Source organism: Marinimicrobium koreense, from assembly GCF_003762925.1.
GTDB classification, from domain to species: domain Bacteria; phylum Pseudomonadota; class Gammaproteobacteria; order Pseudomonadales; family Cellvibrionaceae; genus Marinimicrobium; species Marinimicrobium koreense.
The window spans coordinates 516,567-631,909 of the sequence record NZ_RJUK01000001.1; the positions used below are offsets into that span (position 1 = coordinate 516,567).

The following is a 115,343-nucleotide window of genomic DNA, read 5'->3' on the forward strand; positions in this document are numbered from 1 at the left end:
TTGTTGGAGGCTTCATAAAATTTAGTGATTTCGGCAGAATGTTTTCTAATATCTAGTTTGAAAATTATTTCGTGTTGTAAAAAGGCGTCTGGTTCTCTATGGGCAATAGTATTATGCCTGGTTTCAGAAAAGTTTCTCTGGACAGACTTTCTTGCGCTCCTTAAGTCCTTTAATGATTTTGCTAAGCCTGACTTCAGGTTGTCAGAGAGGGACGAAACATCATAGATAAATTTCATTTTTCGGCCTGTTACTTTGCTCATGTCCCATTCATATATAGTTAATAACAATGTTCTTAAGGCAATATTTCTTTTTGTTTCATTTGGATGGCAAAATGCGTCTGCCTTTAATGCTTGAACGTCTCGTTCCGCCAATAAAAAGTAAAGTGCAATATTGAAGAACTCTTTGGTTGCTGGGAACAGTTTAGAGTCCACTTTTTTATGCGCGGACACTACGCTATCAATAGCTTCGTTTATTGTTTTTTCTCGGATATAAAATTCTTTGTTTAGCTTTCTGTGAAGTCGCCACAAAAATAGGGTGTGAATCCTCCGGCTAAATTTTTTATGGAGCTTCATTCTAAACCATCTTTCTTGAGTTGCTCGATCTTTTTCAAGAAATCGAGTGCTTATCATATTTTTTCCCTTGTAGAAAATGGTTTCAGGTAAGTTGTAGTTGTTTAGCCTAAGAAGCTATGCGGTGAACGATGTCGCCGTAACCCCAAATAACTGTTCCTAATGTGGCCATGGATAAGGCATAAATGGTATATCTATTGGCTACTTTTCCAAAGTAGTCTTTGATGTCTCCCATCGTTAATATTGGGTTGTTTTCTGGTGAAAGCTTATAGTTGATAATAAATGCTTGGTGCTCTGCTAGGAGTGAGAATACTACAGTTATTGATCCACTTCTTTGGAACCAGATGTCAGCAACTTCTTCAGGCGGAGGTGGTAAGAAAAACGAAAGTGTTGGGGCTAATATCGATATGGAGATGAAAAGTATGAAAAGCCTTTTGTTGGTTCTGTATGTGGGTTTTATGAGCTGATCGAACATTTTTCCTGAAATCCTTTGTTTGTTTCGGTACGACTAACTTTCTTGAATCATTCAGTGCGCTTAATTGTAAGATTGACATGCAGTTAGGTTAGTCTCGAGTTAGATGCCACGTTGGTTCTACAGTGATTCCATTTTTAAAGGTTCTTACACTTGTAATGATTAGGTCGTTATAGATTTTAGATGTGTTCAGAATGTTGTATATATTGACATCATGAGCGTCATTATAAGGGTTTAACCAAGAGGTTAAAGTACATTTACTCAGAGGTAAAAATGCAGGGAGAGATTTGTCATGATACTCTGAAAACCGTGGGTGTGGCGGTCTGGTGATTACAGCCATAGAGCGGACTATCTGGCCATTTGGGGCTTCCCAGTCCTTATAGACGGCACCCAGTGCCAATCCTTCCTTACTCCGCATCAGGTGGCGTTTACCGTCTTTTGATTCACCGATCTCAGTGCCGAGTATGATGCCTCGCCGGTGGTTGATGGCGTCTCGCCAGAGTGGGGCGTCCAGGTTGCGGGCGTTGAAGCTGGTGATATCGGGGTTCGGGACGAGTTTGTCGCCTTCTCGCTTGAGGGCGTACCACCACATGGCTTCGGATATAACGTATTTGTCGCCCTCCTGGGTGATGAGGGCAGGGTGCATTCGGCGTTGATAGGACTGATAGTAGGGCAGGGGGAGGAGTATCCCGAGTTCTTCCATCAGGTCAATGACGCCGGGGGCTTCATGGAGGTTGCCGATATAACCGCACATAAGGGATTTTCCAGTTTCTATAGTGAAACAGTGTAGCGCAATCAGGGTGCGTAGGGTGCCTGACGGGTTTTGACGTGATACTATTTGGCCGTCACATCAACTTCATTGGAACTGTAGGAAGCGATATGGATATAGTTAGCTTTTTCTCGCCCTTTTTTGATTTTCTTTGGTGGGTTATTCTGTTGTGTACCGCCGTAGTAATAATAATTACTCTTGCCACGCCAAAGAAAGGCCGAAAATCCCCAAAATCCCCATTCAAGTATGATCCCAAGGCTCCCTGGCCGTTTACCAAGGCCAGGCTACTGACAGACGCTGAGAAAGAGGCGTTTGACAGGCTCCGGGATGCGTTGCCACAGCATTATATTTTTGCCCAGGTGCAGCTATCCCAGATGATGGACGTAAAGCCGGGACACGACTTTAGGCAGTGGTTTAACCGTATCAGCCGCATGAGTGCCGATTTTGTGGTGGTGAGCAGTGACCTGGACACCGTGGCAGCCATCGAGATCGACGATACGACACACCGGGACCCCAAGCGGATGGAGGCGGACTCGAAGAAGGCGAAGGCGCTGAAAGCGGCTGGAATCAAGCTGGTCCGGTGGGATGCCCGGCGGGTGCCGAAACCTGAGGTAATACGCCAAGAAGTCCTTGGGGTTGTTCAAAAAGCAGTCAATCCCGTTTCACACACAGAGATAGAGAGTGTCGAGGTTGTGCCCTAAATTTGCCCCAAACGTTGTGGTATTCAGTGTAAATTAGTGAATTCTGAAATATTATAACCTATTGATATTAAAGGAATAGTTGCGTTTAGTGGAGCGATGTTGAGGGGCTGAATAGGGCTCAAATCCTGCCGTTCCGACCAAATACCATCGTTTAAGCCTTTGATTTCAAAAGGAATCAGGGATTTTTTCGTTTTAAAGACTATTTTCATCCAGTTGACTAACATTCAGAATTTATACATACTTATTTCTCTTCCACGAGAACAGAGCTTTATACTTTATAAAAGCTTAGTCGGGTGTTTAGCCAGACTCTACTTGCATTGCGTGGTTTTATTCCGCAGATAACATCTGCGGATCTCCAATCGCGCCAGCGCTCATTACGATCCACAGATGTTATCTGCGGAGATCAGAGGTGGGAGAACTTCAAACAATAAGATGTTGCTTTTTGGCCTATTTCATATTCTATTAACGACATGGAAGATCCTAGAGTAGAGTTTCTTGAATCTATAGCGTTCGATAGGCTGAGAGTAGAGTTAACCTCGAGTCCAATTGTATTACTTTGCGGCGGCAAAGTACCTGTCAAAGAAAGCCCCAGCGATCCCGATCCTCAGGTTCGTTCAGTGCGGCATGCGCTCACTAACCGACATACCTCGTATGAATGCTTCAGGCCAGAAGAAATAACTGACTGGCAGACAGATGGCATTTTCCACAACTTGATGGAATTTGAAGAGGAGTTGTCTGCTATTTGCTCGTTAATAGTCATAGTCCTCGAAAGTGAGGGGGCAATTGCTGAGTTAGGAGCCTTCTCTCAGGTCGAAGATGTAAGTAATAGGCTGATGGTTGTTGTGTCAAATAGGGCTATGGAGGAGAACTCTTTTATAAATCTAGGTATTTTAAGGCACGTTACAAAAAATCGTGCAGGGAGTGTGGCGTCATATCCTTGGGTGATAGAGAAAGATCGTAGCCAAGCGTTTTGCTTAGAGGAAAGTGTTTTAAATGATATTGAGCTCGATATTGAGAAAAGGTTAAGTAAATTATCAAAAAGTCCCACTTTTAAACCTCAAAGTGAAGCTCACAAGGTTGTTGTAATATTTCATTTGATTGAGATATTCAATGCTCTCAAGCTATCTGAGATATCAGAATATCTAGCCTACTTCAACATTAGCATAGTCCTGGACTCTCTTCGAAGAAAACTTTTTCTTTTAGAAAAGTTTAAATTAGTTAAGAGGGAGGAGTACAGCGACTCGACATTTTATGTCGTAACTGGAGATTTTCATAAGGTCAGGTTTTCTCCGGTTGAAGGTAGGAAGATTGATCTTTTAAGGATTAGCGTGGATTGCATGAAATATTATGAGGCCAATAGAGATAGGCACAGGCTGGGTGCGTTGAAAAGCGTAAGGAAAGGGGGGTGATGATGATAGGGCTGGATATTTCTGAACAAATTAGCAAAGATTTGTATGTTAGCGCATTTCAAGTCGATCGGCTTATAAATCGTGCTCCTCATGCTTACAAAATTTTCTTCATTCCAAAGAAAACTGGTGGGCAAAGAAAGATTGCTCAACCAGCCAGGGAAGTTAAGTATATACAGCGGTGGCTTGTCGATAATATTTTTAATCAGCTTCCTGTTCATGAGGCTGTGAAGTCCTACCGAGAAGGTTTGGGTATTAAGGATAATGCCACGTGGCATAAAAAAAATAAGTATTTAGTTAAATTAGATTTTAAGGATTTTTTTACATCTATTAAGGAGGCGGGGTTGTTTGACTTCCTGTTACGCAAGTTATCCGATAGTTACTCTGATGAAAGCTTAAGAAAAATTGCAAGAGCTTCTTGTATAAAATATAAACATAGAGAGGATTTATGTTTGAGTGTGGGGGCGCCGAGCTCTCCGGCAATATCAAACGCTATATTGTATGCGTTTGATGAGGCAGTTAACAACTGGTGTTTTGAAAACAGCATTTCATACACGCGTTATGCGGATGACTTAACTTTCTCAACTTCTGTTCCAAATGTGTCCTCCTTGATTGAGCCTAAAGTACGACAGATTTCTTCGGACTTTCCTTATGTAAATCTGAGGTTCAATAATGCTAAGAGGACTCACCTATCAAAAAAATATCAGAGGCGAGTGACTGGGATTGTTCTAACGAACCAAGGCGAGCTCTCTGTCGGAAGGTTGAGAAAAAGAGAGGTTAAGGCTCTAATTCATAAGTTTAAAACAGGGCTTCTTCCGATGAACGAAGTTCACCGATTGCAGGGGCTTTTAGGATTTGTCAGCGATGTCGAACCAATGTTTCTTGAGAGAATGAGGGTAAAGTACTCCAGTGCAACCATTGACGACATCCTTAAGAGTGTCAAACAGGATAAATTGGTTAACAGCTAATTATCTCAAGTGGAGCTATGGTATTAGGGCCATCTGTTAGGTCTGCGAAACGTTACTGCTGGTTGATGACTCTTTTGACGAAGAGAGTTGAGTGCGATCAGCGAAATATTGCTTAGCTGATATTGGGCAGTCTAAAGTGAATTTCACCAAAATAGCTAACACGTAGGCCCAGAAAACTATGAGTTTTAAGTTTGCGAGAAGTATGGGGCAAATCGAGGTTGATTGGTTGTCTCGGGACAGCTTAGTACAAGCATTTCGCGCTATGGATGTCTATGTCGAAACGCTTTAAGGTATGAATGCAAGGATTGATCAGCATGTTTGTCGGGGCGGTCTTCTGGATAAGTAAGTTGTAATAGTCCCTCTTTATCATAACCGCCCACTTTCCCTCAAGCGACGGTCCACCCAGGCGTGATAGCTGCGGGACAATAACCCGCGAATGCCGGGAAGGCCGATCAGCCACGCTACGGGTCGCAACAGACGGGTTTTTCGCATCAGCAGGATGTAGGCATCCAGCTCCCGGTGTATCTGCCCCTCGCCATCTTGCACATGCAGTTCGCGCAGGGCCCTGTCGGAGTCTATTCCACGCTGTTTCAGTTCGTCATCGCGGCCGGTTATATCGACCCATTGGACGGCTTCGCCGGCGCTACCCGCCAAGCGCTCATAGCGCTGGCGGTCGGCCACGCAGCGGGGGCAGGCGCCGTCGTAGTAAACAATAAGGTGGTCGTCGTGGTTGCTCATGGTAAGAACCTGTCTGTGGCTGAGCGTGGGTGACGATTTGTATGATGTATACCGTATAATGACGGTACCATAAACGACCTATGTCTAACACAGAGAGTGGAGCGACGGATGAAAAAAATAATGACGATTGGATGGGCGATGCTGGTTCCGGTGTTGCTGGCGGTAGGCTGTACCACTACGGAGACCTCAAAGGGCTTCGAGTACCCTTTGGACATTGCTCAGGTGGGCGCTGATCCGGCCAAGGCGGCAGAGATTGATGCGCTGCTGAAATCCTTTGTGGAGGAGAAGAAAACCAACAGTGTGGCGGCGTTCGTCGCCCGGGACGGGAAGGTGCTGTATTCCGAGGCCTTTGGCTGGAAGGACATGAAGGCGGGCGTGCCGGCCAGTGTGGATGACTACTACGCGCTTTTCTCCCAGACCAAGGCGGTGACGACTGTCGCGTTTATGACGCTGGTGGAGAAGGGACTGGTGGATATCCATGATCCTGTCTCTAAGTATTTTCCGGGTATTCCGGATCAGGTCATTACCGAGCTTCACGACGACGGTCGCTATGAGACCCGACCGGTTGAGACGCCGATGACTTTTGTTCATCTGATGGCGCATACGGCGGGTTTCGATGCCCATCTGGCGGGGGAGCTCCGTAAGCAGCACAGTGGGGAGCCCATGGGGTTTCTCGGTTTTGGCGGAAAGGAGCCTGATTTCGTACCCATCGGTCAGCATACCTCCGGTGGGGATTTCAGCGCAGAGTATCTGGAAGAGGAAATGCTCGCGTTGGCGGAGTACCCGTTGGGCTTTGATCCCGGCGCGGAGTGGCACTATCACCTGAGCACCAACATGCTGGGTTATCTGATTGAGCGGATTTCCGGGCAGCCGCTGCGTGACTACGTGAAGGAAAACGTGCTGGACCCATTGGGTATGGACGATACCGACTGGTTTCATGCACCGGAAGATTTTGATCGCTTCGTCAAACCTTACCGTGCAATCGACGGTGAGTTGGTGCCGGGTACGGAGCTGTATATCAAGGGTGCCGTCACCGAACAGCAGACCTACGCGGAGGGCGCCATTGGTCTTAATGGCCCGATCGAGGATTACGCCAAGTTCTGCCAGATGCTGTTGAACAAGGGCGAGTTTAACGGCCAGCGGATTCTCGAACCGGAAACCGTGGAGCTGATGACCACGGTGAATCGCCTGCCGCAGGCGAGCCAACCGTTTGAGTTTGGTCTGGGTTTTGAGCTGTACAACGATGAGAAGGAGCCGGTACCGGCGGTATCCGACTCCGCTTACGCCTGGGGCGGACTCTTGGGCACGGCCTATATTATCGACCCGGATAAGAACATGATCGCGCTCTTTTACCGAAATATGTATGAGCGCGAGGAGCTGTACCCGCAGTTCCTGGAAAAGGCCTATGAGCTAATCGAGTAGGTCGGATTAGCGAAGCGTAATCCGACATCCCGGTAGAACAGTTTCCGCGTGTGTCGGAGGCAGGGCAGCGATTGTCGGATTACGCGCTGGGCGCTAATCCGACCTACGGGCTCTGCGGGCCATCATGGTGTTTCGACCACCCGGACGGTTTCTGTGGCCGAGCGGCCGAAAGTTTCCGGTTGGTACATCTCTTCGGCTTTGGCCGGTGGCACCACGAACTCACCGGGCGTGGTGGCCAGCGCGGTGTATTCGTAGTGATATACGCCGGGTTCCAACTGGGTGCTGAAGGCTTCGGCGCGGTCGTCGCGCAGTTGCTGGTGGTTGTACCAGTGACCGGGTCGGGTTCGGCTGCCCATGATTCCTCGTTCGTTCTCCCGGATCGGCGCACTGGTTTCCAGGGCGGGATTGAGTGCTTCGAAGCCCGCCGGCAGGCGGTCGGTAAGGGCGACGTGGTGGCGCCGGGCGGGAACCGTGAGGGTGAGCGTCACACGCACGGCGGCGCCGGCTTTGATGTTCCAGGTGCCGTCGTCGGCCTGTGTGACATCGTCAGGATCATTGACGGCCTCATAGTGGCGCGCCACCTGAAACCCGTGTCGGGCGGCATCCAGTTGTAAATCCGCCGGGGCGTATTCCATTCCGATTCGGTAGTAGAGACGACCTTGTCCCTCGTGTTGTAGTGCCAGAGTGGTTGTGGGTTCGCCGCTTTGCAGTTCACTCATTGAAACCCCGGTGCGGGTGGGCTTGCCGCCCCGGCCCTGAAAGGATTGTTCACCGAGGTAGCGGTCACCCAACCAGACCCGAGCGGTCAGGTCGGGCACTTCGGCTTCCCGGGCCTGGAAGTAGTGTTTCAGGGCGAGCAGGACGAAGACGTTTTCCTGAGTGTTGCCCCAGTGGCCATTGCGGCGGTGGTTGACCAACCCGCGCGCGAGTTTTTCGATCAGGTCACTGTCGGGGCGGGCGCTTAGCAGTGCGTCCAGAACCACCGCGTCGGTGCGTCGACTGCCGTGCAGTACCCAGTGCCCGCCACCGGCATAGTCTTCCACAAAAGAGGCGGTGGCCGCAGTTTCTCGCAATTGATTGGTCAGGTGGCGCAGAAGGTTTTCGTGCAGCGGCTTCGCACTCGGCTCGTTGGCCGTGGCGCTCAATAACCAGCCCATGGCTTCAAGGCTCAGCTCGCTCTCCGTCTGCCGGAAATGATCGATGGCGGCGGAGGCAACTGAGTCACCCGCCAGGGCCTGCACATAGATGCTGTAGGCAAGCACGCTATTACCGGGTTTTTCCGCCATGGATTTGGGGAGTTGCTGGGCGACGGAGCGGGTATAGCTCAGCGCCGACTCCAGAACCCTGGCTGGAACCTCGTAGCCCGCTTCCCGGGCTCGCAACAGGGCGTGGGTGACGTGGACTGACAGATACGTCTGAGACGTCTCATTGCGCACCCAGAAGCCCCAGCCGCCATCGCGATTCTGCTGCTCTTCCAATCGGCCCAGAAGGTCGCCAACACTTTGTTGTATGGCCGCCTCATCCGGTAAGCCTTCCGCATTGAATGTGCCCAGTAATTCATTCAGGCTGGCAATGGCCATCAGGCGTGAGGCCAGTTGTTCGGCACAGCCGTAGGGGTAGTCGTACAGGTACAGGAAGGCGTCCTGCAGGGATTGGAACTGGGTGCTGCTGGTAGTCAGGCTCAGGCCGCCAAAATCCGGATAGACGTTTTCGGGGATGCTGACTTGTAGGAATTTGTTGCCCCCGGTCAGGCTGCCGTATTGCGCAAAGGCTTCGTCGGTAGCCGGGCGTTGAACAGGAACGGCGACCTCGGCCGCGTCCTGTCGCTCGCCGGAACGGACGATCACCTGTACGCGGGCTTCACCCACCTGAATCGGTTCAGCACTGAAGCGGACCTCGCGCCGGTCGTTGGCGGGAATGGTCAGCCGTCGTCCGGGGGCGCCGCTCAGTGTCAGGTTGCTGGCCCGCAGCGCGAGCTCAACGGTCATGGCCTGGTCGGTGGTGTTCTGTACCACGACGGGCAATTCGGCCCGGTCGCCCAGGTTCAGAAAGCGCGGCAGGGAAGGGCGGACCATCAGGGGCAAGCCAACGTCTATCTGGGCATCCCCTGCACCGAACTGCTGCTCGGTGTGGGCCACCGCCATTATGCGATAGCGGGTGAGGTTGTCCGGTAGCGTGAAGGAGACATTTGCCTCGCCTTTTGAATCCAGGGTAACCGTGGATTCAAAGGTGGCCAGGGCACTGAAGTTCTGGCGCAGTGTGACGGTCGGGTTTGCGCTTTCGCCGGGGCCGCGATCTACGGCCATCGACATTTCTATGGCGCGTACTCCCGAAACCATGACTTCTTCGACTAGACCGTCGTTCGCGTCTTTTGGGACTAGCGGTATCTCCGCTCGCGACCGGTATTCAAAAACACCGTTAATGACCGCGCTATACATTTCAGTTAGTGGGTCGGGCAGGGTGTAGCCCGCCATATCCAATACCGCCTGATCAACCGCATAGAACGTCACTTCCGCGTCCGATGCGGGCGCGCCCTGCGGGCCGGTTACCCGGGTGGACACCTCAACCGGGTCGCCGGGTTTAAAGGCTTCCGCACTCGGGGTGACCTCGACGCTCAATTGGCGATGGGCGCTGCTGACCGGCAGTGTCAATTCTCCGACCGCCATCTGCGGCAATGATTGGCCCTCGGCAGGTGTTCCGCCAATCGCTTCGGCGGTGACCACCAACTGGGGCAGGTAGTTGTCCTTGATGGGTACTTCCAGCGTATGGGTGCCGTCCTCCAGGTAGTGATAGTCCACCTCGACCAGCCCCTGGCGCTGCACGGTCACCAGCGTGTGCGCCTCGGTGAAGGGTGTCTGTATTTGAACGTTGGCGGTATCACCCGGGGCGTATTCATCCTGATCGGGGATCAGTTGGACGCGCGGTTGCTCCTCATAGGTGGGCCCGATGTCGTTCATTGGGCCGGCAACCCAAAGGTGAATCTGTGAGCGGCTTTGACGGCCTTCGGTGTCCGTCACCGTGGCGGAAATCCGATACTGCCCACTGTCGGCGGGGCTGAATTCACAGGTCTGTTTTTTATCTGACGGCGTGCAGTTGAGGGTGTCCTGTGTCTGCCAGTCGCCGTCTTCCCAGGCCAGACGTTCCACCTCAATGTCGGGCGCATCCGTGGTCACGGCGTTGCCGTCGATATCGACCGTCACCCACTGAACGGTGATGGTGTCTTCGATATGCGCGAAGCGTTGCTCGGTGCGCAACCCGACGTAGTGTTGGCTCGGGTGCACAAGCAAAGAGTCGTTGGTACTCCACTGTTGCCGATTGACGTCGGTAACGGTCGTGGTCACATCCAGTGTATGGGGAAACAACAGATCGGAAAAATCCAACGCCTTGTTGGGTGCAATGCTCAACCGATGTTCGCCTTCGGTATTGGTTTGCCCCGAAGCCTGGTGCTGCCAGCGGGCTTCCTCGGGTTGGGGCCAAAAGCCGTGCCGCCACATTGGGGGGACGCGACCAAAATGGTAATCGGACCAGCCCGGCGGTGCATAGCGAGCCGTATTCAGGGTCAGTTGCCAGTCCACCGGAGCGTTGGGCAGTGGGCCACCGGCATAGTAGCTCGCCCGGGCCGTGGCCTGTAAGGGCGCTTGTGCGATAGGGCGTTCGGCGCTGAAATTCAGGTCGACCTTGTATTCGGGGCGGCGGAAGGTCTCGATGCGGAAGCTGTGGCCACCAAAATATTCATCTATTTCATTCTTACCGCGGAACAGGCGCAGTTCAATTGCGGCCGAACCGGACGCGGCGCTACTGGGCAGCGGTAGAGAGAGGTCAAAAGCGCCGGACTCGCTCAAGGGTAGCCGCCCCTGGTCGAGTTCATTGCGTTGACCATCGTAGGCCGTCCACTCCAGATGGGTCAGATCCTCGGGGTAGTGTAGGTCGCCCTCGACGCCGAACCCGCGCTCGCGGATAAGGCCTTTCAGGTGGACGGTCTCGCCAGGTTGATAGAGTTGGCGGTCGGTGAAGGTGAACGTCGGGTAACGATAGTAGTTGTATTCGTCCCGGTAAAGCGGCGACAGGCTGTGCGCCTGAAACAGAGCCTGATCGGACTGGCTCTCAACCATCAACGACGAATGATCTTCTCTGTCCGATAACGGCAATGAAGCCAGTCCATTGTCATCGGTTGATGCGCTGATCGCTCCGACGTGTACCCGCGCATCCGCAATGGGCGTGCCCGTGGTCAGGTCGGTGACCCAGGCGGTGACCCGATCGCGTTCCGCGTAGGTGCTTACTCCAAGATTGGTGACTTGCAGCCATTGACCAGATTGGGCCTGGTTATAGCGGTATCGGCCATTGTCTTTGTTGTCCATTTCAGGGGACGACGCAAACACCAACAGGTGGCCAAAGCCCTCCTCGTTCAACCACGAATCCAGCGAAAGGCGTGTGACCGTCATTGTGTTCGCTTCGGCATCCAGTGTCAGGGTGTGGTTATCCAGTAATGTGCCGGGCTTCTCCGGCTTTTCCTTATCAACTGCTCGACGGTAGTTCAGGCGGTAGCGCTGGAAGGCGGACCAGTCGTCTGGTGTGACCTGGCGGACTTCAATGTCCAGTGTCTGGATATTCCGGCTGACGATGGGCAGCGTGGCAAAGGCCCCGGGCAGGGTAATCAAATCTTGACCGGGCAGGGTGAACATCGGAGGGTAGGAGGCGATAGTGACCTTCGTGACCAGGTCTTCTTCCAGCGCCCGACCAAACTCGTCTGTCGTGCCAGCGGGTAGTGTCAGTGTGTATTCGGTCTCCGGCTGAAAAGAGCCGCGCAATTGGATATAGGTGCCGTAGTGAGAAATCTCCAGCCCGTCCACGTCGGGGGATACCTCAAGCCGGGATTTGTCCCAGTCTTCGGAAAGACGATGGCTGAATTGTAACGACACCCCTTCATCGGGTGTGCACTCGCGCTCGGCACAGTCGTTACGCTCGATCCGCAATGGGCCGGCGGTGCGAAAGGAAAATGCTTGGTCGGCTTTGGTCAGCCGGTTGCCGGCCTTGGCCGGAGTGCCTTGCGCCAAGGTCAGTGAAAACGTCTGATTCCAGGGGAGTGGTTCGGAGGGGGTCAGGGCCAGCCACTGTTCGGCCGGCACGTCGTCAATCAATGCCTTGTATTCGTCCTGCGCCAGGGTATCCGGGTCGACCCGTTTCAGTGCGTGGGTGTGTTGCTTATCTTTCAGGCTCACATGCTCAAGCAATTGGTTTTTGTCGATGGCCTGATTGAAGATCAGGACCAGAACGGGTTGCTTGCCGGTGACGGCGTTGTCGCCGGGGTAAAAGTCGGTGACAGCCAGGGGCGCGGTCGCAAATTGCCACCGCGCGGTGGTGGCCATGGGAACACCGGCGGCGGAGGTAAAACCCTCCTCAAGGGTCACGGTGTAGTCCGTGGCCATGGGCAAGGCATCACCGGTGGGCTCGAAGACCAGGCTTTGGGTATCCAGCCAGCGCCACTGCCCCTCAACCTCGGGGGTCAGGGTGACGGGAATGTCTTTTTCCAGCGTCTGCTCCAGGCGGGTGAGCGGCACCATGGGTTCGGAAAACGTGAGGCTGACCAATGCGGCCCGCTCGACGTCACCCTCCGGCGCATAGCGCACCAAATGCGGAGCTGAAGGGTTCTCGTCCGGTGTCAGGTCGTTCGGCCTGGGGAAGGCGGGCTCGGCGGTCGGTCCGGTCGGTGGGGCGGGTGTATCGGCCGTGGTATCGGTTTTTGCGGGCCCGGAAGCGGCCGGCAGTGGCGGTAGCGATTGCAGCAGCGCGGCGGTCTCCTGTTCGCTCAGGGTTTGGTCTTCGCTCAGCCCGCCGGGCTGGCAGCCGGTGAGCGCCAACAGGCCAAGGCCAAAAATAAGAGGGGAGATGAGTCTGGCCGCCCGCCGGCGTTGCCCTTGAGTATCCATGCTTGATCCTTTCACTCCGATGTTATCCGCTGTGCCCCTGACCGGGGGTCCCGAGGGTGCTGATTGTGCAATCTGAAAGCTCAGACAGTAGACTGTAGCAAATAATCCCACTACCGGATTGAGAGGATCACTATGCGCGCATTTCTGTGGGGCTTGTCACTGATGTGTCTGTCCATCGCCGGTTGCAGTCAGGACGGCTCCGAGAGTGACAATTCCCCGGCGGGCGAAAAGGTGCCCGATACCCCAGATGGCTATGTCGAGACGGGTGATCTCGACGCGCTGAAATCCCGGGGGCAATTCCGGATTCTGGTGCATCGGGCCGCGGATGAGTATTTGCCGCGGGCCGGCTATCCGCTGGATGTGGAGCGGGAGATGGCCAAGCGGTTCGCCCGGGAACAGGGGCTGGAGCCTGTGGTGATTTCGGTTCCCGAGTACGGAGACCTGTTGGCGCAGCTGTTGGCCGGTCGGGGCGATATGGTGGCGGCCAACCTCACGGTGACCCCCGAGCGGGCCGAGCAGGTGGGGTTTACTCTGGGGATTGATCAGACCCGGGAAGTTCTGGTGGGACGCAGCGGAGAGCCCGCCCCCGAGGGTGTCGCGGACCTGAGTGGCCGGCGGGTCGGGGTCATGCGCGATACCAGTTTCTGGGAGTTGGCCGAGTCCTACTTTGCCGAGGTGCCGGATATAGACCAGGACATCGAAATAGTGCCGCTGCCCTCGACCATGACCAGTGACGAGGTGCTCGATGGCCTGGTGGCGGGCGAGTACGATTTTGCGCTGCAGGACAGTAATGTCATGGACGTGGTCCGTACTTACCGGGACGATGTACAGGTGCAGCTCACCCTGGGGGAGCGACGCCCGCTGGCCTGGGCGATTCGCCCCTCCAATACCGCGTTGCTTGAAGAACTCAATCGCTTTCTGACCCGCGAACGCCTGACACGCACCGATATCCGGGCTCATACGGACGATCTGACGGGCATCAAGGAACGCAAGGTGTTGCGGGTGATTACCCGGAACAACGGCGCTACTTACTATCTGTACCGGGGGGAGTTGGTCGGTTTTGAGTACGAACTGGCCAAGCGCTTTGCTGACAGCCTGGGCGTGCGTCTGCAGATGGTCGTGGCCGACAGTGACGAGGCGATGATCCCGATGCTCAACGAGGGGCGTGGGGATATGATTGCCGCCTTCATGACGCGCACGGACGAGCGCGCGGATCGGGTGGCCTTTTCCCGTCCCTACCACTACGCCACCGAGACGCTCGTGGGTCGGGCGGACGAGCCGGCCATTGACTCGCTCAAACAACTGGCGGGCCGTACCCTGCACCTGCGCCGATCCAGCAGCTATTGGTCAACAGCCGAGTCGATCCGGGAGCGGGGGGTGGATGTGACCCTCGCGCCGGTCTCTTCCACCATGGAAACGGAGGATATTCTGGCTCGCGTGGCCGATGGCACCTATGACCTGACCATCGCCGACAGCCATATTCTGCAGTCGGAGCTGACCTGGCGGGACGATATTCAGGGTCTGTTGCCCCTGGGTGATCCCACCAATCAGGGTTGGGCGGTGCGCCCCGAGAATCCGGAGTTGCTGGCGGCGGTGAATGCGTTCTGGAAAAAGGAATACCGTGGTCTGCATTACAACATTCTGTACAAACGTTACTTTGAGGATGACGCCCGCATCCGCGAGCAGCGGGCCGGACGGGTGGATGTCTCGGAAGATGGTGCGCTGTCACCCTGGGATGAACTGGCCCAATCCTACGCGGAGCAGTATGGCTTTGACTGGCGCCTGATCCTGGCGCAGATGTATCAGGAGAGTCGGTTTGATCCGGCGGCGGTGTCCTGGGTGGGAGCCAAGGGCCTGATGCAGGTCATGCCCCGCACCGGAAATGAGTTGGGGCTGTCTCCCCTGGATGATCCGGAAGTCAGTGTGCATGCCGGCGTCAAGTACATGGACTGGCTGCGCTACCGATTCCCGGAGCGGCTACCGGTGGACGAGCAGATGTGGTTTTCCCTGGCGGCTTACAATGCCGGCGTGGGACATGTGCGCGACGCCCGCCGCCTGGCGGACCAACAGGGGTGGGATCCGGACCAGTGGTTTGGCCACGTGGAAAAAGCCATGCTGTTGCTCACCCAACCGCGCTATTACCAGAAGGCCCGATTTGGTTTTGTGCGCGGCCATGAGCCGGTGAGTTATGTGCGCCACATTCGGGATCGCTACCGCGCCTATGCCCGACTGACGGAGTAGCGGCAAGCCTGCCTCCTTGGGGGTACCGCCTGTGCGTCGTTGACTTTCCCGCGGCGCTCCCCTACATTGCCGCCTCGACACAGGGTGCCTGCTGCCCCCGACTCCTATCGAGGCTGAGCAGGTTAAACGGGAAGTCTGGACAATCCAGCGCTGCCCCCGCAACGGTGATCAGGGTGAATCATGGCCCTGTAAGCCCGATACCGGCCCTCTGTCGCGTTCTATGATGGAGCGGAGGGCTACCATCCGGCAATCCTTCACGTGCTGCCCCGCGCAGCCGCGTCGCTTTGCGTTTCCTCCCTCCCCATGTTGTCTTTGATCAAACATAGGGGATTACTGTGTTTAAAACATCTGTACTCAGTGCAGCGGTCTTCGCTGCCTCGGTCCCGGCGCTCGCCGTGGCCCAATCATCCCAAGCCTCTTTTGACCCGGCGTCGGCCAACTCACCGTTGGAAACCCTGGTGGTGGTCGCCTCCCGGACCGAAACACCGCTGCGCCAATTGGGTAGCTCGGTCGCCGTGCTGGACAAACAGGACCTGAAAAACCTGGGCGTACAGTCTCTGGCCGACGCGCTGCGGACCATGCCGTCGGTGTCCATTACCAATGCCGGTGGGCCGGGTAAAGCCAGCTCGGTGCGGGTGCGCGGTGAGTCCGGTTTCCGGACGTTGGTGCGCGTGGATGGGGTGGACATCACCGACCCCACGGGGCCTCAGTCGAGCAGTCAGGTGCATCACCTGTTGACGGCCAACGTTGCCCGGGTCGAGCTGCTTCGTGGCCCCCAGGGCATGATGTACGGCGCGGATGCGGGCGGTGTACTCAACGTCACCACCGATCATATCAACGACGGAATGCAGTCGGGCCTGAGTGTTGAAGGAGGCCGCTACGATACCCGGAATTATTCCGGTTATGTGGGCGGTGGTAATGAGCAGGGCGACTTTTATCTCTCGGCCGCGCGCGCCGATACCGAGGGTTTCAGCGCTCGATCCGACGATCCCACCGGGGAGGCCGATGGCTACGAAAACACCACGCTGCACGCGCGCGGTGGTTGGAATCTGGATCGGGATTTGCGGGCGCAGATCGTCGTGCGTGATACCGAAGGCACATCGGAATTTGATAACTGCGGCTTCCCGGTAGCGACGCAAGACTGCGTTGATCAGTTTGAGCAAACCAACGCGCGGGCCAGCATTACCCACCGTAATCAGAGCGGCGCCAATACCTTTGCTTACTCTCAGACCGATGTGGACCGGATCAACTACGCCGATGGCGCTGTGTCCTATCAAACCGAAGGGAAAATCGCCAAGTGGGAACTGAACGGTAAAGTGGATCTTGCCGACTCTCACACTCTGGTGTACGGCGCCGAGCATCGCCGCGATGAGGTGATGGACCTGGAGCGCGAGCAACGCGGGGCCTACCTCGAGTATCAGGGTGCTTATCAGCAACAGTGGTTTGTGACCGCCGGTGTGCGTCAGGATGATAATGACGATTTTGGCAATCACACCAGCTATCGTCTGAGCACTGCTTACCGGGTGCCGCTGTCCAGTGGTGAGCTGAAGTTCAAATCGGCTTTGGGTACCGGGTTCCGCGCACCCAGCCTGTCGGAAATCGACTATAACCGATCACAGGAACTTCCACCGCCGTCGTTGGACGCCGAAGAGAGTCGAGGTCTGGATCTGGGTGTCGAATATTTCGGACGCAATGGCCTGCACCTGGAAGCGGTCTGGTTTGATCAGAAAATCGAAGACGAAATCTTTTTCGATATGATCGCCTACAGCGGTTATCTGCAAGATGGCGTCACCAGTGAGTCCCGAGGGGTAGAGCTGAATTCCGAGGTGCCTTTGGCTGACCAGTGGCAACTGGTGGGTAACTATACCTACGTGGATACCGAAGCCGGCGATGGCAACCCTCGCTCACTGCAGCCGCGTCATCTGGCCAATCTCGGTCTGCGCTACTCGCCGGTGGAGGCACTCACGGTGGCGCTGGACTGGCGCGCATCCCGGGATCGGCAAGAGGGCACCACCGAGTTGGACGATTATCAGGTGGTTAACGCCAATGTGCGCTATCAGGTCATTGACGGTATGGTGGTGTTTGTGCGCGCGGAAAACCTGCTGGATGAGGATTATGTCGAAACCCTCAACTACAACACCAGCGGCGCGGCCGGCTATGCCGGTGTAGAGTTCACCTTTTAGGTTTTAACGACAGGACACTCCATGAGTGACATGAACGAAGAGCGCAAGGCGGCCCGTCACAAGGCCGCCATGGAAAAACAGAAGTCCCGGGTGGATGCCCGCATCGCCGAGGCGGATACCGATCGCGGTGTGGCCATTCTGTTGACCGGTAATGGCAAAGGTAAATCCAGCTCGGCCTTCGGCATGGTGCTGCGTGCCCTGGGCTATGGCCAGACGGTGGGCGTGGTCCAGTTCATCAAGGGCGAGCAGCTCTCCGGGGAGGAAATCTACCTCAAAGAGCAGCTCCCCCAGGTGCGCTTTTACCAGATGGGCACTGGCTTTACCTGGGACACCCAGGACCGCAGCGGTGATATTGCCGCCGCCGAACGGACCTGGGCCCAGGCGGCGGAGATGCTCAATGACCCCGCGCTGGATCTGGTGGTGCTGGATGAGCTGACCTACATGCTGGCCTTTGACTATCTGGATGAGGCCACCGTGCTCTCGGCCCTGGCGAACCGGCCGGCTCATCAGAGTGTGGTGGTCACCGGGCGGGGTGGCGGTGCTGAACTGCAGGCACTGATGGATACCGTCTCGGAAGTGAAGGATATCAAGCACGCCTTCAACGCCGGGATCAAAGCCCGTCGGGGCGTGGACTACTGACCGTGGTGGTGCTCGCCCGCACCCGCCAGAGCCGGCGCCGTCAGGGTACGATTGTCCTGGGGGGCGCGCTGGTGGTCAGCGCACTGCTCTCGCTGTGGCTGGGCTCGGTGAACCTGGGGGCGGTCAATGTCCTCAAGGCCCTGGTGGGACTGGAGGTGCCCGGGCACACCGCGCAGATCGTGCAGGCCATCCGATTGCCGCGCGCCTTGCTGGCAGCGTCGGTGGGAGCACTGCTGGCGCTGTGCGGCGCTATCCTGCAGGGGTTGTTCCGCAACCCACTGGCGGACCCCTCCCTGATCGGCGTGACCGCCGGCGCCTCCGTGGGTGCCAGCCTGATGATTGTGCTCGGCACGGGCATGAGTGGGGTGCTGACCGGTGTGGCTGGTATGTCCCTGGTATCCCTCGGAGCGTTTCTGGGTGGACTGCTCACCGTATGGTTGGTCTATCGGGTGGCGACCGGCATCAATGGCACCTCCGTGGCCACCATGCTGCTGATGGGCATCGCGGTGTCCGCTCTATCGGCCAGCGCCACCGGGTTGCTGGAGTACTTCGCGGACAACGAAATGCTCCGGCGGATCAGCCTCTGGCGTATGGGCGGCCTGGAGGGGGCCAACCTGACCCGGGTGCTATTGGCCGGCGGTATTCTGACCGTGGCACTGCTAGCTCTGCCGTCCTTCGGGCGGGCGCTCAATACGCTGCTTCTGGGTGAGTCTCAGGCCCGCCACCTCGGGGTGGATGTCGAGCGGCTGAAAACCCGGTTGATCATTCTGGTGGCGGCGGGGGTCGGGCTCTCAGTGGCGGTGGCCGGCAGCATCGCCTTTGTCGGGCTGGTGGTGCCGCACATGATCCGGCTGTGGGTCGGGCCGGATCATCGCTACCTGTTGCCCCTGTCGGCGCTGGGGGGCGCGGTGTTGCTGTTGCTGGCGGATGTGGCGGCACGCACCGTGATGGCCCCGGCCGAACTGCCCGTGGGCCTGGTGACGGCCCTGTTGGGGGCGCCATTCTTCATTTCCCTGCTGCGCCAGCGCCGCTTTGAGGGGGCTTAGTCCATGTCATTACTGCACATCGATCAACTGAGTGTCTGTATTGACGAGCGCGAACTGGTCTCCTCGGTGTCACTGGCGGTGCAGCCGGGTGAAATCCTGGCGTTGATCGGGCCCAACGGTGCGGGTAAGACCACGCTCCTGCGCGCCATCAGTGGCGACCTGAGTCCGAGCGCGGGGGAAATCCGGTTCAACGATCGGGTGCTGGCGCACTGGCCCGCGGGCGAGAAGGCCCTGGCGTTGGCGGTGCTGACCCAGTCCAATCCGCTGGCCTTCCCGTTTACCGTGTCTGAGGTGGTGGCGCTGGGGCGCACGCCCCACAGTACTGGCGTGCTTATCGATGAACAGGTGTGTGCCGAGGCCATGGCGGCGCTGGATGTTACGCACCTGGCCGAGCGGCTCTATCCGTCCTTGTCGGGCGGTGAAAAGCAGCGGGTGCAGTTGGCCCGGGTGATGGCCCAGATCTGGCGCCCGGATACCGCCGCCGGTCGGCTCCTGCTGCTCGATGAGCCGGTGGCGGCACTGGATCTGGGCCACCAGCGCCAGCTGATGCAGGCGGTGCGGGCCTTTGCCGATCGGGGGGTCGGGGTGGTGATGGTGGTGCACGATATCAGCCTGGCCGCCGCTTACAGCGATCATCTTCTGGCACTCAAAGACGGTGGTCGGGTGGCCTATGGTTCGCCGGATGAGGTTGTGAATACGGCGCTGATTGCGGATCTGTTTGATACGGAGGTGGAGGTGATTACCCATCCGAAAACGGGAAAACCGGTGGTATTGGCCAATGGGTAAACGTAAGGGTTTGTTTCGTCGGTTTTTGACGGCGTTTATTTTGCTGCTTGGTTTATCCCTCGGGCTCCATGCACTGGCCCAGATTCAGGTAACGGATGATCTGGGCCGGGAGATCACTTTGGAGCAGCCGGCCAAGCGGTTGATTGCGCTGGCACCGCATATCGTGGAGAACGTCTACAGCGCCGGCGCGGGTGACCAATTATTGGCGGCGGTGGATTACAGTGACTATCCACCGGAAGCCCAAAAGTTGCCGCCTCTGGGGAGCGCCCAGTCGGTCAGTGTGGAGGCCGTTGTGGCACTGGAGCCCGATCTGGTGTTGATGTGGGCCACCGGTAACAGTCGGACCTTGCGTCAGCAGTTGGAGCGGCTTGGAATCAACGTGTATGTGGATGAGCCACGTACCCTTGAGGATGTGGCTCGCTCGGTCCGCTCCATCGGCGCACTCACGGGAACCGGGGATAGCGCTGAACAGGTCGCCCAGAGACACCTGAATCGATTGGCCGAGCTGCGGGCTCGATACAGCGAGCGAACACCGGTCAGCGTGCTGTATCAGGTCTGGCATCAACCCCTGCAGACCCTTAACGGCGAACACCTGGTGAGTGATGTAATTCGCCTGTGCGGTGGACGCAATGTCTACGCCGATGCCAAACCTCTGGCGCCGACCATCAATATGGAGTCGGTGTTGGAGCGCGATCCCCAGGTCATCGTGGCCAGCGGTATGGGAGAGGAGCGCCCGGACTGGTTGGATGAGTGGAAGTCGTGGTCCGAGTTGACGGCGGTACAGCGGGATAACCTGTTTTTTGTGCCGCCGGATCTGATTCAGCGGCACACGCTGCGCATCCTGGACGGTGCCGAACTGTTCTGTCGGCACATTGACCAGGCCCGTCAGCGCCTGTCAGACGACCCCTGAGTCAGCGGGTCGCCTGATCCGGATGTCGATTGCGGGTCACCGGGCGGGAGAGGGCGTCGATGGCGTTCAGGGTAAACGCCTGGAAGTCGTGGTAGTCGTTGGCGGAGAAGCGGCCGGCCTCGAGTCGGTAGTCAAACTGATGGGTCAGTGTATCAGCGTCGGCGAGGGACCGTGACCGAAAGTGACCAAAGCGGGACTGGTCGTGCTGGTCGGCCACTGGCTCCGGTGTCCGTTCGTCCTCCACCGGGTAGGTGATGCGGGAGGTCAGCCGCAGGGGGTAGGCGATCTCAAAGTCCGTCTGACGATCGTGCACGTAATGACTACTGAGGTAGTAGCGCTCCCAGTAGGCCGGATCGATGACCGCCGCCTGATCGCGTTGGCCCGCGCTCCGGCCGACCCGGTAGTTGAGCGTCAGAATCAGCTCCTTCTCGGTGTCGTCCAGGTTGTCCACGGACAGTGTTTCCACAATCACCGGCCGGCCATTCTCCCCGAGGAACCGCTGCACCCAATTGAGTCGCTCGCGGGGCTCAATATCTTTGAAATAGCCGCGCAGGCTGGAGGCAAAGTAGGCGCTCATGGTCAGGCTTTCCCGCACCAATGTTTCGCCATTGGGCAGGGCGCTCAGTGATCGGCGGATGTCGACTCGGCTGGGGCTGAGTGCGGGTACCTGAACCAGCGCAGGGCGCTCTCCCAGGGTCAGCGTCCAGGTGCTTCCCAGTCCGTCCGGTGCGACCCCGAGCAGATCGATGTTTTTGTTGGTGGCATCGATAAAGGTGCCGCCATTCCACTCCGGCAGATACACGACCATATGATCAAACTGATCGATGCTGGGCATATCGGGGTCCACCGGGCCGGACAGATTGGCCAGGGCCAGCTCGGCGGGAATCCCGGCTTCGCGCAGCAGGCGCCAGAGCAGTACCGAGTGGTCCTTGCAGTCGCCAAAGCGGTCCTGAAGAATCTGCTGCGGTGGGTTGGGGGTGTAGCCGCGCACCCCGAACTCGAGCGCTTTGTAGGTCAGGGTGCGTTGCACATATCCGGCAAGGGCGGCTATGCGTGCCCCGGTATTGTCCGGGGCGAGGCCGTCGGTGAGTGTGGCCACCAATGCATCCAGCTCCGGAGTGTCCGCGAGAATGACCTCGTTCACCCGCGTCCGGTAGTCTGATCCGGCTTCCCGCCACTGATTTTTACTGACCACAACCACACTGGCCATATAGTCTTCATCGTCCACTTGCATCGGCTCCCACAGCGCCGGGGTCGGGTTTTCCACGGTCCAGAGCAGAGAGTTCCGGCGCTTTTTGGGCTGGGGCGCGTTGGTCTGGTTGTACAGCAGGTCATCCAGTTCGCCCTCGATATAGAGCGCCGATAGCCCGATCGGACGCTGGCCGGACAAATATAGGCGCTCGAACGGGAATCGCTCGGCCGGGGAGCGCTGTTCCAGGGTGTATTCAAACTCGATCCGGTAACCCGGCGCCAATCCGGCCACCGGGGCGCGAACAACCTTGCCAAAGGTGGCCTGGTCGTAGTCCTCGGCATCGCCGATGTACAGGCTGCTCCGGTCCAGTGAAGACACTCGCTCGCCGTCTTCGTCAAACACCTCGAGGCGGTTTATATACAGGCGTTCGGAAAGCGGGTTGTAGCGGGCCAACAGCGTGCTGTGACGATTGACGCCGGCGGTATCGTGCACCTGGATATGACGCACCTCGGTGGTTTTGAGCGGTCTGGCCGGGTCGTAGTGATAGGCCGTGACCGTCAGGGGGTAATGAGAGTCATAGCCGTCTATATCACTCACCTCGTCCGGAGGCGTCAGGGCGGGCCAGGCCACCGGCTCAATGGGGGTGTTGATGGAGGCGGAATCGCCCTTGCCCAACTGGGCGTTGGTGAAGCGAAGGTATTCAGCGGTGGCCCGGTCACCGGGCTGCAGGACCAGTGCCTGCTCGAATGACGCCTTGGCCTCCCGGTAGCGCTCAAGATGGTATTGGGCATCGCCCCGATAATTGTACACGGTATTGGAACCCAGCCCCCGTTCAATCAGCCGGTCGCTGTAGGCGATGACCGCTTCGTAATCCCGCATGTCCCCGAGCACATCCATCCGGGTCAGGTGCAGGTTGGGGGAGTGAACCCCCCGGCGATCTGCCTCATCCAGGACCGTCAAGGCCTGCTGGTAGGCGGCTCGGGCCCGGGCGACTTCCGCTTGCGCCTGGACGGCGGCTGCACCGGGCTGGCGGGGGCTGTGCTGGTCCAACACGGCCTGGGCCTGATCGGCCCGATCCTGCTGCAGCAGGCTCTGCACATACGCGTAGAGGTCGTCTTCTGACAGGGAACCCAGTGCAAAGCCGCGCTGATAGTGGTCGATGGCGGCTGGATAGTTCTGCAGGTGGTACTCAAACCAGCCCAGCCAACCCTGGATCATGGCGTCGCTCTGGGCCTGAATGTCCGGGTGCTGCATGAACGCCAGCCCGTCCCGGTAGCGGTTCAGCAAGTTGTAGGTGGAGGCGGTGTTATTGATATAGACCTTGTCCTGTGGATCGAGTCGGGCGGCAAGGGCAAACCCTTTTACCGCGTCCAGATGGTTCTCTGCATTGTGGAAGTAGAGCCCGGCGGCGTTGTAGAACCAGGCTTGCGCCACGGGGTCGGCCGCAGCGTTGGGCTTTGACCAACTCACAGCGTCGATGACCTCTTCGGACAGAGTATCCAGGGCCGCGTCGTCCAGGGTGGTCCAGACGGCAAACAGGTGGGTGCAATCACCCCGGTTGACCAGGTGATAGCGAAAGCGCAGCGGCAGTTCATCCTCCCTGGGCAGAAGCCGCTCCCAGGACGCTGCCTCCTGTTGGCCAATGCGTCGGGGTTGGGGGTTGCGGGCACCCGGTGTGGGGTATTCGTGCCCTATGGCCCGTAACAGAGCATAGCGCACCGCCTCTTTACCGGGCCGCCAGTCGGTGAAGCAGGCGGGGACCGAGACGAAAGCTCCCTGCCAGCGCTCCCCGCCAATGTCCGGGTGGCTGACATGCTCACTGACCTGTGGCCAGTAGGTCCAGTCGCTCCCGGTCAGGTCCAGTTGGTAGCCAAACGGCGATTCATAGGTCCCGAACGGCTGGCCGCTGGTGACGGGTTGAGCCTCGGAGGATCGGTTTTTCGCGGCGATAGCCCCGGGCGTCAGGACGGTCAACGCCAGAACAAGACTGGCAATACGATACAGGGGAATGCGAGGGGGCATGACGAAGGGTCCTTTAGCCGGGTCCTTTTTCCGAGCCGTGATGGCTTATTATGGACCACAGCGCTCATGGGGAGTATGGCACGGGGGTCGCGTTTGTTTTGGGAGTCTAGCCGGAAAGTCCAGGGTGGGCAAATGGCGCGCCAAGTGGTCACCGAGGGGGATTTCGGGTGGTGACAGAGCTTCGGATAATGCTAGTATTTGTCCTTTCTTGCATCACGGCGCCCGGTGCGGCGCTTGAGAATAACAACTGAGGTAATATCGTGTCGAAACAATTGCTGATCTACAACAACATTTCCCCCGTCTCCAGCGAAGCGCACCGCGACTGGTCGATCCAGATTGACAACCACGCCTTTGCCGAGGAGCTGAATTCCGTGCCGCTGCTGGCGACCGAAATCACCTCTGTGGCCCGTGAGCTGCCGGTGATTTTTGCCAAGACCCAAGACGATGGCGGTTTTGTTCCCCTGGCGGTGATGGGCCTGAAGAAAGGCCAGAACCTGTTTCTGGACGAGAAAAAACGCCTGACTATGCGCTATATCCCGGGTTTCCTGCGCCGCTACCCCTTCGCCTTCGCCAATGACGGCAAGACGGACAACTTCACCCTGTGCATCGACGACCAGTTCGAAGGCTGGAGCAAAGATGGCAGCGAGGGCAAGCGCCTGTTCACCGAAACGGGCGAGCAGACCGAAGAGCTCAAGGGCGTCATGGAGTTCCTGAAGGACTACCAGTATCGCGCCGAGCTGACCAATGTCTTCTGCAAGCGCCTGTCCGAGCTCGAGCTGCTGGAGCCGATGGAAGCCAATATCAAGCTGAAAGACGGCCAGGAAGGCGGCGGTTTCAACTTGACCGGTTTCTACGTGGTCAACCGCGAAAAGCTCAAGAAAATCAGCGACGAAGACGTGCTGGACCTGTTCAAGAAAGACGGTCTGGAGCTGATCTTCAGCCACTTGCAGTCCATGCAGAACCTGAATGCACTGGTCAACAAGTACTCAGAGCAGTCCAAAGAAGCCGCCTGATTGTTTCGGTGGTTCAAAAAACCCGCACTGGCTGCGGGTTTTTTTGTGCCCGGCGTTCGGGCATCGGGGGCGCGAGCGTGGCAGATCAGGTGGTGCCCTGGGCGGGTTCGTGGATGCGCACGATCAAAACGTCACAGGCGGCCTGGTGCAGAATATCGGTCGCGGTGGTGCCCAGCAGTCGCTTCAGTCCCTTTTCCCCGTGACTGCCGGTCACGATAACATCGGCGCCGAGCTTGCCGGCAAGATAAGTGATCTCCTGGGGCGCGTCGCCAAACAGGATGTGAAGGTGGTCGGGAGGTAGCACCATGCCATCTGCATACGCCTGCAGGCGAGGAAACAGCTCCTGACGAACCTGCAGTTCACCGTGGCGATGGTTTCGCCCGGTGCCGCTACCCAACGCCGTGACCGGGTGCTCGGCCACGTGGACCAGATGGAGGTGCGAGCTCGTCGTCACGAGCTTGCTCGCGCCGCTCAGGACCTGGGCAGAGTCCTGGGTCAGATCCAGTGCCACCAGGAGGGTGTTATAGCGGGACATGGCAATCTCCCTTAACCGGTTCTAAGCTGTTGTCTCCATAAGTGTAGCCCAAGGCGTGGGTTGATCCGAACGAACCTGAGGTAAGTAGTAGACTGTAATCAGAGGATCAGGCTGAGCGGCCTCCGAACGTGGGGCTGAATGCCGATCCGCCATATCTGTTAAGACCCGGAGAGCGGACTATGACCAGCACCGACACCTCGCGCACCATCCTGTTGACCGGCGGCACCGGCTTTATCGGTGTACCGCTGTGTCATGCATTGCAGCAGCGGGGCTATCACCCGGTGGTGCTCACCCGGGACACCCTGCGGGCCGCAAGGGTTCTGGGGACGGGCGTCAGCCTGGTATCGGAGCTGAGCCAGTTGCCGGATCGACCGGTCGACGCGGTGGTCAATCTGGCCGGCGAGCCCCTGGCCAGTGGCCGCTGGAATGACCGGCGCAAAGAGGAATTTCGGCGCAGCCGTATCGGGACCACCGAGGCGTTGCTGGCCCACTTTCAACAGCGGGGCCACTTTCCGGAACGGATGGTCAGCGGCAGCGCCATCGGCTTCTATGGCGATGGGGGTGACCGACCGCTGACGGAAGTGGATGGTAGCGGTACGGGATTTGCGGCCCAGTTATGCCGGGACTGGGAGGCGGTGGCGGAGCGCTTTGCCGACTCCGGCACCCGGGTCTGTCGGTTGCGGACCGGCATTGTGCTGGGGCCCGGTGGGGGTGCACTGCAGTCCATGTTGCTGCCCTTCAAGCTAGGGTTGGGCGGGCGTCTGGGGTCGGGGCGCCAGTGGATGTCCTGGGTTCACCGGACGGATCTGGTGCGTCTGATTCTGCACTGCCTGGAACAGGACAACCTGTCCGGACCGGTGAACGGGACGGCGCCGAATCCGGTCACCAATCGCTACTTCACCCGCTCGCTGGCGAAGACGCTCCATCGCCCGGCCGTCTTCCCCGCGCCGGCGTTCATGTTGCGGGCCATGATGGCTGATATGGCGGATGAGTTATTGCTGGTCAGTCAGCGGGTATTACCGGAGGCGGCGCTGGAGTCCGGTTTTCAGTTTCAGTATCCCGAACTGGTGCCGGCGTTGGAGCAGATTCTTCGTAATCCCGGGAACGAGTAGAAATAAATATTTTTCTTCAGAGCCTTGAAAACGGTCTGGTCGGCCTTATTTTTTCAGTAAGCCCGCTCGATTGAGGGGCCCGCTACCTGATCTGTAGTGTGTCCGGATGAGCAACACGCTGTTGCTCCCGGCCGGTAGCATTCACTGAACCTGACTCGATCATTGTGATGAGTCCCATTGAATATTGCTCTGAAGAGGATATTGTTATGCGTAGCTTCGATTTTTCTCCCCTGTATCGTTCTGCCATCGGCTTTGATCGTATGGCCAGTCTGCTGGATACACTGAGCCGCAGCGAGCAGAACCAACCCAGCTATCCCCCGTACAACATCGAGTTGACCGGAGAGGATCAGTACCGAATTACCATGGCCGTCGCCGGGTTTGACCGCTCGGAATTGAACATTGAGGTCAATCAGAACAATCTGACGATTTCGGCCAATAAAGAGCCCGAACAGGAAGAGCGGCAGTACCTGCATCAGGGCATCGCCGCGCGTAATTTTGAGCGCCGGTTCCAACTGGCCGATCACGTGGAAGTCAAAGCCGCGACCTTCGAAAATGGTCTGCTGCACATCGATCTGAAGCGGGAGATTCCCGAGGCGATGAAGCCGCGTACCATTGAGATTGATGATGGGCAAAGCCCGTCATTGAAAGACGGTCGAGACGTCAAGTCTGTGACCCACGAAGCGGAATCGAAAAACCGCGACGATTCCAAAGCCGCCTAAACGGCATTCTGTTCTCAGAAAAAACCGGCGAGTCATCTCGCCGGTTTTTTTATGGGTTTGAACTTGACGATTTTTCGGATGGGTTCACTCCGCGCTGAACAGTTTTGCTCGGACGGTAGCCCGGTATTCACGCGGGGTGATCGCCAACTGTTTTTTGAACAGGGTGGTGAAATAACCCGTATCCTGATAACCCACCTTATCGGCAATCTCGGCGATAGTCAGGTTGCTGGTTTTCAGTAGGTCCCGGGCATTGTTGATGCGAATTTCCTGTAGGTAATCCAGGGGCGTCTGCCCGGTGGCGGCCTTGAATCGACGGTTCAGGGTTCGCGTGCTAAGCCCAAAGCGCTCTGCCACCTGCGAGAGCACCACTTCCCGTGGGTAATTATCCTGCAGCCAGAGCTGGACCTGAATGATGTCTTCATCCGGGTGGCGACTGTGCGCTTCCTCAAAGTAACCGCTGCTTTCGTAGGAGCGGCGGATTTCGTGAGAGAAATGACGTTCGACGTGGCTGGCAATGCGCTTGTTATACAGGCGCTGAATAAAGTGGACCGTCAGATCCGCCAGCGAGTTCACACTGGCGGCACAGTAGAGATTGCCCGCTTGGGTGATGAAGTACTGCCGCTTGAGGTCGACCTCAGGATAGTCGCGTTGGAATTGGTCGAAGTAGTGCCAGTGAGTCGTGGCGGGTTTGCCGTTGAGCAGCCCCGCCTCGGCCAGAAAACAGCAGCCGGTGCCCACCGCGCTGATCAGGGCGCCGTTCTGATATTGCTCCCGGAGCCAGTCCAGCACCTGCGGTTGGCGCCGGATGATGGGACGCGGGTTGCGCCAGAAGCCGGGTACATAAACCAGATCGGGGGAGGGGGCATTCTCCAGGGCGTGGTCTGGCGTCCAGCGCAGGCCGGATCGGGTCGCGGCCGGCTCACCCTGGGCCGAGACCGTGCTCAATATCAGTCGGGTTCGCTGGCTGCCGCGGTCGCGCTGGTTGGCGCTCTCCGCCGTGAGCAGCATCTCCATGGGCAGGGTGGCGCTGGTAGCCAGCATGTTGTCGCTGAGCAGAAACGCTATCTGAATGGCTTCTCCGGCATTCTGGGGCATAAAGCGGGCTCTCTGGTGTGATTTGGCCAAAATACCACAAGTTTTGGCGAAAACAACCATGACAATTGCCAGTCAGGGCAATACACTTTCCAGCTGTCCAGACCTCGTGTGCCCGCCGTCTGTGGACCCGTCGAGGTTGTTGAATTCAATGGGAGTCAACTATGTCATCACTGCCGGTTATTGTGGGATTTGGTGGTTTTAATGCCGCCGGTCGAAGCTCGGGTCATCATGCCTATCGGCGAATGATCATCGAAAGCTTGCCCACACAAGAGCGGCAGGAGACCCTGGCCGGCCTGGCGGTGCTGATGGGGCTGGTGACTTTCGAAGACAATGCTTATCGGGACGCGGATGACCGCCCCTATGAGCTGGCCGAGATTGAGCGCCAGTTCGGCCCGGCGATTCTGGAGGGCACGCTGATTCGCCGCATCGACCCGGCGCTTTTTGATGTGGATGCCGCGCACTGGCAGAAAAGTGCCAGCCTCAGTGGTAGCGAGGCGCCCATGAGTTTTGAATTGTCCGAGCGCGACCTGCCCGAACCGCTGCCTTCCGACTGGCAGGTTCAAACGCTGGATGATCGGCGCGTCAAAGTCACGCTGACTGGAACACTGGATGTAAAATGGGACAGCTTCCGGGCCCTGCCGGTCAAGTCCGCCGGGCAACTGCCCAAGGGGTTCGATCCCGGCACTCTGTATAACTCCCGCTTTCATCCCCGAGCCTTGCAGTTGACCGTCATTGGTGCCTCTGATGCGATCCAGTCGGTGGGTGTGCCCTGGGCTGACATTGCCAATGCGGTTCGTCCGGACCAGGTGAGTGTATATGCCAGCAATGTCATGAGTCAGATGGACGAGGCGGGCTTTGGCGGTTTGCTGCAGGCGCGCCTGAAGGGCGGTCGGGTCAGTACCAAGCAGTGCCCACTGGGTCTGAACAGCATGCCGGCGGATTTCGTCAACGCCTACATTATCGGCAGCGTCGGTCAGACCGGGGCCATTGCCGGCGCTTGTGCCTCATTTTTGTATAACCTGCGCGCGGCGGTGGAAGACATTACCGCCGGGCGCTGCCGGGTCGCGGTGGTGGGTAACGCCGAGGCGCCGATCACCCCGGAAATCATCGATGGTTATGCCACCATGGGTGCTTTGGCCGCCGAAGACAAACTGAAGAAAATCGACGGTGCCGACGAGACCGACCCTCGTCGGACCAGTCGGCCGTTCGGGGAAAACTGCGGTTTCACCATTGCCGAGTCCAGCCAGTATGTGGTGCTCATGGATGATGCGCTGGCGCTTGAGCTTGGAGCCGATATTCACGGTGCGGTCAATGACGTGTTCATCAATGCGGACGGTTTCAAAAAGTCGATTTCCGCACCGGGGCCGGGTAACTACATCACCATGGCCAAAGCGGTCGCCTCCGCGCGCGCCATTCTGGGTGATGAGTCGATCCAGAAGCGCTCCATGATTCAGGCCCACGGCTCCAGCACCCCCCAGAATCGGGTGACCGAATCCGAGATCTTTCATCGGGTGGCCGAGGTGTTCGGTATTACCGACTGGCCGGTCACCGCGGTCAAGGCCTATGTGGGCCACACCCTGTCCGCCGCCAGCGGCGAGCAGTTGATCAACAGCCTCGGTGTGTTCCGTTATGGCTTTGTGCCGGGCATCAAGACCATCGACAAGGTGGCGGATGACGTGTTTTCCGAACGCCTGACCATTCCTCTGGAAGACCTGGATCGCCGGGAAAATCCGCTGGATGTGGCGTTCCTGAACTCAAAAGGGTTTGGTGGCAACAATGCCACCGCCAGCGTGCTGGCCCCCCGGGTGGTGGAGCCGATGCTGCGCCGCCGCTACGGTGACTCGGCGTTTGAGGCTTACGCGGCGCGTCGGGAGTCGGTCCGGGAGCGGGCCGGGGTCTATGATAGCCACGCGCTCAAGGGGCAGTTCGATACTCTGTACCACTTTGGCCAGAACATGATCGATGAGAGCGAAATCGAGCTGGGCAGCCGGGAGTTGCGCCTGCCGGGCATGGCGCAGAGTATCGACCTTGACCTCCCCAATCGCTACACCGATATGACCGACTGAGCGCCCGGGCGTCTGCCGGTCGGCCACAAGCGGCTGGCCGGCACGCAAATTGGCCGATCTTTGTCCACATCGGCCTATACAAAGCCGATTCTTTCCCTTAAAATACCGCGCCTTTCGCACCCTGTGTGTGATTGGGTCTTTTCACCGGGTGTCGGTAAGTGCCGGCCCCAATTGGAAAATATAGGAAAATCCTCAATGGTAACTATTCGTCTGTCACGTGGCGGCTCCAAAAAGCGTCCTTTTTACCACCTGTCCGTAACCGACAGCCGCAGCGCCCGTAACGGCCGTTACATCGAACGCGTTGGTTTCTTCAACCCGATCGCCCGCGGCCAGGAAGAGCGCCTGCGTATCGACAATGAGCGTGTCGAGTACTGGGTAGGCCAGGGCGCACAGCTGAGCGAGCGCGTAGCCAGCCTGCTGAAAGAGCAGAAGAAGCAAGCCGCCTAAGCGAGGCGCGCTTGACTATGGCTGACGCCCGAACCCGCAACAAGGGGTCAAACCTGATTGACGTCGGGCGTATTACCGCCGTATTTGGTATTCAGGGGTGGGTGAAAATTCACTCCTACACCGAGCCGCAGGAGAACCTGTTTGGCTACGGCCCCTGGTGGTTGAAAACCGCCCGGGGAGTAAAACCGGTAGAAATCGACGACAGTCGACCTCACGGCAAAGGGTTTGTTGCGCACATCAACGGTGTCGACGACCGCGATGAGGCCGCCCTCTACACCGGGGTGACCATTGCCGTGGAAAAACAGCTGCTCCCGGAGCTGGAAGGGGACGACTATTACTGGCATCAGTTGCAGGGCCTTCGGGTCGTCAGCCACTGGGACGGTCAGGAGTACGATTTGGGTACCGTGACACGCTTGCTGGAGACTGGCGCCAACGATGTGTTGGTGGTGCAGGGTGATACCCAGAGTATCGACCAGAGCGAGCGGTTGATTCCCTATGTGCCCGAACAGTATGTGCGCCGGGTTGACCTGGCGGCAGCGTGTATCGAGGTGGACTGGGACCCGGAGTTTTGAGCGAAGCGCCCGAAACACAGCCGGTACGACTGGCGATGGTCAGTCTGTTTCCGGACATGATGCAGGCGGTGACCGGCTACGGTGTGACCGGTCGGGCCGTCAAGCAGGGGCTGATCGACGTGCAGTGCTGGAACCCCCGGGAGTTTACTCGGGATAAGCACCGCACGGTAGACGATCGACCCTACGGTGGCGGTCCCGGCATGGTGATGATGGTGGAGCCTCTGCGCGACGCTATCGCGGCCGCCCAGGCCTGGGCCGGGGAGGACGCACCGGTGATTTATCTGTCGCCTCAGGGGCGGCCGCTGGATCAGTCTGGCGTAGAAACCCTGGCCAGTTATGGCCCGATGGTGCTGGTGGCGGGACGCTATGAAGGGATTGATGAGCGTCTGCTGAAGACGGTGGTCGATCAGGAGTGGTCCATCGGGGATTACGTTCTGAGTGGCGGTGAGTTGCCCGCCATGGTGGTGATTGATGCCGTGACCCGGCTGATTCCAGGCGCTTTGGGGCACGCTCAGTCGGCAGAGCAGGATTCCTTCACGGAGGGGTTGCTGGACTGCCCACACTACACCCGCCCGGAAAATTTTGAAGGGCATGAGGTCCCGGAAGTGCTACTGTCCGGTGACCACGAAAGAATTCGGCGCTGGCGCCTGAAACAGGCGCTGGGGCGGACCTGGCAGAAACGGCCAGACTTGCTTGAAGCAATTAACCTAACCGAGGAACAGCATGCGCTGTTGACGGACTTTCGTCGGGACCTTGAAGCACTTAACTCTAGCTGTGAAGCTACAGACTCTCAGGAGACTAGGCATGACTAACAAGATCATTCAGGCGCTCGACGCCGAACAGATGAAACAGGATGTACCGGAATTCGCCCCGGGCGATACCGTTGTGGTACAGGTAAAGGTAACCGAAGGTAACCGCGAGCGTCTGCAGGCGTTTGAGGGTGTGGTTATCGGTAAGCGTAACCGCGGCCTGAACTCTGCATTCACCGTGCGCAAGGTATCCCACGGTGTGGGCGTTGAGCGTACTTTCCAGGTGCACAGCCGTCAGGTTGACAGCATCCAGGTGAAGCGTAAGGGTGATGTTCGCCAGGCGAAGCTTTACTACCTGCGCGACCTGACCGGCAAGGCAGCACGCATCAAGGAAAAGCTGTCCTAAGCGATACGCTGATCCGTTCAAAAAAACCGGGGCCTTGGCTCCGGTTTTTTTATGGTATTCTCGCTCCAATGCCAACCAATGACCGATGAGCGCTGTGACCTTACCCGCCCAAGAGAGCCAGGCCCTGGAGCAATACCTCGACGCCATCTGGATGGAAAAAGGCCTCAGTGAGAATACCCTGAACTCCTATCGGCGCGACCTGGAGGCGTTTGCGCGCTGGCTGGTCGAGCAGGGCAGGGGGCTGATGTCGTTGGATGCGGTCTCCGCCTATGACTACCTCGCCTACCGTCACCGAAAGGGCTATTCCAGTCGCTCCACGGCGCGCTTTCTCTCCTGTGTTCGCGGCTTTTACCGCCACCAGATCCGCGAAGGGCGGCTGGCGGAAAATCCCCTGGCCCTCGTGGACAACCCGAAACTGCCCAAATCGTTACCCAAGTCCCTCACCGAGGCCGATGTTGAGCGGCTGCTGATGGCACCGGATCTGGAAGATCCAGTGGGCTTTCGCGACCGTACCATGCTGGAGGTTCTGTACGCCTGTGGTCTTCGGGTCAGCGAGTTGGTGGGGCTCACGCTGGCGCAGGTCAATCTTCGCCAGGGGGTGGTCCGGGTCATGGGAAAGGGCAGTAAGGAGCGACTGGTGCCGCTCGGTGAGGAAGCAATCGACTGGATTTCCCGTTATCTACAGGAAGCGAGACCTGTGCTCTTGCATAATGCGCCCAGTGAAGTACTCTTTCCCAGCACTCGCGCCCGAGAGATGACCCGTCAGACGTTTTGGCACAGAATTAAACATTGGGCGCTGGTGGCGGGTATCGACAAACCCCTGTCGCCTCATACGCTGCGACACGCCTTTGCGACCCACCTGTTGAACCACGGGGCGGATTTGCGGGTCGTACAGTTATTGCTGGGCCACAGTGATCTGTCGACTACCCAGATATACACCCATGTCGCCCGGGCGCGGATGCAGGAGCAGCATCGCCAGCATCACCCCCGGGGATGACGCGTCAGTGTCGTTGAATACTTTGAAATTGTGACAGGAAAACGTTTATGTTGAAGCAAGTGGCGGTTGGTTTGATGGTCCTGATGGGGAGTGTGTTGGCCCAGGCTCAGGAAATGTCCACCGAGGACCGTATTCTCAAGGCCCTCTCCGAGGCACGTCCCGATTTTGAGTTTACCGATGTGCGCCCGGCGCCCATTGAGGGGCTTTACCAGGCTCGGGTGGTCGGCGGACCGGTGCTCTATGTCTCTCCGGACGCGCAACTGATGATTGCCGGTGACATGTTCACCATTGAGCCCGGTGGCTTTGGGCGCTACGAAGACCCGGCGGTCGTGGAAAAGCGCAAGCAGCTTGCCGCTCAATTGGATGAAGAAGACACCATTGCCTTCGCTCCGGAGGGTGAGAGCAAAGCGGTGGTGTATGTGTTCACGGATGTGGACTGCGGGTACTGCCGTCGCCTGCACAGTCAGATGAGCGCCTATCAGGACGGTGGTGAAACCAAGCCCGGCTACAATGACCTGGGCATCGAAATTCGTTACCTGGCCTATCCTCGGGCCGGTGTGGGCAGCCCCTCCGCCCAAAAGCTGGAAACCGCCTGGTGTGCGGACGACCAGCAGGCCGTACTGGATCGTCTGAAAAACCTCCAGTCGGTGGACAACAAATCCTGTGATAACAACCCGGTGGCTAAACATTATCGCCTCGGTGGCGAGTTCGGCGTGAACGGCACGCCGGCGCTGGTGCTGCCCAACGGGACGGTGCAGCCCGGCTATGTGCCGCCGGCGCAGCTCGCCCAGACTCTGGGGCTCTGAGGGCCCCATTCCTGTCGCCAATTGACACCTCGCGAGCGGCCCAGTAAGGTTGCTCGCCCGCGCCTCGCTCCGGGGCGCGCATTCCAGTAGAATAGCCGGTCTCGCCCGCCCGCACCCAGCGTTGGCGGGCGTTACCTTTTACCAGCAGGGCTCATTTTTTGGGGGAGAGAAGTTTGAAACCGGTCAAAATAGGTATCTGTGGCCTCGGCACTGTCGGCAGCGGCACGGTCAACGTTCTTCATCGCAACAGCCGGGTGATCAACGCCCGTGCCGGTTGTGACATTGTGATTGGCCAGGTCGCCTGTCGTCGCGACGATGTGGACTGCGACATCTCCGGGCTGAACGTCACCCGCGATATCTTTGAGGTTGCTACCAACCCGGACATCGACATTCTGATCGAGCTGATCGGCGGAATTGATGTGGCCCGCGAGCTGATTCTCAAGGCGATTGAGCACGGCAAGCACGTGGTTACCGCCAACAAGGCCCTGATTGCCGAGCACGGTAACGAGATTTTTGCCGCCGCCAATGAAAAGGGTGTGACCGTAGCCTTTGAAGCCGCCGTGGCCGGTGGTATCCCCATCATCAAGGCGATCCGTGAGGGCCTGTCTGCCAACAAGATCGAGTGGCTGGCGGGTATCATCAACGGCACTGGTAACTTCATTCTCACCGAAATGCGCGACAAGGGTCGCGGTTTCTCCGAGGTGCTGGAAGAGGCTCAGGAGCTGGGTTACGCCGAAGCCGACCCGACGTTTGACGTCGAGGGCATCGACGCGGCCCACAAGCTGGTAATCCTGGCCTCCATCGCTTTCGGTATCCCCCTGCAGTTCGACAAAGTATTCACCGAAGGCATCAGTCGTATCGCCCCGCAGGACGTTCAGTACGCCCAGGAGTTGGGTTACCGGATCAAGCATCTGGGGATTGCCCAGAAAGGGCCCAAGGGCATTGAGCTGCGCGTGCATCCGACCCTGATTCCCCAGAAGCGCCTGATCGCCAATGTGGATGGCGTGATGAACGCCGTGTTGGTCAAGGGCGATGCCGTCGGCCCGACCCTGTATTATGGTGCCGGTGCTGGGGCCGAACCCACTGCCTCGGCCGTACTGGCGGATATCGTCGATGTCGCGCGCACCCTGACCGCTGACCCCGAGCACCGGGTTCCCTACCTCGGCTTCCAGCAGGAACAGCTGCGCAGCGAACTGGAAATCGTGCCCATTGAAGAGGTCGAGACTGCTTACTATCTGCGCATGTCGGCTCTGGACAAACCCGGGGTGCTGTCGCAGGTTGCACAAATTCTGAGTGACTCCGGCATCAGTATCGAAGCCCTGATCCAGAAAGAGGCCGCGGACGAAGAAGAAATCGTTCCGTTGATTCTGTTGACCAACCGGGCCGTGGAAAAGCAACTGGTCGAGGCGATCATCAAGATCGAATCCCTGAGCTCCATCACCGGCCCGATTACCCGCATCCGTGTGGAGCCATTGAAGTGAAATACATCAGCACTCGGGGCCAGGCCCCGGCCCTCGATTTTGAAGACGTTGTCCTGACCGGGTTGGCGCCAGATGGCGGCCTGTATGTACCGGAAACGCTGCCGGAATTCAGCCAGGAAGAAATCGCCTCCTGGGCGGGCCTCTCCTACGAAGAGCTCGCGTTCAAAATTATGGCCCCGTTCGTTTCCGGTGCCGTATCCGATGCGGAACTCAAGCAGATCATCAGTGAGGCCTACAGCAGCTTCCGCCACGACGCCATTGCGCCTCTGGTGCAGACGGCGCACAACGAATGGATTCTGGAACTGTTCCAGGGTCCGACCCTGGCGTTCAAGGATTTCGCCCTTCAGTTCCTCGGCCACCTGCTCGATCACCTGCTGAAAAAGCGTCAGCAGAAAGTGGTGGTCATGGGGGCAACCTCCGGGGATACCGGATCGGCGGCGATTGAAGGCTGCCGCCGGTGCGACAATATCGATATTTACATTCTGCACCCCTACAAGCGGGTGTCGGATGTACAGCGCCGACAGATGACCACGGTGCTGGAAGATAACGTGCATAACATCGCGTTGGAAGGCAACTTTGACGATTGCCAGAATATGGTGAAAGCCAGTTTCGGCGATCAGTCATTTCTGCCCGAAGATCGTCAACTGGTGGCGGTCAATTCGATCAACTGGGCGCGCATCATGGCCCAGATCGTTTACTACTTTTACGCGGGCCTGGCGTTGGGCGCACCGGCACGTCCTATCTCTTTCTCGGTGCCTACGGGTAACTTCGGCGATATTTTTGCCGGTTATCTGGCCAAGCGCATGGGGCTGCCCATCGATCAGTTGGTGATCGCCACCAACAGCAACGATATTCTGCATCGCTGCCTGAGTGGCAATGATCACAGCAAGCAGCCGCTCCAGCATACCTTGTCGCCGAGCATGGATATCATGGTATCCAGTAACTTCGAGCGCATGTTGTTCGATCTGTACGATCGCGACGGTGACAAAATCCGCGGCCTGATGGAGGACTTCAAGTCCGGCGCCATGCATCTGGATGAGTCGGCGTTGTCGAAGGCGCGTGAGCTGTTCAGCAGTTACAAGGTGGATGATGATGTGATGCTCGAGGTGATTCGAGATGTGTTTGAGCGCACTGAATACCTGCTGGATCCGCATACGGCGATCGGTTTGAAGGCGGCCCGCGAAACGCGCCGTCGTCAGGATATTCCGATGGTCTGCCTGGCCACGGCCCATCCGGCGAAATTCCCGGAGGCGGTGCGCAAGGCCGGTCAGGATACCGATCCGGCGCTGCCACACCACATGGCGGACCTCTTCCAGCGCGAGGAGCGCTACGAAGTATTGGCCAACGACATCGGCACCGTACAGTCCTACATCGCCAAAAATTTAAAAGCGTAGGGCGTAAGGTTACTTCGGATTGTAGTGCTGCGGTTGGGTAACCCCTTGTGAGACACGCCGTAAATACATCCCTGTAGGCTCATCACCCGCCGGTCCCCTTCGCGCTCCCGGCGCTACGGGACACTTCCCACATCCATGTGGGGCGTCCAAGGCGGGTGACGGTCTCACAAGGGGTCACCCAACCTCCGCGGTGCCAACGTAATGTTCCGGGAAATAGCATCGCACGCAGGTTGCGTAGGGCGGATAAGCCGAAGGCGCATCCGCCGTAACCAAAGCCGAATCCCTCTAATTTCACCGACGGACCTCATGCAAAAAACCATCCTCCGACGCACACCTCCTGAACACTCTCTGGAAACCCCTCTGGCTGGTGACCTTCCTCCGTTGCTGGATCGCCTTTATCGGCTGAGAGGCGTCTCTCGCTCGGAAGAACTCTCCCACAAGCTGCAACACCTGCACAAACCCACCTTCAAAGGCCTGCCCGAAGCGGTGGCTCTATTGGCCGATGCGGTCGAGGCACAGGCCAATGTGTTGGTGGTGGGTGACTTCGACGCTGACGGCGCCACCAGTTCGGCGCTGGCGGTGATGGCGTTGCAGGCCATGGGGCTGTCGAGTGTGGATTTTCTGGTGCCCAACCGCTTTGAGTACGGCTATGGGCTGACGCCGGAGATTGTGGACGTGGCGGCGGCGATGGCGCCGGATGTGATTGTGACGGTGGATAATGGCATTTCCAGTGTCGAGGGGGTGCGTGCGGCGCAGGAGCATGGGATTGCGGTGGTGGTGACGGATCATCACCTGCCCGGTGATGAGCTGCCCTCCGCCGAAGCCATTGTGAACCCCAATCAGCCGGGCTGCCCGTTTCCCAGTAAAAACCTGGCAGGTGTTGGTGTTATTTTTTACGTGATGAACGCCCTGCGGGCGGAGTTGCGTCAGCGGGGCTGGTTTGCCCAGGGCCAACCCGAGCCCAATATGGCGAATTTTCTCGATCTGGTGGCCCTCGGTACGGTGGCGGACGTGGTGCCGCTGGATCACAATAACCGCATTCTGGTGTCTCAGGGCTTACAGCGCATTCGCGCCGGTGTGGCTCGCCCGGGCATTATTGCCCTGCTGGATGTGGCCGGGCGACAGATGCACCGGCTGGTGGCCAGTGACCTGGGGTTTGCCATTGGCCCACGGCTGAACGCGGCGGGACGCCTGGACGATATTTCCGTGGGCATTCAGTGTCTGATGTGCGACAGCGATGAGCTGGCCCGGGAGATGGCGTTGACGCTGGACGAGCTCAACCGCGATCGCAAGGCGATTGAGAGTGGCATGCAGAAGGAAGCGGTGGCCATGCTCAATCGGCTGCAGCTGGATGAAGAAAATCAGGCGCTGCCCTGGGGGCTCTGCCTGTATGACGGTAATTGGCACCAGGGTGTGATCGGTATTCTGGCGTCGCGCATCAAGGATCGTCTGCACCGTCCGGTGATCGTGTTTGCCGATGCCGGGGAAGGGGAGATCAAAGGTTCGGCTCGCTCAATTGCCGGTTTGCACATCCGCGATGCGCTGGATGCGGTGGCGGCCCGTCATCCGCATCTGTTGAACAAGTTCGGTGGCCATGCCATGGCGGCGGGGATGACGCTCTCTCGGGAGAATTTCGACGCGTTTCAGCAGGCCTTTGACGAAGAAGTAAAACGTCAATTGCAGCCGGAGGACCTGCAGCCGGTGTTGGTCAGCGACGGTAATCTGACGCCCACGGAAGTGAACCTGGAACTGGCCAGTTTGCTGCGCAACGCAGGCCCCTGGGGACAGCATTTTCCGGAGCCGCTGTTCGATGGGGATTTTGCGCTGGTTCAGCAGAGGCTGGTGGGGGAGAAACACCTGAAAATGACGTTGGCGCTGGATTCGCAGGGACAACATCTGGTGGACGCCATTGCGTTCAATATTGATCCGGAGTTGTGGCCCAATCCGTCCGTGCAGCGTGTGCACCTGGCGTATCGGTTGGATGTGAACGAGTTTCGCGGGCGTCAGTCCGTGCAGTTGATGGTGGAGTACATCGAACCGGCCTGATTGCCGGTTTTTTTATGCCGGGAAGTGCATCCAAATTCCGCCCTCCTACGTTCAGTAAATATGTATCCTGAAAAATCAAGATAACAGAGATCATGATTTATGAATGAGTCGAACGATCCTTTCTTATCATTGCTGAGTCGAACGGCGGAGGGGGAGCATACGGCATTTGCTCAGCTCTATCGTGAGTCATCCGGCAAGTTATACGCCGTTAGCTTGCAGATGTTACGGCGTCGGGACTGGGCAGAGGACGCCGTTCAGGAGGCGTTTGTACGGATTTGGTACAACGCCGGTTCGTATCACGCTGAGAAAGGGACAGTGATGTCCTGGATGATCAGTATTGCGCGTTATCGTGCGCTGGACATGTTGCGAGCGGCCAAAAGTCGTCCGGAAATCAATGAGGAGTCTTCGGCCGAAGAGGGGAGCGATGAGTCCCCGGAGCTGGACCTGTACCAACATCGGGAGCGAGCGGAAATTGATCGCTGTATGAATCAGCTAGAGGGCACACAGCGTCACGCTATCCACTTGGCGTACTTTTTGGGAATGACGCACATTGAGGTGTGCAAGCGTCTGGCGTCGCCGTTGGGCTCAGTCAAAAGCTGGATTCGTCGGGGTTTGGACCGTTTGAAGAGGTGCCTTGAAGCATGAACTACTTGACCGAGGACCGCCGCAATGCGCTGGCGGCAGACTATGTATTGGGGACGCTTCAGGGTAGGGCGCGGATTCGCTTTCAGAAACTGTTGATGCAGCACTCTTCATTGCGGACCACTGTGTGGCGTTGGGAGCGTGGGCTCAATGGGCTGGGAGAATCGCTGCCCAGTCAAACGGTGCCGGCACGGGTATGGGAGCAGATCCAGATGCGAATCGGTGCGCCGCTGGACGTGACTTCGCCGGACAACAGTTCCCGGGAGGATAAGCCCCAGAAAAAAGTCCTACCCATCGGCGTCGAAACTCGGTTCGATCCCTGGCGTTGGTTGGCTGGTTTGTCGACGGCTGCCGCCTTGTTCTTGGCGGTGGTGTTGATCTGGCCGGTGATGTATCCAGAGTCGCCTGGACAACTGGTTGTGGTTCAAAGCGAAAAGGCGCAGCCGCTCTGGCTGATTGAATGGACGGATTCAACGTTCAATGTCCAGGCAACGGATCGACTGGTTGCGCAAGCGGATAAAGATTACGAGCTCTGGCTGGTGGCCGCTGATGGGCGTGACCCAGTGTCTTTGGGGCTATTGCCCAAACAGGGGCGGCGTCAATTGCCACGGATTGCGCTGCTGGATGAGGTCGACATCAACGTGCTTGCCGTCAGTCTTGAGCCCTTGGGCGGGTCGCCTACCGGCAAGCCGACCACCGTGTTGTATACGGCAGAACCGGTTAACATTTGATTTCGATCGAAGAAGGTTCGCCCAGAATGCCTGAGATTCGGGCGTTCTGGGGAGGGTCGGCGTGATCTTCAACGCCGTTATTTCGAATCGCTATTGCTATCGAAAGAGTACGAGTAAATCAATATAAGAATAGTTTCTGCCTTCTGAATCCAAATTTCATTCTCAGCCGTTTGCTCTATGAACCTCGACGATCTGTGTGGTTGTCATTTCGTTCATTAACCTGTTAACAGGAAGCAAAAGGCTATGAAAACCAAATACCTATCACTCGTTATCGGCACTCTGTGCACCGGTATGGTGGCCACTGCGACAATGGCTTCCAGTCACCGCGAAGCCCCCAACATTACCCGTATGCCCACCGTCGACTCCACCGACTTCTATGCGTTCAACAGCTATGAAGAGGGTCGAGGTGAATATGTGACACTGATTGCCAACTACCTGCCATTGCAGGATGCTTACGGCGGCCCCAACTACTTCGCTCTGGATCCGGCGGCGGTTTACAGCATCCATATCGACAATGATGGTGATGCGGTCGAAGACCTCACCTACCAATTCCGCTTTCAGCAAGCGCTGCCCGGTGAGGACGGTGAAGGCGTCAAGCTGACTGTGGGCCCGGAAGGCAATACGCGATCCGTCGCGGTTCCTTTGAAGAACGTTGGCGGAATTTCGGCCGACGACATGTCAGCCGTGAATTTTCTGGAAACCTACGAGCTAACTCTGGTCGAGGGTGAGCAGCGAACGGGCATGGGAATGGAGGTGCAGGACGCCACCATGGGTGGCACCACCTTCAGCAAGCCTCTTGATTTTATTGGCACCAAAAGCTTCGGGTCGCGTGATGCCTACGCTGACTACGCGGCCAGTTTTGTCCATGAGATTGCTATTCCCGGCTGCGAGACCAACGGTCGGGTCTTTGTCGGTCAGCGCAAAGATCCCTTTGTGGTGAATTTGGGAAAGACCTTTGACCTGGTCAACTATGTGCCCGTCGAAGGCGACAGCATGCGCGGCAACGGTGATGGCGAAGGTTTTCCCGGTGGCATTACCCAGGACATGGGTAATGATGATCTGGGGAATAAAAATGTGACCGCGCTGGCTTTGGAAATTCCCAAAAGCTGCGTCACCGGTGATGGGAATGGCACCATAGGCACCTGGACGACTGCCAGCCTGCCTCAGGCCCGTATTCTGAATCCGCAAGCGGAGTTCAATAACACCGAGGTGAATGGTGGTGCCCTGACTCAGGTATCCCGACTGGGGAACCCCCTGGTGAATGAGCTGGTCATCGGTTTGAAAGACAAAGACCGCTTTTCCAGTGCCCACCCGTCTGACGATGGTCAGTTTCTGGACTATGTCAGTCACCCATCGCTCCCTGAACTGTTGAACATTCTGTTCAAAGATGCCGTCAACAGCACTCTGGGGACCAATATGGAAACCCTGGCTCCGACCAACTTTCCTCGCAACGATCTGATTACTGCGTTCCTGACCGGGTTTGAGGGCGTGAATCAGTTGTCGACTGTCACCCCGTCCGAAGTACTTCGCCTCAACACCGGCATTCCCGCAAAGCCGGCGGCGGAGCAGTCGCCCTTCGGCGTTGCCGGTGATGACCTGGCGGGCTTCCCCAATGGTCGTCGTCCCGGTGACGACGTCGTGGACATCGCTCTGCGTGTCGTCATGGGCCGCCTGTGCTATCCGATTCCGGTCAATGGCGAACAAACGGATCTGGGACTGTGTGCCCCCGAAGATGCCAATACCGGCGAAGTGGCCTTTACCGATGGTGCACCAGTGGACGCCAGCATGATGAAGGTGTCTTTCCCTTACCTGGCAGAACCACTTCCCGGTTCTGAATAAAGGAGACTGGTATGAAAACTTACGCAACAGCTTTAATTGCAGCGCTGACGCTGATCATGGTCGGCTGTGGTGGCAGTAGTGGCAAAGATCCCAAGCCCACCCCTGATCCGAATCAGGCTCCAACCGCCAGTGGTGCCAGTCTGACCACTCAGGCGGATACGGAGCTGACCGGTATGCTCAGTGCCGAAGATGCTGACGGTGATCCTCTTACCTTCGCTTTGGTGGACGAATCGGTCAATGGCTCGGTGACGATAGAGGCAGACGGATCATTCAGTTATCAGCCCAATGCCACCTTCACCGGCAATGATTCTTTCAGCTTCCGGGCCTCTGATGGTGATCGCGATTCCAATGTTGCCAACGTGGAGATTGTGATCGAGCCGCTGGAAGTATCCTTCAGCACATACAGTCGTCAGGCATTTGAGCAGATGCCAACGGATGAACCCCTGCCGGTAAACGGTCGGGTATTCATTCAGGATGTGGCTGAGTCCAATGCGTACGACGATCTGCTTACACCGTAAGCGTTCGATGGTGATGCCAGGGATGGCGATTTTCACAAATGATTAACTGGGAATACTTCATGAACATCCGGATATTTTTAGTGATACTGCTGGGTTGGAGTTGTCTGGCACACGCCGAACCCACTATTCCCGAATCCTGTACCACCCTGGTGGCCAAATGGGACCCTGCCGAATTCAGACAAGCCGATCCGCCCAGCACCGCCGAAGCGCGGTGGCAGTCTGACCCGCAGTCGCGGTTGACTCGCGCCCGGAAGACGATCGAACTTGCCGCCAAACCTGGCTACAGCCATTTTTACGATCGAGCGAGGACCCTGTTGGAGGTTCCGGTCGAAGCCCAGACCGATAATCCGGAAGTGTGGTTGTTGTGGGCGAAAGTACAACAACATTACCATGATTTTGACGCAGCGCTTTCCGCTCTGGAGCGGGTTTTCCGCGCACAACCGGGCCATGTGGAAGCACGTCTGCTCGCCGCCCGAATTTATCTGATTCAGGGCCTCCCCGATCGCGCACACGGTCACTGCATCGCATTGATCGGCAATGCGGACCTGGTGACCGCCAGCGCCTGTGCCCTGGAGGTGGCGAGCTATCGGCAGTCTTTGGAGGCCAGCTATCGGAGTCTGCAGGCGCTCGTGCAGCGCGAAGGGTTGCCCGACGACGAGCGAGGCCCCTGGATTGCCCAGATCCTTGCTGACATGGCGTTGCGTCTGAGTCGGTTCGAGGAAGCCGAGTCGTGGCTCGACCCGCATCTTGACGGCGCCAGCGTCAACTACCTGTTGCAATGGTCGGAAGTGCAATTGGCGCTCGGTAACCATACTCGAATCATCGAGGAACTGGAGTCTGTGGTCACGGCCGCACCCAATATCGACGATGCACTGGCCCTTCGTCTGGCGATTGCCGAACAGGCAACCGAGGGTGATCGTTGGAAAGACTACGTTGAAGGGCGCATGGCGTTGCGACTTCAGCGCCAGGATACGCATCACGCCTCAGATCTGGCGCGTTACTACCTTGAGGTGGACCCGCAACCCGAGAAAGCACTTCACTGGGCGGAAATCAATTGGGAGAAGGCCCGAGAGCACAGTGATCGGCGACTGTTACAGCAGGCCCGCCGCAGTGTGGAAAAAAATATAAGTGAGAAGAGGGCCCACTGATGCGTTTTTATCTGCTGGTTTTATTGGGTGTCTTATCATTCTCGGCCCAGGCCCATCAATTGAGCACGGCCTACCTGAGTGGCGATCTCGGTGCCACTGGCAAAGTTCAGCTCGAGCTGCAAACCCGGCTCTACGACCTGGAGCGAGCAGTGGGAATGGATACCAATCGCGATGGCGAACTGTTGTGGGGCGAGGTACTGGACAATGCCGCCACACTGGAGACCTATCTCCAAGACCGGATCAACCTGCGGCGAGGTGACCGACCCTGCAATCTGTCTTTCGCGGGTCCCTGGAAGGTGGATGAGCACTATGGCGAAGCCTATCTGGTGACGTCGCTTCAGGCGCAGTGCCCGCTCAGTGGCGACCTCACGCTGGTTTACCAGGCATTTTTTGAGCAACAGCCCGAGCACAAGCTGCTGGTGAACTTTCGCTCGGAGGCACCGGGCTCAAGCGACACCGACAGTAGCTACCGGGTAATGGATCGCAGTCAGCAGGAGATGATTCTCGGAGGTAGGGAGGGGAATCTGATGTTGACCATCAAGGATTTTGTCAAAGAAGGCATCGTTCACATCTGGATCGGTCTGGATCACATTCTGTTTCTGGTGTCGCTGTTGCTGACTTCTGTGCTGATGCGTGCCTCGGGACAATGGCAGCCGGAAGTGAGTGTGCGCCGTGTTGTGACCAATGCCGTCTGGATCGTGACCGCCTTTACTCTGGCTCACTCGGTGACGCTCACCGCCACCGCTCTGGGCTGGGTCCAGCCGTCCAGCCGCTGGGTGGAGGTGGCAATTGCTCTGTCGGTGGCATTAGCAGCGCTGAATAATGTCTTTCCGGTGGTTACTCGCCTGTCTGGAATTACGTTTGCGTTCGGCCTTATCCACGGCTTTGGTTTTGCCGGAGTGTTGGGCGAACTTGGTGTCCCTGCCGACCAGGTGCTGCCCACAGTGCTGGCGTTCAATCTGGGCGTTGAAATCGGTCAACTGGCGATCGTGCTGGTGTTGCTGCCTTGTCTCATGCTCTTGCGTCACTACCGATGGTTCAGAGGTATTCTGGTGCCGGCTGCCTCTGTGTTGATTGCCGGCTTGGCCATATATTGGGTTATGACTCGAATGTGAGGCAGTGTTTATGCAACATCGATTTTTAATAGGCTCGTTTATGATCCGGCCGCTGGCGGCACTGGTAGCCCCGGGAACGTCGGGGTGACTAGCGGGCTGGATTGTCGGCTTAGCGAAACGTAAGCCGACACCATAATCTCAATGCGCCTGAAGTACCTCACGCAAGGTCGGCCATACATTCTCCAGAATTTTTGGCTGCGCTTCGGCGTTGGGGTGAATGCCGTCTCGCTGCATCAACTCATCCTTCGTGGCGATGCCTTCTAGCATAAACGCCACCAGTGGCACATCTTCTTCCTGGGCCAGCTGCGGATACACGGCGGTAAACTGATCGGTATAGCGCGGGCCATAATTGGGGGGAATCTGCATGCCCAAGAGCACTACCTCTGCCCCTTGTTCCCGGCTCAATTGAATCATTGCGGCGAGGTTGTCGGCGAGATCGCTGATCGGGTAACCGCGTAAACCATCATTGCCGCCCAGCTCCAGAATCACCCATTCCGGGTTGTGCTCGCTCAGCAGCCGGGGAAGGCGCTTTAGGCCGCCTTCAGTGGTTTCACCGCTGACGCTGGCATTCACCACCGTATGGGGGTAGCCTTCGCGCTCCAGTCGCTCATTGAGCAGGTTGACCCAGCCATCCTCCTCGTCAATGCCGTAGGCCGCACTCAGGCTGTCACCCAGTACCAGGACGCGTGGGGACTCTGCCCAGGCCACTGAGGCGAGCGAGAGCAGCAGGGCAAGGGAAATACAGTGCAGTGTGCGGTGTAACGTCATGGGCGGTTCCGGCTCAGTGGGTGGACACAGGTGCAATAATAACCTCTGAGAGGCTCATACTGCATGGGTACGCTGATCGGGCGACTAAGGGTCACCGTAAAGAATTGTGAACCGTTTTGACACCCTCTCGTAACCAAGGTGCAATAGGTCACTCTGTTTTTTGACGAACCAGGACATTTCATGACTTCCACGGCACTGGTACAGGCCAACGGCGTTGGCAAAGTGGTTTCGACCGCAGAAGGGCAATTGACCATTCTGCACCGCATTTCCCTATCGGTGGCGGCGGGAGAAAGTGTGGCAATCACCGGCCCTTCGGGCTCCGGCAAGTCAACGCTGCTGGGCATCCTGGCGGGGCTGGACCTGCCCAGTTTCGGTGAAGTGCAGCTGTGCGGCCAGAACCTGACCGCACTGGACGAAGAGGGACGGGCAAAAGTCCGGGCCGAATCCGTCGGTTTCGTGTTCCAGTCGTTTCAACTGCTGCCGGGCCTGACCGCGCTGGAAAACGTCATGCTCCCCATGGAGCTGCATGGCATGAAGAATGCCCGCAGTCGGGCCGAGGAGTACCTGGCTCGGGTGGGACTTGCCGAGCGTCTGACCCACTACCCGCAACAGCTCTCCGGTGGTGAGCAGCAGCGAGTGGCGGTGGCGCGGGCCTTTGCCAGCCAGCCCAAGGTGCTGTTTGCCGACGAGCCCACGGGCAACCTCGATATTCACACCGGTGCCAAAATCATCGATCTGCTGTTTGAACTGAATCGCGAGCAGGGCACCACCCTGATTCTGATTACCCACGAGGAGCGCTTGGCCCAACGCTGCGGTCGTCGCGTTCATCTGGTGGCCGGTTCCCTTGAACCGGAAACTGACCCCGTGCCAGAGGAGGCCTGAGCCAATGCTGGCCGCAAGACTACTCTGGCGCAATTGGCGTAGCGGGGAAGTGCGATTGCTGAGCATCGCCCTGGTGATGGCCGTAATGGTGGTCAGTGCCATCGCCATTTTTACCGACCGGCTTGAAGCCACTCTGGTGCAGCAAAGCAACAACCTGCTCGGGGCGGACCGGGTGGTTCGGGCGTCCCAACCCCATGATCCGGCCTGGGCAGAAGAAGCCGACGAACGCGATCTTCAGCAGTCCCGACTGGTGGAGTTTTCCTCCATGGTGTATCGGGGTGATGAGATGCACCTGGCCTCCATCAAGGCGGTGGACGAGGGCTACCCACTGCGTGGTGTGGTGGAAACCACCGATCAACCCTGGACTACCAAACCTCCGGAAGAAGCCACCGGCATCCCGGCGCCGGGTGAAGCCTGGGTGGATGCGCGCATGCTGCCCCTGCTGGGCATTGAGCTGGGTGATACCTTTGGTATCGGCGAGGCGGAACTGGTGGCCAGCCGTGTTCTGGTGCGCCAACCCGATGGTGCCAGTTCCATTTTCATGACCGGTGGCCGGGTCCTGATGAACCTTCAGGACCTGCCTGCAACCCGCGTGGTGCAACCGGGCAGCCGGGTGAGCTACCAATGGCTGCTGGCCGCCGACCGGCCCGCCGATCTGGAAGGGTTTTTAACCTGGCTGGAACCGCAGCTGACGGACCACTATAGGGTGGTGGACATTGAGTCCTCCCAACGCAACCTCGCCCGGACCCTGGATCGCGGCAAACAGTTTCTGCTGTTGGCCGCCGTGGTGGGCGTGCTGTTGGCCGGTGTTGCCATCGGGCTTGCGGCCCGCCAGTTTGCCGATCGCCATGTGGATCAGGTCGCCCTGATGAAAAGCCTCGGAGCGGGCAGTCAGCGTATTCGGAATCTCTACTTCGGTCAGTTGCTTCTCCTGTCACTGGTGGCCTCCGTCATCGGCGTCGGCCTGGGGGAGGGCTTCCAGCAGGTGGTGGCTTACGGTCTGTCGAGCTTCTTCGCCCTGAATTTGGCACAGCCGGGCTGGCTGGCCTATGTGCTGAGTGTTCTGAGTGGCCTGGTGTGCCTGATGTTCTTTGCCTTGCCCGCCTTGTGGTTCCTGCCGAAAGTGCCGCCCCTGAAAATCCTGCGTCGGGAACTGAGTGTGGATAAGGTTCAGGTCTGGACTCAGGTAGTGCTGGCGTTGCTCGCCGTAGTGTTGCTGGTGGTCTTGTTCAGCCGGGATTGGGCGCTGGCGGCGAGCGTCGTGGCGGCCCTGCTGGTGGTGGTTGTGGTGACCGCCATCCTCGGCTTCGGACTGCTGCACCTGAGCCGCAAACTCACCACCGGGGCCAGCAGTGTCTGGCGCCTGGCAGTGGCCAACCTGCAGCGCCGGCGCGGCCACAGCCTGGTGCAGATGGTGATCTTCTCGGTGGCGATCATGCTGCTGATCACCCTGACTGTGGTGCGCACCTCGCTGATACAGGATTGGCAAGCCCAGTTACCGGAGGATGCCCCCAACCACTTCCTGGTCAATGTGGCACCCGAAGACGTCGAGCCGGTACAGACCATGCTCGACCGCGAATCCGTGGACCGACAACCGCTGTACCCCATGGTGAGGGGTCGCCTGACACACATCAACGAGCAGGAAAAGTCCCGGGAACGCCTGAACCGCGAGGCCAACCTGACCTGGACAGACACCCTGGCGGAAGACAACGAGGTAGTGGCCGGGCAGTGGTGGGATCAGTGGTCCGGTGGCGAGCTACCCGGCGTGTCGGTGGAGCAGGAGCTGGCCGGTGAGCTGGGTATTGAACTGGGTGATATCTTACGATTTTCGATTGGTGGGCTGACACTGGAAGCCGAGGTGGCCAGCTTGCGGACGCTGGACTGGCGCTCCATGAATCCAAACTTCTTTTTCATCTTTGAGCCTGGAGCCCTGGACGGCTTTTCCGCCACCTACATCACCAGTGCCTATGTTCCGGCCAGCCAGAAAACACTGATCAACGACCTGATGCGTGAGTACCCCACCATTCTGCTGATCGAACTGGATCGGGTATTCGAGCAGATCCGATCGATTGTCACCCAGGTGACCAAGGGCATTCAGTTGGTTCTGGTGCTCACGGTAATTGGCGGCATCCTGGTACTTCTGGCGGCGGTCACGACCAGCCTGGATGCACGCAAACAGGAGGCTGGTCTGCTGCGTGCCCTGGGCAGTCCGCGCCGGTTGGTAGTGGGCAGTGTCTGGGCGGAGTTTTCGATTCTCGGTGGCCTGTCGGGTTTGATTGCCGTGCTCGGCTCGGAGGCGCTGTTGATGAGTCTGCAGCACTTTGTGCTGGAAATCCCGATCCGACCGCACTACCTTTTCTGGGTATTGGGCCCGATCCTGGGCGCCGCCTTCGTCGGCCTCCTGGGTGCCCTGAGCTGCCGCAGCGTAGTCACCACCCCACCCGCCGTAGTATTGCGCGAAGCGGCGTAGGGTTTTTAATGCCTGCTGCAACGGCGGATGCGCTTCGCTTATCCGCCCTACGGCCGAGCGCAGCGGTACAGACTCGCGTAGGGCGGATAAGGCCACAGGCCGCATCCGCCGTTACCCAACTATACGTTGCATGACACCATCGCACCTAACTAGTCGCACTAAGGACCAAGAAGGGGGAATACCCTTTCAAGACCGTGGAGCGGGGGACCCGCGATGCGAGCCTACATGGACGTATTCACGGCGTGTCTTGAAAGGGTATTCCCCCTTCTTGGTCCGGTCGTGACGAACCTACGCCGCTTAAAATTAACGGTAAACTCTTAACTATCTACACCGCAACGAGGCCCATTCTTGAGTCATCAACCAAAAAGTCGCGTCCTGGACAAAGGCCTGTGGGGCATGAGTGCTCCCATGCTGGTGGATCAGGCGGTGACCTTTACTATCCCGCTCACCGACATGTTCTTTCTGAGCCGGATCTCCGACAGCGCGGCGGCCGCCGTGGGCGCCGTATCGCCCCTGGTATTCGCCGGCAACACCCTGCTCATGGTGACCGCCTTTGCCGGCTCCAGCATCGCCAGCCAGCGCATCGGGGCCAACAAATACGACACCGCCAACGCCACCATCATGGCCTACGTGTTTCTGATCATGGGCCTGGCCGTGCTCACCGCACTGGCCATCAACACCGGCGGCGCCTACGTCGCCGGTTGGATGCCGCTGTCGGAGACGGTGGAAACCCACGCGGTGACCTACCTGGGCATCATCGGCTGGATGGTGGCCATCTGGGGCCTGCGGGCGTCTTACCAGACGATCCTCAATGTCTACGGCGAACCGAAGTGGAACACCATCAGTAACTTTGTCTTTTTCGGGGCGAATATCCTGGGAAACAGCATCGTTGTATTCGGGTTGTTTGGCGTGCCCAAGATGGGCGTGGACGGCGTGGCCATGGCCAGCGTGGCGGCGATTTTCTGCAGCTTTGTGTTCACTTTCAGTATTGTGCATTTCAAGCTCGGTTTGCGGCTGCCGTTGAGGCAGGGGGTTCGGGAGTTTCGTTCTCTGATCAAGCCGGTGCTGCGGATTGCCGCCCCAGCGAGCCTGGAACCGGTGTCGTTCAACATGTACATGATTGTGTTGAACTGGATTGTCGCCGGCGTCGGAGATCTGGCGTTGAAGGTAAAGGTCTATGCCTTCAATACGTTTCTGTTCTGCCTGATGATTTCCGTCGCGCTGGGTATGGCGACGGAGGTGATCATTGCTCAGCGGGTAGGGCGCAATGAGTTTGCGGAGGCGGATCGGCAGATGCGTCACAGTGTGAAGGTGGCCATCTGGGGTACGGGGTTACTGGCGCTGCTATGGGTGGCGTTAAACCAGCAGATGCTGGGGATTTATACCGATGATCCGGCAATTCTGGCATTCGGGTTTTGGGTGTTTGTATTGGCGTTTGTGGCGGAGCCCGCGCGTACGGTGAACATTGTGATGGGCTCGGCGTTGCGCTCGACGGGGGATGCGGCGTTTATCTCTTATTCGACGATTGCGGTGATCTGGTTGTTCTCGGTACCCTTGGCTTATGTGCTGACTATTACGTTGGGCTGGGGTATTTACGGGGTGATGTCGGCCGCGTTGGCGGATGAGTCGGTGCGGGCGGCGATCAAGTGGTGGCGTTGGCGTAAGGAGCATTGGAAGGAATATGGCGTCGCGGCCCGTGAAGCCCGAGAGGCCAAACGCCGAAACTTAATGAATCAGTAAGGTCTATACTTTAGGTCAGGTTGAAGCTTCGAGTTGAGTCCGGGCCACCAAGGGGTCTATCGTTTGGAGACCCGCCGTGAATACTTCCATGTAGGCTTCTCGTCGGCATCCATGCCTCCGAGAGTCTCCAAACGATAGACCCCTTGGCGGCCCTCCGAACTATCGAATTCAGCCGTAGGGTGGAGCTGAGCGCAGCGTTATGGTTCGTCATCCACCTTGAACAAATGTATTGCAGTTCTGATTACTGCGCTATGAGAGTAGTGAACCGAGAAGGTTAACCCCAAAAAACGAGGTCTTTATGCCCCAGGAAAAAGCCAGAAGTCTGATTACCCAGTTGCATGAGATGTACGGCAACGAGGAGCCCAGTGAGCAGCAGAAGCATTTGATGGAGCAGTTGGAGTTACACACCCATCCGAAGGGGGCGAAGGATCAGTACGGTGAGCCGGTGCCGTTGGATACTCTGGAACTATTGGTGGAGGAGATGGCGGCGGAGCATCCGCGTACGGCGGCGGTGATGCGGGAGATTCTGGAAACGCTCAAGAATATTGGTGTCTGAGCCCGATTCGGCAGGTTGCGTGCAAGGCGCAATCTGCCGGTTATTGAGCGTATGCCCCGCGGATCACACGGCCCAGGCGAGGGCGACGCCGGCGCGTTCGAGGTAGATGTACTCGGTTTTCTCTGTGGCCGGGTGGCAGGGGTGGCGGAAGTGGTGGTGGTCTTTGGTTGACCCCATGTACTCCCAGGCCTGGCCGGCGAATTCACAGATCGGATCGCCCTGATTCAGGCGGTCTTCCGCAAGTTGATCCCACATGGTTTCCCACTCGGGACTGGTCATACTCAGGTATTCCATGGCGGCCACTCCGGCTCGGTGTTTAATGTCTAATCTAGACTTTTCATTCTATTTGTCAAATATAATTTGTAAGTCTTTGATGTGGATAGCAAAAATGCCGTTTAAGTGTGCGCCTTGTCACACTGTTCTCGAGGAGGTTTCTGGCCGGTATTGATCAATAAGTAGTCAGGCGCCATTTTAAAGGTTATAGTTAGTGTAATCTTTGCCGGGCCAATTGACCGGCAGTGTTTAAGAGGAGGTTGGATGAATATTGGTCAGGCGGCGGAGCGCAGCGGGTTGAACCCGAAGACGATCCGTTATTACGAGAGCATCGGGTTGGTGTGTCCGCACCGGGCGGCCAATGGTTACCGGGATTACCGGCAGGCGGATGTGGAGCAGTTGCAGTTTTTGCAGCATGCCCGGGCGGTGGGATTTACATTGGATGAGTGCCGGGAGTTGCTGGATCTTTACCGGGACCCGCACCGGCGCAGTGCAGAGGTCAAGGCGCTGGTGTTGGAGCGGGTGGCGCAGGTGGATGAACAGCTGGCTCGCCTGGAGGCGATGCGGGATACCCTGGTGACCATGGCGGAGCACTGCGCCGGGGATGATAACGCGGAGTGTGCGATCATTGATTCTCTGGCCCAACCAATGCCCTTTAAGCTTGTTTAGCGTCAGGACCGACTGAGTGGCAGCTGGTTCGGGACGATATATGCGTAGGTCGGATTAGCGCAGCGTAATCCGACAAATTCGCTGAGTCGTGGTTGGTGTCGGATTACGCTTCGCTAATCCGACCTACTGGCAGCTGATCCGGGGCGATAGACCCAGAACTTATTGAGGATAAAAGAGACGACAGGCACGGATATGACTACGATGCTCAGGGTGATTCGATGGGGGAGCGACGTGCCGGTCTCTAGTGCCCAGAGAAGTATTTCGCTGGAGAGGAAAGTGGAGACCGAGGCGATCACAAAGCGTTGCAGGGTGGCGCGGGTGAGCGCTACCCGGAAGGTCAGCCAGCCATGGCCATAGAAGGAGACGGCCATGGCGGTCACATAGCCCAACAAGTTGGCGGCGTACAGGTTGAGGCCCAGTCCCTCATGGCTGCCCAGGGCCATCAGGTAGTGGGTCAGGGTCGCGGCGACGCCGACGATGCCAAAGCAGACCAGTTGTCTAAGCAGTCTGATCGTCATCGAAGCCCCACTTGGCCGCCACCAGATAGATCGGTCGGTTTTTCACTTCCTTGTAGATTCGGCCCACGTACTCCCCGAGCAGCCCCAGAAAGAACAGCTGGATCCCGCCCAGGAACAGAATGACCACCATGGTCGAGGCATAACCGGGTACATCCACCCCGGTGGTCAGGGTTTTGATGATGACCACCACCGCAAACACAAAGGCACAGAATGAAACGATCAGGCCCAGGTAGGTGCCCACCCGGATGGGAAAGGTGCTGAATGAGGTGATACCGCTCAGGGCAAAATTCCACAGGCGCCAGTAGTTGAATTTGCTTTCTCCCTGGGCGCGCTCCTGCCGGTCGAACTCGATGACCGTGTGCCGGAAGCCGGGCCAGCAGAACAGGCCCTTCATGAACCGGTCTTTTTCTGGCAGTAGCTTGATGGCATCCACCGCCTTGCGATCCATCAGACGGAAGTCCCCGACGTTTTCGGGAATATGGATTTCGCTCATTTTGTTGAACAGGCGATAGAACCACTGGGCGGTCTTGCGTTTCATCAGGCTGTCGGCCTTACGGGAGGCGCGTTTGGCGTAGACCACCTCGTATTTGCCGGTGAGCCATTGATCCACCATCTGGCCGATCAGCTCCGGCGGGTCCTGCAGGTCGGCGTCGATCGGCAGGACGGCGTCGCCGCGGGCAAAGTCCAATGCGGCGGTCATGGCCGCTTCCTTGCCGAAATTCCGGGTCAGGGCGAGCACTTTGATTCGGGGGTTGCGGTCGGCGTGATTACGTAACTGCTGGAGGGTATCGTCGGCGGAGCCGTCGTCCACACAGATGATCTCATAATCAACCGGAACGTCTTCCAGTGCCTGCTCGAGCGTCTGAAAAAAGTGATCAATCCCGCCCGACTCGTTGTACATGGGCGTGAGTATCGACAGTAGTGGATGGTTCATGCCGGTTGCTCCGGGTTGAGTCAGAGCCATGGGGCTCTGTTGTTATTGGTGTCTCTGTCCATGGTGCCAGACATCGGCAGAGGCATTGTCCACGGTTTTAGCGGTTTTTTACAGGGGCAGGGCGTCAGTTTGTGGCCTCTATCGCGATTTCCGCCAACCGGGGAGCCCGCCGGAGCACTGGCGGTGGTGCGGCCTTGTGCGTTAGAATGCGCGCCCTGATTGGGGCGATCCCCCACCTGAATTCACTCTGTTTCCGGCCGCTTTATCCCGCTCGGCCGGTGACGCGACAACCGGTTTGGAACTTATGGAAATCAATCCGCTGCTGAATCAATTGAAAGACCTGACTGAGCGAACTGATGTGCTCAGGAGGTATCTTTGACTACGCTCACAAGAAAGAGCGTCTGACGGAAGTTGAACTGGAGCTGGGTCAGCCCGATGTCTGGGAAGATCCGGACCGCGCCCAGGCGCTGGGTAAAGAGCGCTCCTCACTGGAGCTGGTGGTAAAGACCATTGAGGATCTGGACACCGGTGTGGCGGACTGCCGCGAGCTGCTGGATATGGCGGTTGAGGAAGATGACGCCGACAGCATCAATGATGTGGCGGCCGAAATTGAGCGCCTGGATGGCCAGTTGGAGTCCCTGGAATTCCGCCGGATGTTTTCCGGCGAGGTGGATGAAAACAACGCCTACCTCGATATTCAGTCCGGCTCTGGCGGCACCGAGGCCCAGGACTGGGCTGAAATGGTCCTGCGTATGTACCTGCGCTGGGGCGAACACAAAGGATTCAAGACCACCCTGGAAGAAGCGTCCGCTGGTGAAGTGGCGGGCATCAAAAGCGCCACCATCCGTTTTGAAGGCGAATATGCCTTCGGCTGGCTGCGCACGGAAACGGGCGTACATCGGCTGGTCCGCAAGTCGCCCTTTGATTCGGGCAATCGTCGTCACACCTCGTTCTGCTCGGTGTTCGTCTCCCCGGAGATCGACGAAAATATCGAAATCGATATCAACCCGGGTGACCTGCGTACCGACACCTACCGGGCCAGCGGCGCCGGTGGTCAGCACGTGAACAAAACCGACTCGGCGGTGCGGATTACCCATGAGCCCACCGGTATCGTGGTGAGCTGTCAGAGTGAACGCTCCCAGCACCAGAACCGCGACCGGGCCATGAAAATGCTGCGCGCGAAGATGTACGAGCAGGAAATGCTCAAGCGCAATGCCGAAAAGCAGGCCATGGAAGACAACAAGGCTGACATCGGCTGGGGCAGTCAGATCCGCTCCTACGTGCTGGACGACCAGCGCATCAAGGATCTGCGCACCAGCGTTCAGACCAGTAACTGCCAGGCGGTGCTGGACGGCGCCCTGGACCAGTTTATTGTCGCCAGTCTGAAAGCGGGCCTGTAATCAGGCCCTGTTCATTCACTCCCCAACATCAGAGATGCCATGAGCAAGCCCAACGCCCCCCAGGATGAGAACAACCTTATTGCCGAGCGTCGCTCCAAGCTGGCGGCCATTCGAGAGAAGGGCAACCCTTTCCCGAATGACTTCCGTCGCGACAATACCTGCGCCGAACTGCAGGCGGCACACCAGGACAAATCCAAAGAGGACCTGGAAGGCGCCGGCCTCACCGCCAGCGTGGCGGGGCGGATCATGGCCAAGCGGGGCCCCTTCATGGTGCTACAGGATGCCTCCGGCACGGTTCAGCTCTATGCCGACAAGGACACCCAGAAGGCCATCAAAGAACAGTGGGGCCAGTGGGATATCGGCGATATCGTCGGCGCCAGCGGCACCCTGCACCGCTCGGGCCGGGGCGACCTGTACGTCAACATGGAGCAGTATCAACTGCTGACCAAGTCCCTGCGCCCGCTGCCGGAAAAATACCACGGTCTGCACGATCAGGAGCAGCGCTACCGTCAGCGCTATGTGGACCTGATCGTCAATCCGGAAGTGCGCGATACCTTCCGCCTGCGCTCCCGGTGCATCAGCTATATCCGTAATTACCTTGACGGCAACGGCTTCATGGAGGTGGAAACCCCGATGCTGCAGGTCATTCCCGGTGGCGCTACTGCCCGACCGTTCATCACTCATCACAATGCGCTGGACATCGACATGTACCTGCGCATTGCGCCGGAGCTGTATCTGAAGCGTCTGGTCGTCGGTGGTTTTGAGCGGGTGTATGAGATCAATCGCAACTTCCGTAACGAAGGCTTGTCGACCCGTCACAACCCCGAGTTCACCATGTTGGAGTTCTATCAGGCCTACGCCGACTTCAACGACCTGATGGACCTGACCGAAGATATGCTGCGCGGGCTGTGCGAAACCGTGATGGGTTCTACAGTGGTCCCGTACCAGGACAGCGAATACGACTTCGGCAAACCCTTCCGCCGGATCAGCGTGTTCGACAGTATTCTGGAAAACAACCCGGATATTACCGCCGAGCAGATCAGTACCCTCGACGGCGCCCGCGCCGTGGCGGAAGGCCTGAAAATTCCGCTGAAGGACTCTTGGGGTCTGGGCAAAGTGCAGATCGAAATTTTCGAGGCCACGGTCGAAGAGAAGCTGGATCAGCCGACCTTCATCACCGAATACCCCACGGAAGTGTCACCCCTGGCGCGGCGAATGGATGCCAAGCCCGAGGTGACCGAGCGGTTTGAGTTCTTCGTGGGTGGCCGCGAGCTGGCCAACGGTTTCTCGGAGCTTAACGACGCCGAAGATCAGGCCGAACGCTTCAAGGAGCAGGTGCGGGAAAAAGACGCCGGTGACGATGAGGCCATGCACTACGACGCGGACTATGTACGCGCCCTGGAATACGGCCTGCCGCCGACCGCGGGGCAGGGCATAGGCATCGACCGTCTGGTCATGCTGTTCGCCAACGCCGCCTCCATCCGCGACGTGCTGTTGTTCCCCCATATGCGCCCAGAACACTAAACCCAGCGCAATGGCACTACGATACTCTGCGTAGGGCGGGTAAGCGCAAAGCGCGCACCCGCCGTTACCAAAGCACGAAGCGCCGCGCCCAAAGCATTCGAACCATCACGAGACTTCACCCATGAACGTCATCGATATCACTCTCGACAACGCCCAACAGTACGTCATCGACGAATCTTTCAAGCGTCCCGTGCTGGTGGACTTCTGGGCCGACTGGTGCGGCCCCTGCAAAACCCTGATGCCCCTGCTGGAAAAGCTCGCTGACGAATACAGCGGCGAGTTCCTGCTGGCCCGGATCAACGCCGACGAGCAGCAGATGCTGGCGTCGCAGTTTCAGGTTCGCAGCCTGCCCACGGTGATGTTGATCAAAGACGGCCAGCCTCTGGATGGGTTCACTGGCGCCCAGTCGGAGGTGCAGGTGCGGCAAATGCTGGAGCAGCACCTGCCCAAGGCGTGGGAGCGGGACCTTCAGCAGGCTCAGGCGATGCTGGAGGCCGGGCAGTACGGTGAGGCGTTGCCGGTGCTACAGCGGGTGTATGAAGAGTCTGGCCGAAACCCACAGATCGCCTGCATGGTGGCTCACGCCCAAGTGGAGCTGAATCGGCTCGAAGAGGCGGAAACGACCCTGTCCAACGTAAAACTGGCGGATCAGGATACCCTCTACGAGCAGGTGAAAGCCAAAATCGAATTGAAAAAGCAGGCCGCCAAAACCCCGGAAATCGAGTCCCTGGAGCAGGCCCTCGAGGCCGATCCGGACAATCTGGAAACGCGCTACAAGCTGGCGGTTCAGTACAATCAGGAAGGCTATCAGAAGCCGGCGCTGGAGCTGTTGATCGAGGTGCTGCGCAAGGATCTGGGCTACGCCGACGGCGCGGCCCGGAAAACCCTGACGGATATTATCGCGGCGTTGGGGAAGGGCGATCCGTTGGCGATCGAGTATCAGCGGAAGTTGTTTACGTTGCTGTACTAAATTGGTGTGTCGGATTACGCACCTTGTCCTAATCCGACCTACGAACCGTAGCCTTTGATCGGCCCTCTCTGTGCGTCAATGTTGCTAGTTCCCGGAACGAGATGCAGCCACCGCGGAGGCTGGGTATCCCCTTGTGAGACCGTCGCCTGCCTGGATGGCAGGCGATCGAGCCTACATGGACGTATTTACGGCGTGTCTCACAAGGGGATACCCAGGCGGAGCACTCTGTTCAGACTCCCACGCCAAAAAGAAACCCCCAGTCCGGTAAGGGCTGGGGGTTTCTTTGTTAGCGCCTGACGTGCCGATCGTCGTTACTACTCACTGGCGCTCTTCTCAAACATCCCTTTTCAGTTCTTTTTTGACCGAAAAAATGCCGATTTTTCAGGCACCCGGGGCGATGTCGCTCGCCCTCAAGGTGAATCCACTATAGAATAAATTGACAGCGCTGTCACCCCGTTTGGACAAATTTCTTGCTTGGCGTCGGCGGTGGCCCGGAAGACCGGGAAAAATGCGACTCAGGCGCGGCGGGGCACTTGTCAACGGGGCGTCTTTTCAGGATAGTGCGCCTTCCAGCTACTTTCGACGGAGCTCTCTGTGGCCAAAGCGACCATCGACAATGTTGCCGCCCTGGCGGGCGTCTCTATAAAAACCGTATCCCGGGTGGTGAACAAAGAGCCGAACGTTCGGCAGGCAACGCGGGACAAGGTGTTGAAAGCCATTGATGAGCTCGATTATCGGCCCAATCTCTCGGCGCGCAGTCTGGCGGGAAACCGCTCATATGTGATTGGTCTGCTCTACGACAACCCCAGTGCCAACTACGTCATCGACGTACAGGACGGGGTGTTGTCGACCTGCCGCTCCCAGGGGTACGACGTGCTGATTCACCCCTGCAATCATCAGGACCCCGACATCGGCCGGGAAATCCGGGATCTGATGCGCCAGACCCGTATCGACGGCGTTATCCTCACGCCGCCATTGTCGGACGTGATGCCAATTCTGGAGGTGTTGAAAGAGCGGCAGTTGCCCTTCGTGCGTATTGCCCCGACCATCGATAAGCCGATCAGTCCTTACGTTGAAACCAATGACGCTGAAGCAGCCTACGATATGACCTGCGAGTTGATTGCGCTCGGGCATGAGCGTATCGGCTTTGTGGCGGGGCACCCGGATCACCGGGCGGTCAGCCACCGGTTTGAAGGCTACCGGGCGGCTCTGGTGGAGAATGACATTCCTCTGGATGAGGCGCTGGTAGTGCAGGGGTTTAACTCGTTCGAGTCCGGCGAAGAGGCGGCTGATGTGCTGCTCGCCCTAGAGCAGGCTCCCACTGCGATCTTTGCCGCCAACGATGACATGGCGGCGGGGGTCATGATGGTGGCGCATCAGAAGGGGTTGCGCATCCCGGGAGATCTGTCGGTGGCTGGCTTCGATGATACGCCGGTGGCTCATCAGATCTGGCCCTCCCTGACGACGGTTCGTCAGCCGATTCAGGCCATGGCCCAGAAGGCGACCGACTTACTGTTGAAGCAGCTTAAAGGCAAGGATGTTCAACTGCCCGCCAGTATGTTGAGTTCCAGTCTGATTCGTCGGGACTCCACCGGCAAACCAATACCGCACAAGCGTTAGGAGCAGTGAGCGGTACCCATGGGGTGCCGCTCAGGCGCTCAGTTCCGCGGTATTGTCCACCAGCCAGGCGGCGGTGCCGATCAGTGCAGACTTGTCGTGCATGATGATATTGAGCGGGATTCGGCCCACGTAATCGCTCATGGGTCCCTTGTGCTGATAGCGTTTGACCAGGTCAGAACCGTCGATGAAATCCGCCAGTTTGGGGGCAATTCCGCCGCCGATGTAAACGCCACCCTGGGCGCCCAGGCACAGCGCCCGATCGCCAATCGCGCTGCCCAGCATGGCGCAGAACAGCTCCAGGGCTTCGCGGCACTGGGGGTCTTCACCGCTTTGACCTTTGCCGGCCACATCGGCCGGTTCGTAGTTCTGTACGGTTACGCCGTCGATCTCCGCCAGCGCCTGATAGATCCGGACCAGGCCTTTGCCGCAAATCAGGGTTTCCACCGACACGTGATCCTGTTTCTTCAGGAGATTCTGGAGAATGGCAATTTCCCGCTCATTGCCCGGAGCGAAATTGGTGTGTCCGCCCTCGGTCGGGACAATTTTCCAGCGGTCGCCGCAGGGCACCAGCGCCGCCATACCAAACCCGGTGCCCGGCCCCAGAATCAGCATGGGAGCCTCCGCGTCGGTCTCACCCGTCACCAACGGCTTGAGCATGTCACCTTTGAGGTGGGGGGTGGCATAAGCAAGGGCGGCAAAGTCGTTGATGACGTCCAGGGCGCGCATGCCCAACTGATCTCGCAGCTCGTCGATGCCGAACTCCCAGTCCAGGTTGGTCATGCGCACCCGGCCGTTATGAATGGGGCCGGCAATGGCAAAACAGGCAAAGTCGGGTAGGGCGATCCCGGCCACTTCGGCGTAAGCGTGGACCATCTGATCCAGGCTGGGGTAGTCGGCACAGCGCAGGCTGTGCTGATGCTTGGCGGTAAAGTCGGGCGGCGTTGCGCAGGCGCCGGCAATCTCAACCAGACCGAAGCGGGCGTTGGTGCCGCCAATATCCGCAACCAGAATAAAGCTCATAGTGGTCCCCGTTGTGTGCCGTTCCTGCGAGCCTGTCGCTGTTGGGGCAGGCAGTCGCTGTTCTTGGATAATCGGTTGCCCGATCGAAAAGTGGAGTGAGTCTACGAGCGGTTGACAGCGCTGTCAATAATTCTGGCGTATCACCCCACAAATGTGGCGTTAAAATATACATGATGATGGATTTCTGACCAGTTTGTGCTCGCGAATTGATCGTCGAGCGAGCCGTCCCGTAATCCGAGTATAGCGGGTATTCGCGCTGTAACCGGTAACATTTTGTTTTTTTTAAAAATGTGGTATTGTCACTCAAAACGCGGACAGGAACGTTAGCGATGATCGCTGTAAGGCAGGCATAATCAGCCTTACAAAATGAGCAGGGTAGGAAAAACAGGCTGTAAACGGTTACACGCCAAAATTTATCCTACTCCTTCAGCGATTACTGGCAAAAGGATTGTGAATTTGAGGTTTTGTTGAAGTGGGGTGTTGACAGCGCTGTCAGCCCTCAGTAAAGTGAACGCAGAATTTGTGGTCGAGGCAGGGTGGTCTCGACCGGTGAAGCGCCGAAGAGGGCAAACATGCCGCTCTTGGTCAATCACCACGATCTCTCACCCTCGATGTCTGGTTGATGCATCGAGGTCTCCCTCTTGCCCTTTACATCTGTAAAGGGCTTTTTTTTGTCTGCAATTTCTTCCTCCCCCTTCCTTCCCACCGCTTCATCTAGTGGTTTGACTCATTAACTGGCATAATCGGCGGCTTTCTGATCTAGGACACTCCCGCCAGGTTCTCGCCTGTCCGGGCAATTCCGCGTTTTGCGCCTGAGTTTGGGTGATCGGCCTATCGCTCACCTGCTACTGACATCGGGCCTATAGAGTAGAACCGTCAACTGTTCGAGGAATCCCATGCAACCACAGGTCAAGCCCCGCAATCCCAACTTTTCTTCCGGTCCCTGCAGCAAGCGCCCGGGATACGACGTCAGTCAGTTGGATGTTTCCACTCTGGGCCGTTCCCATCGTTCCGGGCTGGGCAAGGCGGCGCTCAAGCGCGCCTGCGAAGATACCGCCCGCCTGCTGGGCTTGCCGGAAGGGTACCGGGTGGGCGTCGTACCGGCCTCAGACACCGGTGCGGTGGAAATGGCCATGTGGTCGCTGCTCGGTCAGCGCCCGGTGGACGTCATGCAATGGGAGTCCTTTGGTAAGGGCTGGCTGACCGACATTACCAAGCAATTGAAGCTGAAGGATGTCACCCCGCTGGAAGCCGACTACGGCTACCTGCCGGATCTGACCAAGGTCAATTTTGATCACGACGTCATCTTTACCTGGAATGGCACCACCTCTGGGGTGAAAGTGCCCAACGGCGACTGGATCGCCGATGATCGCCAGGGCCTGACCATTTGCGATGCCACCTCGGCGGTGTTCGCCATGGAGCTGCCCTGGGAGAAGCTGGACGTAGTCACCTTCAGTTGGCAGAAAGTGCTCGGGGGCGAGGGCGCCCACGGCATGCTGATTCTGAGTCCGCGTGCCGTAGAGCGTCTGGAAAGCTACACGCCGGCCTGGCCGCTGCCGAAGATTTTCCGCATGACCAAAGATGGCAAGCTGATTGAGGGTATTTTCCGCGGCGAAACCATCAATACTCCCTCCATGCTCTGCGTGGCCGATTACCTGGATGCGCTCGACTGGATTGACCGCATCGGTGGCCTGAGCGAAGCGATTCGCCGCTCGGAGGCCAACCTTGATGTGCTGTCCACCTTCGTTGAACAGAACGACTGGATTGAATTCCTGGCCAAGGAGCCGGGCACCGTCTCCAACACCAGCGTGTGCTTTACCCTGGATGCCGAGCCAGATCGCGTCAAGGCCATGGTCAAGCTGTTGGATCAGGAAGGGGTGGCTTACGACATCGGCGCCTACCGCGACGCACCTCCGGGCCTGCGTATCTGGTGCGGTGCCACGGTGGAAACCGCCGATATTGAAGCGCTGCTGCCCTGGTTGACCTGGGCCTACGAACAAACCGCCTGATCGGGCAGACGCAACGACGGTTAACCCGTCGACACGACAAAGACAGGAAGACTTATGTTCAAGATCAAGACTTACAACAAAATCTCCGTCAACGGCCTGAATCGCTTTGGCCGTGACCATTACGAAGTCGCCAGCGACATCAATGAGCCGGATGCTTACATCCTGCGTAGCCACAAACTTCACGATGAGTCTCTGCCAGCCAGCGTACGGGCCGTGGCCCGCGCCGGCGCCGGCGTCAACAATGTGCCGGTGGCGGATTACACCAAGAAGGGTGTGGTGGTGTTCAACACCCCCGGGGCCAACGCCAACGCGGTAAAAGAGCTGGTGCTGGCAGGCATGCTGCTGGCCTCGCGCGGCATCATTCCGGGCATGAACTACGTTCAGACGCTCACCGACATGACCGATGCCGATGAAATGAGCAAGTTGCTGGAGAAGCAGAAGTCCAACTTCGCCGGCTCCGAGCTGATGGGCAAAACCCTGGGCGTTGTGGGCCTGGGCGCGATCGGGTCGCTGGTGGCCGAAACCGCCCTGGCGCTGGGCATGAACGTGGTCGGTTATGATCCGGCGCTGTCGGTGGAAGCGGCCTGGCGCCTGCCCAGCCAGGTGAGCCGGGCGGACAACCTGCAGTCGCTACTGAGCCGGTCAGACTTCATCAGCCTGCATGTGCCGGCCATTGAGGCCACCAAACACCTGATCAATGACGAATCCCTCAAGTCCGTTAAAGAAGGTGCGGTGCTGCTGAACTTTGCCCGGGATGCCATTGTCGAGCCGGAAGCGATTGTCCGTAGCCTGGAGGCGAAGCGCCTGCGTCAGTACGTGTGCGATTTCCCGGAACCCTGCCTGCTGTCCCGGGATGACGTTTACGCCATGCCGCACATTGGCGCCAGTACCCTGGAGGCCGAAGACAACTGCGCGGTCATGGCCGCCGAGCAGCTCAAGGGTTACCTGGAGCACGGCAACATCCGCAACGCCGTGAACTTCCCGGAAGTAAGCATGGAGCGCACCGGCGAGCTGGGTTCACGCCTGACCTTCTGTAACGAGAACGTCTCGGGCGTTCTGGGCCATGTGCTGTCGGTACTGGCGGACCACGATATTAACGTGATTGACATGGTCAATAAGAGCCGGGGCGAGATTGCCTATAACATTATCGACCTGGAGCAGCCGCCCACTGAAGCGGTGGTGCAGGCCGTCTCCTCCGTCGAGCACGTGGTCTCCGTACGCGTGGTGTAAGAGCGGTGCCCGGGCCGCCTTGGCCCGGGCCTTTCCTCAAGCGGAAAACCCTTGCCGCTTTGCCTCTCCGGCCTTACCGCTTTTTTCTCTCCCCCGGATCCCCCTGGTCCAACGCAAGTAGTTCAAGCCGTATTAACTTCCAGTAATTCCTTTTATTTCAACAAGTTAAAAAACTTCTTGGTTGGCCTTATGGCGTTGGCACAGGCATTGCTTTACTCGTTGTAAGTGTTAATGACTTTGCCGCTTTGGAGTAAAACCAATGGCCATATCCTTCGAATCTGCCTTGGGCGTTCACGAATCCGCGTTCAAGCTGCGTGCGCAGCGGGCGGAGCTGCTGGCCGACAACATGGCCAATGTGGATACCCCCAATTACAAAGCCAAAGATCTGGATTTCCGGCAGGCGCTGGAAGCCCAGACCAGTGGGCGATCGGGCGTGAATCTCGCGGCCACCCACGGCGGGCACCTGAGCGGCTTTGAAGAAACCGGCCACCCGGATGCCAAATACCGGGTACCCCAGCAGCCCTCCATTGATGGCAACACGGTGGAAGAGCACATCGAACACGCGGAATACATGAAAAATGCCCTGGATTTTCAGGCCAGCTTTCAGTTCCTGAACGGCAAATTCAAAGGCCTCACCAGCGCGCTGCGCGGCGAGTAAACGGGTAGGGGAGTTAAGGTATGTCTCTGGTCAATATTTTTGATGTCGCCGGTTCCGGCATGAACGCGCAGACCGTGCGCATGAACACCACCGCCAGCAACCTGGCCAACGCCCAGACCGCCAGCTCCAGCGTGGATCAGGTGTATCGCAGCCGTCAGCCGGTGTTTGCCCAGATGCAGCGCGATGCACAGCTGCAAATGCAGGGCGGGAACCAGTGGGCGGAAGAGCCGGCTGGCCGCGGTGTTCAGGTGATGGGCATTGTGGAAAGTGATGCGCCGCTGCAGCGTCGCTACGAGCCCGATCATCCCCAGGCCGACGAAGAGGGTTATGTGTTTTACCCGAACGTCAATCCGGTGGAAGAGATGACCAACATGATTTCCGCCTCCCGTTCGTTTCAGATGAACGTGGAAGTGATGAACTCCGCCAAGCAGATGGTTCAGCGTGCGCTGACCCTGGGTCAATAAGGACTGACTGGACTTACTGAAGGTATCGAGCCATGAATCAGGTCAACAACGACAACGCCGCCAACAGCATCCTGAGCAATCTGAACATTGCCAACAAAAACAAGGATGAGGAAAAAACCAATGAGTTGGGGCAGTCGGCTTTTCTGGAGCTGATGATCACCCAGATGAACAATCAGGACCCGCTGTCGCCGCAGGATAACACCGAGTTTATTGCCCAGTTGGCCCAGTTCAGTTCGGTCGAGGGGTTGGAACGACTCAACAGTAGCTTTGAAGATTTCAGCGGGACGTTTCAGTCGAACCAGGCGCTGCAGGCTTCATCCCTGGTAGGGCGCCAGGTCACCGTGCCTTCCGAGACAACGCAACTGTTTGAGGGCGGTATTATCAGTGGCGCGGTCAATCTGGAGTCCTCGGCCAGTGATGTGCAGCTGAATGTGTACAACGAAGCCGGTTCGCTGGTTTCCAAAATTCCGTTAGGGGCGCAGCCGGAGGGTGAGCTCGCGTTCCGGTGGGATGGTCAGAATATGGAGGTCAATGGCGAACTGCTTGACTGGGTCGGCAGTGAAGAACCTTTGCCGGCAGGAGACTACCGGTTTGAAATGCTCGCTAACCAGAACGGCGATCGCGAGCAGGTTGAAACCGCGCTCAGCGCCAACGTGAACAGTGTAACCCTGGGGGATGATGGTCAACTGACACTGAATCTTGCCGGAATCGGTGCCGTCAATATCGGCGACGTCAAACAATTCAACTAATCGCTCCACTGCGTTAAGACGAGGATACAATCATGCCGTTTAATATCGCGCTCAGTGGCATTCGCGCCGCCAGTTCCGACCTGGACGTAACCGGTAATAACATTGCCAACGCCAGTACAACCGGCTTCAAATCGTCCCGGGTGGAGTTTGGTGATATCTACGCAGGCAGCATCTTGGGGTCTACAGCCAATACACCTGGTAGCGGTGTCAGTCTCCAGAATATTCGCCAGCAGTTCAGTCAGGGCAACCGTAACTTTACGGACAACTCTCTGGATCTGGCCATTAACGGCACCGGCTTTTTTGTAACCAGTAACGGCGGTGATCGTCAGTATACCCGTGCCGGTGCGTTTGGGCTTGATGATGATGGCTTTATGGTGTCCAACGTGGGTGCCCGGTTGCAGGGTTTTGCGGCCGATGAAGATGGCAACATCAACGGCACCTTGTCAGACTTGCAAGTGGATGTCAGCGTCCAGCCACCGCGGCAAACGACACTGAGTGAGGCGCGCTTTAACCTTGATTCGAATCAGCCGGTACTGGAGTCAACTGGAACCGAGTTTACAACGGACGGCGCGGTGATCGGTATTGCGCAGCAGGGATTGCAGGAGGCGACATCGACCACCACTGACGTGGGCAATATCACCACGCCCATTAACTTTGCAGCCAATCCCACTACCTTTCAGCTAGAGCTGACGGGATCTTCCCCAGTGTCCGGAAATGGCACCGTCAATATTACGCTCGATGCCTCGACGGCAAACTCGGTGCAGGATATTGCCAATCTGATTAACAGTGAAATTTTTGGCGCTCCCTCGCCGATCAACGTGCAGGCAGTGGCTAACGGTAGTCAGTTGCTTTTCCAGGACTTGACTGAAGGGGTCAGCTCTACCATTACAGTCAGTGGTGTTACGGGAACCAACGATCTGTCAACCGCGTTGACGGGTGCCCCGGCCAGCGTTGCGGGGATTGCTGAGGTGACCAATGGCTACCTGGCTCAGACACTGGAGTTCGAGGGGCCGGATGGTGATGTGTTCAATTTCACCAGTGAGCGCGATGCTTCGGCGGCACAGACCGCCTCGGAAATGAACGCTCTTGCGGGCATTACCGCGTCTGCACAGACCAACGCGCGGATCATTGCCGGCAGTTTTGACAATAGCAACAACAACTTCACTTTGAACGGTGTGACGCTCACATCCACTACGCTGGATGGTCTGGCCAACGAAATCAACGGCCTGGGTACTTCCCAGTTGGCAGGTATTAGCGCTGAAGTAAACAGCACTGGGGATCTGGAGATCACATCCCGAGTGGGTGCTGACCTGCGCTTCGGTTTTGGTGGCAGTCAGCCCCCGGGTACGCTGGATGTGATTGGTCGGACAGGTACGGGCATTCAGACGGTCAATACCAATACAGAGGATGTGGTAGTGGGTGGTAACCTGACCGTTCAGATGGAAGAAGGGTACAGCCTGCTGTCGGCGGAGCCGAGTGTGGGTAATCTTTTCTCGCCTCTGACTGATGACAGTTTCTCGGAGGTGGCGATCAACGCCTTTGACCCGGCTGATCAGGGCACATTCAATCACTCGACCACCTCCACGGTGTACGACAGTCTGGGTAATCCGCACACTCTGGAACAGTATTTTGTGCGCCAACCCTACGATCCTAATGACCCGTCAACGTCACCGAATCATTGGATGATGTACGTTCAGGTGGACGGTCAGAATGTGGGTGATCCGGATCCGACCCTGCCGGTACCGGAAAACACTCAGCCCACCATGGCGTCCTTTAACGTTCACTTTAACAGTGATGGTTCATTAAACGAAGATTTGACAGATCCCATTCTGATCTCCAACTGGACGCCCAACAATGATGATGGCTCTGCGGCAGGCGCGCTGGGCCCGTTGAATGTTCTCCAGGGCGGTCAGTTGCCTGTAACCGAGCCCCCGAGCAGCTCCAACTTTGAAATCAGTCTGGATGGCACGACGCAGTTCGGGTCTAATTTCGGAGTTGAGCGGCAGGATCAGAATGGCTACACCACCGGTCGACTGTCCGGGGTCGACATTGCCGATGACGGGATCATCTTTGCCCGGTTCACCAATGGCGAGGCCCAAGTGTTGGGGCAGGTAGCTCTGGCCAACTTCAACAATATTGAAGGGTTGAAACCAGTAGGGGATACGTCCTGGGTGCAAACGGCGGATTCCGGTGAGCCCGTGGTCGGTGCTCCGGGCTCAGCCCAGTTGGGCATTATCAATTCTGGTGCTTTGGAAGAATCCAATGTGGATCTATCCACTCAGTTGGTGAACCTGATCATTGCCCAGCGTAACTTCCAGGCGAGCTCAAAAACCATCGAGACCGCCAATCAGGTGACCCAGACCATCATTAACCTGCGATAAGCGGGTTTAATGAAAGTGGGGTAACGGCGGATGCGGGCGTAACGCCCTTATCCGCCCTACGGCCGAGTGCAGCGGTATAAACCCGCGTAGGGCGGATCGGTCCGACGCCTCGGAGCCGAAGGCGCATCCGCCGTCACCCCACGTCCCGCATCCACCAAACCCCATCACCGCCCCCTCCGCGATTTTTGCCACTCTGGCACCCATCTTGCAAAACATCCCCCAACGGCCCAAAAAGCGACAATTTTTCCGCACCCATCGGGGGAATACACCATGGATAAAGCGCTCTACATCGCCATGACCGGCGCCAAGCACAATATGCTGGCGCAGACTAACCACTCCAACAACATGGCCAACCTGAACACCACCGGTTTTCGGGCGGACTTCGCTCAGGCCCGCAGCATGCCGGTGTACTACGGTGATGGTCATCCCACCCGCGCCTATGCCCTGACCGAGCGGCCGGCCACGAATTTTGAGCCCGGGCCCATGAATGCGACCGGGCGGGATCACGACATTGCTGTCCAGGGCGATGGCTTTATCGCCGTTCAGGCACCGGACGGCACCGAGGCTTACACCCGCGCTGGCGGCCTGCACATTGATCCCCTGGGTATTCTTCGCAACGGCAGTGGCCTGGCGGTCATCGGCAACGATGGTCCGATCGCTTTGCCGCCGCTGGAAAAGCTGGAAATCGGCTCCGACGGCACACTGTCGATCGTCGCTCAAGGCTTGGGACCCGAGGCCATGGTGGAGATTGACCGGATCAAGCTGGTCAATCCGGACCTGGCCGAGGTGTCCAAAGGTGAGGACGGTCTGTTCCGTCTGGACGGTGGCGTACCCGCGCCAGCCGATGCCCAGGTGAGTGTGGCCACCGGCTTTCTGGAAGGCAGCAACGTCAACGCGGTGAACGAGTTCACCCAGATACTCAGTCTGTCTCGCCAGTATGAGATGCAACTGAAGCTGATGCAGACCGTCAAGCAGAATTCGGAAGCCTCGGCACGGCTATTGCAGAACGGTTAATAGCGTAGTGCCGCGGGCCGGTTTTACGGCCCAAGGCGGAAAAACTTTGCCGCAAGGCGGCAAGCACTGAAGCAGATACCCGACAGAGAGTACACACCATGCACGCAGCACTGTATGTCAGCAAAACCGGTTTGAGTGCTCAGGACAAACAACTGACCACCATCTCCAACAACCTGTCCAACGTGGGCACGGTGGGTTTCAAGCGCGACCGTGCAGTGTTTGAAGACCTGCTGTATCAAACCCAGCGCCAGCCCGGTGGCCTTGCCAACCAGAACAACGAGCTGCCCTCCGGTTTGCAGTTGGGCACCGGTGTACGAGTTGTCGCGACCCAGAAAGAATTTACGCCTGGCAGTCTCGAAGTAACCGACCAGGCACTGGATGTGGCGATCAATGGTCGCGGCTTTATCCAGGTACTTCAGCCCGACGGAAATCTGGCGTACACCCGCAACGGCCAGCTGCAGATCAACGGCGAAGGGGAGCTGGTTACCAATAGTGGCCTGTTGATTGAACCGGGTATCGTGATTCCGGAGAACACCAGCCAGATCAATATCAGTGAAGACGGCATCGTCTCCGCGCACTTCACCGACGATCCGCAGCCTCAGGAAATTGGTCAGATTCAGTTGGCGGACTTTATCAATCCGTCCGGTCTGGAAGCGATCGGTGGCAACCTCTATGTCGAAACCGTGGCCAGTGGCAATCCGGTGATTGGGGCGCCGTCGGAAGAGGGCATGGGGTCGCTCAAGCAGGGCATGCTGGAGAGCTCCAATGTGGACATCGTGCAGGAAATGGTGGATATGATTTCCACTCAGCGCGCCTACGAGCTGAACTCCAAGGTCGTGTCCAGCGCCGACCAGATGCTCCAGTACATTAACCAGACCCTTTAACGAGGCTTCTGCCATGATCACCGCTGCACTGATTCGCTGCTGCCAACAAACGCTCGCCCGCGCTGCTCTGCTTCTGCTGGCGGTGAGCGTGTCGGCGTGCGTGACTTACGAACGGCCGGTGCCAGGCGACCCGTATTACGCGGCCACCATCCCCACGGCGTCCAGCGTGCCACAGCGCACCGAAGGCTCCCTGTACCAGGGTAACTATGGTATGGCGCTGTATACCGACCGCAAGGCGTTGAACGTCGGCGACATCATCACCGTGACGCTTTCCGAACGCACTGTCTCTAGCAAGAGTTCCGGTGTCTCGGTGGACAAGGAAAGCGAGCTGGATTTCAACGCGGGCCCGCTGCTGGGTACCAACCCGAGTTTTCGCGGTAACACGCTGGACACCAACCTGAGTCAGAACCGTTCCTTCAGCGGTGATGCGGGCGCCGATCAGAGCAATAGCCTGCAAGGCAATATCACCGTGACCGTGGCAGAAGTGCTGCCCAACGGGGGCTTGGTGGTGCGTGGCGAGAAGTGGATCACCATCAACCGCGGCGATGAATTTATTCGCATCAGCGGCATTGTTCGGCCCGACGACGTATCGCCTGATAACACGGTACCGTCCACTCGGCTGGCCAATGCCCAGATTTCCTACAGCGGCACCGGCACCCTGGCGGACTCTCAGTCCATGGGCTGGTTGTCCCGGTTTTTTAACAGCGGTTACTGGCCATTCTGAGCGAGGCTGAACCTGTGAGAGGATTTTCCATGATCCATCGTATTCTGATCGCGACCCTGCTGGCAATGACCAGTACCCTGGCTCAGGCCGAGCGTATCAAAGACATCGCCACGGTCGCCGGCGTGCGCTCCAACCAATTGGTGGGTTATGGCCTGGTCGTCGGTCTGGATGGCACGGGGGATCAGACCAACCAGTCGCCGTTTACCATTCAATCCTTCAACAACATGTTGCAGCAGTTTGGCATCACCGTTCCGCCGGGTACACGCGTGCAGACCAAAAACGTCGCCGCGGTGATGATTCAGGCGGAATTGCCGGCCTTTGCCAAACCCGGCCAGACCATCGATGTAACGGTGTCCTCCATCAGTAATGCCACGAGCTTGCGCGGCGGCAGTCTGTTGATGACTTCCCTGAAAGGCCCGGATGGCCAGGTTTACGCTCTGGCTCAAGGTAACCTGGTAGTGGGCGGTTTTGGCGCTGAAGGTCGGGACGGTTCCCGCATAACCGTCAACGTCCCCAGCGTCGGTCGCATCCCAGGTGGTGCCACGGTAGAAAAAGAAGTCAAAAACAATTTCAGCTCCGGGCAGCCGGTGGTACTCAACCTGAATCGTGCGGATTTCACCACGGCCAACCGGGTCGCCCAGAACATTAACGAAATGCTGGGGCCGGATGTCGCCCGCGCCCAGGATGCGGTGTCGGTCGCGGTCAGTGCGCCCCAGGACCCATCCCATCGGGTGGATTTTATTTCCCTGCTGGAAAACATCGAGGTCGAGCCCGGTGAGGAAGCGGCCAAGGTGGTTATCAATTCACGCACCGGCACCATCGTGGTGGGACAGCATGTGCGCGTCTCCCCGGTGGCGGTCACCCACGGAAACCTGACCGTTTCCATCTCGGAAGATTATACCGCCGTGCAGCCCAACCCGCTGGGGGAGGGCGATACCGTCGTACTGCCGGGCAGTGATGTGGAAATCACCGAAGAAACCAATCCGATGTTCAAGTTTGCACCAGGCAATACGCTTGAAGATATTGTTCGCTCGGTGAATAACGTCGGTGCGTCTCCCGGTGACCTGATGGCCATTCTGGAAGCGCTCAAACAATCCGGCGCACTCAAAGCCCAGTTGATGGTGATCTGATGATACCGCTCGATAACACGCATGTGCGTCAGCAAGTGCAGGACAGTCTGCTGAACAACGACGGCATGGAAGCGCTGCGCGCCAAAGGTCGCAACGGCGACCCCGAGGCACTGCGGGAAGTGGCCCGCCAGTTTGAATCCATGTTTGTACATCAGATGTTCAAGCAGATGCGTGCGACCAACGAAGTGTTTGGCAAAGACAGTCTGTTCAGCAGCGAGGAGAGCAAATTCCACAAGGAAATGCTCGACCAGCAGATGTCCCTGGAACTGACCAAAGGCCGGGGTCTCGGTCTGGCGGAAATGTTGTATCAACAGATGGAAAGGGCCTACGGCGACAAGCTTAAACCGCAGAAAGCGGAATCCATGGATGCCAGCCGGCTGGAACGTCAGTCTAACCTCTCGGTTCCGACCGCCCCGGTCACTGGCGGCAAAGCGCCTCTGGCGAACAGCCCGGCCGAGTTTGTGGAGCGCATCCGGCCCCATGCGGTTAAAGCGGCGGAGCAGCTTGGTGTGGCCCCGCAGGCACTGATTGCCCAAGCAGCACTGGAAACCGGTTGGGGTCAGCATGTGATTCATACCGGCAGCGGTTCCAACAGCCACAATCTGTTCAATATCAAAGCCGACGGACGCTGGGAAGGGGATCGCATCAACGTCTCCACCATTGAATACCGACACGGTCTGCCACAAGTGGAGCGGGCGGACTTCCGTCGTTATGACAATTACGAACAGAGCTTTACTGACTATGTCCAGTTCCTGCAGGACAATCCACGCTATCAGGATGCTCTGAAGGCGGGTAACGATGCGGAACGCTACGTAGAAGGATTGCAGGACGCCGGCTACGCGACCGACCCGGCCTACGCGGAAAAGCTTAAAACCCTGATGCGCACCGAACCGCTGATGACGGTGGTTCGCAATGACGCCCCAAACCCGAACGATGCCTGATAGGTAAGCCACCATGTCCGGAATACTGAATACCGCCATCTCCGGTCTGCGCGTCAGCCAGGCAGCCATGCGCACGGCGGGCCATAACATCAGCAACGCCAATACCGATGGCTACAGTCGGCAGCGGACCGAAGATATCACTCGCCCGGAACAACGTCTGGGTAACGCGGGCTATGTGGGTACGGGCGCTACAACCCAGTCAATCACACGCATTGTGGATCAGTTCGTAATCAGTCAGCTGCGCACGGATACCACCAACTTCCATTCTCTCGACAAATACAACAGCAACCTCGAGAAAATCGACAAGTTGTTTGCGGACGAGTCCACCGGTCTCGCTGGCGGCCTGAAGGCCTTTTTCGCCTCGGTGCAGAACGCCGCCGATGACCCCTCCTCATCCCCCGCACGGCAGTTGATGATTACCGAGGCGGACAGTCTGAGTACCCGTTTCAATACGCTTTATGATCGTCTGGCGGATATCGAACGCAATGTGATTCGGGAAATTGATGCGGTCACCCAACAGATCAATGATCTGGCTCAGAATGTGGCGGATCTCAACCAGTCCATTGCTGACAAAGCGCTTCCCGGCACAGGCAATGACCCCAATGATCTGATGGATCAGCGGGACGAGACCTTACGTAAGTTGTCCGAACTGGTCGGTATCAGTGTTGTGCCCCAGGGTAATGGGCATGTCAGTGTGTTTATGGGAGAAGGGCAGGCACTGGTGGTGGGGTCGACGGTAAATCGCTTTCAGGTTACCAATGCCGGTGAAATCAAACTCAGCCAGGGCACGCGCACCCACGATGTCACGGGGCTTCTTAACGGCGGCCAGCTCGGTGGATTGGTGGATTTCCGTGATGGCATCTTGCACACCGCCAAAAACGAACTCGGGCGCATTGCACTGGTGTTATCCGACACCTTCAATGAACAGCAGCAACAGGGGCTGGACCTCGATGGTGATTACGGTCAGCGCCTGTTCAAAGACATCAACTCGGACGACCTGATCAGTAATCGGGTGGTCGCGGGCAACAATGCCGGGCCGGATGATCGTCGTCTGTCTGTCACCATTGATGATGTGGGGCAACTGACGACCAGTGATTACCGCTTCCAGATTCTCGAGAATACTAACAACTATGTCATCACCCGCCTGAATGACGACAAGGTGATTCAGCAGGGCATGCTCACGGGCAGTTATCCGGAGACGCTGTCATTTGATGGTCTGTCGGTCACTCTGGAAGGAGGCTCGTTCCAGGGCGGTGACAGCTTCACCATCCAGCCGACGACGGATGCCGCCCGCTATGTTGAAACCCTGCTCAGTCGCCCTGAGGACCTGGCGTTCGCCTCACCGGTGCGTACCGGGTCGGACAGTGGCAATGAAGGTTCCGGTAGCATCAGTCAGGGGCAGGTTCTCAGTAAGGTCGGACTGGACGGCGAAGTATTGCCGACCTTTGCCACCGAAGGACAATTGTCGCCGCCGGTGATCGTGCGCTTCACGTCGGAGACTACCTACGACATTCTGGAAAACTCCGACCCGGCCAACCCGAAACACCTTGAACCGCCCATACGCGAGCAGCGTTTTGTACCCGGTCAGGATAACGCCCTCTTTACGACCGATCCGGGCGAAACCCGGGTCATAGGGGAGGGGAGCCGTCTTGGGTTGCCGGATGGACGCGGCGCTCAGGTGGTTGCTGTGGGTGGCCCTGCGCAGAATAACGGCTACCCGGTGGAGCAGATGCGCTTCCGGGTGACCGACCCGAGCACCGGTGCAACCACAACCCAGAATGTGGTGACCAACCCCAACGCATCTGCCGCCAATATCGCCGATCAACTGAGCCGGGTACCCGGTGTGTCCGCCAATGCCTATACCCAGGCGACCTTGACCGATATCAGTATCGAGGATTTCAGTTCACCGCTTCAGATTACCATTAACGGTGAAGACCTTCTGGAGTATCAGGGCGGGAATCTCGCCCCGACGGTACCCAATCCTCAGACAGACCCGGATGAATTTCAGGAATACCTGGCTGAACAGATCAATGCCAACCCCAACCTGCAGGCGCTTGGCTTCCGCGCCGAAGCCGGGGCCAACCCGGTCACCGGTGAGTTGGAGCTGCGCATGGTGGCGTCCTCTGGTGTGGATGTCGACGTCCGCCTGCAGGCTGATAATGCCACCCAGAATCAACTGAGCGTGAATGACAGCACCGGCAACCCGAATGTCCGACTCACGGGGCAGGGCGCGGGTAACCAGTCCACAGTGACGGTGGGCGGCCGGGTGGATCTGACCCTGGCCGAGGGCGTGTCGCTGCAGACCGCGCCCACGGACAGTCAGCTGTTCGGTGACAGTGAAGCGGCGGATTTCGCCCAGTCCTCCTTTCTGGGCTACCAGGCCAGCATTAAAGGTCAGCCCAAAGCGGGCGATACCTTTACCCTGGACTTCAATAGCGATTCCAGTAATGACAACCGTAACGCCCTGGCCATGGCTGCGCTGGAAACCGCCAAAGTCATGGGCGACGGCAAACTTGGCCTGAGCGATGCCTACGGACGTCTGGTCGAGCAGGTGGGTACCGAGAGCGCTTCGGCGCGTAGCAACAGTCAGGCGGCGGAAAGCCTGATGGAGCAGACCCAGTCCATGCGCGATAGCATCAGTGGCGTCAACCTGGATGAAGAGGCCGCCAACCTGATCAAGTTTGAGCAGGCGTACAACGCCAACTCCCGGGTCATCTCCATCGCCCGGGACCTGTTTGACACACTGTTAAACTCTATCTGATTGAGGCGCTGATCATGCGTGTGTCCACCTCACAAATCTACAGTATTGCCGACATTGGTATGCGCGATGCCCAGTCGGCTGTGAACAAAACCAGCGAGCAGATCAGTACCGGCAAGCGGGTGCTCAGTCCGGCGGACGACCCGGTCGCGGCTACCAGCATTTTGAGATTGAATCAGCAGTTGGGGCGGATTGAGCAATACGAGAAAAACGTCAACGCGGCCGAGAACAGTCTGGAGCAGGAAGAGGTGGCGATTCAGTCTATCGTCACGCTCATGCAGCGCATGAAAGAACTGGCGGTTCGCGCCGGTAACACCGGGGTAATGACACCGACGGATTACCAGTCCATTGCGGCCGAAGTGGACAGCCGGATCGGCGAGCTGATCAATCTACAGAATACCCGCAATGCGTCGGGCCAGTACATTTTCTCGGGTCATCAGGGCGATACCCAACCCTTTACCGAGGATGGTGGAGGCAATTTCTCCTATCACGGTGACGAAGGGCAGATGCGCATCCAGATTTCCGAAACGGGCTCCGTTCCGGTAAGTGACTCGGGCAAGGCGCTGTTTGTGGATGTGCCCAGTGGACACAACACCATGAACACCCGCCCGAGTGAAGCCAACCGGGCGGTCCCTCCGGCGCGGATCAATGTCGGTGAAATCGTTGACCAGGAGGCCTACGACGAGTTTTACCCCCGGGACATGAAAATCACCTTCAATGCCCCGGAGTCGGTCAATCCACCAGCGGCCAACTACACCATCACTGATGACAAAGGACGGGTGCTGGTGGCCAATGCCGCCTATGAGCAGGGCGAAGCCATTGAAATCAATGGCGTGCGGGTGCGAATCTCCGGCCAGCCCTATGCTGGAGAGGCGGCGACTCCTGGCACTATCGATTTCGGGGCGGTCACGCCTGTCGATTTTACCGGCGCCCCGGAGACGGTGACCCTGACCGTGGGTGGCAAGTCCGAAACACTGGTGTTGGATCGGCCGATCAACAATGCGGCCGATCTGGCTGCCGCCCTGAGTAGTACCGCGGAGGTGACGGCGGGCAGTGGCGCGGATCGCAACGCCGAGCGGCTGGCCAATCTGGGTGTAGTCGTGGACGCCAACGGGCTCAGCGTTCCCAGCGGCCAGAACCTGACTGTGCGCAATGGCACCGCCAACACTGACAGCGTGTTCGGGGTCGCCACTCAGAATGACGGCACCACGTCGACCGATGGCGAGCTGGCCGAGCCCGGCGACAGCTTTCTGATCACCTCCAGTAACAAACAGGGGCTACTGACCACGCTTTCCCGGCTGAGTGAGGCAATGAAGAACGTTGAAAGTAATCCGGAGAGTAAGGCGGAACTCAGTAACATTATTGGTCAGACCCTGACCAACCTCGATAATGGCATGACCCACCTGACGGCTGCTCAGGGGGACCTGGGGGCCCGGCTCAACACCCTGGAGTCCACCCGTGATCTCCTGGCAGATACCAAGCTACACAGCGAGGAGGTGCTTGCCGATATCCAGGACCTGGACTACGCTGAAGCCTCCACCCGGCTGCAGATGGAGAGTCTGGTACTCAGCGCCGCCCAGCAGACCTTTGCGAAAGTCAGTGGGTTGTCGCTGTTCAATTATCTGTAACCCTGATTCAGGCCAGAACACCGGTCACGAGACCCTGTTGTTATGAGTGATACCGATACGCTGAAACCGCTACGCCAGTTCCACGCCTTCACCGAAGCGCTGTTGGAGCTGGCCAGAGCCAATGAGTGGCAGGCATTTGAGGCGAAGGCGGCGGAGCGGGAGCGCTTGATTGAAGCCATCAATGACAACCAGTTTCTGATCAGGGTCGCGGAGGCGGGGCTTGCGGACAGCATGCGAGAGGAGATTGCCGACATCCAGACCCTCAACGACGAAATCACCCACCTGGCCGAGGCCACCAAGGCGGACATCGCCGCCCAGCTCAAGCAGCAAAACCACCAGGACAAGGCCATCAAGGCCTACAAACCCTGATTGACGGGTGGTTACGGCGGATGCGCCTTCGGCTTATCCGCCCTACGGCCGAGCGCAGCGGTATAGACCCGCGTAGGGCGGATGAGCCGAAGGCGCATCCGCCGTAACCCAAGCGTGCGGCGCCTCCTCTGTTCCAAACTGCTCCAAAAAGCCCTCCTGTAGGCCGGATTAGGCTCGTAGGTCGTATTAGCGCGAAGCGCGTAATCCGACAATTTGGGTGGTAATGATGGATATTGGAGGTTATTTGTTGGATTACGCTTCGCTAATCCAACCTACTTGAGGGTTGTGGCTTTCTTAACTCATTGAAAATAAAAGAAAAACTGAAAATCAAGCCGGTTTGGCGCAAAAAATCCAAATTTCCCCTAAAGCTCCCCCATGATGGGTCGATAACCTTTACAGAAGACCTGGTGACCGACTGTTCCGGGCTTCACTGTCCGAATGATCCACGGCTGGTAAAGCCTGTGAACAAAACAACTTAGGAGATCCATCATGGCTCTAGTAATCAACACCAATGTGGCCTCACTGAACACTCAGCGTCAGCTGATGCAGTCTGGTCAGCAACTGGACCAAGCTACCGAGCGCCTGGCATCCGGTAATCGCATCAACTCCGCCAAAGACGACGCCGCCGGTCTGGCGATTTCCAACCGTATGACCTCACAGGTTCGCGGTCTGAACCAGGCCGTGCGTAACGCCAACGACGGTATTTCCATGATTCAGACCGCCGAAGGTGCTCTGCAGGAAGGTACCAACATTCTGCAGCGGATGCGTGAGCTGGCCGTGCAGTCTGCCAACGGCATCTACTCTGACAGCGACCGTAGCACCCTGAACGCCGAAGTTCAGCAGCTCAAGACCGAGCTGAACCGTATCGCCGAGGAAACTACTTTCAATGGACAGGCCCTCCTGGATGGCAGCCTGAATAATACCCTGTTGCAGGTTGGTTCTGAGCAGAACCAGACCATTTCGGTGTCTGTAGGCTCTTTCAGCACCAGTTCTCTGGGTGGAGCTACCGGCGACATCGTGGGTGAAGCGACTGCCAACGGCTTGGCTGATCTTACCGCTCTCGCTGGTGGTGATGAATACATCATCAACGATACCGCGATCAGCGATCTGTCCGGCGCTGCTACCCTGAATGAAGCGTTGGCTATCATAAATAGTGATCTTGATGGTAAAGGCGCTGAAGCATCCGCCCAGGTAGAAGTGACTGCCGATAATAGCGGTTCGGGGATTCTTAGAGCCGGTACCGATACCCTCACGATTGCCGTTGTGGATGGCGATAATAACTCACAGAGCTATGTTATCAGCGGCACCAACAGCATGGATGAACTGGTAGCCAAGATCAACGATGAAACCGGCGTAGAAGCAACTCTGGATGATAACGGAAAACTGGTTCTGAATTCCGAAGGTGCAACGTCTATTACCGTCACTGACAGCACAACCAACAATGAAGCGACGGGCTTGGATGATACCACCAACGGTGGGCAGACCAATTTCTCGTTGGTGCTGAACGACACCAGTCCTGACAAGCGCGGCATCACCATTGAAGCAGGAGCTGGCAATGCGGCTGCGGAGAACGAAGCATTGGGCATCAATATTAACGATGCGAACGGTAACTTGGTGGGCAGTGCGGTTGATGCGACCACTGAGACTATGGAAGACGGTGATCTGATCATTAACGGTGTGGCAATTGACGGCGTTGAGTTCGACACTGATATTGCTACTACCCAAGGCTTGGTGATCGATGAGATTAACGAGAAATCCAGTGAAACAGGTGTGGTTGCTTTCGATGCGGGCAGTAGCCAAATCGCCCTGCGCTCTGCCAGTGGAGAGGAAATCTCTATTGAGTATGGCGAGTCTGCTGTGGCAGCTGATGTACTGGCGTTGACCGGCCTGCAGGAGCGTAATGCTTCCCAAGGCACTGGCTCGGTTGCTAGCGTTGACATCTCCAGCTTCGATGGGGCCCAGCGTGCAATCGGCATCATCGACAAGGCCATCGAACAGGTAGGCGCTACCCGTGCAGACCTCGGTGCGGTCAACAACCGTCTGGACTTCACCGTATCGAACCTGACTAACGTGGCCGAGAAAACCTCCGCAGCCCGTTCACGGATCACCGATGCGGACTTCGCGGCAGAAACCGCCAACCTGAGTAAGGCACAGGTACTCCAGCAGGCCGCCCAGGCGATGCTGGCCCAGGCCAACGCCCGTCCTCAGCAGGTACTGTCGCTGCTGCAGTAATCGGCAGAGTCGGCCTCCGGGTAATACCGGGGGCCCCCTTGAGAGGGATATGACATGAGTGAAGTGACGACCTTAAACAGCAATGCCCGCCCAGAGCTCTACGGAGTGAGGGGCGGTCGGCAAGCTTCACCTGATACTACCCGTCAAGCGGCAAAAGAGGGAGGCAAGTCATTGCCGCCCTCTGTTTCGTTGGAACCGGCCAAACGCTCTTATGCTGAGAAGCAGAGTGAGCGACAGGCTCAGATGGCGGACAATGTTCGCGACGCGGTCGCCCAGATGAATGAATACATCCAGGCAACCCAGCGTGATCTGCGCTTCAGTGTTGATGAGGCTTCCGGGGAAACCGTTGTCAAAGTGCTCGATCGGCAAACCGAGGAAGTGATTCGTCAGATTCCGGACGAAACCTTTCTTGAGCTGGCACGAAACTTGAGTGTTGATGAGCCGGTGCATTTTTTCAGTGAGCAGGCTTAACGGGCTGTAATCAGACTGTAAAAACGAAAAAGGGCGCCTCACAAGGGCGCCCTTTTTCTTTTGTGGGGCTCTGCGTCCCGGAACTCGCCGGTCAATGTTGTGACGAAGCTCACAGCGGCTGGAAGAGTTAGTCTGATCAGGCTAAAGTTTAACCAAAAGCGGCCGATAGCCGTTAGAGAACGCGGTCAATGTCCGCCGTACAGACCGGTTGAGTGTCTTAACCGTCAAATCAGGGTATTCAGGTTATGGTCGAACGCGTAGGCAGCAATATCATCAATCAACTGGGCAGTGGTTCGGGGATCGACACCCAGAACATTGTCGATCAGTTGGTGGAGCTGGAGCGACTTCCCGAGGATCGCCGCCTGGATCAACGCGAGGAGCGCATTGAGGCTCAGATCTCCGGTCTGGGCCTGCTGCGCAGCGCCGTGGATGAGCTTGAGGGCGCCATGACGCCGCTGGCCAACGCGGATACCTTCGACGCCAAACAGGCCTCCATTTCCGATACGTCCCTGATGGCGGTCAACAAGCTGAACCCCGAAGCGGTGCCGGGTAATTACCGGATCAAAGTGGAGCAGGTGGCTCAGTCACAGTCATTGGCGTCAGGCACTTACGCCAGTCTCGACTCTGCGGTGGGCGAGGGCAGCCTGACCATTCGCTTTGGCGATTGGGCATCGGATTTGAGCACCTTTACGGCGGATGCCGATGCAACGGGTGCGACCATTGAGATTGATCAGAGCAACAACAGTCTGTCCGGGTTGCGCGATGCCATCAATGATTCGGAAATTGGCGTTCAGGCCAGTATTGTCGGACAGGAAGGTAGTTATCAATTGCTGTTGACCGGTCCGACCGGCGCAACTCGGGAGCTGGAAATTACCGCCACTGAGGGAGCCAGCCCCGGCCTTGCGAACTTCACCTTCAACGAGTCTGCCCAGAATTTCGCCCAGCAACAGGAAGGGCTGGACGCAATCGTACGGGTGAATGGTCTTCAGGTGACCCGGAACAGCAATGTGATCACAGACGTGATTGAAGGCGTCGAGTTCGAACTGTTCAACAGCAGCGCCACTGAAGAAATCAGTATCAACGTCACTGAGGATCGCAGTCTGGCGGAGCAGGCCATTCGCGACTTTGTGGATGCCTACAATACCTTTTACACCGAAACCAATCGTCTGATCTCCAGAGACGAGGGCGAAGATGGAAAGGGCAGCCTGAGCAATGATCCCCTGGCCGGCAACATGTTACGGACTATTCGCAGCATGATCGGTAGTGCCATGCCCGGTATCGACAGTGACTTCAACTCGCTCGCCACCATTGGCATTCGGACGAAGATCGATGGCACCCTGGAAATTGCCGATGACGGCGAAGCCACGGATTTCGATGAGACGATAAGCAACAATTTTGAGCAGGTCCGGAATCTGTTTGTCCCGAATACCGAATCCAGCGACTCAAAAGTCAACGTAACGGCATTCGGCAGCCGGACACAGCCGGGCAGCTATGCCGTTGAAATCACCCAGGAAGCGACCAAGGGGATACTGACCGCCGATCCGGTGGCGTTGGCGTTTCCGCTCGATACCACCGGCAAGGATTACAGTTTTGCGGTCAAGGTGGATGGCAAGCAGTCGGCGACCATTACTCTGCCAGATGGGAAAACCTACGCTTCCGGAGCGGAGCTGGCCGAAGATTTTCAGACGTTGATCAATGCGGACTCCACGCTTAAAGACGGATTCGCCAAGGTCAATGTCAGCTATAACACCACCACCGGTGCACTGGAGTTCCAGTCCGATAGCTACGGTGCGATCAGCAATGTGGAGTTTACCGCTGTGGGCGCTGACATGGCCGATCTCGGGGTTGCGGTCGGTGTCGGAACCGCCGGGCAGGATGTGGCAGGCACTGTGGATGGCGAAGCCGCGTTCGGGTTTGGCAATGTTCTGCGCCCGGCGATTGGTTCACCCGCCGAGGGCTTGAGTATGACCATTGCGCCCGGTGCGACTTCGGCCACCGTCGGGTTTTCCCGGGGGCTGGGCGGTATGCTGACCGGTATCGTGGATTCCTACGTACGCAACTCCGGGTTGATTTCCCAGCGGGAAACCAACCTTCGGGAAGACAAGAGTGATATTGCCGATGCCCGTGAGGCGTTGGACCGGCGCAGCGAGGCCTTCCGGGCACGACAGGAAGCCCAGTTCCGTGCCATGGAGCAGATTGTCCGGAGTCTGAACAGCACCGGGGACTTCCTGGAAGGCATCAACGACCGCTTGCCGTTTACCGCGCCGCCGCGGTAAGCAGTTGAGTTGAGTTGCGGCGGATGCGGCCTTCAGCCTTATCCGCCCTATGGCTGAGCGCAGCGGTATAAACACGCGTAGGGCGGATAAGCGAAGCGCATCCGCCGTTCCCGAACCATAAAACGCCCCACCAAAATCAGCTAAAGTTTCCCCCTCCACAGCCGCAATAAAGGTTAGTCCGATGGTAAAAACCACCGATGATGACGACAACCAAGAACGGGGAACCGGTATGAACGCCTACGCTCGTGCGGCACAGAATTACTCTTCCATGAAAGTCCAGTCCAGCGCTATGGACGCCTCTCCCCACCGCCTGATCCAGATGTTGTTCGAAGGGGCCCTGGAGCGTATCGCTCAGGCCAAGGGTGCGATGCAGCAGAATCAGGTGGCCCGCAAAGGCGAGCTGATCGGCAAGGCCATCAACATTGTGGCGGGCCTGCAGGGCAGCCTGAATGATAAGGAAGGCGGCCAGCTCTCGGAAAATCTGGATGATCTCTACGATTACATCATCCGCGCCCTGACCGAGGCCAACTACAAGAACAGTCTGGAGCGGCTGGACGAGTGCGGCCGCCTTCTGGGCGAGCTCAAGTCCGCCTGGGATGGTATTGCCGATCAGGCTCGATAATCATGGCGCTGTCAGCGGTTCCCAGCCCGGATTATCGAGGCGATGCCGGGGTAGAGCAGGTGCGCCATTTGCGCAATGAGCTGGTGCAGGCCCTTCAGGCTGAGGATTGGTGGACGGTCCGTGAGCTGGATCGGGCCTGTGCCGGGTTGGTTGAGCGGGTAATCGCGGCCAACGGTGGCGATGGGACGGCCTTGGTCCGGGCATTGAGTGAGTTGAAGGGCGTTTATGCGAATTTGATTGAGCAGTGCCAGGAGGAGGTTTTGAAGCTGGCGTTGTAGTGGGCTCAGATCACTTTTGGTGGATAGTGTCTTGGTGGATGACACCGCTTTGCGGCTTATCCACCCTACGGGGCTTAGTTACGTTGGGTTACGGCGGATGCGCCTTTGGCTTATCCGCCCTACGCAGAGCTTGGTACTGTTCTTCTTCTTGACGTTTTCTGCGTCATTTTTTTGTCAATCTGGCCGTTTTGGGATTGCTCCCGGCGGCTATCCCTGCCAGAATCCCCAATTATGTGACACGTTTCACGTTTGTCGGACGCTTGTCTTGGGGGCGCCCGGTTTTCCGACGTCTATCCTGAATCGACAATTATTTGACTCCGGTCGGGGCGTCGGCTATTGGTTTAACAAGGCTAGCGGTTTAGAAAAATGGATAAAGGGCCAACTCGCATGTGGAGTAACACCAATGTTCTGGTTGTAGACGATAATGAACAACGGCGCAGGGAGCTCGGAGTCATTCTGGAGTTCTTGGGGAAGACCGTCAGCACCACTGGATGGTCCGGCTGGCAGGCCGCTCATGAAGATGCCGACGACGCCGATGAGCGGGGTGTCATGGCGGTGTTTCTGGGCGAAACGCCCAGGCCCCGGGAGCTTGAGTCCCAGTTGAAAGAAATCCGCGACTGGCAGGACGACGTGCCGGTCATCATGCTGGAGGAGCGTACGCTGCCCGAGTCCGCCTCGCCCGAGCTGGCTCGGATGATCATCGCCAGCATGACCGTACCCCCTGCCTACAACCAGTTGCTGGACACTCTGCACCGCGCCCAGCTCTATCGCCAGGCTCAGCAGGCCAGCCGCCGCCAGCCTACGCGTCGCCCGGTACACCTGTTTCGCAGCCTGGTGGGTACCAGTCGGCAGATTCAGCAGGTGAGGGACATGATGGCCCAGGTGGCAGATAAGGACGTGTCGGTGCTGATCACCGGCGAATCGGGCACCGGTAAGGAAGTGGTGGCCCGCAATCTGCACTACAACTCCCCTCGGCGCGACAAGCCCTTTGTTCCCGTAAACTGCGGCGCCATTCCCGCCGAACTGCTGGAAAGCGAGCTGTTTGGCCATGAAAAGGGGGCGTTCACTGGCGCCATCAATGCCCGGGCCGGTCGGTTTGAGCTGGCGGAGGGAGGCACTCTGTTTCTGGATGAAATTGGAGATATGCCCCTGAATATGCAGGTGAAGATTCTTCGGGTTCTGCAGGAGCGCTGTTTCGAGCGGGTGGGCAGTAATAAGACCACCAGTATCGACGTGCGGGTGATTGCCGCGACCCACCGGGACCTCGAAACCATGATCAGCGAAGACCGGTTCCGCGAGGATCTGTTCTATCGACTGAACGTTTTCCCCATTGAATTACCCGCTCTGAAAGATCGCTCGGAAGATATCCCGCTGCTGATCAATGAGCTGATCTCCCGTCTGGAGAGCGAGGAGCGCGGATCCATCCGCTTCAATTCCGCTGCCATTCTCTCGCTGTGTCGTCATCCCTGGAGTGGCAACGTACGCGAGCTGGCGAATCTGGTGGAGCGCATGGCAATCATGCACCCCTACGGCGTGGTGGGCGTTCAGGATCTTCCCGTCAAATACCGCCACGTGGACGTGGTGGAGGAAGATTTTGGTGTAGCCACCGAGCAGGAGGCTCTGAGCAGTCAAGCGGGTTATGTCAGCATGAATGATACGCCGCTGTTGCCGGAGCAGGGTATCGACCTGCGCGAGTACATCAACAACATGGAGCGTGAATTGATTCAGCAGGCCCTGAATGATTGCGGTGGCGTGGTGGCCCGGGCTGCGGATCGGTTGAGTGTTCGGCGCACGACCCTGGTTGAGAAGATGCGGAAGTATGATTTGCAACGTTGAATGAGATGAGGGGAGTCGGATTACGCTTCGCTAATCCGACCTACGGGGCTGCGGCGAATGTTTTCCCGGTACTCGCTGGGGGTCATGCCGGTGGCGCGCTTGAAGCAGCGGTTGAAAGTGGATTTGCTGTTGAACCCCGACTGCTCCATCACCTGCATCATGGAGTCGGGCCCATCCTCGGAAGCAATGATGGATTTCGCCCGTTCGGTGCGAAAATCGTTTACATACTCAAAAAAGTTCTTGTTCAGCCGACGATTGATGATGCTGGACACCAGCTTACTGGATAACCCCATGGTACTGGCGAGCCGCTCCAGGCTCAGCTCCGGGTCCAGATACAATTGCTGCTCTCGCATTACCTGGTGGATCGATTGAGCCAGGGACGCCTGTTCATCCTCATTCCCTATTGCAACGCTGTTGAGCGCTGGCGCTTCTGAGACCCCGTGAAACGTCTGTGACTGGGTCAGGCTGTACACCACCAGCGATGTAATGAAAAAGACGTTGAGGTAGTTGCCCAGCACACCGGTCAGGTTAGCCATTCCCCGATGTTCAAACAACAGATGGCTCAGATAACTCGTCAGGTACAGACTCCAGATAATCAGAAAGCCGATCACCAGCAGCCGGAGCCACCAGGGGTCCACGCTTTTCAGGTTGGAGTAGCCCTGCTCCAGGTGCCGATGGTAGGTCGCCAAAAGCCGATAACTGATCAGGCCGTATGTAAAGTAGAGGCCGTATTTGAAGAACAGGTACAGCTGAAACGGGAGATCGTGGAACAGCACCTCATAGTCATACCTCGCCCGGGCGAAGAACCCCTCATCGCGCATCAGAAGGTAAAAGGGCAGAAGCAGGGCAATCAACAGTGCGGGTGCGAAGTGCAGGAGTCGTCGTCGGCACCAGTTGAAGTCCGAAAACAGCATCGACTTGAGGTACAGGTACAGCGCCGGCGCAGCTATCAACCCGAGCGGCTTCAGAACGTAGAAGGTGTACAGGTGGTCGCTCAGCCAGTGTGCTTTCAGCGGCTCTGCCCAGTAGATCAGGGTGTCCAGGAAGTCCACGCCCAGGGACAACAAAAATAAGGACAATAAAAGACGTTGAGGCAGCGGAATATGGGTGATGAACAGGAGTAGAGCACCCAACAACAGGCACTCCAGTACGGCCACCACCAGAACGGTGTCGTTCACGCTGAAAATCGGTACGTCCATACGGGGTTTGACCGTCTTTGATGTTATTGCTTTGACAAAAAGAATAAACAGAATGCCCGGGGTGATCAATACGCCCGGCGGAGAACCGAGAACCCGTCCACAAAAGCGAAGGTGTCAATATCGACCAATAAGTTGATACTTTGCTTTGTAACCATTTGAAAATACTAAGAATTTTTCCTGGGGGGGTCAGTGTTTTCGGGGCGCTCTCAGCGGCACAGGCCACTTTCATGGACGCCCACAAAGTGGGACGACGATGTCCTCGGTCGGGACTAAGGTAAGTGAGACCCATAACCAATAATAGCCATGCGCGAGGTCCACATTATGCGTCTCTACTCTCTGAAACACCGCCTCACCCTCGGGGGAGCCCTGCTTTTTCTGCTCCTGAGCACATCGCTCAGTGCCCAGACCACGGAACTTGCCCGGAACGCCGCTGTTTCTGCGAGTACGGCGGATCTGCCGGCAAGCAACGCCGTGGATGGCGATATGAACACTCGCTGGGCCTCGGCGGCACAAACGGATCCGTCCTATCTGACGGTTGATCTCGGCCAGGCCTATGACCTGTCCGACGTGGTGATTCACTGGGAAGCCGCTAATGCGGATACCTACGAAATCCGTGGCTCCAATGACGGCACCAACTGGAGCACCCTGGCGACCCGCACCGGTGGCACCTTCGGGCATCGCACCGACACGGTGGCGGTGAGCGGTGAGTATCGTTACGTCCGTATTTTCGGGATATCCCGCAGCCAGGGGAACCAGTGGGGCTACTCCATCTGGGAACTGGAGGTGTACGGCAGTGAGCCGCAAACCGCGCCTACCGGCTGTGCCGACGGCTGCTTTCAGGAGCTGGATGCCACCACCCTGCGAGCCCGCGTCAGCGAGGGCGATATCGTGGACATTCACTATACGGTGAATGGAGGTGGTCAGCAGAATGTCCGGATGCAGCAGGACAGCAATGGCTGGTATTACGACCTGCCGAACCTGTTACCCGGCGATGTGGTCAACGCGTCGTTTACGGTGATCGCCAACGGCGTCGGTCGCAGCACCGGTTGGATCAGCCACACCTTCAGTGGCAGCACGGGAAGCAGCAGCTCGTCGAGCAGCTCCAGTAGCAGCGAGCCGAGTTCAAGCAGCAGTGAAAGCAGCTCCAGTTCAAGCAGTGATCAGAGCAGCTCGGAAAGCTCCAGCGTCAGCCAGAGCAGTTCCAGCAGCTCATCGGTCAGCCTGGGCGATATCACGCCGCTGTATGACGCCACCACGACCCTGGAGCCGGTGGTGCAGTACGAAACCGACACCGCGCTGATTACCCGCTTTGCGGATCGGGCCCGGGACCGTCACGCCAAAGAAGATCACTTCCAGGCCTACGATCATTATCTGAGCTTTTACTGGGAGGATCGTACTGCGGCCATTGAAATCATTGACGAGGTCGCAAAGGGCGGCGATACCGTGCGGATGAATGTGCGCACCGAGTTTATGCTCAGTAATACCGAGGCCGAAAATCGCTGGTTCTATCGGGGTGTGGGTACCGTGGCCGAGTATTGCGACAACGGCACCATGGTGGTGGTCGACAACCTGAATTACTACAAAGAGCGCAGCCATAACTGCCGTGAAGGCCGTCCGATTCAGGTCGGCGACAAACTGGAGTTTGAGATCAGTCAATTCCTGGATGCCAGCGTGCCCAATGGCCGTGCGAACTACTACGGCACCACTTACCTCTATATCGTGGGCGAGGGGCTGGTGCCTTGGGATGTCGGTGGCTCCACCCCGTTCGGTGGCGTGAAAGACTCCTTCAAAATCCCGGAGCACGCCTGGTTGGGTGGTGATACCACCATTCACGAAATGACCTCGGGTGAAACGGACAACCATTTTATGCAGATGGCGACCAACCTGGGCTATGACAATGGTCAACCCTTCGTTCGTGGTCGGCGGGTATTGCATACCTCCTTTGACGATGGTCGCCACGACGAGCGTCCGATTGAAAATCCCGTCTTCAACGACATGGTGGGCCTGGCAGGGCCTCACTACATCAACGACAGCTGTGCCGGTTGTCATGAGCGCAATGGTCGGGCGGCCCCGGCGCCGGTGGGCGAACCGCTGGATAAGTGGTCCTTTAAGGTTGCGGCGGATGACGGCTCTCCAGACCCGGACCTCGGGCGGGTTCTGCAGTCGGAGACGAGCGACGGTGCAACCAGCGAGGGCACCGTGTCCATCGCTTACTGGACCGAAGAGAACGGCCTGCGCTCACCCAACTACCAGTTTAGCGGTGCGGTGCCCGACCGATTCTCCGCGCGTATCGCGCCCAATCTTGTGGGTATTGGTCTGCTCGAGGCCATTCCCGAATCCGCGATTCTGGCTCAGGCCGATCCTGATGATACGGATGGTGATGGTATTTCCGGTCGCCCCAACCGTGTGCTGGACCCGGAAACCGGCGATACCCGACTCGGACGCTTTGGTTGGAAAGCGGGTACCGTCAGCGTCAAACACCAGTTGGTCAGCGCCTTCAACACCGATATGGGTGTGATGACCTCGGTGCTGCCGGAGCCGGATTGCGGGGCCAATCAGACTGACTGCGGCAGTACGGGCAGCGAACTGGCCGACGAGCATCTGGATGATCTGGTGAAATACATTGCCCTGCTGGGTGTTCGCCCGCAGCGCAACTATGATGATCCGGCGGTGCAGAATGGCGAACAGCTGTTCGATACGGTCGGCTGTGCGGGATGCCATACACCCAGCTACCAGACCAGCGAGTATCATCCGTTGGCGGAGCTGCGCGATCAGACCATTTACCCCTATACGGACATGTTGCTGCACGATATGGGGCCGGGCCTGGCGGATAATCTGGGCGAAGGTGAAGCCACGGGGTCTGAGTGGCGCACGCCGCCTTTGTGGGGCCTGGGTCTGTCGGCCTGTGTGACCGGCGGTGTGGAAAACCCCACAGGTGGTCAGGGTAACGAGGTCTGCACGCCGGAGCACAGCTATCTGCACGACGGTCGCGCCCGTTCCGTAGAGGAGGCGATTTTGTGGCACGGTGGAGAAGGGCAGGCGGCGAAGAGTGCGTATCAGGCGCTGACTGCGTCGGATAAGCAGGATCTGATCAGCTTCCTGAATTCTTTATAAAAAATCCGTTTGCGGCGGGTGCGCGCGTTGCGCTTACCCGCCCTACGGGTGGTTTGGTGGTTCAACAGTAAAACAAAAACGGCACCCGAGGGTGCCGTTTTCAGTTCTTCGTTTTATGCTCGCCGTTGGCGACTTTTCTGATTTGGTCGACCGCCATTACTATTCTTGCGGGCGCTGGACGGCGCGCTGTTGCGGGCACGGTTGCCGCCCGGTTTGGCGCTTCGGCCCCGACCGCCGCCATTGTTCTGGCGACCCAGTTGAATGGGCTCCGGGCGAATACTCGGGTCCGGCTCAAAGCCGTCGACCACAACTTTTTCCACGTTGGTTTTGATCAGCTTCTCAATGTTGCGCATGAAGTTGTGCTCATCCACACACACCAGAGAAACCGCCACACCCTCACGCTCGGCACGGCCGGTGCGACCGATGCGGTGGACGTAATCTTCCGGCACATTGGGCAGCTCGTAGTTCACCACGTAGGGCAGCTGATCAATGTCGATACCGCGAGCGGCGATATCGGTGGCGACCAGAGTGCGAACCTTGCCGCTTTTGAAATCGGCCAGTGCTTTGGTACGTGCGCCCTGACTCTTGTTGCCGTGAATGGCGGCCGCAGTAATGCCGTCATTCTGCAGTTGCTCGGTCAAGCGGTTGGCGCCATGTTTGGTACGGGTGAATACCAGCACCTGCTTCCAGTCACCATCACCAATAAGGTAGGACAACAGCTCGCGCTTGCGATTGCGGTCCACCGGGTGAACCCGCTGGGTGATGCGCTCGGCGGTGGTGTTGCGCGGCGCGACTTCGATCAGCTCGGGCTGGTTCAGCAGCTTGTCCGCCAGTTGCTTGATTTCATCCGAGAAAGTAGCGGAGAACAGCAGGGTCTGTTTCTGTTTGGGCAGCAGCTTCAGGACTTTTTTGATGTCGTGAATAAAGCCCATATCCAGCATGCGGTCCGCTTCGTCCAATACCAGGGTTTCCACCCGGTCCAGTTGCAGAGCGTTCTGCTGTACCAGGTCCAGAAGGCGGCCCGGTGTGGCCACCAGAATGTCCACGCCTTTGCGCAGCGTCATCATCTGGGGGTTGATGCTCACCCCACCGAAAACCACGGTGGAGCGCAGCGGAAGATGCTTGCCATAGGTGCGCACGCTGTCGTGTACCTGGGCGGCGAGTTCGCGGGTCGGCGTCAGGATGAGCGCGCGTACCGGGCGATACTTCTGGCCGGATACGTCCTTACGACTCATGTTTTCCAGCAGCGGCAGGGTAAAGCCGGCGGTTTTACCGGTACCGGTCTGGGCGGCCGCCATCAGATCGCCGCCTTGGAGGACGGTGGGAATGGCTTTGGCCTGAATGGGCGTAGGTACGGAGTAGCCCGCGTCGTCAAGCGCACGCAGGAGTTCGGCGCGAAGGCCGAGTTCAGCAAATGTCATGAAATGTGTTTCCTGTGGCCCGATCCCTGCCCAGCAAATGTGGGTACGGTCTGGGTGAGCCATGATGAGGTATCAGAGAAGAGCGACGCCGACCGAAGGACGCCGAAGTGCGGACTATAACACAGTTGTTTGGGAACCGCACGGTAGATTTGGTCGATCCGAGAAGTCCTGTCAGGTGGATGCTGTCGTTTCATTGGTTTTGGTTGCGGCGGATGCGCCTTCGGCTCCGAACCGTCGGACCGATCCGCCCTACGGAGAGATTGGTGACGGAGAGCTTGGTGACGGAAAATTGACTTGGGGTTTTATTTGAGGTTTGTAACCTATTGAATAATAAAAGAAAAACAGATTGGCACCCTCCTTGCAAAACCTGATATCAAGCAACGGCCTCGCGCCAGAAACCCGTAACATGACAGAGGGAGTGCCCCATGGCTGAGGGTGCATCGACCATTTCCGAGAAGTCCGCCGCCCGTGCAAGGGCTGACGTGGTCAGTCTGCGTCCGTCGACGTCAGGCCCCAGGAGTGAAGCGACAGGTGGCGCTCGCGATCAGGGCTTTGACCTGTTTGAGGATCTGTCCCAACGGTTGGTGACCTCTCACGAAATGCTGGAGAGGAAGGTGGCGGAGCTCAGCGGTGAGCTGTCCAGCCTCGAGAAAGAGCGCCGTGAGGCTCAGGTTGAAAAGGAAAAAATTGCCAACCGTCTCGATAACCTGATCAATTTTCTGCCCGGCGGGGTGATTGTGCTCGACTCCACGGGGCGGGTCACTGAAGCTAACCCGGTGGCCGTGGACCTTCTGGGTGAGCCGCTGGAGGGCATGCCCTGGCGGGAGGTCATCGCGCGCTCGTTCAAGCCGCGCAGCGATGATGGCCATGAAGTGTCGCTGCAGGATGGGCGACGCATCCGTATTGCGACCCGCAATCTGGGTGTCGATGGTCAGATCATTCTGCTGACGGACCTGACCGAAACCCGGCGGTTACAGAGCGAGCTCAGTCGGCACGAACGGCTGTCCGCTATGGGCAAAATGATGTCCGCATTGGCCCACCAGATTCGCACGCCGCTCTCGACCGCCATGTTGTATGCGGGGCACCTGCGCAACGGTGAGCTGGACGAGTCACGTCGCGGTGAATTTACCGACAAATTGTCCAGCCGACTCAATCACATCGAGCGGCAGATTCAGGATATGTTGCTGTTCGTGAAAGGCGAGCTGCCCCTGAATGATTACGTCACCGTTGAGGATCTGCAAAGTGGCCTGGAGGAAGCACTGGAAGTGCCGCTGAACACCTCCGCCAGTCACTGTCAGTGGTTGAACAGTTGTGCCCACGTGCATCTGCGCTGCAATCGCGAAGCGCTGATTGGTGCTTTGCAGAATCTGGCGAACAACAGCATTCAGGCGGTCGGTAAAGGCGCCGAGCTGTTGATCAATTTCAAGCATGAAGTGGTGCAGGGGCAACACTGGTTGGCGATTCATCTGACTGACAAAGGCCCGGGTATTGATCCGGAATTGTTGCCGCGGGTGCGGGACCTGTTTGTGACCACCAAATCCCAGGGTACCGGTCTCGGGTTGGCGGTGGTGCAGGCGGTTGCGAGAGCGCACGGCGGTGCCTTTGATCTGCGCTCGGAGGTGGGGCAGGGCACCAGTGCAACCGTGTTGTTGCCGCTGACACAGCCATTGCAGCGGAGTTAGATAATGTCGGGTTACGCTTCGCTAACCCGACCTACTTAAAGTTGGCAGCGTCGTTTCCGTGGGTCGGGTTAGAGCAGCGTAACCCGACAAAAGCCCAACCCGACAAATACAACGATCCATCAGTTATATGAACAGCTCATTGGAGAATCACATGGCGCAAGCAGCAAGACAGGCATCCCCGGCTTTGGCCCGGCCCCGCATTCTTGTGGTTGAAGACGATGCGGATCTGCGAGAAGCGCTGACCGACACGCTGGAACTGGCGGACTACGAGGTGCTGCAAGCCGACAGTGGTGAGCAGGCGCTGGCGACACTGAACGCCGATAGCGACTGCCAGATGATTGTCTCGGACGTGAATATGGGTGGTATGTCCGGGCAGGAATTGTTGCAGACGGTAAAGCAACAGTATCCGCAGATCCCGATGATGTTGATCACGGCCTACGCGAGCATCAATCAGTCCGTTGATGCCATCAAGCAGGGCGCCGTCGACTATCTCGTCAAACCGTTCGAACCCGCCCTGTTGGTGGATACCCTGGCGCGTCACCTCGGCTCCGCGCCGGTGGGTGATGAACCTGTGGTTCGGGCGGCGTCCAGTCAGCGGCTTCTGCAATTGGCGCAGCGCGTGGCGCAGTCAGAGTCGACGGTACTGATTCTCGGAGAGTCCGGCACCGGGAAAGAGGTGTTGGCGCGTTATATTCACAACCACTCGCCGCGTCATCAGAAACCGTTTGTGGCGATCAACTGTGCGGCCATTCCCGAAAACATGCTGGAAGCGATTCTGTTCGGCCATGAGAAAGGCGCATACACAGGAGCTCATACCAGCGCGCCAGGCAAGTTCGAGCAGGCCAACGGCGGCACCTTACTGCTGGATGAAATTTCCGAAATGGATGTGGGGTTGCAAGCCAAATTACTGCGGGTTCTGCAGGAGCGCGAAGTTGAGCGTCTGGGCGGCCGAAAGACCATCCCGCTGGATGTTCGGGTGATCGCGACCTCGAACCGTGACATGCGCGAACAGGTGGCCAAGGGCCTGTTCCGGGAAGACCTTTACTATCGATTGAGCGTGTTGCCCCTGCAGTGGGCACCGTTGCGGGAGCGGCGCGAGGATATCGTGCCCCTGGCGGAACAACTGCTGCGCAAACACGCGCAAAAACAGCGGCGCGGTTGGGTGCAACTGACCGATTCCGCACGCCAGGCGCTCACGGCTTACGACTGGCCGGGGAATGTACGCGAGCTGGATAACGTCATGCAGCGAGCTCTGATTCTGCAGCCCGGTGATCTCATTCAGGCGGAGGATCTCGGGTTGGAAGCGGATAGAGCCTATGCGGATCTGGCTTCGGGGGGAAGCGCGGGTATGACCGTGAATGACGCTGACCCGATGGCGTTCACCCCAGTGTCTGAACCGGTATCGCTTCCACACCAGGGAATCCCGACGCCGGTGTCTGATGTGTCAGAGGAAAAGCCGGCGCTGGGGAGTGATCTGAAGCGCCGGGAGTTTGAGATTATCGTCAATACGTTAAACAGTGAGCGCGGTAGTAAGAAGCGTACGGCGGAAAGGTTGGGGATCAGCCCGAGAACATTGCGGTATAAAATGGCTCGTCTTCGTGAGGCCGGTTTTCCGGTGGATGGTTTGGCGTAGGGTAACCCATTTGGTGCCAGTGTGAGATTTGGGTTACTGCGGATGCGCGCCTTGCGGCGCTTATCCGCCCTACGGATAGCACAGAGGTTGCGTCGCATCCGCCGTAACCTCTGCGGTCTGCGTAGGGCGGATAAGCGCAGCGCATCCGCCGTCACCAAAACCCAACATGAAACTGCACCAAGCGGTACCGCTCAGACCTTTACCGCTGACTCTGGAATTTCGACGGCACTACCATACCATTTGATAATATTACCGTTGATATCCCGCGCCGGCGTTGCCTGAACCTGATGCCAGCGGTATTGCCCGTCGTAACGGCGAATTCGAAACTGAATATCGTAGGGTTTGCCATTCTGAATACATTGCGTCCAGGTCTGAACGCAACGCTCCTGATCGTCCGGATGCAGCAGCGTCAACCATTCGCCCGGCGCTGAAAGCGACTCGCGAGGGACACCGGAAAAATCACTGAGCGCCTGGTTGAAATAATCGATCGAACCATCGGGCAGTGCACTCCATACCGTCACCGGTAGCGCATCCAATTGCGACTGCAGCGCGCGGGCGCTTTCCGCAAACCGGTTGTTGGACTGCGTGGTTCCGGTCAGGTCCTGCAGCGTGCCGACAACCCCGATTTGTACACCCTGGGTATCGAACAGGGGGCGCCCCGAGGTCTGTACCAATCTTTTCTGTCCGCTGCGAGTAACCAGCGGTAACTGTTGTATGTAGGGCTTTCCATGCTGAACACAGTCGTCGAATGCGGCAACCACTTGCGTGCGACCGGGTTCCGGGAAAAAGCTCAAGGCGCCATCGGCCGGTGGTGGTTCTCCTGGTGATAAACCAATTATCGGGTTAATCAGTTCCGAGCGGTGAAATGCCTGGCTGGCCTTGTCATAACACCAGTAACCGATGCCGGTCTGATGGCTCAGCATGTCGAGCGTAGACTGAGCCTGTTGCAGGTGCCGTTGGTTGGGTTCAAGTTGACGTCGGGTATCGCCCAGCGCATCGCGGGTTGCCAGCCAACGCAGACTGACGGTCAAGGTTACGCTGATGGCAATAAGGCTGAGTAGGCGGTTGGCCAGCACCGCCACCAGAGGGAACCCGTCGGGAAGGTCCGCAAGTAACAGGCCGGCGCTGCACATCAGAAGCGACCAAAGTCCTATGCGTAGAACCCAATCCCGATCACGAGTCTGATTGGCCAGGGCGATGACCAGAAGGTATAGAATACCGTGGGCGACCCCAAGTGGCGTCACGATATCGGCGGCAAAAACAATTGCAAGGAAGAAGATCGAAAACCGCCGATATTTTGGCGCGTTGCGACGGGTGTCGCTTTGTTCACTTTGGTTTACACTGATCATATACCAACGGCTCTTTATGGGCGCGCGTGAGTCTCAGCCGAATGAAACCACAGTCAAATAAAATAGTCGAGCGACTGGCGGCTCAGAGAACCTATGCAATGGTCCTGCGCTGGGCCACCCTGTCCTTGGGGTTGCTGATCCTGGGGCTGCACTTTCAGGAGTTCTCTTCCGAATCCGGCCTGTTTTCCTGGCGCACTGAATCTTGGTGGCGCTACGTTGGGGAGGCTGCGCTGCTTGTGTTGATTCTCGTGCTGGTCATGTTGGTCGCGGCCAACGACCGACGGCGTCAGGCGTTGGAGCAGGCGCTCGATAATGAGTTGGTGTTGTTTCGTCAGTTGGCGGAGAGTGTCGAAGAAGTCTTCTGGCTGACTGATGTAGAAACCGGTCAATTATTGTATGTCTCCCCGGCCTATGAATCTTTGTGGGGCCGATCCCGGGCGTCGTTGCTGGTCAACCCGGAGCAGTGGTTTAACGCAGTGGTTCCCGAGCATCAAGGACGTGTCGCCGAGATGCGTGCTCAGCAAATCGGCGGTCGTTATGACATCGAGTACGAAATCCAGCGCCCTGATGGGAGTCGGCATTGGGTGCACGACCGCGCCTTCCCGGTGCTCAATGATCAGGGGCAGGTGGTGCGTCTTGCGGGATTTGCATCGGATATTACGGATCAACGATGGCTCTCGCAGCAATTGGTGGATCAGGATCGCCTGCTGAATATCGCCACCCAGATGGCCCGGCTCGGCGGTTGGTCGGCGGACATGATTGCCGAGCGGATGACATTGAACGACGAAGCCTGCGCCATTTTTGATGTGCCGTCCGGCACTGTGTTTACCCTTGAACAGGCCCTCAGTTATTACACGCCGCAATTTCAACGCCGAGTGTCCGTGGCGGTGGACCATGTGTTGCAGGAAAAGGCCTTTTTAGACCTTGAGGCGCAGATTGTCACCGCGCTGGGCCGCTATGTCTGGGTTCGTGTGCAGGCGCACCCGATATTGAATCAGCGGGGAGACGTGGTGCGTCTGGAAGGGGCGGTTCAGGATGTGACCGAGCGCAAACACGCTTCGTCCCTGCTGGCCCAGGGGGTGCAGCGCTTTCGTGAATTTGCCAACGCCATGCCCCACCTCGTCTGGACGGCGGACCTGGCCGGGCGCCTGGATTACGGCAATCGGATGCTGGAGGAATTTCTCGGCTGCGAGCACGACGATCCGCTGTTGGATGATGTCTGGCGGGACGCGATTGAACCCGTCGACCAAGGTCGTTATAACCTGGCCTGGGATATGGCACTCGACCAGGGAGGGCGACTGGATCTGGAGATTCGCCTGCGCCGGTTCGATGGCTATTGGCGCTGGCACGCCATTCAGGCCATGCCCATCAAGGACCCGAATGGTAAAACCATCAAATGGTACGGAAGCGCCATTGACGTCCACGAACGTCGGGACAGTGAAGAGCGGGCCAAGCAGTTGGCCGAGCGTCTGGCCACCACCCTGGAAAGCATCACCGACGCATTTTTTACCGTCAACACGGACTGGGTGTTCACCTATGTGAACCGGGAGGCGGAGCGGCTGCTGGAGCGTTCCCGGGATGAACTGCTTGGGATGAGCCTGTGGGAAGCCTTTCCCGAGGCACTGGGGACCGATTTTGAAACCTACTATCGTCAGGCGATTGAAACCGGCATCAAAGTGTCGTTCGAAGCCTATTTTGAGCCTTTGGGCTACTGGGCTTCGGTTAATGCCTACCCGTCCTCGGACGGTCTTGCCGTGTACTTTCAGGATGTGACCGAGCGGCGTCGTGCGGAAGAAGAGCAGCAGCGTATTCAGGAGCTGGAGCGCTCACGGGAGCTGGCGGAGCTGGCCAGTGCCACCAAATCCCAGTTCCTGGCCACCATGAGCCATGAGGTCCGGACGCCCATCAACGGGATTGTGGGGATGGTGGATGTGCTGCATCAGACCAGCCTGCGGGGTCATCAGGTAGAAATGGTGGACATTATCCGTGAGTCGGCTCAATCCTTGCTGGGAATTGTGGACGATATTCTGGATTTCTCGAAAATCGAAGCAGGCAAGCTGGAGTTGGCTCCGGTTGCATTTTCCCCCGCGGCCCTGGTGCGCAGTGTCTGTCTATTGTTGGATCGGATGGCGCTCAATCAGGATGTGGAATTGACAGTATATACGGACCCGGCACTGCCCGCCCAAGTGTTGGGGGATGAGCTCCGCCTGCGCCAGGTCCTGATGAACTTGCTCAGCAACGCGATCAAGTTTTCCTCCAAACTGGATCGGCAGGGGAAGGTGGCGGTCCGCCTGTATATGAGTGGCCGTTCGGAGGAGGTGGTGGACCTTTCCTTTCATGTGATCGATAACGGCATCGGCATGAACTCCGCCACCCAGGCCCGTCTGTTCAGCCCCTTCTCGCAAGGGGATGTTTCTACCACGCGCGAGTATGGTGGTACCGGTCTGGGGTTAAGCATCAGTTACAGCCTGGTGCGAGCTATGGACGGTGATATCAAAGTGTCAAGTGAGCCGCACAAAGGTTCAGAGTTCCGGGTGGCGGTGCGCTTGCCGATCATTGCGGACGAGACGCCGGTGTCCGTAGTACCGGATCTGCAGGACGCCTGCTGTGTGGTATGGCCCGACTATCAGGGGGAGGATTGGTCGGCTTACCTGCGGGCGGCTGGCGCTCGCGTCTATCGGCCCGAGGAAGTACCCGAGGCTGCCACCCATGATTCGGCGTTATGGTTGCTGGTGTGCGATACGGGGCTTGAAGGTGCCGGGTCGATCCGGTGGGCCGAGGAGGTTGCGGTACCCGTGCGGCCAGCGAACTACCATTGGCTATTGATTGGGCGTGGTTACCGGCGTCGGATGCGGGAAGAGGGGATGGGGCTGTTTGGCATTGATAGTAACAGCCTCTCCCGGTTGGCCTTTCTTCAAGCAGCGGCTGTCGCTCTTGGGCGACAGAGTCAGGAAGTCACCGAGCCCAAACCAGAACACCGCCTTGGCCAGGCCGTTGTGCCGGAGCGCGAGCAGGCACGGCTGGAGGGGCGCCTCGTTCTGGTGGCGGAAGACAACGAAACGAATCAGCGAGTGATTCAGCGGCAGTTGGCCATGTTGGGGTTTGCCGCCGATCTGTGTGACGATGGCCACCAAGCACTGCGCCGTTGGCATCAAGTAGGCCATGGTTATGCCTTGGTGTTGACTGACCTGCATATGCCGGGGATGGACGGCTATGCATTAACCGCTGCCATTCGTCGGGAGGAAGCGGAACAGGGTGGAGTCAGCCCCGTGCCGATTGTGGCACTGACCGCCAATGCCGTCACCGGCGAGGCGGAGCGGTGCGAACAGCTGGGCTTCGACGACTATCTGGTAAAACCGGTGTTGTTAGATACGCTAAAAACGTCTCTGGAACGCTGGACCCATCTGTCGGATCAACAGCCGGCTATCCGTCGTACCGATAGTGGTCGCGTCGTACTGGTTTCCGAGACCCTGGACTTGAGGGTTCTGCAGGATCTGATCGGGGGCGATGACGAGCTGCTGGCGGAGTTTGTGGAAAGTTTTCGCACCAGCTCGGAAGAGCTGGTGGCCCGACTGCGTGAAGCCGCCGGTCAGGGCCGTTGGGAGAGCGTTGCCGATGCGGCGCACTCCCTGAAGTCCTCGGCCCGTTCCGTGGGGGCGCTCGGCCTGGCGGACCGGTCGTTGGCCCTGGAGCGCTGGGGACGAGGGGCGGAAAAAGACGAATCCCTGGCCAGTGAATTACTGAATAATTTTGAGGTTGAGTGGCGTCGTGTCCAGACGGCATTGCAGCAGGTGCAAATGTATTTGAGTGAGCGGCGATGAGAGAGCCAATGAATAAAAAGCACGTCAAAATCATGACGGTGGATGACGATGAGTTTATGCGTCGCCTGATCAGCCGCCTTTTGAACAAACTCGGTTATGTGATGATCAAGGAAGTGACCGGTGGGCAAGAAGCCGTCGATGTTCTGCGCGCGTTGAAAACGCCACCGGACGTCATGATTCTGGATCTGAAAATGCCGGACATGGATGGCATTGAAGTGGTCCGGCATTTAGTGGAACTGGGGTTTGTCGGGCAACTTATCCTGTTGAGTGGTGAGGATGAACGCCTGTTGCGCACGGCGCAGAATCTGGTGCATGCGCACAATATCCCGGTCCTGGGCTATCTGACCAAACCGGTGGACGACCGGGAGCTCGGGCTGTTAATGGACAAGCTACTCAGCCAGGCTCCGGCGCGATTGGCGAGAAATAATCAGTCCGTCACCGCCGAGGAGCTTCGCGATGCGATTACGCGCAATGAACTCTTCAATGAGTATCAGCCAGTGGTATCGCTGGTCGATGGCGAGCTGGCCAGCCTTGAGGTGCTGGTGCGCTGGCAGCACCCCGACAAGGGGCGGGTAATGCCGGATCAGTTTATCTACCTGGCCGAAGAGCAGGGGTTGATTGATGACCTGACCCGCTGGGTGATTGCCGAGGCCTTACAGCAATCGTTGCGCTGGCAAAAAGCGGGCATTCATTGTGCTCTGTCGGTGAATCTGTCCATGGAGAACCTGGAACAGTTGAGTTTTACGGACTGGCTGCTCAAAGCCCTGGAGGATGCGGACCTCAAGCCCTGGGACCTGATTCTGGAAATCACCGAGAGCCGGCCCATGCGCCGCCCGGAAATCGTGCTGGATAACCTGACCCGTCTGCGCCTGAAGGGATTCAAACTGGCCGTTGATGACTTTGGTACCGGGCACGCGTCCCTGGCCCAGATTCGGGACATTCCCTTTGATCAGTTCAAACTGGACCGGAGTTTTGTTCATGCCGCCGGTAAAGAGCGGCGCATTCGGGTGATGTTTGAATCCGCCATGGGCCTGGCCAAGGAACTGGGTCTGGAAATTACCGCCGAGGGCGTCGAGGATGAAGAGGACTGGCACTTTCTGCGCCAGCACGATTGTCATAAGGCCCAAGGCTATTTTATTGCCCGCCCCCTGGGCGCGGATAAGGTCGGAGATTGGTTGAACCATTGGGGCGGTGAGACCCGTAAAGCTTTATTCCCCCACCTCAACGCCAGTGCCATTCATGAGTCCACCCCTGGCAAAACGACGGCGGCTGCCAGGGGACCGGTGCTTATTGTCGAGGACAATGATTTTCAGCGTAAAGTTCAGGCAAGAATCCTGCGCGAGGAAGGTTTTGAACCCCACATGGCGGCCAGCGCTCAGGAAGCCTTGGATGCCCTCCGGGAGCTGCGCCCCAGCCTGATTCTGATTGACATTGAAATGCCCGGAATGAACGGGCTGGATCTGCTGCGGCGGCTGCGCGGCACTCGGGTCTTCGCCCGCACCCCGGTGTTGGTGATTTCCGGGGTCAACACCAAAACGGTGGTGCAGGACAGTATGTCCGCCGGTGCTACCGGCTTCATGGTCAAACCCTATAACCGCGAAACCCTCATCGAACGTGTCAATCGGGCCATGACCTGACAATCCGGGAGCACCGCCTTCAGGAGCTGCCCCGGTGTTCAGCGGCAATACTTGGCCGGTTTTGAGCCAAATTGGCCCGTTTTATGCAGATGATCCCTTGCAAGCCGAAAACCGGCCGATTCGCCAAATTTTTGTCGCAGGGGAAACACCATGACCGATCGCGTTGACATCAACCGCCTCCTGGTGGAAATGCGCTCCCTCAAATCCCAGACCCAGGCGTTCCAGAAACCCCAGGGCATTAACCCCGTGGGTGAGGGGCAGCCCGGGTTGCGGACCGAAGCCAATCGGGAGGTTCCCGGGTTTGGTGAGGTCATGGCCCAGGCGCTCAACAAAGTCAACGACACCCAGAAGGCCTCGGGCGCCCTGCAGGCGGCCTATGAACGAGGCGAGCCAGGTGTGGATATTACCGACGTTATGGTCGCCTCCCAGAAATCCAGCGTCGCCTTTCAGGCAACGCTCCAGGTACGCAACAAGCTGGTTGAAGCCTACCGCGACATCATGAACATGCCGATTTGATGCTCGGTGCCACCCCTGATTCTGACAACGTATAACGAGACACACTGACATGGCTGCAGCTGACTCAACAATGGACGATAACGCCGCCAACGGGGGCGGTCGCAAGCGCCCGGGGAACGATCTGATCGAAGGCTTCAGTAACCTGAATCTGGTGCGTCAGGCAGGCCTGATGGTGGGCCTGGCGGCGGCGGTGGCCATCGGCTTTGCCGTGGTGCTCTGGACCCAGGGAGAAGAGTATCGCCCCTTGCTGCCCTCCCTGGACCCGAGCGAATCCCCCGAGGTCGTCACGGTACTCGAGCAGGCCCAGATCCCTTTTCGGATAGACCCGTCCACGGGCGGTTTATTGGTGGCGGTGGACGACTTGTCTGCGGCACGTATCCGACTCGCCCAGGCAGGTATCCCCCGGGATGACACCACAGGCTTCGAGTTGATGGACCAAGAGCAGCCTTTGGGTACCAGCCAGTTTGTGGAGAGCACCCGATACCATCGCGCGATGGAAGGCGAGCTGGCGCGTACCATTTCCAGTATGAATAACGTGCGCAGTGCCCGCGTGCATCTGGCGGTGCCGAAGCGTTCGGTGTTTGTCCGTGATGTGCGGGAGCCCCGTGCCTCGGTGTTTCTGGATGTGAATCCCGGACGCACTCTGGACGCCAGTCAGGTCAAAGCCATTACCAATCTGGTGGCCTCCAGTGTGTCCGAGCTTAACGCCGACGCGGTGACCATTGTGGATCAGCACGGTGAACTGCTGTCCGCCAAAGAGGAAAATTCCGAGTTGTTGATGGCGGATCGTCAGCGCGAGTACACCCGTCGGGTGGAAGAAGGGCTGGTACAGCGGGTCAATCGGATACTGGAGCCGGTGCTGGGCACCGAAAACTTCCGGGCGGAAGTCAGTGCCGATGTCGACTTTACGGCGACTGAGCAGGCGGCGGAAACCTTCAATCCGGATATGCCGGCCATCCGCAGCGAACAGATCATGAACGAGTCCACTACCGGGCGCGATCAGGGCGGCATTCCCGGCGCGCTGACCAATCAGCCGCCCGGCGCCGCGGAAGCTCCGGAGCAGATCGATCCGGAAACCGGTGAGCCAGTCAATGAAAACTCTCCGCGCGAAGTGCGCGAGCGCGCGACTCGCAACTACGAGCTGGACCGGACTATCAGCTATACCCGTTTTCAACAGGGCCAGGTCGATCGCCTGTCGGTCGCAGTGGTCGTTGATGACAAGGTTGAGCTGGATGAGGCGGGTAATGAAACCCGGGTCGCCTGGACCGATGCGGAACTTCAGCGCCTGGAGCTGTTGGTGCGCGATGCGGTGGGCTTCTCCGCCGCCCGGGGTGACAGCGTGAATGTGCTCAATTCACCGTTTCGGGCCCGCAGTCTCGAAGAGTTTACGACTCCGGAGCTGCCCTGGTGGCAGCAACCCTGGTTGTTTCCCTACCTGAAGCAGGGCGCCGGTCTGTTGGTCTTGGCCGTGTTGATCTTCGGCCTTTTGCGTCCGGTGCTCAAGAGTCTGGCCCGGACTGGGGGCCGTGCCTCGGAAGAAGAGGAAGCCCGGGAGCTGGCCGCGCTGGAACAGTCCGGATTGGGTGGGTATGATGGCCTGTCGGACGAAACCGTTACCCTGACCGGCGGCGCACTCGGGTTGCCAGGGCCGGAAGAAAGCTACGAGCAGCAATTGAACGCGGTAAAAGGGCTGGTGGCCGACGATCCGGGGCGGGTTGCCCAAGTGGTGAAAAGTTGGATCAACCGGGACGATTAATCGATACCCGTCGACTGAGTGAGCCCGTCAACTGAGTGAGAGAGGAATCCCGTGGCTGAAAAAGCGCCTGCAGCGGAAAAAAACGCCCCCGCCAAACCTACATCGAAATTGAATCATGTGGATCAGGCGGCCATTCTCCTGATGTCGCTCGGCGAGGCCGATGCGGCGGAGGTGCTTCGTCATATGGGCCCCAAGGAGGTTCAGCGCATCGGCGGCGCCATGGCGCAGATGAAAAACGTCCAGCAGAGTGATGTCCAGGCCGTCCTGACCAACTTTCTCGAAGAAGTGCGCACCCTCACCGGTCTGGGAACCGACTCCGACGCCTACATCCGCAACATGCTGGTGACCGCCCTCGGCGAAGACAAGGCCAGCGGCCTGATCGACCGTATTTTGCTGGGCGGCAATACCACCGGTCTGGACACTCTCAAATGGATGGAGCCACGTTCCGTGGCCGATGTCATCCGCAATGAGCACCCGCAAATTCAGGCGATTGTGGTGTCCTACCTCGACCCTGACCAGGCGGCGGAAGTGCTCAGTTATCTGAGCGAAAAGATGCGCCTGGATATTATGATGCGGGTCGCCTCCCTGGATACAGTGCAGCCCAGCGCTCTGCAGGAACTGAACGACATTCTGGAAAAACAGTTCACCGGCAGCGCCTCTTCCCAGACCAAGGCGGTGGGCGGTTACAAGACCGCGGCGGAAATTATGAACCACCTGGAAGGCTCCATCGAGGCCGACCTGATGGATTCCATCAAGGAGCTGGACGAGGACATGGGCAACCAGATTCAGGACCTCATGTTCGTGTTCGACAACCTCAAGGATGTGGACGACCGGGGCATTCAGATGCTGCTGCGTGAGGTGTCGTCCGAAGTGCTGATTGTGGCGCTCAAAGGGGCCGACAACGAGCTGCAGGACAAGATTTTCAGCAACATGTCCAAGCGCGCGGCCGAACTGCTGCGCGACGATCTGGAAGTGAAGGGGCCGGTGCGCTTGTCCGAAGTGGAGACCGCCCAGAAAGAAATCCTCACCATTGCCCGGCGCATGGCCGATGCCGGCGAAATTGTGCTCAGCAGCAGTGGCGAAAAAATGCTTTAATCGCGCCGGGCCTGTTTCCGATTCTGTTCCTGACGCATCACCAACGGCGGCGTAACCATGACCACCAAAAAACTTGCCAACCGGATTCCCGCCGAAGAGCTTGAGCACTATCAGGCCTGGGTACTGCCGCCGATTCACGGTGAACAGGACCGCGTACTGCCCAGCGCCGAGCGCGAAGCGCGCCAACGCGCCGAGGACGAAGAGCGGCGCAAGGGCGAAAAAATTGAAGACGTGGATTACGAAGGCGGCAGCAGCGGCCTGAGCGCCGAGGAAATGCAGCGCCTGGTGGACGCCGCCGAGCAGGAAGGGCGAGAGCAGGGGTACCAGGCCGGCTTTGAGCAGGGCCGCGCCGAAGGCTATGAGGCGGGTCAGCAGAAAGGCTGGGAAGAGATGCGCCAGAAATTGGCCGCTGAGCAGCAGCGCTTTCAGCATCTGGTACAGGCCATTCGGGAGCCCCTGGCGGAGCAGGAGGATGCCCTGGAACAGTGGTTGCTCGACACGGTATGTGCGTTAACGCGCAGCCTGGTAGAACGGGAACTGCTGACGGACTCCAGTCATATCATGGAGCCGGTGCGCGCCGCCGTGGCCGCACTGCCCGCCGGTGCGGAACATCTGCATATCTACCTCAACCCCGATGATCTTGCACTGGTGGAAGCCTACGCTGAAGAGCACCGTCTGGACTGGACGTTTCACTCTGATGAGGCACTGTTGCCCGGGGGGTGTCGGGTGGAAACCAAGGAAAGCCAAGTCGACTTTTCCATTGAGCATCGACTGGCTCAGCAATTGGATGCATTTGTGAATCGCCAATTGGGCAGTGACTCCGCGATGAGCGACGAAGACGATATGAGCGACGCTGTGCAGCCCGACGGCGACGAATATGACAGCCGGTCCTCGGGAGACGAAACCCCGTGAGCGATGCACCTGCACCGACCGGGCCTCGCTCGTCGCTACTGGACCGATTGCGCGGCTTCGGCCCCGCCGGCGTACCCGAGGCGCCCAAACCGGAAGCCGAAGGTCGCCTGACCCGCTCGGTGGGCATGACCCTGGAGGCCGTCGGCCTCAACGTATCCGTCGGTCGCCAGTGCCAGGTCATCAATCGGGACGGTCGGAAGATCGAGGCGGAAGTGGTCGGCTTTGACGACGACATTGTCTACCTGATGCCGATCAAGCGCGTCGAAGGTCTGCAGCCCGGCGCCCGGGTGATTCCCATTTCCTCCCATCAGGGAATGCGTGTCGGCCCCCGTTTGCTGGGCCGGGTGGTCAATGGCCTGGGGCAACCTCTGGATGACGCCGGTCCCCTGCGGGGTGACGATTTTCTCGACTTTGCACCCCATGATATCAATCCGCTCAAGCGCCACCCGATCAGCGAACCCCTGGATGTGGGAATACGCGCAATCAATGCCCTGATTACTGTGGGGCGCGGACAACGACTCGGCCTGTTCGCCGGCAGCGGCGTCGGTAAAAGTGTGCTGATGGGCATGATGACCAAATACACCACGGCCGATGTCGTGGTGGTTGGACTGGTCGGCGAGCGGGGCCGTGAGGTGAAGGAGTTCATCGATCATATTCTCGGGCCCGAGGGGATGGCGCGCGCCGTGGTGGTGGCTTCGCCGGCGGATGATGCGCCTCTGATGCGGCTTCGGGCGGCCCAGTTGTGCAGCCGGATTGCCGAGTACTATCGGGACCAGGGGCGGAATGTCCTGTTGTTGATGGATTCCCTGACCCGCTTTGCCCAGGCGCAGCGGGAAATTTCCCTGGCCATCGGCGAACCGCCGGCCACCAAAGGTTATCCGCCCTCGGTGTTTGCCAAAATTCCCCAGCTGGTCGAACGGGCCGGGAACGCGGCCAGGGGCGAGGGGTCGATTACCGCTTTCTATACCGTGCTATCGGAGGGCGACGACCTGCAGGATCCGATTGCGGATGCCGCCCGTGCCATTCTGGATGGCCACATTGTCCTGTCCCGCCGCCTGGCGGAGGAGGGCGTCTATCCGGCCATTGATGTGGAGGCCTCCATCAGCCGGGCAATGCCCAATATCGTTGCTGAGCCCCACCTGAAGTCCATGCAACGCTTCAAACAGTTGTTGTCCCGCTATCAACAGAACCGTGACCTGATCAACATCGGCGCCTATACCCCCGGGGCGGACCCCGAAACCGATGCGGCTATTGAACGTTTCCCCCACCTGCGGGCATTTATCCAGCAGGGCTTGGGGCAGGCGGTGCAGCTCGATGAAAGCATCAATCACCTGCAGCGCACCCTGCAGCCGTCGGGCCAAGCGGGTGCGGCCCAGGGGCGCGGCCAGCCCGGCAATGGCCCCGCCGGTCCTGGCCCGCGCCGTGGCGCGCTGGCAGCGCAGCACAGCGGCCGGGGACAGCGCTAAATCATGGCGGAGCAGCGCTCGGAACGACTCAAGGTGGTTCTGATGGTGGCGGAGCGTGAAGAACAGGCCGCCGCCGCCCGGCTCGGGGAAGCCCGGCAGCAACTGGAGCAGGAGGAGGGGCAACTGGCCCAGCTGCAGGATTATCGGGCCCAGTATCTGGCGGATTATCGCGAGCAGCGCCGGGGCGTCGATGCCCAGTCGCTGATGAGCTACAGTGGTTTTTTGCAGCGCTTGGGCGAGGCGCTGGGTGGGCAGGAGCAGAAATTGGCCCAGGTGCGTCAGTACCTGGAGCAGTGCCGACAGCAGTGGCAGGAGAAATACCACCGCCGCCGCTCGCTGGAAGATATGATTGCGCGCATGCGCAGCGAGGAAAATGCCGTCCTTGAGCAGCGCCAGCAGCGCGAGCTGGACGATCTTGCGGCCCAGCGTATGGGCCGGACGGGTCCCGGCCGAAAACGCTGACGGGGCAGGGGAATTACGCTATGCTTAGGGTCGCTCTGTGCCGGAATGCTTTTGCTCGAAGGCTTGGCCTGAACAATAACGTGTCAGAAAGGATGTGAAACAGTTATGGCGATAACCTCCACCCTGTCATCCGACGGAACCCTGCTCACCATCTACATCCAGGGGCGGTTCGATTTCAGCTCGCACCAGGATTTCCGGGGCTCCTACGAGCGCCTGGATAAGGCGCCGGAGCGCTATCGGGTGGACCTTCAGGAAACAACCTACCTGGACAGCTCCGCCCTGGGCATGTTGCTGCTGCTACGGGATCACGCCGGGGGCGATCGGGCGAGCATCGAAATCCGCAACTGCAGCCCGGATGTCAGGAAGATTCTGACCATATCCAACTTCGAACAGCTATTCGATATCCAGTAATCGGGTACCCAAGGGGCCGATCCCTGATGTTCTGATCGGCTTCGCCCGGGGCGGCCACCGGCCGCCCCGGGCGCGAATGGAGACGCTGCGCATGACCGACGACAGTCCGCTGACCATCCTGATTGCTGACGACTCCGACACGGATCGCCAGATTCTGCAGGCCATTGTCGCCCGCGACGGCCATCGGGTGATCAGTGCCCGGGACGGGCGGGAAGCGGTAGCGGAGTTCGAGCGCGAGCGACCGGACCTGGTCCTGCTCGATGCCCTGATGCCCAACCTGGACGGTTTTGGCGCCGCGCGGCGGATCAAGGCCCTCGCGGGTGAGGCCCTGGTACCGATCATTTTCCTGACCTCTCTGACCGATACCGAATCCCTGGTTCAGTGCCTGGATGCCGGGGGTGACGATTTTCTGTCCAAGCCCTACAACCGGGTCATAATCCAGGCCAAAATTCGCGCGTTCAATCGCATGCGAGCCATGCACACCACCATCCTCGATCAGCGCGATCAGATCAGCCGTCACAACCAGCACCTGCTGCAGGAGCAGACGGTCGCCAAACAGGTGTTTGACAACATTGCCCACAGTGGCTGTCTGGACTCCAACAATGTCCGCTACTACCTGTCCTCACTGGCGGTGTTCAACGGCGACATTCTGGTCGCCGGTATGCGTCCGGGGGGCAGCATGATGGTACTGCTGGGTGATTTTACCGGCCATGGCCTGCCGGCGGCGGTGGGCGCCATTCCGCTCGCCTCCACTTTTTACGGGATGGTGTCCAAAGGGTTCGCCATGAGCGATATCCTGCGGGAAATCAACCACAAGCTGAAAACCATTCTGCCGGTCGGCATTTTCTGTTGCGCCACCATGGCGGACATCAATTTTCGACGCCAGCGTATACGGGTCTGGAGTGGTGGCCTGCCTCCGGGCTATATTCTCCGCCAGGGCAATGAACCGCCGCAGCCGATTACCTCGACCCACTTACCCTTGGGCGTGTTGGGAAACAGCGCCTTCAAGGATGACATGGAAACCTACGAGTTGGCCTGGGGGGATCGTCTCTATCTCTGGTCCGATGGCATCCATGAGGCTCGCAGCCCCGAGGGCGAAATGTTTGGTGAGGAGCGACTCAAGGCGGTGTTTGCGGAACACCGGGGCGCCGACGCCAGAAACGATGACGCCCTGTTTGATGACATCCTGGCCAGGGTCCAGCAGTTTGTCGGCCAAGGGGAGCGTGACGATGACCTGTCGCTGGTGGAAATCCGGATGGACCGGCCGGAAAAAGTCAATGCGGTGGCCGCCGAAGCGGAGCGGCGCAACCGCTCCACCCTGTCCGAATGGACTATGAATTTTGATATCCTGCCGGCCAGTTTCCGCCAGTTTGATCCCATGCCCCTGTTGCTGAATATTCTGGTGGAGGTGCCCGGTCTGCGTCAGCACAGCGGCACCCTGTACACCATTCTGTCCGAACTGTATTCCAACGCCCTTGAGCATGGCATTCTGGGGCTGGACTCCGGGCTGAAGGGAACGCCGGAGGGGTTCGCCCACTATTATGAAATCCGCCAGCAGCGCCTCGACGACGTCAGCGAGGGGTTGATTCGCATCCATCTCCACCACAGCACCACCGAAGAGGGCGGGGTGTTACGCATAGCGGTAGAGGACAGTGGTCCCGGATTTGATGGTCGGGATGAGGCAAGCGTGGCCACGCCGGGAGAGGCCCTGGGGTACGCCGGTCGAGGGCTCGCTCTGGTTGAAAAACTGTGCGATGCTGTCCAGTATCCCAGTGAAGGTAACCGGGTAGAAGCGGTATTTTCATGGAGTTCCGATGACTGATACGAGCGGACAAGTGGCCAATAAAGTGACCAACCAGAGGCGCGCCCCATGAGTTCGGAAACCCATCTCAATCGAGAAGTTTTGACGACGCTGCAGGAGGTGATGGACGATCAGTTCCCGGTGTTGATCAATACTTTTCTGACCGACTCGGAAGAGCGTATTCGCCAGCTTCAGCGAGCCCTGGCTGCGCAGGATAGCGACACCGTCTGGCGTCAGGCGCACAGCTTCAAAGGCAGCTGCAATAACCTGGGCGCTGAGCGGTTGGCGGATCTGTGCCAGGAGATGGAATCGCGTGGGCGCGCCAGTGACATCGATGGGCTCGAACAACAGCTGGTATCCGTGCAGGAAGAATTCGCCAAACTCAAAGTCACTTTGAACAGTTTCGCCGGCTGAACGCGGCTGGCACTAACCTTGCATTTTCCCTCCCAGAAACGGGCGTTTGCCCCAGTTTAACCGGTTAGCGGCAAACCTTTGCCGCCAACCTTGCCGGAGTGGTGTCGATGCCAGGTCAATCGCAAATCAGCAATCTGTTGTCTTTCAATTCAGAACCATCGTCGCTCCGGCGCCGTTCGGCGCCGGAGGGCGATGGATTTCGGCAGGTTTTTGACGGCACGACGGACCGTGCTCGCACCGGCTCGGGGTCCTCGCGGGAGGAGACCGCCCCAAGCCGCCGAACTGAGCCCCGCGAAGCGGCGCAGCGGGAACCCGCCAATGCTCAGAGAGGGCCAGAAGACCGTGACGTCCGGAGCGATGGGCCAACCACTTCCCGGCGCCCCGAGGCAAACGACGCTCCGCAAAAGGGCGCCTCCCAAGAGCCGACCGCATCGGCCGATGATGCCAGGGCGGCCGGCGGCACTGATGTGAGCACCACCCTGACGAAAGACGACAAAGCGCTGTTGGCCAATCTGAGCAAAGAGGATTGGGCGGCGCTCTCCGAGGATGTGACCGCCATACTGGAGCAACTCAAGGTCCAGTTGGATGAAGGCAGCCTGTCACCGGAACTGGAAAAGGCGCTGCGCCAATTGCTGTCGGACCTGAAAGACGGCGCGCCCCTGGATCAGGTGGCTGAGAGCCTGGAAGCCATTCCCATGACGGCGTTACCCGAGCTGATAGCCCGGTTTCCGGATGCCAACCACCTGCGCGATGCCATTGGGCGCAATGGCGCCGCTTATCTGTCGCAACTGAGTGCGGTGGCCACCCAACGACAGGGGGCCACCCCCGATACTGGATTGCTGCCCGGGTTGGTTGCGACGGCCTCCGCGGACAAGGGGGGTGAAGGGCTTGAGTTGAAGGGGCTGCTGGAGTTGAGTGTCGCGGCAGGCAAGAACGGTAAAGAGGCCTTTGCCCAGACCCTGCAGGCGATTGCCGATATCTCGACTCAATCGAGTCCCAAGGCCAGTACGTCGTTTGATGGGGGGCAGTCCCCGGCCAATGCGCTGGCCCAACTGGATGGGGCCAACCGCGGCCAGCCGCTCTCTCCGACCGAGCGGGGATTTACCGTGCAGACTGATGTGCGGGTCCCGGTGGGGCAGGGTCAGTGGGGGCAGGCGGTGGGCCAGAAAGTGCTGTGGATGGCCGCTCAGAAGCTTTCCACCGCCGAGTTGCGCCTGGATCCCCCGGACCTGGGACCCATGCAGGTTCGCGTTAGCGCCAATCAGGACCAGATCAGTGTCACCTTTACCAGCCCCCAGGTCGCGGTCCGTGAGGCCCTGGACCAGAACGCCAACCGTCTGCGGGAAATGTTCGCGGAGCAGGGGTTGGATCTGGTGGACGTGAATGTCTCCGATCAATCTGGGCAGGAACAGGCGGGCGAGGAGGGCGATGGTCGGACGGCGGGTCGGGGCCCGGGTTCCGATGCCGGTGATCCAGAGGGTGAAGTGATCGAGCAGCGAATCAGCGATCGCCTGGTGGACCACTACGCTTGAGTTGAAATGTGCCGGACGCACGACGCTTCCTCTCGAAGCGTCGTTCACACTTCCCCTCGACCTTTACCCAACCCTCCGTTGTTTCTTGCCCGAACGCCTTCCCTGTGCCAAAGTATCCGCGCAAGCCCCGTGCCTGACTTGGCACGGGGCTTGCTCTATCCCCTTCAAGCACTGTGAATGACGGAATTTTGGCATGGCCGAAGAAGACGATGAGCGCGAGCTGACCGAAGAAGAACAGGCGGAAATTGACCGCAAGACCCAACGCAATCAGAAAATCAAACTGGCTGTGCTGGCGCTGTTGTTGGTGGTGTTGTCGGTAGGGGTAACCCTTGGACTGTTGCACTTTCTGGCTCCGGATGAACCGGCGCCCGAGGGTGAAACCGCTGAAGCCGAACCGGTGGAACCCCTGGAGCCCGCGCGCCAGCAGGCGATCTACTTTCCACTGAAGGAAAAATTTGTCATCAACTACAATGTGCGTGGCCGGCAGCGCTTTCTGCAGACCGAAGTCAATCTGATGCTGCGCGACAATGAGGTGGTCAAAGTCCTGGAGCAACATCTGCCCCGGGTTCGCAATGATCTGATCATGCTGTTCAGTGGCCAGGAGTTTGAAGACCTGCAGACACCGGAAGGTCGGGAGTTGCTGCGTCAGGACGCGCTGCGTCGGGTTCAGGCCATTCTCGAACAGGAGATGGGGCAGCCCGGTGTCGAACAGGTTCTGTTTACCAGCTTTGTGATGCAGTAAAAACCATAAGGTAGCCGCTCGTGCAAGACTTACTTTCACAAGACGAAATTGATGCGCTGCTTCACGGGGTCGATGAAGGCGATATCGATACCGATGACGATCTGGAGATGGACCCGGTCAAAGCTTACGACTTGACCACCCAAGACCGCATCGTCCGCGGGCGCATGCCCACGCTGGAAATGATCAATGAGCGCTTCGCCCGCTACACCCGCATCAGCATGTTCAATTTGCTGCGGCGCACGGCGGATGTATCCGTCGGCGGCATCCAGATCCAGAAGTTTGGCGAATATGTGCACACCCTCTATGTGCCGACCAGTCTGAATATGGTGAAGTTCCGCCCGCTGCGCGGCAATGCCCTGATCATTCTGGATGCGCGCCTGGTGTTCAAACTCGTGGACAACTTTTTTGGCGGTGATGGTCGGCATGCCAAAATTGAGGGCCGGGAATTCACTCCGACCGAGTTGCGTGTGGTACAGATGGTGCTCGATCAGGTGTTTGTCGATCTCGGCGAGGCCTGGAAGGCGGTCATGCCCATCACCTTTGAATACATGAACTCAGAGGTCAACCCGTCCCTGGCCAATATTGTCAGCCCGAGCGAAGTGGTGGTGGTCAGCACCTTCCACGTGGAGCTTGATGGCGGCGGTGGCGATCTGCACATCACGGTCCCGTACTCCATGATCGAACCGATCCGGGAGGTGCTGGATTCCGGTCTGCAGAGTGACAGTGACGAGAAAGATGAACGCTGGGTCAAGGCGCTGCGTGAGGATGTGCTCGCCGCTCAGGTCGATCTTGAGTGCGACATTGTTCAGCGCGAAATTACCTTGCGAGACATTATCAATCTGAAGGCGGGCGATGTGATTCCGGTGGAGTTTCCGGAATACCATGTTGTTACCGCCAACGGTGTGCCCATGTTCCGCACCCGATTGGGACAGATTCGCGGCAATCTGGCTTTGAAAATTCACGGTTTAATTGATCACAGTTCAGCCTATAACATTACGGCAAACGAAGGGGGCTCCAGTGGCAAACGAAAATGATACCCACGACGACGATAAAGACCAGGATGCCATGGCGGCCGAGTGGGAAGCGGCCATGATGGAGCAGGGTGATGACGGCGACGATGACACCGCCGATGCAGGTTCGGACAGCGCCGGGCAGGAACAGGACTTTGGTCGCGACGTCGACCGGGTTGCCCTGGATGAGCTGACCGAAGACGAGCAGCCCAACACCAACCCGGATCTGGATGTGATTCTGGACATCCCGGTGTCCATTTCCATGGAAGTGGGGCGCACCTCCATCACCATTCGCAACCTGCTGCAACTCAACCAGGGCTCGGTGATTGAATTGGATCGGCTGGCGGGAGAACCTCTGGACGTGCTCGTCAACGGCACACTGATCGCGCACGGTGAAGTGGTGGTGGTGAACGAAAAATTCGGCATTCGGATGACCGACGTCATCAGTCCGTCCGAACGGATCAAGAAGCTGCGCTGATGGAAGGAAGTGCCGCCACTCAGCTGATGAGTGTGCTGTTCAGCCTGCTGCTGATCATCGCACTGATCTTCGCCCTTGCCTGGTTGCTGCGCCGCTTTGGGCAAGGAGCCTTCACGAACTCCTCGGCCATGAAAGTGGTCGCCACCTTGCCACTGGGTACCCGTGAGCGATTGCTGATGGTGGAAGTGGGCGGTCAGCAACTGCTGCTCGGCGTAACGGCCCAACAAATCCGCACACTGCACGTGTTTGAAGAACCGGTGATCGACGCACAAGGCGTCAGAAGCAGCGACTTCAAACAGCGGTTGATGAACATCATGAACAAGAACACCAAGCCCTGATGAAGCCTTACCCACTAATTCACTACCGCTTTCTCGGCTCGCTGCTGCTGTTGATCCTGCTGAGCTTCGGTGCGGGACCGGCCCTCGCCCAGGAAGCGCCGGAAACCCAACCGCCAGCGGAGCAGGGCGTCGGCGGCTCCCTGCCCGCCATTCCCGGCTTACCGGCCCTGACCGTCACCACCAACCCGGACGGCTCGGAAGAATACACGGTCACGCTCCAGATCCTCGCGATCATGACCGCGTTCACCTTCCTGCCAGCGATCCTGCTGATGATGACCTCCTTCACCCGGATCATCATCGTCTTCGCCATCCTGCGTCAGGCCCTGGGCTTACAACAATCGCCATCCAACCAGATACTGATTGGTCTCTCGTTGTTTCTGACCCTGTTCATCATGCAGCCGGTGTTCGAACGCGTAAACGCCGAAGCCCTGCAACCCTACATCAACGAAGAAATCAACGCTCAGACCGCGCTGGCCAGAACCACCGAACCCTTCCACGCGTTCATGCTCGCCCAGACCCGCGAATCTGACATCGAACTCTTCGTCGGCATCGCCGACAACCCGGACATCCAGACACCCCAGGACACCCCCTTCAGCATCCTGGTCCCGGCGTTCGTCACCAGCGAACTCAAAACCGCCTTTCAGATCGGGTTCATTATCTTCATCCCGTTCCTGGTCATCGACATCGTCGTTGCCAGCGTGCTCATGGCCATGGGCATGATGATGCTCTCGCCCCTGATCATCTCACTGCCGTTCAAAATCATGCTCTTCGTCCTCGTCGACGGCTGGGCCATGATCATCGGCACACTCGCCGCCAGCTTCGGTGTATAAGGAGGCCCTATGACCCCGGAAGTTGTCATGGACATCTTCGCCGACGCCCTCTACCTCGTCATCCTGATGCTGGTCGTCATCGTCGGCCCCGGCCTATTGGTAGGCCTGGTGGTGAGCATGTTCCAGGCCGCCACCCAGATCAACGAACAGACCCTGAGCTTCCTGCCACGCCTGCTGGTCACCCTGGCCTCAGTCATGATCGCCGGCCCCTGGCTACTCAGAGAGTTCATGGACCTGTTCACCCGTTTATACACCAACGTCCCAAACTTAATAGGGTAGAGCAGAAAGAACACACAAAACGCCG

95 protein-coding genes and 1 riboswitch (1 of these 96 only partly in view) are annotated in these 115,343 nt (G+C 58.2%); of the genes, 79 read left to right on the plus strand and 16 right to left on the minus strand.

Going from position 1 to position 115,343, the window contains the following annotated elements; genetic code table 11:
• The 3 genes from EDC38_RS02250 to EDC38_RS02260 form a co-directional block, all read right to left on the minus strand.
• Positions 1-629, minus strand: partial view of a hypothetical protein gene (locus tag EDC38_RS02250; RefSeq protein WP_123637146.1) — the 5' portion only. The gene continues 91 nt to the left of window position 1, outside the view; the window shows 629 of its 720 coding nt (coding positions 1-629); it begins with the start codon at positions 627-629; the stop codon falls past the left edge of the window.
• Between the two features lie 49 nt (positions 630-678).
• Positions 679-1,044: a hypothetical protein gene (locus EDC38_RS02255; RefSeq protein ID WP_123637147.1), complete on the minus strand. Its 366-nt coding sequence runs from the start codon at positions 1,042-1,044 to the stop codon at positions 679-681.
• 88 nt (positions 1,045-1,132) lie between these two features.
• Entirely contained in the window at positions 1,133-1,795 is a 663-nt protein-coding gene (locus tag EDC38_RS02260) for an SOS response-associated peptidase family protein (protein WP_123637148.1), read from the minus strand.
• A gap of 125 nt (positions 1,796-1,920) precedes the next feature.
• Between EDC38_RS02260 and EDC38_RS02265 the strand changes: the two genes are divergently transcribed.
• The 3 genes from EDC38_RS02265 to EDC38_RS02275 all read left to right on the plus strand — a co-directional run bounded on the left by EDC38_RS02265 (position 1,921) and on the right by EDC38_RS02275 (position 4,885).
• Positions 1,921-2,511: a DUF2726 domain-containing protein gene (locus EDC38_RS02265; protein WP_123637149.1), complete on the plus strand. Its 591-nt coding sequence runs from the start codon at positions 1,921-1,923 to the stop codon at positions 2,509-2,511.
• A gap of 470 nt (positions 2,512-2,981) precedes the next feature.
• The gene (locus EDC38_RS02270; RefSeq protein ID WP_123637150.1) at positions 2,982-3,920 is read left to right on the plus strand and encodes a retron St85 family effector protein; all 939 of its coding nucleotides are present in this window, start codon (positions 2,982-2,984) and stop codon (positions 3,918-3,920) included.
• A complete protein-coding gene (locus tag EDC38_RS02275) occupies positions 3,920-4,885 on the plus strand; it encodes a retron St85 family RNA-directed DNA polymerase (RefSeq protein WP_123637151.1) in 966 nt (321 codons plus the stop codon). The genes EDC38_RS02270 and EDC38_RS02275 overlap by 1 nt, the downstream gene beginning before the upstream one ends.
• 366 nt (positions 4,886-5,251) lie before the next feature.
• Here the strand turns inward: EDC38_RS02275 and EDC38_RS02280 are convergent, their stop codons facing one another.
• Entirely contained in the window at positions 5,252-5,623 is a 372-nt protein-coding gene (locus EDC38_RS02280) for a thiol-disulfide oxidoreductase DCC family protein (RefSeq protein ID WP_123637152.1), read from the minus strand.
• 120 nt (positions 5,624-5,743) lie between these two features.
• Here EDC38_RS02280 and EDC38_RS02285 point away from each other — a divergent pair, with 120 nt between their 5' ends.
• Positions 5,744-7,045 carry a serine hydrolase domain-containing protein gene (locus EDC38_RS02285; protein WP_170162834.1) on the plus strand — a complete coding sequence of 434 codons (1,302 nt, stop codon included), beginning with the start codon at positions 5,744-5,746 and terminating at the stop codon, positions 7,043-7,045.
• 122 nt (positions 7,046-7,167) lie between these two features.
• On the opposite strand, the gene EDC38_RS02290 is transcribed toward EDC38_RS02285, so the two are convergent.
• Positions 7,168-12,972, minus strand: coding sequence for an Ig-like domain-containing alpha-2-macroglobulin family protein (locus EDC38_RS02290; RefSeq protein WP_123637154.1), 5,805 nt, complete (start codon positions 12,970-12,972; stop codon positions 7,168-7,170).
• 132 nt (positions 12,973-13,104) lie between these two features.
• Between EDC38_RS02290 and EDC38_RS02295 the strand changes: the two genes are divergently transcribed.
• The 6 genes from EDC38_RS02295 to EDC38_RS02320 all read left to right on the plus strand — a co-directional run bounded on the left by EDC38_RS02295 (position 13,105) and on the right by EDC38_RS02320 (position 20,777).
• Positions 13,105-15,213 carry an MltF family protein gene (locus tag EDC38_RS02295; protein ID WP_123637155.1) on the plus strand — a complete coding sequence of 703 codons (2,109 nt, stop codon included), beginning with the start codon at positions 13,105-13,107 and terminating at the stop codon, positions 15,211-15,213.
• 65 nt (positions 15,214-15,278) lie between these two features.
• A riboswitch (cobalamin riboswitch) is annotated at positions 15,279-15,436 on the plus strand.
• A 112-nt stretch (positions 15,437-15,548) separates the two neighbouring features.
• On the plus strand, positions 15,549-17,396 hold the full coding sequence (locus EDC38_RS02300; protein WP_123637156.1) for a TonB-dependent receptor plug domain-containing protein: 1,848 nt from the start codon (positions 15,549-15,551) through the stop codon (positions 17,394-17,396).
• A 30-nt stretch (positions 17,397-17,426) separates the two neighbouring features.
• Positions 17,427-18,035 (plus strand): cob(I)yrinic acid a,c-diamide adenosyltransferase, encoded by a 609-nt coding sequence (gene cobO / locus EDC38_RS02305; RefSeq protein WP_425462025.1) that lies wholly within the window; start codon positions 17,427-17,429, stop codon positions 18,033-18,035.
• Between the two features lie 8 nt (positions 18,036-18,043).
• Positions 18,044-19,081, plus strand: coding sequence for a FecCD family ABC transporter permease (locus EDC38_RS02310; RefSeq protein ID WP_246004410.1), 1,038 nt, complete (start codon positions 18,044-18,046; stop codon positions 19,079-19,081).
• 3 nt (positions 19,082-19,084) lie between these two features.
• Positions 19,085-19,867, plus strand: coding sequence for a heme ABC transporter ATP-binding protein (locus tag EDC38_RS02315; protein WP_123637158.1), 783 nt, complete (start codon positions 19,085-19,087; stop codon positions 19,865-19,867).
• Positions 19,860-20,777: a cobalamin-binding protein gene (locus EDC38_RS02320; protein WP_123637159.1), complete on the plus strand. Its 918-nt coding sequence runs from the start codon at positions 19,860-19,862 to the stop codon at positions 20,775-20,777. The genes EDC38_RS02315 and EDC38_RS02320 overlap by 8 nt, the downstream gene beginning before the upstream one ends.
• A gap of 1 nt (position 20,778) precedes the next feature.
• On the opposite strand, the gene EDC38_RS02325 is transcribed toward EDC38_RS02320, so the two are convergent.
• The gene (locus tag EDC38_RS02325; protein ID WP_123637160.1) at positions 20,779-23,991 is read right to left on the minus strand and encodes a DUF3857 domain-containing protein; all 3,213 of its coding nucleotides are present in this window, start codon (positions 23,989-23,991) and stop codon (positions 20,779-20,781) included.
• A gap of 260 nt (positions 23,992-24,251) precedes the next feature.
• Here EDC38_RS02325 and EDC38_RS02330 point away from each other — a divergent pair, with 260 nt between their 5' ends.
• A complete protein-coding gene (locus tag EDC38_RS02330) occupies positions 24,252-25,004 on the plus strand; it encodes a SapC family protein (protein ID WP_024459901.1) in 753 nt (250 codons plus the stop codon).
• Between the two features lie 85 nt (positions 25,005-25,089).
• Here the strand turns inward: EDC38_RS02330 and EDC38_RS02335 are convergent, their stop codons facing one another.
• Positions 25,090-25,539, minus strand: coding sequence for a universal stress protein (locus EDC38_RS02335; protein ID WP_123637161.1), 450 nt, complete (start codon positions 25,537-25,539; stop codon positions 25,090-25,092).
• Positions 25,540-25,718: 179 nt separating this feature from the next.
• On the opposite strand from EDC38_RS02335, the gene EDC38_RS02340 reads away from it, so the two are divergent.
• Positions 25,719-26,651: a TIGR01777 family oxidoreductase gene (locus EDC38_RS02340; protein ID WP_123637162.1), complete on the plus strand. Its 933-nt coding sequence runs from the start codon at positions 25,719-25,721 to the stop codon at positions 26,649-26,651.
• A 206-nt stretch (positions 26,652-26,857) separates the two neighbouring features.
• Positions 26,858-27,370, plus strand: coding sequence for an Hsp20 family protein (locus tag EDC38_RS02345; RefSeq protein WP_123637163.1), 513 nt, complete (start codon positions 26,858-26,860; stop codon positions 27,368-27,370).
• An 84-nt stretch (positions 27,371-27,454) separates the two neighbouring features.
• Here EDC38_RS02345 and EDC38_RS02350 read toward each other — a convergent pair whose 3' ends face one another.
• Positions 27,455-28,465, minus strand: a complete 1,011-nt coding sequence (locus tag EDC38_RS02350; RefSeq protein WP_036159802.1) for a GlxA family transcriptional regulator — start codon at positions 28,463-28,465, stop codon at positions 27,455-27,457.
• A gap of 161 nt (positions 28,466-28,626) precedes the next feature.
• On the opposite strand from EDC38_RS02350, the gene EDC38_RS02355 reads away from it, so the two are divergent.
• From EDC38_RS02355 to EDC38_RS02430, 16 genes are all read left to right on the plus strand, one after another.
• Positions 28,627-30,531 (plus strand): beta-ketoacyl synthase, encoded by a 1,905-nt coding sequence (locus tag EDC38_RS02355; RefSeq protein WP_123637164.1) that lies wholly within the window; start codon positions 28,627-28,629, stop codon positions 30,529-30,531.
• Positions 30,532-30,726: 195 nt separating this feature from the next.
• On the plus strand, positions 30,727-30,978 hold the full coding sequence (rpsP, locus tag EDC38_RS02360) for a 30S ribosomal protein S16 (protein ID WP_024459907.1): 252 nt from the start codon (positions 30,727-30,729) through the stop codon (positions 30,976-30,978).
• Between the two features lie 17 nt (positions 30,979-30,995).
• Complete coding sequence (gene rimM / locus EDC38_RS02365; protein ID WP_123637165.1) at positions 30,996-31,550, plus strand: ribosome maturation factor RimM; 555 nt, start codon at positions 30,996-30,998, stop codon at positions 31,548-31,550.
• Positions 31,551-31,585: 35 nt separating this feature from the next.
• Complete coding sequence (gene trmD / locus EDC38_RS02370; protein WP_123638827.1) at positions 31,586-32,362, plus strand: tRNA (guanosine(37)-N1)-methyltransferase TrmD; 777 nt, start codon at positions 31,586-31,588, stop codon at positions 32,360-32,362.
• Positions 32,355-32,705: a 50S ribosomal protein L19 gene (gene rplS / locus EDC38_RS02375; protein ID WP_024459910.1), complete on the plus strand. Its 351-nt coding sequence runs from the start codon at positions 32,355-32,357 to the stop codon at positions 32,703-32,705. The genes trmD and rplS overlap by 8 nt, the downstream gene beginning before the upstream one ends.
• An 85-nt stretch (positions 32,706-32,790) precedes the next feature.
• Positions 32,791-33,702: a site-specific tyrosine recombinase XerD gene (xerD, locus tag EDC38_RS02380; protein ID WP_123637166.1), complete on the plus strand. Its 912-nt coding sequence runs from the start codon at positions 32,791-32,793 to the stop codon at positions 33,700-33,702.
• A 47-nt stretch (positions 33,703-33,749) separates the two neighbouring features.
• Positions 33,750-34,508, plus strand: coding sequence for a DsbC family protein (locus EDC38_RS02385; protein WP_123637167.1), 759 nt, complete (start codon positions 33,750-33,752; stop codon positions 34,506-34,508).
• Between the two features lie 173 nt (positions 34,509-34,681).
• Positions 34,682-35,989, plus strand: a complete 1,308-nt coding sequence (locus tag EDC38_RS02390) for a homoserine dehydrogenase (protein ID WP_123637168.1) — start codon at positions 34,682-34,684, stop codon at positions 35,987-35,989.
• Positions 35,986-37,383: a threonine synthase gene (gene thrC, locus EDC38_RS02395; RefSeq protein ID WP_123637169.1), complete on the plus strand. Its 1,398-nt coding sequence runs from the start codon at positions 35,986-35,988 to the stop codon at positions 37,381-37,383. The genes EDC38_RS02390 and thrC overlap by 4 nt, the downstream gene beginning before the upstream one ends.
• 306 nt (positions 37,384-37,689) lie before the next feature.
• Positions 37,690-39,429, plus strand: coding sequence for a single-stranded-DNA-specific exonuclease RecJ (gene recJ, locus EDC38_RS02400; protein WP_123637170.1), 1,740 nt, complete (start codon positions 37,690-37,692; stop codon positions 39,427-39,429).
• A gap of 99 nt (positions 39,430-39,528) precedes the next feature.
• Complete coding sequence (locus tag EDC38_RS02405) at positions 39,529-40,074, plus strand: RNA polymerase sigma factor (protein WP_123637171.1); 546 nt, start codon at positions 39,529-39,531, stop codon at positions 40,072-40,074.
• Positions 40,071-40,802 carry an anti-sigma factor gene (locus EDC38_RS02410; protein WP_123637172.1) on the plus strand — a complete coding sequence of 244 codons (732 nt, stop codon included), beginning with the start codon at positions 40,071-40,073 and terminating at the stop codon, positions 40,800-40,802. The genes EDC38_RS02405 and EDC38_RS02410 overlap by 4 nt, the downstream gene beginning before the upstream one ends.
• Positions 40,803-41,045: 243 nt before the next feature.
• On the plus strand, positions 41,046-42,641 hold the full coding sequence (locus tag EDC38_RS02415) for a DUF4331 domain-containing protein (protein WP_123637173.1): 1,596 nt from the start codon (positions 41,046-41,048) through the stop codon (positions 42,639-42,641).
• A gap of 11 nt (positions 42,642-42,652) precedes the next feature.
• Positions 42,653-43,159, plus strand: coding sequence for an Ig-like domain-containing protein (locus EDC38_RS02420; protein ID WP_123637174.1), 507 nt, complete (start codon positions 42,653-42,655; stop codon positions 43,157-43,159).
• A 38-nt stretch (positions 43,160-43,197) separates the two neighbouring features.
• A complete protein-coding gene (locus tag EDC38_RS02425; RefSeq protein ID WP_123637175.1) occupies positions 43,198-44,307 on the plus strand; it encodes a tetratricopeptide repeat protein in 1,110 nt (369 codons plus the stop codon).
• A complete protein-coding gene (locus EDC38_RS02430) occupies positions 44,307-45,422 on the plus strand; it encodes a HupE/UreJ family protein (RefSeq protein ID WP_123637176.1) in 1,116 nt (371 codons plus the stop codon). The genes EDC38_RS02425 and EDC38_RS02430 overlap by 1 nt, the downstream gene beginning before the upstream one ends.
• A gap of 138 nt (positions 45,423-45,560) precedes the next feature.
• Here the strand turns inward: EDC38_RS02430 and EDC38_RS02435 are convergent, their stop codons facing one another.
• Complete coding sequence (locus EDC38_RS02435) at positions 45,561-46,190, minus strand: arylesterase (protein WP_123637177.1); 630 nt, start codon at positions 46,188-46,190, stop codon at positions 45,561-45,563.
• Positions 46,191-46,370: 180 nt separating this feature from the next.
• On the opposite strand from EDC38_RS02435, the gene EDC38_RS02440 reads away from it, so the two are divergent.
• From EDC38_RS02440 to EDC38_RS02455, 4 genes are all read left to right on the plus strand, one after another.
• Positions 46,371-47,072 carry an ABC transporter ATP-binding protein gene (locus EDC38_RS02440; protein ID WP_024459923.1) on the plus strand — a complete coding sequence of 234 codons (702 nt, stop codon included), beginning with the start codon at positions 46,371-46,373 and terminating at the stop codon, positions 47,070-47,072.
• A gap of 4 nt (positions 47,073-47,076) precedes the next feature.
• Positions 47,077-49,542, plus strand: a complete 2,466-nt coding sequence (locus EDC38_RS02445) for an ABC transporter permease (protein ID WP_123637178.1) — start codon at positions 47,077-47,079, stop codon at positions 49,540-49,542.
• Positions 49,543-49,890: 348 nt separating this feature from the next.
• On the plus strand, positions 49,891-51,282 hold the full coding sequence (locus EDC38_RS02450; RefSeq protein WP_246004317.1) for an MATE family efflux transporter: 1,392 nt from the start codon (positions 49,891-49,893) through the stop codon (positions 51,280-51,282).
• Between the two features lie 298 nt (positions 51,283-51,580).
• A complete protein-coding gene (locus tag EDC38_RS02455) occupies positions 51,581-51,838 on the plus strand; it encodes a DUF4404 family protein (RefSeq protein WP_024459926.1) in 258 nt (85 codons plus the stop codon).
• A gap of 63 nt (positions 51,839-51,901) precedes the next feature.
• Here the strand turns inward: EDC38_RS02455 and EDC38_RS02460 are convergent, their stop codons facing one another.
• Positions 51,902-52,132, minus strand: coding sequence for a hypothetical protein (locus tag EDC38_RS02460; protein WP_024459927.1), 231 nt, complete (start codon positions 52,130-52,132; stop codon positions 51,902-51,904).
• Positions 52,133-52,375: 243 nt separating this feature from the next.
• Here EDC38_RS02460 and cueR point away from each other — a divergent pair, with 243 nt between their 5' ends.
• Positions 52,376-52,780 carry a Cu(I)-responsive transcriptional regulator gene (gene cueR / locus EDC38_RS02465; protein WP_123637179.1) on the plus strand — a complete coding sequence of 135 codons (405 nt, stop codon included), beginning with the start codon at positions 52,376-52,378 and terminating at the stop codon, positions 52,778-52,780.
• A gap of 113 nt (positions 52,781-52,893) precedes the next feature.
• On the opposite strand, the gene EDC38_RS02470 is transcribed toward cueR, so the two are convergent.
• Together EDC38_RS02470 and EDC38_RS02475 are read right to left on the minus strand one after the other, a co-directional pair.
• Positions 52,894-53,298 (minus strand): GtrA family protein, encoded by a 405-nt coding sequence (locus EDC38_RS02470; RefSeq protein ID WP_123637180.1) that lies wholly within the window; start codon positions 53,296-53,298, stop codon positions 52,894-52,896.
• The gene (locus tag EDC38_RS02475) at positions 53,279-54,232 is read right to left on the minus strand and encodes a glycosyltransferase family 2 protein (protein WP_123637181.1); all 954 of its coding nucleotides are present in this window, start codon (positions 54,230-54,232) and stop codon (positions 53,279-53,281) included. Before EDC38_RS02475 ends, EDC38_RS02470 begins: the two co-directional genes overlap by 20 nt.
• 304 nt (positions 54,233-54,536) lie before the next feature.
• Here EDC38_RS02475 and prfB point away from each other — a divergent pair.
• The 4 genes from prfB to EDC38_RS02495 all read left to right on the plus strand — a co-directional run bounded on the left by prfB (position 54,537) and on the right by EDC38_RS02495 (position 59,746).
• Positions 54,537-55,632 (plus strand): peptide chain release factor 2 gene (gene prfB, locus EDC38_RS02480; protein ID WP_123637182.1). Its coding sequence is split into 2 segments (ribosomal slippage): positions 54,537-54,608 and positions 54,610-55,632, totalling 1,095 coding nucleotides; the frame shifts between segments, so codons are not numbered across the junction.
• Between the two features lie 39 nt (positions 55,633-55,671).
• Positions 55,672-57,156, plus strand: a complete 1,485-nt coding sequence (gene lysS / locus EDC38_RS02485; RefSeq protein WP_123637183.1) for a lysine--tRNA ligase — start codon at positions 55,672-55,674, stop codon at positions 57,154-57,156.
• A gap of 121 nt (positions 57,157-57,277) precedes the next feature.
• Positions 57,278-58,126 carry a thioredoxin gene (gene trxA / locus EDC38_RS02490; RefSeq protein WP_123637184.1) on the plus strand — a complete coding sequence of 283 codons (849 nt, stop codon included), beginning with the start codon at positions 57,278-57,280 and terminating at the stop codon, positions 58,124-58,126.
• A gap of 594 nt (positions 58,127-58,720) precedes the next feature.
• On the plus strand, positions 58,721-59,746 hold the full coding sequence (locus EDC38_RS02495) for a LacI family DNA-binding transcriptional regulator (protein ID WP_123637185.1): 1,026 nt from the start codon (positions 58,721-58,723) through the stop codon (positions 59,744-59,746).
• A 30-nt stretch (positions 59,747-59,776) separates the two neighbouring features.
• On the opposite strand, the gene glk is transcribed toward EDC38_RS02495, so the two are convergent.
• Entirely contained in the window at positions 59,777-60,850 is a 1,074-nt protein-coding gene (glk, locus tag EDC38_RS02500; protein WP_342769071.1) for a glucokinase, read from the minus strand.
• 812 nt (positions 60,851-61,662) lie between these two features.
• Here glk and EDC38_RS02505 point away from each other — a divergent pair.
• The 20 genes from EDC38_RS02505 (at position 61,663) to EDC38_RS02600 (ending at position 85,420) form a co-directional block, all read left to right on the plus strand.
• Positions 61,663-62,775: a phosphoserine transaminase gene (locus tag EDC38_RS02505; protein ID WP_123637187.1), complete on the plus strand. Its 1,113-nt coding sequence runs from the start codon at positions 61,663-61,665 to the stop codon at positions 62,773-62,775.
• Between the two features lie 54 nt (positions 62,776-62,829).
• Complete coding sequence (locus tag EDC38_RS02510; RefSeq protein WP_123637188.1) at positions 62,830-64,005, plus strand: 3-phosphoglycerate dehydrogenase family protein; 1,176 nt, start codon at positions 62,830-62,832, stop codon at positions 64,003-64,005.
• 259 nt (positions 64,006-64,264) lie between these two features.
• Positions 64,265-64,663 (plus strand): flagellar basal body rod protein FlgB, encoded by a 399-nt coding sequence (gene flgB, locus EDC38_RS02515; RefSeq protein ID WP_123637189.1) that lies wholly within the window; start codon positions 64,265-64,267, stop codon positions 64,661-64,663.
• A 20-nt stretch (positions 64,664-64,683) separates the two neighbouring features.
• A complete protein-coding gene (gene flgC / locus EDC38_RS02520) occupies positions 64,684-65,127 on the plus strand; it encodes a flagellar basal body rod protein FlgC (protein WP_024459939.1) in 444 nt (147 codons plus the stop codon).
• 32 nt (positions 65,128-65,159) lie between these two features.
• Positions 65,160-65,876, plus strand: coding sequence for a flagellar hook assembly protein FlgD (locus EDC38_RS02525; RefSeq protein WP_024459940.1), 717 nt, complete (start codon positions 65,160-65,162; stop codon positions 65,874-65,876).
• A gap of 32 nt (positions 65,877-65,908) precedes the next feature.
• On the plus strand, positions 65,909-68,257 hold the full coding sequence (locus tag EDC38_RS02530; RefSeq protein ID WP_123637190.1) for a flagellar hook-basal body complex protein: 2,349 nt from the start codon (positions 65,909-65,911) through the stop codon (positions 68,255-68,257).
• A 270-nt stretch (positions 68,258-68,527) separates the two neighbouring features.
• Positions 68,528-69,271, plus strand: coding sequence for a flagellar basal body rod protein FlgF (locus EDC38_RS02535; RefSeq protein WP_024459942.1), 744 nt, complete (start codon positions 68,528-68,530; stop codon positions 69,269-69,271).
• A gap of 98 nt (positions 69,272-69,369) precedes the next feature.
• Positions 69,370-70,155 carry a flagellar basal-body rod protein FlgG gene (gene flgG, locus EDC38_RS02540; protein ID WP_123637191.1) on the plus strand — a complete coding sequence of 262 codons (786 nt, stop codon included), beginning with the start codon at positions 69,370-69,372 and terminating at the stop codon, positions 70,153-70,155.
• Positions 70,156-70,168: 13 nt separating this feature from the next.
• Positions 70,169-70,879, plus strand: coding sequence for a flagellar basal body L-ring protein FlgH (gene flgH / locus EDC38_RS02545; protein ID WP_123637192.1), 711 nt, complete (start codon positions 70,169-70,171; stop codon positions 70,877-70,879).
• 29 nt (positions 70,880-70,908) lie between these two features.
• Positions 70,909-72,009 carry a flagellar basal body P-ring protein FlgI gene (locus EDC38_RS02550; RefSeq protein WP_123637193.1) on the plus strand — a complete coding sequence of 367 codons (1,101 nt, stop codon included), beginning with the start codon at positions 70,909-70,911 and terminating at the stop codon, positions 72,007-72,009.
• The gene (gene flgJ / locus EDC38_RS02555) at positions 72,009-72,950 is read left to right on the plus strand and encodes a flagellar assembly peptidoglycan hydrolase FlgJ (RefSeq protein WP_123637194.1); all 942 of its coding nucleotides are present in this window, start codon (positions 72,009-72,011) and stop codon (positions 72,948-72,950) included. Before EDC38_RS02550 ends, flgJ begins: the two co-directional genes overlap by 1 nt.
• A gap of 13 nt (positions 72,951-72,963) precedes the next feature.
• Positions 72,964-75,711, plus strand: a complete 2,748-nt coding sequence (gene flgK / locus EDC38_RS02560; protein ID WP_123637195.1) for a flagellar hook-associated protein FlgK — start codon at positions 72,964-72,966, stop codon at positions 75,709-75,711.
• Positions 75,712-75,725: 14 nt separating this feature from the next.
• A complete protein-coding gene (gene flgL, locus EDC38_RS02565) occupies positions 75,726-77,336 on the plus strand; it encodes a flagellar hook-associated protein FlgL (RefSeq protein ID WP_123637196.1) in 1,611 nt (536 codons plus the stop codon).
• Positions 77,337-77,378: 42 nt separating this feature from the next.
• Entirely contained in the window at positions 77,379-77,705 is a 327-nt protein-coding gene (locus EDC38_RS02570) for a flagellar protein FliT (protein ID WP_123637197.1), read from the plus strand.
• Positions 77,706-78,194: 489 nt separating this feature from the next.
• Positions 78,195-79,937, plus strand: a complete 1,743-nt coding sequence (locus EDC38_RS02575) for a flagellin N-terminal helical domain-containing protein (protein WP_123637198.1) — start codon at positions 78,195-78,197, stop codon at positions 79,935-79,937.
• 171 nt (positions 79,938-80,108) lie between these two features.
• Positions 80,109-80,408 carry a flagellar protein FlaG gene (locus EDC38_RS02580; RefSeq protein WP_246004318.1) on the plus strand — a complete coding sequence of 100 codons (300 nt, stop codon included), beginning with the start codon at positions 80,109-80,111 and terminating at the stop codon, positions 80,406-80,408.
• A gap of 245 nt (positions 80,409-80,653) precedes the next feature.
• Positions 80,654-82,684: a flagellar filament capping protein FliD gene (gene fliD, locus EDC38_RS02585; protein ID WP_123637200.1), complete on the plus strand. Its 2,031-nt coding sequence runs from the start codon at positions 80,654-80,656 to the stop codon at positions 82,682-82,684.
• 181 nt (positions 82,685-82,865) lie between these two features.
• Entirely contained in the window at positions 82,866-83,306 is a 441-nt protein-coding gene (fliS, locus tag EDC38_RS02590; RefSeq protein ID WP_238559184.1) for a flagellar export chaperone FliS, read from the plus strand.
• Between the two features lie 2 nt (positions 83,307-83,308).
• Complete coding sequence (locus EDC38_RS02595) at positions 83,309-83,584, plus strand: hypothetical protein (RefSeq protein WP_123637201.1); 276 nt, start codon at positions 83,309-83,311, stop codon at positions 83,582-83,584.
• 387 nt (positions 83,585-83,971) lie between these two features.
• The gene (locus tag EDC38_RS02600; protein ID WP_123637202.1) at positions 83,972-85,420 is read left to right on the plus strand and encodes a sigma-54 dependent transcriptional regulator; all 1,449 of its coding nucleotides are present in this window, start codon (positions 83,972-83,974) and stop codon (positions 85,418-85,420) included.
• 20 nt (positions 85,421-85,440) lie between these two features.
• Here the strand turns inward: EDC38_RS02600 and EDC38_RS02605 are convergent, their stop codons facing one another.
• The gene (locus EDC38_RS02605) at positions 85,441-86,619 is read right to left on the minus strand and encodes a helix-turn-helix domain-containing protein (RefSeq protein ID WP_123637203.1); all 1,179 of its coding nucleotides are present in this window, start codon (positions 86,617-86,619) and stop codon (positions 85,441-85,443) included.
• A 321-nt stretch (positions 86,620-86,940) separates the two neighbouring features.
• Here EDC38_RS02605 and EDC38_RS02610 point away from each other — a divergent pair, with 321 nt between their 5' ends.
• Positions 86,941-89,733, plus strand: coding sequence for a di-heme oxidoredictase family protein (locus EDC38_RS02610; RefSeq protein WP_123637204.1), 2,793 nt, complete (start codon positions 86,941-86,943; stop codon positions 89,731-89,733).
• A gap of 113 nt (positions 89,734-89,846) precedes the next feature.
• Here the strand turns inward: EDC38_RS02610 and EDC38_RS02615 are convergent, their stop codons facing one another.
• Positions 89,847-91,154, minus strand: a complete 1,308-nt coding sequence (locus tag EDC38_RS02615; protein WP_024459958.1) for a DEAD/DEAH box helicase — start codon at positions 91,152-91,154, stop codon at positions 89,847-89,849.
• A gap of 425 nt (positions 91,155-91,579) precedes the next feature.
• Here EDC38_RS02615 and EDC38_RS02620 point away from each other — a divergent pair, with 425 nt between their 5' ends.
• Together EDC38_RS02620 and EDC38_RS02625 are read left to right on the plus strand one after the other, a co-directional pair.
• The gene (locus EDC38_RS02620) at positions 91,580-92,836 is read left to right on the plus strand and encodes a sensor histidine kinase (RefSeq protein ID WP_123637205.1); all 1,257 of its coding nucleotides are present in this window, start codon (positions 91,580-91,582) and stop codon (positions 92,834-92,836) included.
• 151 nt (positions 92,837-92,987) lie between these two features.
• Positions 92,988-94,469 (plus strand): sigma-54-dependent transcriptional regulator, encoded by a 1,482-nt coding sequence (locus EDC38_RS02625; protein ID WP_123637206.1) that lies wholly within the window; start codon positions 92,988-92,990, stop codon positions 94,467-94,469.
• A gap of 191 nt (positions 94,470-94,660) precedes the next feature.
• On the opposite strand, the gene EDC38_RS02630 is transcribed toward EDC38_RS02625, so the two are convergent.
• Entirely contained in the window at positions 94,661-95,818 is a 1,158-nt protein-coding gene (locus EDC38_RS02630; RefSeq protein WP_123637207.1) for a PAS domain-containing protein, read from the minus strand.
• A 41-nt stretch (positions 95,819-95,859) separates the two neighbouring features.
• On the opposite strand from EDC38_RS02630, the gene EDC38_RS02635 reads away from it, so the two are divergent.
• The 18 genes from EDC38_RS02635 (at position 95,860) to fliQ (ending at position 115,318) form a co-directional block, all read left to right on the plus strand.
• Positions 95,860-99,639 (plus strand): PAS domain S-box protein, encoded by a 3,780-nt coding sequence (locus EDC38_RS02635; protein WP_123637208.1) that lies wholly within the window; start codon positions 95,860-95,862, stop codon positions 99,637-99,639.
• 8 nt (positions 99,640-99,647) lie between these two features.
• Positions 99,648-101,276 carry an EAL domain-containing protein gene (locus EDC38_RS02640; protein WP_170162835.1) on the plus strand — a complete coding sequence of 543 codons (1,629 nt, stop codon included), beginning with the start codon at positions 99,648-99,650 and terminating at the stop codon, positions 101,274-101,276.
• Between the two features lie 150 nt (positions 101,277-101,426).
• Positions 101,427-101,792 carry a flagellar hook-basal body complex protein FliE gene (fliE, locus tag EDC38_RS02645; protein ID WP_123637210.1) on the plus strand — a complete coding sequence of 122 codons (366 nt, stop codon included), beginning with the start codon at positions 101,427-101,429 and terminating at the stop codon, positions 101,790-101,792.
• 49 nt (positions 101,793-101,841) lie between these two features.
• Positions 101,842-103,548, plus strand: coding sequence for a flagellar basal-body MS-ring/collar protein FliF (gene fliF, locus EDC38_RS02650; RefSeq protein WP_123637211.1), 1,707 nt, complete (start codon positions 101,842-101,844; stop codon positions 103,546-103,548).
• 108 nt (positions 103,549-103,656) lie between these two features.
• Complete coding sequence (gene fliG, locus EDC38_RS02655) at positions 103,657-104,643, plus strand: flagellar motor switch protein FliG (RefSeq protein ID WP_425462026.1); 987 nt, start codon at positions 103,657-103,659, stop codon at positions 104,641-104,643.
• Positions 104,644-104,700: 57 nt separating this feature from the next.
• Positions 104,701-105,555 carry a flagellar assembly protein FliH gene (locus tag EDC38_RS02660; RefSeq protein ID WP_123637213.1) on the plus strand — a complete coding sequence of 285 codons (855 nt, stop codon included), beginning with the start codon at positions 104,701-104,703 and terminating at the stop codon, positions 105,553-105,555.
• Complete coding sequence (fliI, locus tag EDC38_RS02665; RefSeq protein WP_425462017.1) at positions 105,552-107,021, plus strand: flagellar protein export ATPase FliI; 1,470 nt, start codon at positions 105,552-105,554, stop codon at positions 107,019-107,021. Before EDC38_RS02660 ends, fliI begins: the two co-directional genes overlap by 4 nt.
• A gap of 3 nt (positions 107,022-107,024) precedes the next feature.
• The gene (gene fliJ, locus EDC38_RS02670) at positions 107,025-107,483 is read left to right on the plus strand and encodes a flagellar export protein FliJ (RefSeq protein ID WP_024459969.1); all 459 of its coding nucleotides are present in this window, start codon (positions 107,025-107,027) and stop codon (positions 107,481-107,483) included.
• Between the two features lie 105 nt (positions 107,484-107,588).
• The gene (locus EDC38_RS02675) at positions 107,589-107,894 is read left to right on the plus strand and encodes an STAS domain-containing protein (RefSeq protein WP_024459970.1); all 306 of its coding nucleotides are present in this window, start codon (positions 107,589-107,591) and stop codon (positions 107,892-107,894) included.
• A 91-nt stretch (positions 107,895-107,985) separates the two neighbouring features.
• Positions 107,986-109,716, plus strand: a complete 1,731-nt coding sequence (locus tag EDC38_RS02680) for an ATP-binding SpoIIE family protein phosphatase (protein WP_123637214.1) — start codon at positions 107,986-107,988, stop codon at positions 109,714-109,716.
• 48 nt (positions 109,717-109,764) lie between these two features.
• Complete coding sequence (locus EDC38_RS02685; RefSeq protein ID WP_024459972.1) at positions 109,765-110,109, plus strand: Hpt domain-containing protein; 345 nt, start codon at positions 109,765-109,767, stop codon at positions 110,107-110,109.
• 467 nt (positions 110,110-110,576) lie between these two features.
• Positions 110,577-111,641, plus strand: coding sequence for a flagellar hook-length control protein FliK (locus EDC38_RS02690; protein ID WP_170162836.1), 1,065 nt, complete (start codon positions 110,577-110,579; stop codon positions 111,639-111,641).
• A 193-nt stretch (positions 111,642-111,834) separates the two neighbouring features.
• Positions 111,835-112,383, plus strand: a complete 549-nt coding sequence (locus EDC38_RS02695) for a flagellar basal body-associated FliL family protein (protein WP_123637216.1) — start codon at positions 111,835-111,837, stop codon at positions 112,381-112,383.
• A gap of 20 nt (positions 112,384-112,403) precedes the next feature.
• Positions 112,404-113,417 carry a flagellar motor switch protein FliM gene (gene fliM, locus EDC38_RS02700; RefSeq protein WP_024459975.1) on the plus strand — a complete coding sequence of 338 codons (1,014 nt, stop codon included), beginning with the start codon at positions 112,404-112,406 and terminating at the stop codon, positions 113,415-113,417.
• Positions 113,401-113,871 carry a flagellar motor switch protein FliN gene (fliN, locus tag EDC38_RS02705; protein ID WP_123637217.1) on the plus strand — a complete coding sequence of 157 codons (471 nt, stop codon included), beginning with the start codon at positions 113,401-113,403 and terminating at the stop codon, positions 113,869-113,871. The genes fliM and fliN overlap by 17 nt, the downstream gene beginning before the upstream one ends.
• Positions 113,871-114,209 carry a flagellar biosynthetic protein FliO gene (gene fliO / locus EDC38_RS02710; protein WP_123637218.1) on the plus strand — a complete coding sequence of 113 codons (339 nt, stop codon included), beginning with the start codon at positions 113,871-113,873 and terminating at the stop codon, positions 114,207-114,209. The genes fliN and fliO overlap by 1 nt, the downstream gene beginning before the upstream one ends.
• Positions 114,209-115,039 carry a flagellar type III secretion system pore protein FliP gene (fliP, locus tag EDC38_RS02715; protein ID WP_123637219.1) on the plus strand — a complete coding sequence of 277 codons (831 nt, stop codon included), beginning with the start codon at positions 114,209-114,211 and terminating at the stop codon, positions 115,037-115,039. The genes fliO and fliP overlap by 1 nt, the downstream gene beginning before the upstream one ends.
• A 9-nt stretch (positions 115,040-115,048) precedes the next feature.
• Positions 115,049-115,318, plus strand: a complete 270-nt coding sequence (gene fliQ, locus EDC38_RS02720; protein WP_024459979.1) for a flagellar biosynthesis protein FliQ — start codon at positions 115,049-115,051, stop codon at positions 115,316-115,318.
• Positions 115,319-115,343 lie beyond the last annotated feature (25 nt).

Excerpts from the sequence above, each read along its gene's own strand:
- EDC38_RS02335 (WP_123637161.1), bottom strand. The coding sequence starts at position 25,539 with ATGTCCCGCTATAACACCCTCCTGGTGGCACTGGATCTGACCCAGGAC.
- EDC38_RS02570 (WP_123637197.1), top strand. The coding sequence starts at position 77,379 with ATGAGTGATACCGATACGCTGAAACCGCTACGCCAGTTCCACGCCTTC.
- EDC38_RS02285 (WP_170162834.1), top strand. The coding sequence starts at position 5,744 with ATGACGATTGGATGGGCGATGCTGGTTCCGGTGTTGCTGGCGGTAGGC.
- EDC38_RS02525 (WP_024459940.1), top strand. The coding sequence starts at position 65,160 with ATGAATCAGGTCAACAACGACAACGCCGCCAACAGCATCCTGAGCAAT.
- EDC38_RS02680 (WP_123637214.1), top strand. The coding sequence starts at position 107,986 with ATGACCGACGACAGTCCGCTGACCATCCTGATTGCTGACGACTCCGAC.
- EDC38_RS02600 (WP_123637202.1), top strand. The coding sequence starts at position 83,972 with ATGTGGAGTAACACCAATGTTCTGGTTGTAGACGATAATGAACAACGG.
- fliO (WP_123637218.1), top strand. The coding sequence starts at position 113,871 with ATGGAAGGAAGTGCCGCCACTCAGCTGATGAGTGTGCTGTTCAGCCTG.
- fliJ (WP_024459969.1), top strand. The coding sequence starts at position 107,025 with ATGGCGGAGCAGCGCTCGGAACGACTCAAGGTGGTTCTGATGGTGGCG.
- EDC38_RS02265 (WP_123637149.1), top strand. The coding sequence starts at position 1,921 with ATGGATATAGTTAGCTTTTTCTCGCCCTTTTTTGATTTTCTTTGGTGG.
- flgH (WP_123637192.1), top strand. The coding sequence starts at position 70,169 with ATGATCACCGCTGCACTGATTCGCTGCTGCCAACAAACGCTCGCCCGC.
- cueR (WP_123637179.1), top strand. The coding sequence starts at position 52,376 with ATGAATATTGGTCAGGCGGCGGAGCGCAGCGGGTTGAACCCGAAGACG.
- trmD (WP_123638827.1), top strand. The coding sequence starts at position 31,586 with ATGGTCAGTCTGTTTCCGGACATGATGCAGGCGGTGACCGGCTACGGT.
- EDC38_RS02340 (WP_123637162.1), top strand. The coding sequence starts at position 25,719 with ATGACCAGCACCGACACCTCGCGCACCATCCTGTTGACCGGCGGCACC.
- flgK (WP_123637195.1), top strand. The coding sequence starts at position 72,964 with ATGTCCGGAATACTGAATACCGCCATCTCCGGTCTGCGCGTCAGCCAG.
- flgC (WP_024459939.1), top strand. The coding sequence starts at position 64,684 with ATGTCTCTGGTCAATATTTTTGATGTCGCCGGTTCCGGCATGAACGCG.
- lysS (WP_123637183.1), top strand. The coding sequence starts at position 55,672 with ATGAGCAAGCCCAACGCCCCCCAGGATGAGAACAACCTTATTGCCGAG.
- EDC38_RS02430 (WP_123637176.1), top strand. The coding sequence starts at position 44,307 with ATGCGTTTTTATCTGCTGGTTTTATTGGGTGTCTTATCATTCTCGGCC.
- EDC38_RS02625 (WP_123637206.1), top strand. The coding sequence starts at position 92,988 with ATGGCGCAAGCAGCAAGACAGGCATCCCCGGCTTTGGCCCGGCCCCGC.
- EDC38_RS02435 (WP_123637177.1), bottom strand. The coding sequence starts at position 46,190 with ATGACGTTACACCGCACACTGCACTGTATTTCCCTTGCCCTGCTGCTC.
- EDC38_RS02630 (WP_123637207.1), bottom strand. The coding sequence starts at position 95,818 with ATGATCAGTGTAAACCAAAGTGAACAAAGCGACACCCGTCGCAACGCG.
- fliE (WP_123637210.1), top strand. The coding sequence starts at position 101,427 with ATGACCGATCGCGTTGACATCAACCGCCTCCTGGTGGAAATGCGCTCC.
- EDC38_RS02260 (WP_123637148.1), bottom strand. The coding sequence starts at position 1,795 with ATGTGCGGTTATATCGGCAACCTCCATGAAGCCCCCGGCGTCATTGAC.
- rpsP (WP_024459907.1), top strand. The coding sequence starts at position 30,727 with ATGGTAACTATTCGTCTGTCACGTGGCGGCTCCAAAAAGCGTCCTTTT.
- EDC38_RS02315 (WP_123637158.1), top strand. The coding sequence starts at position 19,085 with ATGTCATTACTGCACATCGATCAACTGAGTGTCTGTATTGACGAGCGC.
- rplS (WP_024459910.1), top strand. The coding sequence starts at position 32,355 with ATGACTAACAAGATCATTCAGGCGCTCGACGCCGAACAGATGAAACAG.
- EDC38_RS02510 (WP_123637188.1), top strand. The coding sequence starts at position 62,830 with ATGTTCAAGATCAAGACTTACAACAAAATCTCCGTCAACGGCCTGAAT.
- EDC38_RS02320 (WP_123637159.1), top strand. The coding sequence starts at position 19,860 with ATGGGTAAACGTAAGGGTTTGTTTCGTCGGTTTTTGACGGCGTTTATT.
- EDC38_RS02355 (WP_123637164.1), top strand. The coding sequence starts at position 28,627 with ATGTCATCACTGCCGGTTATTGTGGGATTTGGTGGTTTTAATGCCGCC.
- fliD (WP_123637200.1), top strand. The coding sequence starts at position 80,654 with ATGGTCGAACGCGTAGGCAGCAATATCATCAATCAACTGGGCAGTGGT.
- EDC38_RS02405 (WP_123637171.1), top strand. The coding sequence starts at position 39,529 with ATGAATGAGTCGAACGATCCTTTCTTATCATTGCTGAGTCGAACGGCG.
- flgB (WP_123637189.1), top strand. The coding sequence starts at position 64,265 with ATGGCCATATCCTTCGAATCTGCCTTGGGCGTTCACGAATCCGCGTTC.
- cobO (WP_425462025.1), top strand. The coding sequence starts at position 17,427 with ATGAACGAAGAGCGCAAGGCGGCCCGTCACAAGGCCGCCATGGAAAAA.
- EDC38_RS02605 (WP_123637203.1), bottom strand. The coding sequence starts at position 86,619 with ATGGACGTACCGATTTTCAGCGTGAACGACACCGTTCTGGTGGTGGCC.
- EDC38_RS02385 (WP_123637167.1), top strand. The coding sequence starts at position 33,750 with ATGTTGAAGCAAGTGGCGGTTGGTTTGATGGTCCTGATGGGGAGTGTG.
- fliS (WP_238559184.1), top strand. The coding sequence starts at position 82,866 with ATGGTAAAAACCACCGATGATGACGACAACCAAGAACGGGGAACCGGT.
- EDC38_RS02475 (WP_123637181.1), bottom strand. The coding sequence starts at position 54,232 with ATGAACCATCCACTACTGTCGATACTCACGCCCATGTACAACGAGTCG.
- EDC38_RS02295 (WP_123637155.1), top strand. The coding sequence starts at position 13,105 with ATGCGCGCATTTCTGTGGGGCTTGTCACTGATGTGTCTGTCCATCGCC.
- EDC38_RS02695 (WP_123637216.1), top strand. The coding sequence starts at position 111,835 with ATGGCCGAAGAAGACGATGAGCGCGAGCTGACCGAAGAAGAACAGGCG.
- EDC38_RS02415 (WP_123637173.1), top strand. The coding sequence starts at position 41,046 with ATGAAAACCAAATACCTATCACTCGTTATCGGCACTCTGTGCACCGGT.
- fliP (WP_123637219.1), top strand. The coding sequence starts at position 114,209 with ATGAAGCCTTACCCACTAATTCACTACCGCTTTCTCGGCTCGCTGCTG.
- EDC38_RS02615 (WP_024459958.1), bottom strand. The coding sequence starts at position 91,154 with ATGACATTTGCTGAACTCGGCCTTCGCGCCGAACTCCTGCGTGCGCTT.
- EDC38_RS02460 (WP_024459927.1), bottom strand. The coding sequence starts at position 52,132 with ATGGAATACCTGAGTATGACCAGTCCCGAGTGGGAAACCATGTGGGAT.
- trxA (WP_123637184.1), top strand. The coding sequence starts at position 57,278 with ATGAACGTCATCGATATCACTCTCGACAACGCCCAACAGTACGTCATC.
- EDC38_RS02275 (WP_123637151.1), top strand. The coding sequence starts at position 3,920 with ATGATGATAGGGCTGGATATTTCTGAACAAATTAGCAAAGATTTGTAT.
- EDC38_RS02445 (WP_123637178.1), top strand. The coding sequence starts at position 47,077 with ATGCTGGCCGCAAGACTACTCTGGCGCAATTGGCGTAGCGGGGAAGTG.
- EDC38_RS02535 (WP_024459942.1), top strand. The coding sequence starts at position 68,528 with ATGGATAAAGCGCTCTACATCGCCATGACCGGCGCCAAGCACAATATG.
- EDC38_RS02595 (WP_123637201.1), top strand. The coding sequence starts at position 83,309 with ATGGCGCTGTCAGCGGTTCCCAGCCCGGATTATCGAGGCGATGCCGGG.
- EDC38_RS02350 (WP_036159802.1), bottom strand. The coding sequence starts at position 28,465 with ATGCCCCAGAATGCCGGAGAAGCCATTCAGATAGCGTTTCTGCTCAGC.
- EDC38_RS02640 (WP_170162835.1), top strand. The coding sequence starts at position 99,648 with ATGAATAAAAAGCACGTCAAAATCATGACGGTGGATGACGATGAGTTT.
- EDC38_RS02470 (WP_123637180.1), bottom strand. The coding sequence starts at position 53,298 with ATGACGATCAGACTGCTTAGACAACTGGTCTGCTTTGGCATCGTCGGC.
- EDC38_RS02455 (WP_024459926.1), top strand. The coding sequence starts at position 51,581 with ATGCCCCAGGAAAAAGCCAGAAGTCTGATTACCCAGTTGCATGAGATG.
- EDC38_RS02280 (WP_123637152.1), bottom strand. The coding sequence starts at position 5,623 with ATGAGCAACCACGACGACCACCTTATTGTTTACTACGACGGCGCCTGC.
- fliF (WP_123637211.1), top strand. The coding sequence starts at position 101,842 with ATGGCTGCAGCTGACTCAACAATGGACGATAACGCCGCCAACGGGGGC.
- flgJ (WP_123637194.1), top strand. The coding sequence starts at position 72,009 with ATGATACCGCTCGATAACACGCATGTGCGTCAGCAAGTGCAGGACAGT.
- EDC38_RS02505 (WP_123637187.1), top strand. The coding sequence starts at position 61,663 with ATGCAACCACAGGTCAAGCCCCGCAATCCCAACTTTTCTTCCGGTCCC.
- EDC38_RS02270 (WP_123637150.1), top strand. The coding sequence starts at position 2,982 with ATGGAAGATCCTAGAGTAGAGTTTCTTGAATCTATAGCGTTCGATAGG.
- fliQ (WP_024459979.1), top strand. The coding sequence starts at position 115,049 with ATGACCCCGGAAGTTGTCATGGACATCTTCGCCGACGCCCTCTACCTC.
- EDC38_RS02550 (WP_123637193.1), top strand. The coding sequence starts at position 70,909 with ATGATCCATCGTATTCTGATCGCGACCCTGCTGGCAATGACCAGTACC.
- EDC38_RS02620 (WP_123637205.1), top strand. The coding sequence starts at position 91,580 with ATGGCTGAGGGTGCATCGACCATTTCCGAGAAGTCCGCCGCCCGTGCA.
- EDC38_RS02675 (WP_024459970.1), top strand. The coding sequence starts at position 107,589 with ATGGCGATAACCTCCACCCTGTCATCCGACGGAACCCTGCTCACCATC.
- EDC38_RS02685 (WP_024459972.1), top strand. The coding sequence starts at position 109,765 with ATGAGTTCGGAAACCCATCTCAATCGAGAAGTTTTGACGACGCTGCAG.
- EDC38_RS02255 (WP_123637147.1), bottom strand. The coding sequence starts at position 1,044 with ATGTTCGATCAGCTCATAAAACCCACATACAGAACCAACAAAAGGCTT.
- EDC38_RS02575 (WP_123637198.1), top strand. The coding sequence starts at position 78,195 with ATGGCTCTAGTAATCAACACCAATGTGGCCTCACTGAACACTCAGCGT.
- EDC38_RS02440 (WP_024459923.1), top strand. The coding sequence starts at position 46,371 with ATGACTTCCACGGCACTGGTACAGGCCAACGGCGTTGGCAAAGTGGTT.
- flgG (WP_123637191.1), top strand. The coding sequence starts at position 69,370 with ATGCACGCAGCACTGTATGTCAGCAAAACCGGTTTGAGTGCTCAGGAC.
- EDC38_RS02660 (WP_123637213.1), top strand. The coding sequence starts at position 104,701 with ATGACCACCAAAAAACTTGCCAACCGGATTCCCGCCGAAGAGCTTGAG.
- EDC38_RS02410 (WP_123637172.1), top strand. The coding sequence starts at position 40,071 with ATGAACTACTTGACCGAGGACCGCCGCAATGCGCTGGCGGCAGACTAT.
- flgL (WP_123637196.1), top strand. The coding sequence starts at position 75,726 with ATGCGTGTGTCCACCTCACAAATCTACAGTATTGCCGACATTGGTATG.
- recJ (WP_123637170.1), top strand. The coding sequence starts at position 37,690 with ATGCAAAAAACCATCCTCCGACGCACACCTCCTGAACACTCTCTGGAA.
- EDC38_RS02290 (WP_123637154.1), bottom strand. The coding sequence starts at position 12,972 with ATGGATACTCAAGGGCAACGCCGGCGGGCGGCCAGACTCATCTCCCCT.
- EDC38_RS02345 (WP_123637163.1), top strand. The coding sequence starts at position 26,858 with ATGCGTAGCTTCGATTTTTCTCCCCTGTATCGTTCTGCCATCGGCTTT.
- xerD (WP_123637166.1), top strand. The coding sequence starts at position 32,791 with ATGAGCGCTGTGACCTTACCCGCCCAAGAGAGCCAGGCCCTGGAGCAA.
- EDC38_RS02425 (WP_123637175.1), top strand. The coding sequence starts at position 43,198 with ATGATTAACTGGGAATACTTCATGAACATCCGGATATTTTTAGTGATA.
- EDC38_RS02635 (WP_123637208.1), top strand. The coding sequence starts at position 95,860 with ATGAAACCACAGTCAAATAAAATAGTCGAGCGACTGGCGGCTCAGAGA.
- EDC38_RS02530 (WP_123637190.1), top strand. The coding sequence starts at position 65,909 with ATGCCGTTTAATATCGCGCTCAGTGGCATTCGCGCCGCCAGTTCCGAC.
- rimM (WP_123637165.1), top strand. The coding sequence starts at position 30,996 with ATGGCTGACGCCCGAACCCGCAACAAGGGGTCAAACCTGATTGACGTC.
- EDC38_RS02325 (WP_123637160.1), bottom strand. The coding sequence starts at position 23,991 with ATGCCCCCTCGCATTCCCCTGTATCGTATTGCCAGTCTTGTTCTGGCG.
- EDC38_RS02610 (WP_123637204.1), top strand. The coding sequence starts at position 86,941 with ATGCGTCTCTACTCTCTGAAACACCGCCTCACCCTCGGGGGAGCCCTG.
- EDC38_RS02420 (WP_123637174.1), top strand. The coding sequence starts at position 42,653 with ATGAAAACTTACGCAACAGCTTTAATTGCAGCGCTGACGCTGATCATG.